The organism is Fodinibius salsisoli (assembly GCF_026229185.1).
GTDB lineage: Bacteria > Bacteroidota > Rhodothermia > Balneolales > Balneolaceae > Fodinibius > Fodinibius salsisoli.
In genome coordinates, this window is sequence record NZ_JAGGJA010000001.1 from 57,672 (window position 1) to 173,014 (window position 115,343).

Annotated in this window: 70 protein-coding genes (2 of these 70 cut by a window edge); 3 read left to right on the forward strand and 67 right to left on the reverse strand. The window is 46.6% G+C overall.

Annotated features, from left to right (window positions below; genetic code table 11):
- From J6I44_RS00225 to J6I44_RS00255, 7 genes are all read right to left on the reverse strand, one after another.
- Positions 1 to 203, reverse strand: partial view of a DUF4293 family protein gene (locus J6I44_RS00225; RefSeq protein ID WP_265763913.1) — the start only. 205 nt of this gene lie to the left of the window's left edge; only the first 203 of its 408 coding nucleotides appear in the window; the start codon lies at positions 201 to 203; its stop codon lies off the left edge, out of view.
- A gap of 101 nt (positions 204 to 304) precedes the next feature.
- Complete coding sequence (locus J6I44_RS00230; protein WP_265763914.1) at positions 305 to 1,756, reverse strand: FGGY-family carbohydrate kinase; 1,452 nt, start codon at positions 1,754 to 1,756, stop codon at positions 305 to 307.
- Positions 1,757 to 1,798: 42 nt separating this feature from the next.
- The gene (locus J6I44_RS00235) at positions 1,799 to 3,082 is read right to left on the reverse strand and encodes a sugar isomerase (protein ID WP_265763915.1); all 1,284 of its coding nucleotides are present in this window, start codon (positions 3,080 to 3,082) and stop codon (positions 1,799 to 1,801) included.
- Between the two features lie 57 nt (positions 3,083 to 3,139).
- The gene (locus tag J6I44_RS00240) at positions 3,140 to 3,313 is read right to left on the reverse strand and encodes a hypothetical protein (protein WP_265763916.1); all 174 of its coding nucleotides are present in this window, start codon (positions 3,311 to 3,313) and stop codon (positions 3,140 to 3,142) included.
- Positions 3,314 to 3,337: 24 nt separating this feature from the next.
- Positions 3,338 to 5,578 (reverse strand): bifunctional rhamnulose-1-phosphate aldolase/short-chain dehydrogenase, encoded by a 2,241-nt coding sequence (locus J6I44_RS00245; RefSeq protein ID WP_265763917.1) that lies wholly within the window; start codon positions 5,576 to 5,578, stop codon positions 3,338 to 3,340.
- 47 nt (positions 5,579 to 5,625) lie between these two features.
- Entirely contained in the window at positions 5,626 to 7,032 is a 1,407-nt protein-coding gene (locus J6I44_RS00250; protein ID WP_265763918.1) for a purine-cytosine permease family protein, read from the reverse strand.
- Positions 7,033 to 7,212: 180 nt separating this feature from the next.
- Entirely contained in the window at positions 7,213 to 8,373 is a 1,161-nt protein-coding gene (locus J6I44_RS00255) for an extracellular solute-binding protein (protein ID WP_265763919.1), read from the reverse strand.
- Positions 8,374 to 8,539: 166 nt separating this feature from the next.
- Here J6I44_RS00255 and J6I44_RS00260 point away from each other — a divergent pair, with 166 nt between their 5' ends.
- A complete protein-coding gene (locus tag J6I44_RS00260; RefSeq protein WP_265763920.1) occupies positions 8,540 to 9,319 on the forward strand; it encodes an IclR family transcriptional regulator in 780 nt (259 codons plus the stop codon).
- Positions 9,320 to 9,335: 16 nt separating this feature from the next.
- Here the strand turns inward: J6I44_RS00260 and J6I44_RS00265 are convergent, their stop codons facing one another.
- From J6I44_RS00265 to J6I44_RS00295, 7 genes are all read right to left on the reverse strand, one after another.
- On the reverse strand, positions 9,336 to 10,838 hold the full coding sequence (locus J6I44_RS00265; protein ID WP_265763921.1) for an alpha-L-fucosidase: 1,503 nt from the start codon (positions 10,836 to 10,838) through the stop codon (positions 9,336 to 9,338).
- A 107-nt stretch (positions 10,839 to 10,945) separates the two neighbouring features.
- Positions 10,946 to 12,490, reverse strand: a complete 1,545-nt coding sequence (locus tag J6I44_RS00270; protein ID WP_265763922.1) for a RagB/SusD family nutrient uptake outer membrane protein — start codon at positions 12,488 to 12,490, stop codon at positions 10,946 to 10,948.
- Positions 12,491 to 12,507: 17 nt separating this feature from the next.
- Positions 12,508 to 15,498: a SusC/RagA family TonB-linked outer membrane protein gene (locus tag J6I44_RS00275; RefSeq protein ID WP_265763923.1), complete on the reverse strand. Its 2,991-nt coding sequence runs from the start codon at positions 15,496 to 15,498 to the stop codon at positions 12,508 to 12,510.
- Positions 15,499 to 15,804: 306 nt separating this feature from the next.
- Positions 15,805 to 19,236 (reverse strand): glycosyl hydrolase, encoded by a 3,432-nt coding sequence (locus J6I44_RS00280; protein WP_265763924.1) that lies wholly within the window; start codon positions 19,234 to 19,236, stop codon positions 15,805 to 15,807.
- A gap of 115 nt (positions 19,237 to 19,351) precedes the next feature.
- Positions 19,352 to 21,868, reverse strand: coding sequence for an Ig-like domain-containing protein (locus J6I44_RS00285; protein ID WP_265763925.1), 2,517 nt, complete (start codon positions 21,866 to 21,868; stop codon positions 19,352 to 19,354).
- Between the two features lie 119 nt (positions 21,869 to 21,987).
- Positions 21,988 to 24,744, reverse strand: a complete 2,757-nt coding sequence (locus tag J6I44_RS00290; RefSeq protein ID WP_265763926.1) for a family 78 glycoside hydrolase catalytic domain — start codon at positions 24,742 to 24,744, stop codon at positions 21,988 to 21,990.
- A 113-nt stretch (positions 24,745 to 24,857) separates the two neighbouring features.
- Positions 24,858 to 26,198 carry a sialidase family protein gene (locus tag J6I44_RS00295; RefSeq protein ID WP_265763927.1) on the reverse strand — a complete coding sequence of 447 codons (1,341 nt, stop codon included), beginning with the start codon at positions 26,196 to 26,198 and terminating at the stop codon, positions 24,858 to 24,860.
- A gap of 236 nt (positions 26,199 to 26,434) precedes the next feature.
- Here J6I44_RS00295 and J6I44_RS00300 point away from each other — a divergent pair, with 236 nt between their 5' ends.
- On the forward strand, positions 26,435 to 29,323 hold the full coding sequence (locus J6I44_RS00300) for a glycoside hydrolase family 95 protein (RefSeq protein ID WP_265763928.1): 2,889 nt from the start codon (positions 26,435 to 26,437) through the stop codon (positions 29,321 to 29,323).
- A gap of 161 nt (positions 29,324 to 29,484) precedes the next feature.
- Here J6I44_RS00300 and J6I44_RS00305 read toward each other — a convergent pair whose 3' ends face one another.
- The 13 genes from J6I44_RS00305 to J6I44_RS00365 all read right to left on the reverse strand — a co-directional run bounded on the left by J6I44_RS00305 (position 29,485) and on the right by J6I44_RS00365 (position 49,864).
- On the reverse strand, positions 29,485 to 31,215 hold the full coding sequence (locus tag J6I44_RS00305) for a glycoside hydrolase family protein (protein ID WP_265763929.1): 1,731 nt from the start codon (positions 31,213 to 31,215) through the stop codon (positions 29,485 to 29,487).
- Between the two features lie 139 nt (positions 31,216 to 31,354).
- Positions 31,355 to 32,809 (reverse strand): DUF6298 domain-containing protein, encoded by a 1,455-nt coding sequence (locus tag J6I44_RS00310; protein WP_265763930.1) that lies wholly within the window; start codon positions 32,807 to 32,809, stop codon positions 31,355 to 31,357.
- A 45-nt stretch (positions 32,810 to 32,854) separates the two neighbouring features.
- Positions 32,855 to 34,180 (reverse strand): bile acid:sodium symporter family protein, encoded by a 1,326-nt coding sequence (locus J6I44_RS00315; RefSeq protein WP_350356657.1) that lies wholly within the window; start codon positions 34,178 to 34,180, stop codon positions 32,855 to 32,857.
- Between the two features lie 9 nt (positions 34,181 to 34,189).
- Positions 34,190 to 34,849: an aspartate/glutamate racemase family protein gene (locus tag J6I44_RS00320; protein WP_265763932.1), complete on the reverse strand. Its 660-nt coding sequence runs from the start codon at positions 34,847 to 34,849 to the stop codon at positions 34,190 to 34,192.
- Positions 34,850 to 34,868: 19 nt separating this feature from the next.
- Complete coding sequence (locus J6I44_RS00325; RefSeq protein WP_265763933.1) at positions 34,869 to 36,275, reverse strand: four-carbon acid sugar kinase family protein; 1,407 nt, start codon at positions 36,273 to 36,275, stop codon at positions 34,869 to 34,871.
- Positions 36,275 to 37,528, reverse strand: coding sequence for a ribulose-bisphosphate carboxylase large subunit family protein (locus tag J6I44_RS00330; protein WP_265763934.1), 1,254 nt, complete (start codon positions 37,526 to 37,528; stop codon positions 36,275 to 36,277). The genes J6I44_RS00325 and J6I44_RS00330 overlap by 1 nt, the downstream gene beginning before the upstream one ends.
- A 26-nt stretch (positions 37,529 to 37,554) precedes the next feature.
- Complete coding sequence (locus J6I44_RS00335; RefSeq protein ID WP_265763935.1) at positions 37,555 to 39,597, reverse strand: aceric acid hydrolase; 2,043 nt, start codon at positions 39,595 to 39,597, stop codon at positions 37,555 to 37,557.
- 36 nt (positions 39,598 to 39,633) lie between these two features.
- A complete protein-coding gene (locus J6I44_RS00340) occupies positions 39,634 to 41,031 on the reverse strand; it encodes an alpha/beta hydrolase family protein (protein WP_265763936.1) in 1,398 nt (465 codons plus the stop codon).
- A gap of 21 nt (positions 41,032 to 41,052) precedes the next feature.
- Positions 41,053 to 42,144 (reverse strand): sialidase family protein, encoded by a 1,092-nt coding sequence (locus tag J6I44_RS00345; protein ID WP_265763937.1) that lies wholly within the window; start codon positions 42,142 to 42,144, stop codon positions 41,053 to 41,055.
- 46 nt (positions 42,145 to 42,190) lie between these two features.
- Positions 42,191 to 44,041, reverse strand: coding sequence for a sialidase/neuraminidase family protein (locus J6I44_RS00350; RefSeq protein ID WP_265763938.1), 1,851 nt, complete (start codon positions 44,039 to 44,041; stop codon positions 42,191 to 42,193).
- Between the two features lie 17 nt (positions 44,042 to 44,058).
- Complete coding sequence (locus J6I44_RS00355) at positions 44,059 to 45,006, reverse strand: glycoside hydrolase family 43 protein (RefSeq protein WP_434084219.1); 948 nt, start codon at positions 45,004 to 45,006, stop codon at positions 44,059 to 44,061.
- A gap of 267 nt (positions 45,007 to 45,273) precedes the next feature.
- Entirely contained in the window at positions 45,274 to 46,671 is a 1,398-nt protein-coding gene (locus J6I44_RS00360; protein WP_265763940.1) for a glycoside hydrolase family 140 protein, read from the reverse strand.
- Positions 46,672 to 46,699: 28 nt separating this feature from the next.
- Positions 46,700 to 49,864 carry a DUF6298 domain-containing protein gene (locus tag J6I44_RS00365; RefSeq protein ID WP_265764419.1) on the reverse strand — a complete coding sequence of 1,055 codons (3,165 nt, stop codon included), beginning with the start codon at positions 49,862 to 49,864 and terminating at the stop codon, positions 46,700 to 46,702.
- Between the two features lie 48 nt (positions 49,865 to 49,912).
- Here J6I44_RS00365 and J6I44_RS00370 point away from each other — a divergent pair, with 48 nt between their 5' ends.
- Positions 49,913 to 50,068 carry a hypothetical protein gene (locus tag J6I44_RS00370; protein ID WP_265763941.1) on the forward strand — a complete coding sequence of 52 codons (156 nt, stop codon included), beginning with the start codon at positions 49,913 to 49,915 and terminating at the stop codon, positions 50,066 to 50,068.
- A 32-nt stretch (positions 50,069 to 50,100) separates the two neighbouring features.
- Here the strand turns inward: J6I44_RS00370 and J6I44_RS00375 are convergent, their stop codons facing one another.
- The 40 genes from J6I44_RS00375 to J6I44_RS00565 form a co-directional block, all read right to left on the reverse strand.
- On the reverse strand, positions 50,101 to 51,792 hold the full coding sequence (locus tag J6I44_RS00375) for a hypothetical protein (protein WP_265763942.1): 1,692 nt from the start codon (positions 51,790 to 51,792) through the stop codon (positions 50,101 to 50,103).
- A 48-nt stretch (positions 51,793 to 51,840) separates the two neighbouring features.
- Positions 51,841 to 52,782 (reverse strand): sugar phosphate isomerase/epimerase family protein, encoded by a 942-nt coding sequence (locus J6I44_RS00380; protein WP_265763943.1) that lies wholly within the window; start codon positions 52,780 to 52,782, stop codon positions 51,841 to 51,843.
- Between the two features lie 38 nt (positions 52,783 to 52,820).
- Positions 52,821 to 53,462 (reverse strand): DUF3826 domain-containing protein, encoded by a 642-nt coding sequence (locus tag J6I44_RS00385; RefSeq protein ID WP_265763944.1) that lies wholly within the window; start codon positions 53,460 to 53,462, stop codon positions 52,821 to 52,823.
- Positions 53,463 to 53,611: 149 nt separating this feature from the next.
- A complete protein-coding gene (locus J6I44_RS00390) occupies positions 53,612 to 55,303 on the reverse strand; it encodes a hypothetical protein (protein ID WP_265763945.1) in 1,692 nt (563 codons plus the stop codon).
- Positions 55,304 to 55,419: 116 nt separating this feature from the next.
- Entirely contained in the window at positions 55,420 to 55,788 is a 369-nt protein-coding gene (locus tag J6I44_RS00395) for a DUF4890 domain-containing protein (protein ID WP_265763946.1), read from the reverse strand.
- 238 nt (positions 55,789 to 56,026) lie between these two features.
- Complete coding sequence (locus J6I44_RS00400; protein ID WP_265763947.1) at positions 56,027 to 57,982, reverse strand: RagB/SusD family nutrient uptake outer membrane protein; 1,956 nt, start codon at positions 57,980 to 57,982, stop codon at positions 56,027 to 56,029.
- A 20-nt stretch (positions 57,983 to 58,002) separates the two neighbouring features.
- The gene (locus tag J6I44_RS00405) at positions 58,003 to 61,212 is read right to left on the reverse strand and encodes a SusC/RagA family TonB-linked outer membrane protein (protein WP_265763948.1); all 3,210 of its coding nucleotides are present in this window, start codon (positions 61,210 to 61,212) and stop codon (positions 58,003 to 58,005) included.
- 445 nt (positions 61,213 to 61,657) lie between these two features.
- Positions 61,658 to 62,560, reverse strand: coding sequence for a dihydrodipicolinate synthase family protein (locus J6I44_RS00410; protein ID WP_265763949.1), 903 nt, complete (start codon positions 62,558 to 62,560; stop codon positions 61,658 to 61,660).
- Positions 62,561 to 62,625: 65 nt separating this feature from the next.
- On the reverse strand, positions 62,626 to 64,101 hold the full coding sequence (locus J6I44_RS00415) for a sodium:solute symporter family protein (protein ID WP_265763950.1): 1,476 nt from the start codon (positions 64,099 to 64,101) through the stop codon (positions 62,626 to 62,628).
- A 73-nt stretch (positions 64,102 to 64,174) separates the two neighbouring features.
- The gene (locus tag J6I44_RS00420) at positions 64,175 to 65,779 is read right to left on the reverse strand and encodes an MGH1-like glycoside hydrolase domain-containing protein (protein ID WP_265763951.1); all 1,605 of its coding nucleotides are present in this window, start codon (positions 65,777 to 65,779) and stop codon (positions 64,175 to 64,177) included.
- Positions 65,780 to 65,879: 100 nt separating this feature from the next.
- Positions 65,880 to 66,329, reverse strand: coding sequence for a MaoC/PaaZ C-terminal domain-containing protein (locus tag J6I44_RS00425; RefSeq protein ID WP_265763952.1), 450 nt, complete (start codon positions 66,327 to 66,329; stop codon positions 65,880 to 65,882).
- A 35-nt stretch (positions 66,330 to 66,364) separates the two neighbouring features.
- A complete protein-coding gene (locus tag J6I44_RS00430; RefSeq protein WP_265763953.1) occupies positions 66,365 to 67,441 on the reverse strand; it encodes a Gfo/Idh/MocA family protein in 1,077 nt (358 codons plus the stop codon).
- Entirely contained in the window at positions 67,438 to 68,688 is a 1,251-nt protein-coding gene (locus tag J6I44_RS00435) for an extracellular solute-binding protein (RefSeq protein ID WP_265763954.1), read from the reverse strand. The genes J6I44_RS00430 and J6I44_RS00435 overlap by 4 nt, the downstream gene beginning before the upstream one ends.
- Before the next feature lie 19 nt (positions 68,689 to 68,707).
- Positions 68,708 to 69,865, reverse strand: coding sequence for a CaiB/BaiF CoA transferase family protein (locus J6I44_RS00440; protein WP_265763955.1), 1,158 nt, complete (start codon positions 69,863 to 69,865; stop codon positions 68,708 to 68,710).
- Positions 69,866 to 69,899: 34 nt separating this feature from the next.
- The gene (locus tag J6I44_RS00445) at positions 69,900 to 71,081 is read right to left on the reverse strand and encodes a CaiB/BaiF CoA transferase family protein (protein ID WP_265763956.1); all 1,182 of its coding nucleotides are present in this window, start codon (positions 71,079 to 71,081) and stop codon (positions 69,900 to 69,902) included.
- A 317-nt stretch (positions 71,082 to 71,398) separates the two neighbouring features.
- Positions 71,399 to 74,341, reverse strand: a complete 2,943-nt coding sequence (locus J6I44_RS00450) for a glycosyl hydrolase (RefSeq protein ID WP_265763957.1) — start codon at positions 74,339 to 74,341, stop codon at positions 71,399 to 71,401.
- 12 nt (positions 74,342 to 74,353) lie between these two features.
- On the reverse strand, positions 74,354 to 76,393 hold the full coding sequence (locus J6I44_RS00455; RefSeq protein WP_265763958.1) for a rhamnogalacturonan lyase: 2,040 nt from the start codon (positions 76,391 to 76,393) through the stop codon (positions 74,354 to 74,356).
- A gap of 13 nt (positions 76,394 to 76,406) precedes the next feature.
- Positions 76,407 to 76,715, reverse strand: coding sequence for an L-rhamnose mutarotase (gene rhaM / locus J6I44_RS00460; protein ID WP_265763959.1), 309 nt, complete (start codon positions 76,713 to 76,715; stop codon positions 76,407 to 76,409).
- Positions 76,716 to 76,727: 12 nt separating this feature from the next.
- Entirely contained in the window at positions 76,728 to 78,086 is a 1,359-nt protein-coding gene (locus J6I44_RS00465) for a sulfatase-like hydrolase/transferase (RefSeq protein ID WP_265763960.1), read from the reverse strand.
- 54 nt (positions 78,087 to 78,140) lie between these two features.
- Positions 78,141 to 80,669 (reverse strand): glycoside hydrolase family 31 protein, encoded by a 2,529-nt coding sequence (locus J6I44_RS00470; RefSeq protein ID WP_265764420.1) that lies wholly within the window; start codon positions 80,667 to 80,669, stop codon positions 78,141 to 78,143.
- A 42-nt stretch (positions 80,670 to 80,711) separates the two neighbouring features.
- Positions 80,712 to 82,811, reverse strand: coding sequence for a hypothetical protein (locus tag J6I44_RS00475; RefSeq protein WP_265763961.1), 2,100 nt, complete (start codon positions 82,809 to 82,811; stop codon positions 80,712 to 80,714).
- 319 nt (positions 82,812 to 83,130) lie between these two features.
- Positions 83,131 to 85,848 carry an exo-rhamnogalacturonan lyase family protein gene (locus J6I44_RS00480; protein WP_265763962.1) on the reverse strand — a complete coding sequence of 906 codons (2,718 nt, stop codon included), beginning with the start codon at positions 85,846 to 85,848 and terminating at the stop codon, positions 83,131 to 83,133.
- 250 nt (positions 85,849 to 86,098) lie between these two features.
- Positions 86,099 to 87,742 carry a DUF6250 domain-containing protein gene (locus J6I44_RS00485; RefSeq protein WP_265763963.1) on the reverse strand — a complete coding sequence of 548 codons (1,644 nt, stop codon included), beginning with the start codon at positions 87,740 to 87,742 and terminating at the stop codon, positions 86,099 to 86,101.
- A 117-nt stretch (positions 87,743 to 87,859) separates the two neighbouring features.
- Positions 87,860 to 89,431: a RagB/SusD family nutrient uptake outer membrane protein gene (locus J6I44_RS00490; protein WP_265763964.1), complete on the reverse strand. Its 1,572-nt coding sequence runs from the start codon at positions 89,429 to 89,431 to the stop codon at positions 87,860 to 87,862.
- A 44-nt stretch (positions 89,432 to 89,475) separates the two neighbouring features.
- On the reverse strand, positions 89,476 to 92,499 hold the full coding sequence (locus J6I44_RS00495; RefSeq protein ID WP_265763965.1) for a SusC/RagA family TonB-linked outer membrane protein: 3,024 nt from the start codon (positions 92,497 to 92,499) through the stop codon (positions 89,476 to 89,478).
- 143 nt (positions 92,500 to 92,642) lie between these two features.
- Positions 92,643 to 92,861: a hypothetical protein gene (locus J6I44_RS20720; RefSeq protein WP_350356662.1), complete on the reverse strand. Its 219-nt coding sequence runs from the start codon at positions 92,859 to 92,861 to the stop codon at positions 92,643 to 92,645.
- Positions 92,862 to 92,969: 108 nt separating this feature from the next.
- Entirely contained in the window at positions 92,970 to 93,965 is a 996-nt protein-coding gene (locus J6I44_RS00500; RefSeq protein WP_265763966.1) for a glycoside hydrolase family 43 protein, read from the reverse strand.
- A gap of 493 nt (positions 93,966 to 94,458) precedes the next feature.
- Positions 94,459 to 95,712 (reverse strand): pectate lyase family protein, encoded by a 1,254-nt coding sequence (locus J6I44_RS00505; RefSeq protein WP_265763967.1) that lies wholly within the window; start codon positions 95,710 to 95,712, stop codon positions 94,459 to 94,461.
- A gap of 39 nt (positions 95,713 to 95,751) precedes the next feature.
- Complete coding sequence (locus J6I44_RS00510; RefSeq protein WP_265763968.1) at positions 95,752 to 96,936, reverse strand: DUF4998 domain-containing protein; 1,185 nt, start codon at positions 96,934 to 96,936, stop codon at positions 95,752 to 95,754.
- Between the two features lie 62 nt (positions 96,937 to 96,998).
- Positions 96,999 to 98,216 carry a DUF5000 domain-containing lipoprotein gene (locus J6I44_RS00515; protein WP_265763969.1) on the reverse strand — a complete coding sequence of 406 codons (1,218 nt, stop codon included), beginning with the start codon at positions 98,214 to 98,216 and terminating at the stop codon, positions 96,999 to 97,001.
- Between the two features lie 33 nt (positions 98,217 to 98,249).
- Positions 98,250 to 100,148 (reverse strand): RagB/SusD family nutrient uptake outer membrane protein, encoded by a 1,899-nt coding sequence (locus J6I44_RS00520; RefSeq protein ID WP_265763970.1) that lies wholly within the window; start codon positions 100,146 to 100,148, stop codon positions 98,250 to 98,252.
- A 30-nt stretch (positions 100,149 to 100,178) separates the two neighbouring features.
- Positions 100,179 to 103,679, reverse strand: a complete 3,501-nt coding sequence (locus J6I44_RS00525; protein ID WP_265763971.1) for a SusC/RagA family TonB-linked outer membrane protein — start codon at positions 103,677 to 103,679, stop codon at positions 100,179 to 100,181.
- A gap of 18 nt (positions 103,680 to 103,697) precedes the next feature.
- On the reverse strand, positions 103,698 to 104,735 hold the full coding sequence (locus tag J6I44_RS00530) for a FecR family protein (protein WP_265763972.1): 1,038 nt from the start codon (positions 104,733 to 104,735) through the stop codon (positions 103,698 to 103,700).
- A gap of 796 nt (positions 104,736 to 105,531) precedes the next feature.
- Complete coding sequence (locus J6I44_RS00535) at positions 105,532 to 106,089, reverse strand: RNA polymerase sigma factor (RefSeq protein WP_265763973.1); 558 nt, start codon at positions 106,087 to 106,089, stop codon at positions 105,532 to 105,534.
- 258 nt (positions 106,090 to 106,347) lie between these two features.
- Positions 106,348 to 106,716 (reverse strand): Dabb family protein, encoded by a 369-nt coding sequence (locus tag J6I44_RS00540; protein ID WP_434084221.1) that lies wholly within the window; start codon positions 106,714 to 106,716, stop codon positions 106,348 to 106,350.
- A gap of 202 nt (positions 106,717 to 106,918) precedes the next feature.
- A complete protein-coding gene (locus tag J6I44_RS00545) occupies positions 106,919 to 107,770 on the reverse strand; it encodes a sugar phosphate isomerase/epimerase family protein (protein WP_265763975.1) in 852 nt (283 codons plus the stop codon).
- A 170-nt stretch (positions 107,771 to 107,940) separates the two neighbouring features.
- On the reverse strand, positions 107,941 to 108,969 hold the full coding sequence (locus tag J6I44_RS00550) for a ThuA domain-containing protein (protein WP_265763976.1): 1,029 nt from the start codon (positions 108,967 to 108,969) through the stop codon (positions 107,941 to 107,943).
- Positions 108,970 to 109,178: 209 nt separating this feature from the next.
- A complete protein-coding gene (locus tag J6I44_RS00555; RefSeq protein ID WP_265763977.1) occupies positions 109,179 to 112,358 on the reverse strand; it encodes a PVC-type heme-binding CxxCH protein in 3,180 nt (1,059 codons plus the stop codon).
- A gap of 30 nt (positions 112,359 to 112,388) precedes the next feature.
- Complete coding sequence (locus tag J6I44_RS00560; protein WP_265763978.1) at positions 112,389 to 113,894, reverse strand: RagB/SusD family nutrient uptake outer membrane protein; 1,506 nt, start codon at positions 113,892 to 113,894, stop codon at positions 112,389 to 112,391.
- A 46-nt stretch (positions 113,895 to 113,940) separates the two neighbouring features.
- Positions 113,941 to 115,343, reverse strand: the end of a protein-coding gene (locus J6I44_RS00565; protein ID WP_265763979.1) for a SusC/RagA family TonB-linked outer membrane protein. It continues 1,993 nt past the right edge of the window; 1,403 of the gene's 3,396 nt are visible here — the last part of the coding sequence; its start codon lies beyond the right edge, outside the window; it ends in the stop codon at positions 113,941 to 113,943.

Below are 115,343 nucleotides of genomic sequence, written 5' to 3' on the forward strand. Positions count from 1 at the left end.
CACCGAAGCTGATTCTGTCTATTGTTATACAAAAAAATGGATACCAGGGGAAGCAGTGCTGCCAGGGTCAATACAATAGCAAAGGAAATACCCATCCACTGCTGGGGATCGGTTACGGCATGATGATAAAGGGCGTTAAAAAAGATGCTTCCATTCAAGAGAAAGGCCAGAAAAAGTAAAACAGACTGAATCCGTTGAATCACAATACTTACGTTAGGTTGAGGATTTGATTAACAGGCCTAAAATAGCATTTTTTAGGGAACAGGTCATCCTTAAATAAATTCAGCCCCTGCCAATCACTCCATCAACCGGCAACGGATTGTGCCCAGGAGTAATTCAAGCCTTTCAGCTTGTCATGCGGTTCATGATGGGTTAATCCCAGCTTTTCCTGGAAAACATCGGCCCGCTTCTTATCGGTATCATTATTTACAACCATTGCAGCACCCAAGGCCGAAGCGTGAGGTAACGAAGAGGTGTATATTTTTTTCTCCGGCAAAAGGGAAGCCAATAGCGTTGTAAAAAAGTCACTCTGGCTAAAGCCACCGGTTACAATTACCTTCTCAATATCCGTTGATCCTTCAGCAAGTTTTAGTGAGGCCACCTGGATAGCTACTAAATCCAACAATAATTGGTGATACCCCTCTTTGTAGCTATCAAATTGATGAACTTCCCAGTCCCCTTGCTCCTCTTGTGGATATGGACCTGAATTATGACCTTTCTCCAGCTTGAGCTTCTTGGCGGGATCAGGATTGGCTGCAAGCTTTTGTATTAACTCCGGATCCAGCTCTACTGACCCTTCCACAAACTTCCGGTTAAAATGATCGCTCAACTTTTTCGTTTGATGCTGATATTCTTTGCCCAGGAAAAAACGTGCTGCTTTTACCTGGTTTCCAAATATATTCATGTAGCAGAGGCAATCCTTTTTGAGCTCTCCGAAAGTTAACGGCTCGTCATTAAATGGATTCAAGTTAATACTCCATGTCCCTGTTGAAGCCAGGATAAACGGTTCTTCAAAAGCGATAAGGTACGGAGCAAGGGCCGCTGAACTGTCATGAATGCCTATGCCCGTCTTGAATGATGATTGTTCGTAGTCTGTATCGTAGGTTTGAAAAACCGTTTGTATTTTGGGAAACAGCTCTGCAATATCTTCTTCCTGGGTCCACTGGTGGTAATCCTCCGTATCATAATTCCACAGTGCTGTATGACAGCCGATGCTGGTAAGTTCTGTGGAAAGCTTTCCACAGATCAAATGGCTTAAATACTGCGGGAAGTGCAGGGAATGCTGGATCTCCTTAAACTTTAAAGGTCGTTTGTGCTTCAGCCAGTATAGCTGCAGGCCGGAATTGAGCATCCCCATGGGAGGCGAAGAGGTCTCCAGTGAAAACTGCTCTTCCCCACCGTAATCCTGATACAGCTTCTCAAGCAGTTCTTCCGGATAATCTTTGAGGTAGTTATACAACGGAGTAACAGCCTGACCATTTCGGTCAAGATGAACAAAACTGGCACCATAGGCAGAAAAATTCAGCCTCTTTACGGTAAATCCATCATTTTGAAGTGCCTTTTTTAGTTTAGTACGGACCCACGAATCAAGAGCCTCCAGTTCTTCGCAGGGATAGCCGTCTTCGTCTTTTGTAGGCTCTAAGTTTGTTTGTTGCTTCTGTAAGATCTTGTAGTCTTTATCAAACAGGAAAAACTTCTTGTTAGTCCTGCCAATATCGAAGATGGCTGTTACCGGTATGGGCTTAGATTGCTTCAATGACTTCTTGCTTGGTTATTATCAATTATTGGATGCTGAATATTAAAGCCCCGTTGCGATGGTCTCTTCTCCCCGTTCTTCAACAAGCTGATTTCTCACTTGTAATTCCCGGAACAGTTTCACCGGATAAGCAGCGGCCTTATTTCTAATTCGTGATTCTCTCAGCAGGGGGCGGACATCCGTCTGGTAAGCTTCCTGGAGTAGCTGCTGAGCTGCAACGGGATCATTATCTGCCTGGGCTTGTTGCAGCCCCTGCCGGTCAATGAGCAACGCTTTTGCATAGGCTTGTTTGATAGCTTCTACCGACTGCATTAAGTCTTCCAGTGGATCTTTAACATTATGACTGGCATCGATCATCCACGAAATATTATGCTTTAAATCATCATAAGTGTCGGTGCCGCCCACCAATTCATTAAAAATTAAAAAGAGTTGGAACGGCTTGATGGATCCTGCCGTCAGGTCGTCATCCCCGTATTTGGAATCATTAAAATGGAATCCTCCCAGTTTATTCTCCATCAGCAAGGTGGCTACAATCTGCTCTATATTGGTATTGGGAAGATGGTGTCCTAAATCGACCAACGTCTGTGCCTTGTCGCCAAGCTTGTTAGCCAGTAAAAAGGAAGTTCCCCAATCCGGAATAACCGTAGAATAAAAATTGGGCTCATACGGCTTATACTCAATCAGGACCTCCCAGTCAGCAGGTAGAGCTGCATAGATCTGTTCAAGTGATTCATGGGTCTGCTTCAGTGCTTTGCTTAGATTCTGCTGTCCCGGAAAGTTAGAACCATCCGCCAGCCACACGGTCAACGCCTTGGAACCCAGCTGCTCACCATATTTAATGACCTCAATATTATGTTCAATGGCCTGGTTCCGAACGAAGTCATCGGTATGGCATAACGACCCAAATTTATAGGAATGCTCCTGATCTTCCTGATCCTGGAAGGTATTGGAGTTCACGGCATCGAAGCTAAGGTCAAACTTCTCAGCTAACTGCTTTATAGCAGCGGTATCTTCCGGAATATCCCAGGGTATGTGCAGCGAAATAGCCCCACTTGACCGGTTTAAGGTGTGTAGCAGTCCCACATCCTCAATTTTTTCTTTTAGGCTTCCTGGTTCTCCCCCGGTTGGGAACCGTCCAAATCGTGTACCACCGGCCCCGAGGGCCCAGCTTGGTATAGCAATCTGGAAAGATCCTATCTGCTCAATGAGGGCGTTAACTTCAATGCCTTGTTTATCAAGCTGATCTACTAAGGGTGCAAAAGAAGCGATATGTCCTTCTTCTACCTCTTTGTTATGCTTTTCTATTTGCTGATCATTTATTTCCATAGAACTGCTATTTCCTAATAACCGGGCACAACAGCCACGGCTTCATCTTAAATCGGTTTATAATTTCTGTTCTTTCATCCAAAATGGGGATGTCCCAAACCACAAGAGCATTCCAAACACCATAATATTTTGGTGGGTTTGAAGAGATATATCCTGAACAAAGACCAACACCGACGGAATAACCGTCAGCGCCAGCCCCAGAACAGAAAGTATGATGAGTATAATTTTCATATTACCTTTAATTTAGCCTGGCTTCTATCGTAAGAAGGCCTCTTTCAGGCCTCCGTCAACCGGAATTATATGGCCGGTCGTATTCTCAAACTCAGAGCTGAGAAGAGAATAGATCGCTTCGCACTGCTGTTCGAGTGTTATTGGCTCCTTAGTCAGGGTGCGGGTTGCATAAAAGTCAGCCAGCTTATCACGCAATTCTTCCGTGCTTTCGTCCTTGCTGAAATCAACGTCATATTTCGTCAGGGAAGCGATCACCCGATCACGGGGGAACATACTGCTTCCTTCTACTACCGTAGCCGGAGCTACGCCATTGACCCGCACTTTGGGCGAGCATGCAATAGCAAGCTCACGAATAAGGTGATTAGCAGCCGATTTGCTGGTATCATAAGCAAAGCTACCGGCTTTAGGGACGACGGCATTGGCACTGGTGGTAATGACCATGCTGCCTTTCAGATCCTGGGCTTCCCAGATATCCGAAACTTCGTCTGCCACAATATAGTTGCCTTTAACATTCACAGCGAAGCTGTTATCCCAAGCCTCGTCACCCAGGTTGCCATCTTGGTCCGGCGTGGGATAAAGACCAGCCGTAACCGCCACATTATCGATACCGCCATAGGCGATCACAATATCGTGCAGTGCCTTCTGTACGGAGGCGCGGTCTGTAATATCACATTCTACTCCAATAATATCTCCGGATCCACTGATATCTGAGCCAGCAACGCCGATACCCATCCCGATATCATCCAACATTTCTTTTGCGGTTGCTTCCGCAGCTTCGGCATTTAAATCAAGCGCTGCTACCGTTCCCCCTTCTGCTATCAATCGGGGAGCCAGTGCCTTACCGATACCACTTCCGGCACCGACAACGGCAATTACCTGCCGGGAAAGTTCAGCCTCCGGAGGCATACGCTGCAGCTTCGCTTCTTCGAGAGCCCAATATTCAATGTCATAGGCTTCCTGTTTGGGCAATGCGGTGTAGGTAGCCACCGATTCAGAGCCGCGCATTACACCAATAGCCGCCGTGTAAAACTCAGCCGTTACCCGCGATTCGCTTTTGTTTTTACCCCAGGCAATCATCCCTAATCCCGGGATCAAAATAACCGTGGGGTTGGGATCTCGCATATCCGGCGAATCCTCGTCGCGATGCGTATTGTAGTAGTCGGCATAATCTTCGCGGTACCCCTGCAAGCCCTCTTTAATGGTGGCTTTCAGATCCTCAACGGAACCTTCCTGGGGATTCCAATCCACATACAGCGGCTTAATTTTGGTGCGCAGAAAGTGATCCGGGCAGGAAGTTCCCAACTCCGCCAGCCGCGGCGCATCCTCAGAGTTAATGAACTGCAGAGTTACGTCATCATCCTGTATGGTTCCTATAAATTGATTTTCCTGGCTTACTTGTCCCCGCAAATAAGGAAGAACTTCGGTAAGCACTTCGCGCCGTTCTTTCTTATCCAGCGACTGAAATTTGGCTCCGCCGTAGGAATCTTCCCCCAGCTCATGATCTGAAAGATAATCGGCCGCTTTGTTGATTAGTTCAATACTCAGCTCATAGCACTCCTTGTCGTCATCCGCCCAATTAATTAGTCCATGGCCTCCAAGAATAATGCCTTTGATGCCGGGATTCTGCTCGATTGTCTCCTGGAGCTTGAGCCCCAGCTCAAAACCGGGACGCATCCAGTCGACCCATGCTACTTCGTCGCCGTAAATTTCCTTCATCAGTTCAGGACCGTTATCAGCGGTAGCGATGGCAATGACCGGCACCGGATGGGTGTGATCTACAAACTTAAAAGGGATAAAACTGTGCAACGGCGTGTCGATAGACGGAGCACGTGGATTCAAGTTAAAGGTGCAGTGCGCATACATCTCCGTCATGGAATCTTCGGCCGGCGTTTTTAGCCCGGTATTTTCCATATCGTGATAGATATCCTGCAGCTGTAGCAATTTCTGCTGGTACAGTGAGGCAAAGTTGGGTTTGGTTGCGGTGCGTAAATCACCACCGGACCCTTTAACCCAGAGCACCTCAGCCTCTTCCCCTGTAATTGGATCTTCTTCCATCACTTTACTGGAGGTATTTCCGCCCCCCGTATTATTGATATACGAATCGCTGCCCAACAAGTTTGACCGATAGACCAGTCTGCTTAACAGGTCTTCTCCTTCAACGTGCTGGTCATCCCATTTACTTTCCACTTGTCTGAAATAGGATTTCGTAGTACTTGTTTCTTTCTTTTTTGCAATATCCACTTCAATCTCGTTTTGATTCGTCATTTAGTTTAAAAACATATTTTGAAATTTCAGTTGTTACTCACCTTATATTATCCTGCAACACTCTGGACGGCAGCTTCTTGTCTGCGTTGATAAAAAATGCTTAAGCCTATGTACAGTAATACGGCTATAAACCATCCTGGTAATCCCAGGAAAAATATCTCAATTCCCATATAAAAGTTAATAAAAACGCAAAGGATTAGTGTAATAAACCATGTCAATCCTGCTGCCCAGTTAAAGTCCGATCCACTTGCCTCCGCAAAGTTGCTCTGGAGGTTCATTTTTTTAAACACCATTACATCTAAAAAGATCACTGCGCCCATTGGCATGAGCACCAAGCCATACAGAGCTACAAAATCCAACAGCTTCATCACCAGTGCCGGGAAGCAGGCTGCTATGGATGTTACCAATCCGGTAAAGAGGGTCACTTTCCAGCGCTTCCAGTCTGGGGTTACCGACTGGAAGGCCAAGCCCGCCCTGTAAATTGTAGGGTTGGCTGTTGTCCACCCTGCAATAACCACACAAATGGCGCCTGCAATACCTGCACTGTTATATGCAATGATTCCGGGAGCGATGGCCCCTGCAGCTGCGGCTGTTAGAATACCCGATGCCATCCAGGCGATAAAATGTCCAAAAAACATTCCTGTAGCCGATGAGAAGCCATGCTGCCATTTTTCGGCGAAGCGTAATATGGACATATCTGCCATCCCAATGTGCATTGCCATATTGGCGAACCATGCAAAAAACATAACGTGCCAAAAGGTAAATTTGCTTTGTCCTTCCGCCGGTATGCCCGTCCATATTTTCTCCTGTGCCACTGTCCAAAAATCTGAAATAGACGTAACGCCCAGCTGAGGTAAGACCGCCAGTGCTGCAGCTATGAATACTAAAATCATCCATGGGAAAGCAATATTGGCAAAGCGCGCCACATAATCGTATCCCAAAATAGCTACAACCGTGATGACCGCCCCCACAAGAAAGACGGTAAGAATCCACCCAAGACTGGTGGGGAGCCAATCCCCAAGCGATGGCATTGCTATACCAAAGGGTAATCCCACCGCTGTCGCTGACACGGCAATCATAGATCCCGCTAAGAAACAAAACATCAGGGCGTTGACGATGTTATAGATCAGGGCAAGCTTGTCACCGCATATTTTCTTCATCTGCCAGTACAGCGTAAGCTTGGTTTTTACGGCCACAGGTGCGCACAAAAAAGCCCAGCTTAATACCGCTAAAATATTACCGACAATGAGTCCCCAGATTAAGTCATAGGCAGCTACGCCATGAGCGACAAATAAGGGACCAATAACAAATTCGGTACCGGCGGTGTGCTCACCAGCGTACATTCCAAGAAAGCCCTTCCATCCTTTTCGTTTACTATCAGGAACGGGTTCGCGCTCATATTCATCAATAGCATCGAGCCGGGTGTCTAACCGCTCTAAAATACTTTTTTGCATTCTAATCGCTCTTTAAAAAATTCTGCTGTTTCTCCGTTTAGTACTTCTGAATACTTAGCGGTTTTTTACTAATTTCATCTTAAGAGAGACATCCATACTATATATCTACTCGAAGGTTTTTGAAATTAACAGCAATCTTGATGAATTCTTATTTTTTAAATAGATGCATCGTTCAACTTACTATTCAGCAATAGCATTTAGGCTATCTTTATATAATTGATTTACCTTATTCAACAAAGCTTCGGCCTCTCCCCCGTTTTTGAAATAATCCCACATAATGGGACCGGCCTGATCCTGGAAGGAAATATATCTGCTATACCGAGGCCGCAAAAAAGCTCTCTCAAGTGTTGGGAGTGTATTCTTTAAAAAGTCACCACATAAATTATTGGCATCTTGACCTTCCCATGCTTTTCTGTGTGCTGGCTGTCCACCACTTTCTGTGTAGATTGAAGCCTGGATGGAAGCAGAGGCAACATATTCAGTATAATCGCAGGCTGCCTCAACATGATTGCTTCGTGCCGAAACCGCCAATCCGGTTCCTCCCAGTGTAGTTACCAGCCGGTTATCTTTAAACTTGACTACATCGTGAAATTCTAATGCCTTTCGAGCGTAATTTTTTCGGGCATAATTAATATAGCCATAAGCAAAAGGGCAGTAGCCTACCTCATCGCTCTGGGTCATTATCTCATAAATTTTGATAGGATTCCTTTCAAAGCAGGCCGGATCAATTTTGCCAATCAGTTGTTTCAATAGCTGTAAGGCTCTTGCTCCAACAGCCTGACTAACGACTTGTTCCCGCCCGGAAAATGGAGGCTCTCCCAAAGCGGAACAAAACATATAAAAGTTCATCAAGGTGTCGATAGGAATAGCCGGAAAAGCGACAAGCCCAAGGTCAACCAGATTCAGCAGGTCCTCAAAGGTCTCCGGTCGCTCCACTTCTGCCTGTCTCAACAGATCGGGACGGCTGGAAGCCACTGGCGCTGCCGCATCAATAGGTAAGGCCCACTGGCGTGAGTCCCAGGAATAGCTTTCGTAGGATTTACCAACGCTGTTTGAGGCCTGATCTTCAAGAAATGAAGTTGACAAATACTCATCGAGAGGGACCAAAATTCCCGTTTCTGCAACGTATCCTACCCACGGATGATCAATTACCAGTAAATCATATTCCCCGATCAAATCATCCAACGGCTTATCTGCAAATTCCTGTAATGAACGTACCCTCCACTCAATATCGATCTGAGGGTGCAACTCGCTGTAACGCTGGGCCGTCGCAACCATGGGGATTAACCCTCTGCTATGATTCCATGTGATGCCCTTTAGTTGAATTTCTTTAATTGTCATACGATCTTTTTATTTAAAAATAAATTTAAATTTCATAAATAAAAAAATACTCTTTTATTCTATCTATAGACTGATTGGCCGGACTATCCTTTGGGATAGGATTTATGTATAATTAGCCTGCTATAAAGCCCAGTTAATTCGAACTGACAAGAGATACAACCAGAAAATGGCGAAGAAAAAGAAGAATAGCTACCAGGCTCCTGCTCTTGAAAAGGGATTGGATATACTTGAACATCTATCATTAGAAGGGGCTTCACTTTCACAAACTGAAATTGCCAATGGAATAGGCAGAAGCACGAATGAAATTTACCGGATGCTCGTAAGCCTGGAAGAACGGGGCTACCTGATTAGAGAGGAAGTTTCCGGGAAATACCGACTTTCGCTAAAACTATTCAACCTGTCACACCGACATTCACCGGTCGATGAAATTCGCAGGGTTTCTGAATATCCCATGCAGGAACTTTCGGAAATCACTAAACAATCGTGCCACCTTAGTATCATCTATCTCGATCAGTTAATGGTTATTTACCAATCAAAAAGTCCAGGACCAATTTCACTTTCTGTTGAGGAGGGAAGCCTTTTTCCACTCTTATTGACAGCTTCCGGACGAACACTTCTGGCTTTTATGGATGAAGAACGGCGACAAAATATACTCGATCGAAGTACAGAATTCCAAGAGTATTCTTCTAAAGAGCAAAAAGACTTTATCGATTCACTGACACAAATCCGTAAACAGGGATATTATGCCAAGCAGAGTGATGTATCACAGGGGGTAACGGATGTCGTTGTACCCATAGGTAACAGCGATACAAAGCTCTTTGCCTCACTTGCCGTATCGATTTTTACCACACAGCTTGATGACGTCATTTCTATGGATGAAATTATTTCCGCTTCTCAAAAAACCTCCTCCAAAATTTTACAGCGATTAGGCATGGAAACTGATTAGTTCCTCAGATACATTATTAAACCTGAATTTTTAGGACTGTTGCCATTGTTTCAGTTCTCTTTTCAGGAATCATAACAGATAATCCATTACTTTCTTGCTGCCAGGAAAGTTCTTGAGCAGATCCCAGCAAGGATACATTCGTTACCTTGGATTCTTGCACTGCATTTTTTTCAGCAAAAGCTTCCAGCAAGATCTCGTCATTTAATTTCGGCTGCCCCAGCAAGATGGCATAGACAGTATTTCCCTTGGTCGTATAACGGACGTCTTTTACCGAATATCTTCGTTCGTGATACTCTTCTTCAGAATCTTTGTCCTTATTTTGGTCTTGTCGATAACGAGGTCCCTCCCCATACCGGTACCATGGGCGCGTTCCGTAGATTGCTTCCCCATAGCTATTCAACCAGTCGCCCATTTTTAACAAGATCGACCGTTGATCCGCCGGAATCGTCCCATCCGCTTTCGGAGAAATGTTCAGAAGATACACCCCATTTTTACTGACGACATCAATCAAGCTATGCAGGATATCTTTGGCAGGGCGCAGCTCCATATCCCGGGTGTAGCTCCAGCTAAAGGTTGTAATGGGTTCCTCGGTCTGCCAGACCTTCTCTCCTATTTGATTTATACGTGACTTCTCATGATTTTGGACGCTCACTTCTGTCGGCAGATCGTTATCCTTATGAAGAATCACCCCCTTTTTCTCCATTCCTCTTGCTTCATTATTGCGGCGAAAATGCTCCACTATTTCTTTACGATATGACTCTTCAATATGTCCCAACCGAGTATCAAAATAGATCATATCCGGGTTATAACCATCGATTACTTCGTGTACTTTATCAGCCCAGAATCTGCAAAAAGCCTCGTTAGGTTTAGCGGCCGACTCTTTATGACGCCAGGCTTCCTCGGACACTTCCGGACCATAGAGTTCCGAATACGCCGGATTCCCTGCATCCACGACTGATGTATCCTTGAAAGTAGGATACCATCCCCAATGCCACTGGTGATGAAAGGTAGTGACAAACTTAAGGTCTTCTTTTCTTATGGCCTGCTCCATTGCCCCAACGACATCAACCTCGGGACCCCGGTCTTTGGCATTCCAGCTGTTAACCTTACTCTCCCACATCGAAAATCCATCAGCATGCTCAGCAACCGGACCTGCAAAACGAGCGCCGGCTTTGGCAAAAAGAGAGGCCCATGCGCCAGGATCAAACTTTGGGGCCTTAAACTTAGGCACAAAGTCTTTATAACCGAACTTGTCCAAGGGACCATAGTTCTTGAGATGATAATCATTGGCTTTACTGCCCGGGAAATACATATTCCTGGAATACCACTCGCTGTGATAGGCCGGCACATTATAAACTCCCCAGTGGAAGTAGATTCCAAATTTAGCATCCTTAAACCATTGGGGAGTACTATTCTCAAGTTCTGTCCAACTTTTTGTCTTCGTTTCTGAACTGCTATTGCACCCTAAAAGCAGGGTGACCAACAGCAGCGTCAGCAAATTAATCCTCTTAGGTCTCATTTTAATAATTTAGAGTTATAAGGCGTCGCAGTTGAAGCTCGCTGTAGTGATTTAATGGCCTAAGCATATAACAACTTCGCTTTTCATCCAAAAATAAAGCGGTATGACTAATAGCCGGGATTCTGCTCCAGGTTTGGATTTGAGTTTATCTGTTGCTGGGGAATTGGGAAGATGTTCCTGGTCTCATCGACCGGACTTTTAAACGTCCATGATCCTGAGGCGAATTCATCAAACCGCACCAAGTCGTTACGCCTCCAGGCCTCTCCGGCAAGTTCCCACCCACGTTCTGCAAGCAGTGTATCCATGGTCAGTGATCCTGTAGAGTACATATGCTCACCCGGGTTATCAAAGGCCCTGCTCCGAACTTCATTAACCAATGTGACCGCTTCACTCGTGGCATTACCCCCATTTTGTCTCATGAGGACCTCGGCCTTCATCAGTAAGATATCCGCATAACGATAAATGGCGTAGTCGTTATCCAGCGACCATTCCTGTGCTCCCGTGTAGTCATATTTCATCAGGCGAGCACCTTCATTCTTGTGGGCATTTTCCAGTGAACTGATACTTTCAGTATATACTAAAGCGGAATCTGAAGGAAGCTCCTGATTGTTATAGAGCGTATCCCCTGCGGGAGTGGTTTGCACGCCCGTCAGCCAAATATCCTTTCTTTCATCCGCATCATCGTATGACTGGACGAATTCAGGTCCGCCGGCAAAACCTCCCCAGGCCCCATACTGCATATTTACTGCCTGATTTCCTACAAAATGAAGGGTCCAGAAATGGGGCTGGTGCATCGATCCCCATTCGGTGGTGTAGGTATGGTCGTAGGGTATCACAAATATATTTTCGGACGAGCCCTGGTTTTCTACCGCAAAATTGGCAAAATAGTTGTCTTCCAGCGAGTAGTTACCTGAATCGATAATCGCATTCAGGGCTGATAACGCATCCCCATAGCGAGGAGAACCGGTATAGACTTCCGCATTCAGATACAACTTGGCCAACGTTGCATAGGCAGCCCAACGATGAAACCGACCGTAGGTATTACTATTTACCTCGGAACTGAGATTGGGAATGACCGACGTCAGCTCTTCTTCAACAAAATTAAACACTTCTTGCCGACTGTTGGTAGCCGGGGCGGCATCAGCCTCTTCATAACTTGTGACGAGAGGAACGTTACCGAACATATCCAACGCCAGGAAATACCAGAAAGCACGGAGCCCTCTTAATTCGTAAGTAATAAGCTCCAGGGCTTCACTCTTTTCTTCGATTTCTCCAAACTGATGCAACAGGCGATTGGTAGTATTAATACCGCTGAAAATATCATTCCATGCGATATTGGTATTACCTTCCTCGGCATGCCAGGTGTGGCGCTGATAGCGCTGATACATCCCGTCGTTATACCAATGCTGACCGCGAGTGGGCAACACTGTTTCGTCTGTGGTTAGCTCCTGTACCCCCCAAATTCCTGCAATCTGGGTATACGTACGCAGACCTGAATATGCCGGGCCTGCCGCCGCCAGAACCTGGCGTTCGGTTTCATAGAAATTTTGCTCGGCAATGTCACTGTGCACATTTTGAGAAAGGTCGTTACAAGAGCTGAATACAAGCAGAATACTTAAAAAGGTCGATATAGTGAGAAGTAATTTCTTCATGATATTCAAAATATGTTTTAGAATGACAAATTAACGCCCAGCGTAAAGGTGCGGGTGCTTGGATAATCCTGCCTGTCGTCAAGCCCCGGTGTCAATCCCCCGGTAGCCACTTCCGGATCAAGCCCCGAATAGCCTGTTATCAGCAACAGGTTTGTTCCGGTCAGGAAGACCCGGGCATCACGGAAACCGATCTGCTCGGCCGGTAGCGTATACCCCAGCGTCAGGTTATCAAGCTTTACAAAATCAGCATCTTCGACCTGGAGACTCGAAAACCGTGGATCATCCCTGATCTCGGAATCCATGGCCGACACCATGATATTATTGGGCAGGGTGGTCGGATTGTCGTACCAGATACGTTTGTGATTGATCACCTGGTGACCAAACATGCCCCTGAACATCACGGTCATATCCCAATTTTTGTAATTTAACCTGCTTGTCAGACCAGCAAAGAAATCGGGCACCCCGTTACCGATGTAGGTTCGATCTTCAGGCGTGTACTGGTCGTCATCATTCAAATCTGAAAATATCCATTCCCCGTCTTCGGTCAGTCCTTCGTATCGGTAGCCATGAATACTTCCGATCGACCGCCCGGGTTCGTACCGGTGGCTCCATGCCTCAATACCGGGCGAACCTATAGCTCCCTCATTGCGATACTCCAGCTGATATTGATCATTGGATAGCGTTAGCAATTCATTCTTGCGGTGCTCTATATTAAAATCGACCACCCAGTTTAATTCCCTCGTCTGAACCGGTACGGTATTCAGTGACACTTCAAAGCCGCTATTGCGCATGGATCCTACATTAGCCCAGGTCGTTTCATAAAGGTTCGGGGGTACTGGCACATCGTATTCATGTAACAGGTCTTTGGTATCGCGCCGGTAATACTCTATGGCCCCTCCCAGGCGTCCGCTGGCCAGGGTCCAGTCAATACCGACATTGAGCTCCTCCTTGGTTTCCCACTGCAGGTTAGGATTGGGATTGCTGACTGGTTCATATCCCGGAATAAACTCTCCCTGGTAATAGAAATATCCGCTGGCATTCAAACGCTGGAGCGGGATATACGGATCTATTCCCTGGTTCCCCGTGATACCGAAACCCACCCTGAGTTTAAACAGATCAAACTGTTCTGAAAGTCCGGTAAATTCTTCATTCGATAAGTCCCAGGCAGCTGAAACAGCCGGAAAGAAGCCCCATTTATTGTTCTCGCCAAATTTGGAAGACCCTTCGTAGCGACCACTGGCACTCAAGAAGTACCTCTGATCAAAATTATAGGTCAGACGAGAAAAGTAACCGACAAGCTTACTTTCCGTTTTATATGACCCCATTCCGGCCTGGCCTTCTTCCAGATAACTTCCGGATCCGAGATTATTATAGGAAAAGCCATCAGTAATGAATTCAGTATTTTCAGCATCGAAGCCTTCATCAGTAAACTTCTGATAAGAATATCCCCCAATCAGATCTACAGAGTGTGAGCTGATATCGCGGGACCATTCGATGGTTGATTCAAAGGTATTCGTCGTCGTACGCCCGGCTGCTCTTGAAGCCGTACCGTGGGTTCCGTTTACTTCCTGTGGATAGGAGTAACTGGGTTCATAATAGCCGTTGAGCCACTTATTAGACTGCATACCCGCCTGTGCCGTAACCTCCAGGTTGTTCAGAACTTTTAAGGAGGCCGCCAGGTCTCCATGAAATCGGGTCGTTCCATCATCGGTTGTCCGTTCCGTCAACACACCGACCGGATTTTGATACTGCCAGGCCCCAAGCTTCTCATTCAATTCCCCACTTTCATTATACACAGGTTCCGTCGGATTCCATTTTATAGATTGCCGTATTGCGTCATAGTCCACTGTATTCTCCTGCAGATCTGAAACACCGAGCCTCAGGTCAAGCTGCAGGCGGCCATCCAGGTTGGACTGCTGTAAATTTATGTTACCTCGGTACTCATTCTGACCAGAGCTCAGCATAACTCCCTGTTGATTCGCATAATAAAGGGAAGCTCGATAGGTAGTATTCTCCATCCCTCCGCTCAGGGCCAAGCTGTGTATATTGCTGACAGGATTACGGGTAACTTCATTGAACCAGTCTGTGGACGCCCCGTAGTCAGTCATGCTGGAAGCGATGTCGGGATCGGACTCGGATAGACGACTTTTGAGCGTTCGGTACTGCTCTGCACTCAGCACATCAATACTGCGCTGGATCTGCTGCGTCTGAACCTTCCCGGAATATTCCACTTGCACACTTCCAGCATTTCCCTTCTTGGTAGTCACCAAGATCACCCCGTTGGTCCCGCGCGTACCGTAGATTGCAGCAGCCGATCCATCCTTTAAGATATCAATAGATTCTATGTCATTGGGATTAAGCTGATTGAGATCACCGCCCGGTATACCATCAATAACTACCAACGGCTCAGAACTCGCATTCAAACTGGATGATCCACGTAACCTTACTTCAAAGTCAGATGTCGGATCGCCCCCATTTGTGTTCACCACCGATAATCCCGCCACTTTACCCTGAAGCAGCTGCATGGGATTACTAACCGCTCCTTCATTAAAATCTTCTGGAGTGACCGAACTCACCGATCCCGAAATTTCCCTCCGGGTTTGAGTACCATATCCTACTACAACTAATTCTTCGCCACTAATCGCTTGCGGTTGCAGGGTAATATCGATCGTTCTGCGTCCTGCGATAGTAACTTCCTGCGTTTGGAATCCCACAAATGAAACCACCAGCGTATCTTGCAGAGAGGGGACGGTAACTTCGTAACTCCCATCGGTATTCGAACTGGTGCCCACAGACGTACCTTTTACCAGAATATTCACCCCGGGAAGAGGCTCCCCGGTTGAAGCATCCGATACAATGCCTTCAATAGTCTCTTTACCCTGTCCCTGAGCAAAAACATGATCTACTGTCATGGATAACAGTAAAAATACAAGGCCACCCATAAAGAGGGCATTTACTAACTTACGGTTCCTGAACTGCCTGTAACCAACAATCTGTCTTTTCCCCATAATCTTTATATTTATATTTGAAATTATATTTTATATAGAAAATAATTTATTCCTTTGCAAGATTTTACGCAACTTATTTCCTCTTACTCCAAATATTTATTCATGCTTTGGTCAGTATATGGAGTCTAACACGAACTACTATCGTTAGTTAAGGTATTGGCCTGTAGTAATTACAGACCGACAGGTGGCCATATTCCGGAAATAATGTGCATGAGGCCTTATATAAAACTTGATGAGAAGATCTGGGGTATTAAGAATCCTCTTTTTGATGAATATTCCTCATCCAAACCAACAAAATACCAGTAACTATTCCATTTGCAGGGTTACCGGGCCTAGCAATCCGGATTGGACGAGCGGCTCTCCCTCCAACAAATAGGGAACGGGATCTGTTAAAAACGAAACCTGCTCATCCTCAGGCAGGTTGTGATCACGAATAATGCGATTTCTCCAGGTGTTGGTAACTGCAATCTTTATACTGTTCTTTCCTTTCCCGAGCGCCTTCGTAACATCCACCCGATATGGCGGTGTCCATGCCACGCCGCAGTCTTGCCCGTTGACCGTTACCCGAGCGATATTTGCCACTTTTCCCAGATCAAGCCAAACTCGTTTGTTTTTTGATTGAGCCTTATCCCACTCAAATGAATTGTGGTACTCAGCGGTACCAGAATAGTAACGGATGCTGGAATCCTGCCGGTTAACCCAATCGGTAAGGTTGCGAAATGATATGGTATCTGCCGGACCACCCTCCGCTGGATCAAATGTAACCTTCCATGTCCCTTCAATTTCTTTGACAGACCTAAGCGTCAACCAATTTTCACCCTTGCTATTATCCTGCTCTGCCTGTTTTCGCAAAATAATAAATATGGACCCGTTGGGAGGCAGTTTTAAAGGCAATTGGGTGCGTCCATTTTCAATCGACCACTTTTCCGCCGGACGTAACTCTCCCGTTACAGCGTTATAGATCTCGGGAACACGTCCACCTGCTCGAAGTGACAAGCGAAATTCTCGGGTTCTAGATCGCTGGTTGGAAATAAAATAGACATCCATATTCTTCGCCCTGTCCGCCCGGTGGGTCCAGGCAAAATCATCGAGATAGCGATTGGAGGAATCGGTGATTTCTACATCGCGACTTATGCCCAGGCGGTCAAATGTATCGGCCTTATAAGGTCCTTTTACTATTTTGCCTTTGCCAACTTTCCAGGTCGACATGGGCTGGAGGTCTTCCGGAGCCCCCTTCCATAATTCCCGCATTATATTCTGTACTTTTTTATCACTTGCTGGATAATCCTGCAGACCCGGAGCCTGAAGAGCCTGTTCACCGATCAGCAGGGTTGCCCCCTCTTTCACCAGCTCAAGAGTCCGCTGCGCAATCTCAGGGGTCATCAATTCCGCGTGGAGCGACATTCTCCTCGATCCGGGCAGCACCAGCAACTTATAACGGGCACCGCCGGGCAATACAATTTGCCCATTGCGGACGGTGGCCAAATTCAACAGAGCATCGCGATTAATGGAATCATAGGTGTATCCGCGCAGCGGATCGGTCCAATCGGGGGCCTCGGCTATATTGGCAGAGTTATCAACTCCTACCGGGATTTCCTGCTGTGGCTGTCCCTGGTTTGCCAGGCGCCCTTTCTGTTGCTGGACCACCTTTTTCCCAAAAATACCCGGCAGGGTTGGCACCAATCGGTTAGGTAATAATGATCGTCGAGGCACTTCCTCCCCGGTAAATACAGCCACATCCGCCACAGGCTTTCCCTGCTGTAATAAGGCCTGCGAACGGTGAGCATAGTCGACCCACGCCTGGCCCGGCTCCCACCAGGTTTGTCCGGGTTGGAAGAGAAGTCCCACTCCACTGAGCGTCATACCAGGCCCGCGTTCCGGCCAGGGGTTATGGGTAAATACGTGATATACAAACCGATTGATGCCAAGCGCGTAGTTCCGGTCACCAAGTGCTTTAAGCATGGCTGGATGTTCATCCCATTCCATCCTCACTTCCGTAAAGGCTTCCGCCTGGATGATAGGCTTTCCATACACATGTCCCGCAGAAATGGCATCCAGCATATCGTTTGGCTTGTCATGTGTGGGGCTGCGCAGCCAGAACTCTCCCATAGGGATGTCAACTGTCTTGAAATGGAGCATACCATCGCTGGTCATAGTAGGGGATACACTTTCAGCGCTGAACATCTTATTTTCATTGTGCACCTGTCTCGCCACCACCTCAAAAAATACATCGTTAACCAGTTCGGCGATAGTCTTTCGTATATCGTAGAGAAACCGTTCAGACACCTCTGCGCTTTCCACGGGTATCCCGGCCATAGCCGGAAGATACGTCAACGGGTCATACCCACGACGCTTCCTGAACTCTTCCCGAAATACGGGAGACCAATTTTGACTGCCGGCTTCCCAGCTGTCGATATGAAAAATTTTCAACACTTCGGAGGCAAGTTCAGGGCCTACCTGGCGGATGGCTTCCCCATACCATCGATCGAACTGTTTGCGGATGGGATCCGGGTTGAATTTATCAACCTCCAATCCTTCTCCGCCTCCTCCGGTAGAATTCGTATGACCGGTTGAGGTATGTCCCATCCGTAAGATCGTCCATGCGCCTTCAGGGACTTTCCAATCCAATGTGCCGTCTCTGTTTAAATATTCGGTGATGTTGATCATCTTGTCCAACGGAACAGATAGGGAATCAGGCACCTGGCCAGAAGTGGTTTGTTCACTCACGCGCCATACTGCCCCGGTCTTTCCCTCGAACTGGTGAATCCGGGGAGCTCCCGACAATTCTATGCCCAGTACTTCCAGATCCGGACTCCACTTGGCGTCGTCAAGGTCTTCGGCCCCGGGCTCCGATCCTTTGGGATCATACACAAACCGAAAATACCGGGCGGTCGTCGCCTCCAAGGCGTGGGCCACCGGGGCATCCCAATCCAGCCAGCCGTGCCGGGGTGGCTGTAATTGCCCGATTGACCGAAAATGCTGCCCGTCGTCACTAACCTGGATTCGCAAGCGATTGGGCTGATAGTTACTTCCCCCCGTATGAATCGTCAGAGAACGTGCCGTAAAGGGCTTTTCAAATTCATACTGGATCCAACACCGCTCCTCGCATTCAAACTCCTCTTCATTGCCTTTCGTAGTCAAGAGCTGGGGATCGGTTTCGGGCTTCTCCCGGCTGCTTGTAACCATTACCTGTCGGGCATAGCTATTTTGCCGAGCGCCCTCCGGTGTGGGGTATGCATACACCGCAATATCCTTATAATACCCTTCATTTGTTTCCGGCTGACTCAGCGTATCGGAAATAATCTTTCCTCCTTCCGGATACGTTTTACTCCAGACCACTTTCTGCATCGACTCTTCCGGCTTGATCCAGGGACCCCCGGCCGTGGCAAAGCCATCGCTGACATGCATGGCCAGCTCCAAATCCAATCGCTTGGCCTCTTTCATCGCGTAGGTTACCATCTCCCACCATTCGGGACTAAGCTGCTCAATGGCAGGCTTATAAAGCGGGGGATCCTGCGGACCTTCGATCGGCATCAGGTAGGCGCCCCCAATACCCGCCTCTTTCATGCCCTCTAAGTCAGCCGTGATGCCCTCTTTTGAATAACTTCCATACATCCAGTACCAAAAGACCCACGGCTTGGCCAAGTTTGATGGATTTTGAATCGCTTGGCTGATATCTGTTCTGAAGGAGATATCCTGTGCATTAACCCGATTAACTATCGCAAATAGGGTGATCACACAAAAAAGTAATATAGTTCTTATAAGTGTGGCCCAATACTTCCTCATGAGCATTTGCATAACAACTGATCTTTTATCCCTGGCTTCAATCCTTCTTTTCTAATTAAGGAACAGGCTAAAATTTGACATCGTATCCACTCACAATATTTACGGTCCGGGTCATTGAATCGCCGTGTTTGTCAGTGACGGTAAACTGGAATGATCCCAACCCTTTACCTTCAGGCTTAAACTCAGCTACTCCTTCTGTAACCGTCGCCGTTCCGTTAGCAGTCTTTGATATAGTGAAGGTAGGAGCATTCGTGTAGCCCCGAGCCAATTTTTCCAGGTTAATTTCAATCTTGGTCCCTGAAGGAGTACTGTAATGCGGCTCGGCCATCCACGCGAGGTAGTGATCCAAATTTGTGAAACCGTCCCGGTCATCGTCGGTATTGGCATCCGAAAACTCGCCTTTGTCTGAATGGGGGTCTAAGCCGTGGATCGTTTCCCACCAGTTTGGCAAGCCATCGTCATCGCTATCCCAATTCTGATCCCGATGGACTTCAGGATAAGTTTCGTATCCTCCTACATCTTTTTCATGATCGGGAAAGCCGGGCTCCCCGCTCACACTTCCCTCCACTGAATAGGTTCCCTTCAGCGTTTCTTTTATCATCCGCTGGTCATGCTGGTCCAGCATGGACTGGTTGCTTCCCACATCCGACAAGACGTTCTTGTAAGTAGCTTTTGCTGACTGTGTCGTGACATGGGGCGGGAAAAAGCGATGATCCACAAAAGTTTCGTACTCTACATCTTTCCCGGCTATCTTTTGCCCCTTTTCCTGATTATTCACCCCAAAGTGGCCTGGCATGACGTTCCCCTTCATATAATACTGCTGTTTGCCTCCGCCATAATTTTCATGATCAGCTTTGAGGGCATGAAATACCTTGGTGCCCGGACCGGGCTTGTAATAATTGCTCACAAAATTGACTTCATGGGCACCGCCATCGGTAGTCCTTGTCCCCCAGTTATACACCACGTTGTTGCGGATATCAAGCTTCCCAATATACCGGCCATTTCCATTAACCCCGCCAGCCATGCTCCAGTTGCGTCCATAGTTATGCGCTAACAGATTGTGATGAAAACTTCCGATGCTTCCCCCGATACTTGCCGCATAGCCATGCGCCGTTCCCGGTGGATATTTATCATGTCCGGCTATATTCAGTGCTTCGGATATTAAAGTACGCTGCAGGGTAATATTCTTGGCACCACGAGAACTGAATGCTTCGTCCATCGTCCAGCTAATAGAGCAGTGATCCATAATACTGTGATTATTCCCGGTTAGCCCCATACCGCCATAGGCCACATTATCCGCCCCCAGGCGAACCCGCAAGAATCGTATGATGACGTCGTTCCCGGTGACCCCGAAGGTCGCATGTTTCATGGCGATGCCTTTTCCAGGAGCCGTCTGACCCGCAACGGTGATATAAGGTTTGTCAACATTCAGTGTAGAATCCAGATGAATCATTCCGGACACTTCAAAGATGATGGTCCGCGGACCAATATCTTTGTTTACGGCCTCTCTCAGACTTCCCGGACCGCTGTCGTTCAAATTTGTCACCTTTACTACTTTTCCGCCGCGACCACCTCGGGCAAACCGACCGTAGCCTTCCGCTCCGGGGAATGCAAGCTGAGCGGTACGAAAACTCCATACATCGCCCTGTGTTCTGCTGCCATCCGAGACTTCATCCACCCGCCAGTAATAGGTGTCCATGCTGTATAAGCTATCCACCTGGAAGGTCGTATCCTGATAATTTCCTTTGAACTGTGAGGAAGCATGACTGGCCGATGCCACGGCACTGGAGTCTGTTCCAAAATACAGATCGTGCGAATCGGCATTGTCAGCGCCCGACCACTGCAAGGTAAATTCGTCACTATCTGCCTCTACATGTTCATTCCCGTTTACAGGAACCGGTAATCGCGCCTGATTTTTAATATTAGGAGTATTCAGCTCAAAGCCGTTGATCATAACATTCTTCACTGCGGCTGTAGCTCCTTCATCTGCGCCAAAAATAATGGTATTCGTCTGGTTCTCTTTGGCTGTGATCTGCAGGTAGGCCGTTTCTCCATTGATGTCGTTCAGCTCGCGATTACTGGGCCTCATCCCCTTGACCTGTAATTCCCCATCTACCGTAATGTTGATGGGGCTGAATGTGTTATTTTCGGGATTCTGCACTGTATTATGATACGTTAGCAACGTATGCCTCCCGGGAGGGAGACCCGTAATTTCCATTTTTATCTTCCCTCCCTGATCACCCTCCTGAACAGTCAGCCCGTCATTTATCAACTGGGCGTAATTGGGAGCCTGGATACCTACCTTGTACCAATGGGAGCCAAGCACCGTCCCAGCATTCCCTGCACGACTGAAGGTGATCGCAACGTCGCCAAAAGTTCTGCTGTGCTCTTCTGCTTCATTAATAGCCCAGCTTTGGTATCCCAATTTATTCACCTCTTTAGCCGGACGACCGAACTGATCTAAATCCACCTTAAAAGAGGGTTCTTGTGCAAAGAGAATACACGGCATAATGGATAGCAAGCCAACAAGGGAAAACAGTCTTGCAGTGCAGCTGTATAAATTTCTATCTAATGTAGATAACATGGTATCGAGTTTAATTTCCGGTAAAATTTAGTTTCTGTACATCCTGCTAAATAGATCAGCGCCAAAGCTATGATAGCCATTCAGAAGTGCCGACCTATAAGTTTTATATATTATAACACCTAACGGTCTTGCAGTCTTTTAAATTGAAAATTATAGGTCCCTGAACCCAGCCGGATACGAGTTGTAGAATTTGCCTCGCTCACCTTCTGTACTTCTATATCGTCATGATTTTCCACTGGTATTCCCGATTCTGTGGTCTGTCCAACATCAGCAGAAGGTATAACCACTGTGGCCGTAGCATTGACAGGAATAGTCACATTAATTTCACCATGATCTTCTGACTGTTCCCATGCTGATTTTATCCGCCCATTGGGAGAATCGTACCAGGCTTTGGTCCATTCTATTTTGCCCACCATATCCGGTTCAATAAGAATATGCTCATATGCCTTTGAATCCTCTGTCTGCTGGATCCCTCCCAGGCCACTATAGAACCACTCCATAATATGGCCCAGCATCAGGTGATTATTGGAGACCCGCTTCAGGGCCGCCCACGACTCGGTAAGAGCCGTAGCTCCTTTTTTAAGCTGAAATCCGTACCCCGGCACATCATCCCGCGCATTCATCTCATACAAAAGCTGAGAAGCTCCTCCCTGTTCCAGTGCTTTAACCAGATAATTGAATCCTACATCGCCGGCGGTAAGTGCCTTATCATTTGCCCGGATGGAATCGGTGAGGTTCTTAAAGACCTGCTTTTGATCCAGGCTATCAGCCAATCCAACAACCAGCGGCATGGCCATGGACGTCTGGCTGCCGGTTGCATAGACGCCACTTTCTCCATTATAGAATCTTTTGTTGAAGGCTTGTTTTATATCTTCAGCTCGGGCACTGTAACTTTCAGCCTGGTCAGCCTTTCTCAGCGTTTCAGCCATTTCACCCAGCAATTTCACATCATAATAGTAGATAGCGGTGGCCGTGAGAGCTTTGGGCGTGAGTTGTGCCAAGCCCGGTGGCTCGGGACCATGATCATACCAGTCACCCAGCCCGTGTGACACGATGTGATTATCCACCTTGCTCTGCAGGTAGTCGACATATTTGGTCATCATCGGCCAGGCTTCTTCCATGATCTGTGTGTCGCCGTACCACTTGTAGATCATCCACGGAAGAATAACGGAAGCACTGCCCCATTCCGGGGAATCACGAAAGCCAATGCCCCAGTTGAATTCAACGTATTCCGGGGCAATATTGGGAACCAACCCCTCCTCTGTTTGAGCGTCCATCATATCAAACACCAGTTTTTTATACAGGTGATAGAGGTGATAGTTGTAGTGGATAGATCCGCCCATCAGATGAGTTTGCTCCATCCATCCCAACTTTTCGCGATGGGGACAATCGGTAACCACACTCTGGATGTTGCTCTTTATAGCCCAGTTGATCAACGAGTAAATGTTATTGAACAATTCGTAAGAGGTTTCAAAATGTCCGGTTCGGGGAGCGGAGCTGCGCGTATGCAGAAATTTAAGGTCTGACACTTTGGGTTTAATCTCTTGCTCTACGGAATCGGGAGCAGCGCCTTCTACCTGTATATAACGGAAGCCGTAATAAGTAAACTTGGGCTGCCAGGTTTCCGTACCCTCGCCCTTCAACGTATATTTGTAATAATGGGGACTGCCAGTGGCATCCTGGTTGGCCAAACCCTCATCAGACAGGAGTTCAGCAGGTCGTAAAATCACCTCCTCTCCTTTCTTCCCTTTAACTTCCAACTGCATAATACCGGACGCATTCTGTCCAAAATCATAAATATATTTTCCCGGTTCCGGCTCCAGGATACGCTTTACCTCCAGGGTATCCATGATTTTCACAGGATAATTAATTTGTGCTTCAAGCTGACCGCCCGGCGCATCTAAAGCCAAGGCCGATTTCCAGTCTTCATCAGTATTGAAATCCGGGCTATCCCACCCCGGCTGTTCCAAACGGGCGTCATAGTTCTCCCCCCCGTATATGCTGGAATAAGTAATGGGCGAGGGCGACGTTTTCCAGCCGGAGTCTGTAACAATATTCCGAACCGAGCCATCTTCAAATACGATCTTCAGCCGGCTGATCATCCTGGGCATGCCGTAGTTAATCACGAGCTTCCGGTACCGCTCCCGATTTACATTGTGGAAACCGTTGCCGACAGTAGCGCCCAACACATTTTCGCCCTGACTTAATTGGTCAGTCAAATCATACGTATTGTAAAAAACAGTTTCTTGGTAGTCGGTCCACCCCGGAGCCAGGAAACGATCGCCTATTTTTTGTCCATTGAGACGAGCCTCATAATGCCCAAGCCCGGAAATAAAAAGCAGGGCCTCTTTGACCGGCTTGTCAATAGAAAAAAACTTTCGAAATTGAGGAATAACCGGACGTTTTTGCCCTTTTTCTCCAAGATCATCACCCGAACCGTGAACCCCGGGAACAACCTGCATTGAGTCTGGCAATCTTTCGTAGCCGATCCATTCAGCACCCTTCCAACCACCGGAATCAGGCAGTGCGGTATAAAAGGTACCGGGACTACTCCAGTCAGAAACTGCCCCATTTTCATCCCAGACTCTTACTTTCCATACATTTTTTTGGGCGGGCTGAAGTGAAGTTCCACCATAAGGGATCCTCGTGTTGTTCGTATCTTCCTGTTTAGCAGAATCCCAAACGTAATCTCCACTTTCCAGCTCTTCCACTGAAGCAGCGACTATGATCTGCCGGGCGGTTTGATACTGGTTTCGTTTGGCCGAACTCATCTCCCAGCTAAAAGAAAGGGTTTCCGATAATACTCCCCGGGAAACCGTCTTGCCGTTACTTTGGACCGAGACGACCTGTATGGAAGCTTCCTGACTGCAACCCATACTGGAAAAAGCAACCAGTAAGCAGAATGTCACAAGAAAATATGAATCAGAAGGTAGCCTTAGCCGCATATCGCTTTTATGGAAATACTTAATATTCGTCTCATATCTGGCCGCTATTCACTTTTAATCCATGCCTCATTAAACGTAGCATACTTTATCGTTTTCTTTGCATCGGACTTTGACTTAGGACGACGAAAACTGTAGGTAGCATGGAGCGTTCCGTCCTCTCCCTGAATGATGGCCGGATAGGCAGCATACACAGAGGTTGTATCACTGGGATTATATTCTATTTTCTTTTTCCAGGGCCAGGTTTTGCCTCCATCTTCCGATAGCGCCACGGCCAGGCTATGGCGCTCTTCAATCGTGTCATTATAGAGCATCACCCAGTGACCATTATCCAAAGTAACGATATCGGCCGCGGAACTGGGATTTGGAAAGTCAGTATCCTTCACGGTACTCCAGCTTTGCCCGTCATCCGTTGATCGGCTAACCATCAGTTGCTTCGGTTCCGGACCACTGTCGCGCATGTAGGCGACAAGTTCCCCAGAAGCGGTCTCAGCAATGGTAGGCTGTAAATTTCCAAAACCCACAAGCGGATCGCTAAAATTCCAGCTCTCTCCCTGGTTATCCGTATAGGCCATCATCGAAAAACTGAATCCATCCGAATAAAGCGGAAGAATGATTCTCCCGGAGGAAGTAACCACCGGCTTGCTGCGGGTCTGCCACCCCATTCGGCGAAAGTATGGATAACCCAGTTGGGCCGGCTTGTACTCCTTATCAACCAACAAACCATCCTTGACCATATCTTTTCCGGCTGATTTTGAAATCAGCTCTTCCGATTCTTCTTCCCAGTTGGTGACAGTTTGCTGGTTGGCGTGCTGCTTAACATACGTCTTATATTCCGCAACCTGCTCCTCAACCGAAGCTACAAAAGCATCGTTGGGCTGGATGCCCCACTCCGCCTTGTCTCCCGGCTTAACGTGCAGGTCCGCCTGCCATTTCCATTCGGGAGCCCCATCTGTGTTCGTATAGTCTTCGCTGATGCGGTATTTTAGCAGAGAGGTCTTCCATTGGTTGGCAATCACCGTATACCAGAATAACCAAAGCCGGTCCTTTTTATCCACAAATAACACCGGGTTGATATCCGGGAACCCTTCTACGTCAGCCATCAAGAATGGCTGACTCCAGCTTGTACTTCCGGCCTTCTTGCGGGCCCCCATGATTCGCACATCATCAGCCCATCGCTCACCACTACCGTGAAACCAGCTCGCCAGTAAGTCTCCATTGGAAAGCTCAACGATGGTCGATCCGTGCAAATGCTGCTCCTGAAATGGGACGATCAACTCAGCATTAAATTCCGGATTTTGCCCGTAAGCATACGGTCCGAAAAGACCGATTATAAAAACTGTAACGACACTAAATTTTATTGCAGCTAATCCCTTATTAATTTTCATGGCACTACCTGTATTGATACAAAATTTGCATTTAACAACCTTTTCCCCTCATCATTTACTCAGACTATCTCAACCAAAGATTCAAAAACCTCCGTGCCCCTCGGGATCGGGAACCATGAATCTAATAATTTAAATCTTTTTTTACTAATGAAAATAGATTTTGTTTATAAAAAAATATATTTTGTCTGAGCGTCATCTTTGTTAAAAAATAATTTCAGCGAGCAAATTATTTACCTATGATTGGGGACAACCAGGGATTCACCAACATTTTTTGCTATGCATCGACTTGGATCGGGATATGCATCTTATTTCAATTCCTCATCGGCTGCAATAATAATAGTCAGACAGAAGAGAAATTAATCCTGTGGTATGAGCAACCTGCTACTACATGGACCGAAGCGCTTCCTATCGGGAATGGCCGGCTTGGCGCCATGATCTACGGCGATCCATCTGAAGAACATATTCAGTTTAATGAAGAAACGTTATGGACCGGGGAACCACGGGCCTACCATCGCGAGGGCGCCTCTAAATACCTTTCCGAAATACGCGCCTTGCTTTTCCAGGACAACCAAGATGAGGCTGAGGCTCTTGCCCAAGAAGAATTCATGGGACGCAAATACCATGAAGAAACCTATGGCCAATTGAAAGAGGAGTGGCTGCAAAAAGTTCGAGAACGTGTAGTAGCCCCCGAAAACCCATCCAATAAGAACTATGATGACAGCAACTGGGACACGATGACGGTGCCCATGGAAGACGGCTGGAGAAACGCCGGACTTGAAGGACGGGATGGGGCCGTTTGGTTTCGAACCCATTTTGAGCTTCCACAAGATTGGAACGGACAAGATCTCACCCTAAAGCTGGGACACATTCGGGACCAGGATTTCACCTACGTGAATGGACAACAAATTGGATCCACCCAGGGAAAAGACCAACACCGAAGTTACACTATTCCCGCTTCTCATTTGACACCGGGTACAAACACTATTGCGGTCCAGATTATCAATTACTTTGATAAAGGAGGCTTTACCGGCTTCGGGGACAGTGATCAATCACTGATGGTGTATCCCAAAGAAGCCGACCCAAAAGAAGGGATATCGCTCAATAAAAAATGGAGCTACAAACCTCAGGATCTCCAGCCCCCGGGCTATCCCGACTACATGGCCAAATACCAGCCCTTCGGAGATCTCCACATCGAGTTTGATGGGCACGATCAGGTTACAGACTACCGACGGGAACTTGATCTTGCCAATGCCACGGCTAAAACTGCCTACACTGTTGATGGCACCCGGTACACCCGCGAATACTTTGCCAGTGCCCCGGACCAGACGATCGCGATTCATTTGTCCGCTGACCAGGCCGGCAAGATTAGTTTCCAGGCTGACATGACAAGCCCACACTTTGGCTTCACCACCCAAAAAATTAATGAGAATACGCTTGGACTGTCAGTAGAAGTCCGCAACAGCGTGGTCAAAGGACGAAGCTATCTGAATATCCAGTCTGATGGGGGCAGCATAAAAGTATCTGACAATGAGATTACCGTTGAAGGAGCAGATGAGGCGACTCTTTATCTCTCAGCGGGAACTAATTTCAAAAACTATAAAGACGTATCCGGTGACCCCGAAGTAATCTCTGCTCGTGTCATGCAGGGAATCACCGACAACAGTTATGATGAAATAAAATCCAGGCATATCGACGACTATCAACAGTATTTTAATACTTTGAGTATTGACTTGGGCAATTCTCCCAATGCCAGCCTGCCTACCGACGAGCGCATCCAACAATTTGCCCAATCCAAAGATCCCAGCCTGGTGGCCCTGCATATGCAATACGGTCGGTACCTGTTGATCTCCAGTTCTCGTCCCGGTACTCAGCCGGCGAACCTGCAGGGCATCTGGAATGATAAGTTATCTCCGCCCTGGGAAAGCAAGTACACAACGAATATAAATGTAGAGATGAATTACTGGCCGGCTGAGCTGCTAAACCTGCCGGACCTCCACAAGCCTTTGATTAAGATGACCGAAGAGTTGGCACAGGCCGGCAAGCAAACAGCCCGAGAACACTATGATGCCCGAGGATGGGTGCTGCATCACAATACGGATATTTGGCGCGGCACGGCCCCGGTCAATGCCTCCAATCATGGCATTTGGGTCACCGGAGGTGCCTGGCTTAGTCACCAGCTCTGGAACCGGTTTCAGTTTAACCAGGATACCCTGTACCTGGAAAAAATCTCCTACCCGATCATGAAAGAAGCAGCTAAATTTTTTGTGGACTTCCTGGTTGAAGACCCTGATACAGGCTGGTTGATCAGTACGCCTTCAAACTCTCCTGAAATCGGGGGACTGGTAGCGGGGCCAACTATGGATCATCAGCTTATCCGGGATCTTTTTCAAAATTCTATAGCAGCCAGTAAAATACTTGATGTCGATCCGGCCTTCAGAGACACTTTACAGCGAAAGTATGAACGTATTGCGCCGAACCAAATCGGTAAACACGGGCAGTTGCAAGAGTGGCTTGAAGATAAAGACGATCCCGAAGAAACACATCGCCACGTCTCTCACCTGTGGGGACTGCATCCTGGGAATGAAATTAACTGGAAAGAAACCCCAGAACTTTACGACGCTGCCCGCCAGTCGCTTCTTTTCAGGGGCGATGGCGGAACCGGATGGAGTCTTGCATGGAAAATTAATTTCTGGGCTCGTTTCCGGGATGGTGACCATGCATACAAACTGGTCAAAAAGATGTTAAGCCCGGTCGATAATCCCAACAGTGATATCGAAGGAGCATCCTATCCCAATATGTTTGATGCCCATCCTCCTTTCCAAATCGACGGCAACTTTGGAGGAGCGGCTGGTGTCGCTGAAATGCTTGTCCAAAGTCATATCGATCATACCATTGACATCCTGCCGGCCCTGCCCTCTGCTCTTTCTCAGGGGAGCATCAAAGGTATTCGGGCCCGGGGTAGTTTTGAGCTGGAGATGAGCTGGTCAGAAGGTGACCTCCAATCCCTGACCGTAATCTCAAAGGCCGGCAAAAAATGTACTCTCAGATATGATGGAAAAATAACAAGCTTCAAAACGGAGAAAGGGGAACAGTATCAATTAGGTGGGGATCTGAATCTTCTTTAATAAAGAATTAGAGGTACTAAGATTAGCTGTCAGTTTATAATACTGAAAGTTCCATTGGGGTTTATTCATCTGCTTACGCGATAGAAGACCGATGACACCGTTGGACAGATCAGCACGAATAACAATATTGTATCCCGGGCCCATCTGTTGAATCCGCAAAATCAGTGTTCCAAGTTCCCTGATTCCAAATTCTGTCTCATCTGCTCTGTGCGGTGCCGGAGAACCTCTCGGTTCAGCTGGAACTTCACCATCCCCAGCGGGTGGAAACGCTTGTCGTTGTCGATGGCCGCGTAGACCACCGTATATATGCCATGGCCCTCCGGGATCAGCCCCATGGGCGTACGCATGATGTCCCACCATTGGTCCACCTTGGTTCGGATGGGAAAGTAGTGGCTTTCGGTCCAGTGGAGCCCATCCAGCGACAGGGAGTAGCCGAACATATTCGGCAGGTGCAGCCCCCAGCCGTCCGGCCCACCGTCATAAATGGCAATATAGACGCCATTGGGAAGCTGGCTCACGATCGGATTCTCAATAAACCACGGGTGCATGCTGGTAATCGGGTTCACCGTCGTATCCATGCGGGCCCACGGTCCCTCCAGCGAGTCGGCTTTGGCTAAGCCTACGTACCACCCTTGCTGCGTGCTGTCGGGATAGTTACTCCACTGTCCCCAGGGAAAACCGCCTCCGTAAAAGGCGTGCCAGCCGCCCTCCACTTTGAAGGGAAAAAAAGACTGTACGGCCTGGCGGCCTTCCCAGAGTTGTGAATTGAGGCCGGGTTCCATGATAATTCCCCGGTCCTCATAAGGACCTCCAATGCCTTCCTTTCCCTTTTGGACAGACTGCGCCTGCCAGATGCGGCCAAACGAGTGGTTGGGTTCAATCGTCCGGTGGGTGGTATACCCCACATAGGTAGCGAGCCACCGGTTTTCTTTTTCGCTAAAGGTTGGCATAAACGACCACAGGGCGCTGCGCCGGTCATTAGCCGGATTATCGGTATCCGTCACCGCATAGTCGCCACTGGATTCGTATAAGGTGGACTGCCGGGTCCAGTGGACCGCATCTTTGCTGGTCCAGTGGGCAATACGGGTTTTGACGCGGTCCTGGTAGGAGCCGATCCCCTCTTCTCCAATGCGTTCGGTCGGGAACATGTGATAGGTATCATCAATCTTCACCAGGCGACCGCCTTCGAACCCGCCGCGGTTGCCCTCGGTGCCGGGCATGCCTTTGTCAACTACCGGCTGGTCTTTACCACCCACAATATCAAAGAGGGCCGCCTTTTCCGAAAAGCCTTCCACAATGAACGTATCCCACTCGCAGCCATCCATCCGCCCGGCGTTGCGGGGCGTGATGGGCTGTTCTGCCTCAATAACCCCTACGACAGAGAAGAGACCATTGCGTTGTGGCTGGATGGTGTGCTTCCCCGCTTCCAGCGGCAGGGCATAGATATCCACCGGCGGAAGCCCGGTAAAGGTCAGCCCGTTCTCCAGGATTGGTTGTGCAGAGAGCGGCCCGTCAAAATCTGATGGCTCCAGATATTTCCCCTCATCCTCCGCCTGAAACAGGGCTAACAGCACTTTGGCCGGTTGGTCAAACTCGATAGTGATGGCAACAGGCTGCTGCCCTTCTATGCTTTGGGCTGGTATCCTGATGCCTTTTAATCCCTTAATCTCCGGAGCCACCCGCACCACGCAGTGCTCTCGTCCGGCATAAGGATGCCCCAGATCATCCACTTGGAATGGGGGATATCCAGCAGATAATATCTCAAACGGCGCCTCCCGCCAAGCGGAACTATCTGTTTGCATAACCGATGGATTGGCGATAACGGTATTGAAGCTCAAAAAAACGAGCGAAGAACTGAGAAATAAGTATTGAAAATTTTGAAAGCTATTCATCGCTGACTTGGTTAAAATTGTAAATCGTATTATCCTTTTAAACTTTAGCTTATTCACCTCTTACGGTTTGCTATTCGGAAATCAACTACAATCCAATGATTATCAGATAGAGGTAACATATTTGAACGACTCTATCTTACTAAGGTTCTACCACTTCTAAGAAAGCCACATACGATTCATTACCGGGCGTCGTGAGCCGTACACTTCCCCGGTGTCCCCATTCCTGAATACCTCCTTCCCACTCCATCGAAACCGTTTCTGGCTCCGACCAGGTACCCTCATCAATATTCAGCCATTTAATCTGCAATTCCCTTGCAAATATCCAGGGATCCAGATCAACCGTATAGCGGCCTTCTGGAAAATAGACGGCATACTGTTCACCAATATTCGCCAGGCAATATGCTTCCATAGCGGAAGGAACAGAAGTTACATAAGATGATAATAGATCGTTATGGGGAACGGATTCGAAAATATTGAACTCCTCCAGCAGCATCGACATGGCTTTGATGTTGGTTTGAGCATGCTCCTCTAAGCCAATACCCCAGCCTCCTTCCGGGCGGTGAAATCGACTTGATGCGCTCCCCGCAAAGATATTTTTCCAGAATCGGGCTACTGCTTCTTTCCGGGATCCGGCAGAATAATTATCCCCTATACCCGAACCGTAAACCTTAACATTATTCATGGGCATCGGATCCGACTGAAGTTTATCTCTCCAGTTAGTAATATTGGCATAATGTGCCGGTCCCCGGGCACCGCGGGAGTCCTGATTATTTTGTGCGATTTCCGCATAAGAGTATAAATCGCGATAGGTCATCACATGCCTGACCGAGCTGGAAGGATCAAATATCATACTCGTCACATAAATCTCTTTGTCTTGCTTTTTTGCTTCCTCACTGATGTACGATGCCCAGTAATTGTCCCATACTTTACGCTGACTACCTTCATTATTGATATTGTATAAGACATTTCCATATTGAAGTGTAATGGAAAGCAATTTGTCGATATACTTTTGCTGATAGGCTATAATTTCTTTGTTGTCATCATAGACGGATCCCCCGTAAAAATCTTCCTCTCCTTCGAGAACCCCTGCTTCAAAAGTTATATTATTCGCTGGATTCCAGGGATGCTTTTCCCAATTTCCGCCGCTCATATCGAAATGGTCCCACAGGGTAAGCTGAACGATTATTTCCCTCCTGCTGGTTTCCTGCAGAAAGAATTCCAACCTATCCCAGTACTCTTCATTCCATTGATCGAGATCATACTTCCCACTTTCAAGCTTTTTGAAAGCGTAGGCATCTCCATCATCACGGTCAGACATCGTATTTCGCACATAGTTGCCTCCCAGCGAGACAAGAAGATCCAGATGATCGGTCAGTTTGCTGCCTGTCCATTGAAACAAATTATCATTATTAGATCCACCAATCAGTACTAACGGCTTTCCCTCATATTGCCAATACCAAGGGTTCTCACTATACGGTTGGATAACAGCCTCACCAGCATCATCTTGAGCATGAACTTTTTCGACTGATTGTACTAATCCAACGCATGCAACCAATAGCAGTACAAATAAGCGGATGGTTATTTTTGAAGACATAGTGATACTTTTATTAATTATAAATGGTTATATATTCTGATCCTGTTACACTTTTGAAGCATAGGCTTCTTGCTTCTGTTCGACCGTCAGATCTGATTCTTCGTCAGCCAGTTGCTGTTTTCTCCAGTAGTTGGCCAAAATAGAGCCGGTAATATTCATCCAGGGGCTGAATACCGCGGAAGCCAAGCCAACCGTCCCCAGCTTGCCCATACTGCCTGCCAAACCGGAGGCCATGCCGCCGTTCTGCATCCCCACTTCAAAAGCGATCGCCCGCGCCGAATTTTTATCCAATCCCGATAAGCGGGCCAATCCGTAACCAAATACATAGCCGGCCGTGTTGTGGATAATCGCTGCCGCAAACAGTAAAAGACCTATCGTGAGCAGATGCTCACGACCGGCAGCAGTCGTCACGGTGGTAAAATAGACGATACCAAACATCGATATATAGGGCATAATCTCATCTGTCTTTGGGAATCGAACTGTGAGCCAATAATAGCCCACACCGGCCAGAATAGCGCTTCCTACAAAGCCCACCATCCCGGCTGATTGAAGCAATGCAGGCGGTAGAATACCTGATAACACATTCCATAAACCCAACGGCAGTGCGCTCAACCAAACGGCACTAATCCAAGACAATATCTTCACTATTCGCCAACCTTTACCAGAAGCTTTTTTCAGGTAATCATACAGCAGGGCCGCTCCGATGGGAATGATCACAATCTTGATGATCTGCATCATCATGTCGACGAATAAAACCTCGATCAACGTACCGGAAAGAAGTTTCATCAACAAAGGGGTCATGAAAGGAGCCACGAGGGTGGACATAGCTGTCATGGTCACCGATAGCACCAGGTTGGATCGGGCCAGGTAGACCATCACGTTGGAGGCCAGTCCGCCTGAGCAGGAACCAATTAATATGACGCCGGCTGCAATTTCTGGGTCGAAGCCAAATAATTGCGTTAACCCAAATCCCACCAGCGGCATAACCGAGAAATGTGCCAGTAATCCAATCAGTACGCCCCGACCCGATGTTGCCAGGCCCGAAAAATCATCCACGCTCATTTGGGTGCCCATCCCAAACATCACCAGCTGTACGACAATCAATATGACCCAAGGGTGTCGCAAGTCAAAGCTGCCCCATTCCAGAAATGCCGAGGGATAAATCATTCCGCATACCACTGCGGTGACGATCCAGCCGGTGTATTGATAGTTTTGCAGCGCCGGGATGGCCCCCATCCCAACTGAAAAACTAACCGCCAATCCCACCGCCGCTGCCTGCCACAGTCCTGCAGTACTGCCTAATAGTCCAACTATCAGCAGCAAAAGGCTACCACCGGTTACCCCCAGGCAAAGTTTGCGAAATAATTGCATAATGGTTTATTAAAGTACGGAAGCCAGGTATTCTACAGCAGTTGGGGGACTGGCAAGGATCGGAACGGTCTTTTCGGATTCATCCAGCTGGTCAACGACCCGTGCCATCGATGCCTGGGCCAGCAAAATTACTTCGACCTGGTCCGAAAGCTCTTTCAGCGCTTCTGCCACCATAGCATCGTGTTTCTCAGGATTACCGCCCATCAGGGCATCAAAGGCGCCCTCGCATAGTCTGGATGTCAGTTCGATCTCTTTTCCTGCTTTGGCAGCTCTTCGCTCAACGAGATCACTCGTCGGATTAAGAGTAGTGGGCAAAGTGGCAATGACGCCAATCTCCTGACCCGTTTTTACCGCTTTATCGGCCATCGGCTGATCGACACGAAGCACCGGCACATTACTCAGGGTATCGGCGGTTTCCACAGCCGAACCGATGGATGAACAGGTCACCAGGATATAATCGGCTCCGGCATCTTCCGCGGATCCTACATACTCTACGACTCTCCGGGCCGTTGACGGGGTCAGCTCACCTTCTTCAATACAGATACTGATCAGGCTGTCATCAACGATGTTAAATCGATCGATACCATCCAGATGCTCATTACAAAGTTCTTCAAAAATCGGTACAAGCGTTGCCGAAGTATGGATGAGTCCTAAGGTTTTGTTGCTCATAATGCTATATCATTTGTTATTAAAAATTGTGATGACTCTTTCCTTCCAATACCATTCCAAAATACTCTTTGGGTCCCACCTGCCCCCCTTTGATATTCACTTCGAGCCCATCCAGTGATTCTTTTGAGGCCGAGATTTTACACAGCGGTGCCCCTGGGACAATGGGGGCTATCATTTTCAATGCTTCGATATCCAACGCATGGGCGGCAAAGCTGGAGGTATCCCCACCGGCAAAGACCACACGCTGTAGATCGAATTGCTCCGATGCCTCTCCCACGATTTTGCCCAGCGCGGTGCCAAACAATTGAGCTGTGCGGGTACGGATCTCGTAATTGCTCAGTCCCTGCTGATCAAACACCGCTTTTGTAGCATTGATCCGTGAATCATCAGCCCCGAAACTGGTATGCACGATGACATTTTCTCCTTTTCTCAGTAGTTCTACTACCTCTGCAACATGCTGGTGATGGATTGAAGGTATATTCCCTTTCTTCGCAAGAGCTTCCGTATCCAGGGACACTTCTTCAAAACCATTCACAAGCGCCCATTCGATCTGTTTTGACGTTACCGGCGACCGACTTCCGGAAACCACCAGCATGGGCGCTGCTTTTCCCGGGCTATCCCAGGTTTCTCGGGGCCGCAACCTTTCTTCTTTTATCCAGTGATTGCCCAGTACCATTTCGATGCCGGACGACCCTACCGAAAAAAGGGGATCGTTGGGTGACCCATATTCGTCAATCAGGCTTCCAATCCGAGTCATATGTTTCTCTTCCAGCGCATCAAAAAGGACTACGTCCGCACCTTCCCGGACAGTTTCTTCAAGGATTCGACGGGTTTCCTCCCCTTCTTTGGCAACCTCAAGCAGGTTAAGCAAGCCAACCTCCTTTGCCGTCTGTCGGCCGAGATGTAACCGAAGATCACTTTCATCGGCCGGTGTAATCGGATGATCTTTCATGGAGGGATGGCGGTCCAGCCGAAAAATATCGCCGTCACTTCCGATGCCCATCCGGGCAAACAGGTTGCCGAAGGTACAATATCTTCCTAAGGCAGGAGCCGCCACCAGCAAAGGAATGAAGCTGGAATCAAAAATATCTGCGGCGATATCAATCACTTTGCCGATACTTCCAATAGTCGGAGACGAATCGAAGGTCGAACAGACCTTATAATGGATGTGCCTGGCCTTTAACTCTTTCATCGCTTTTAAAGCACGGGGAAGCTCCTGCTCCATTTCTTCCGGCGTCATCGCCCGACTTCTGCCGGCTACCCCGATCGCATCCAACTGCTCATACTCGGCAAGCTGATCGGGTGTGGGCGGCTCCATGAAGAGTATGGATTGGGCTCCAACCCGGCTCATAAATTCAAGAGCATCGGTCGAGCCGGTAAAATCATCACCATAAAAAGCCAATAAAGGGTCAGAGTTGCCGGCCATTACTGATTTCCTCCAAATTTTTGAACAGACTTTGCAAATTCCGGGTACTTATCGGCCGTCTCTTCCACCGACTTGCCTTCAACAGTCCCTTCCCAGGCTTGCTTCAGCGCCTTTACGCCCTCAGCCGGTCCCCCGGGATGCCCGAGGATACCTCCACCGGCCATATAGAGCAGGTCCGTTGTGCCCGTACGGCGATAAGTCTCGGGAGCTTGCCCTCCCCACTGTCCCGATGAAACCACCGGCAGTATTGAATAACCGCCAAGCAGGGGTTTCAGACAGGATTTAATGGATTTGACTACGGAATCATCCGACTCCCAGAATTTATTCTGAATGCCATTCACATGAATTTGGTCAACTCCTGCCAGCCGCCACAATTTTTGATAAGCAGGAAACTCAATGCCCAACAGAGGATGCCTGTTCAGCATGCCCCAGCCGTTGCGATGGCCATGGATCACCAATTCGCCCTGGTCACAAATTTTCTTAGCGGCGGAAAGTCCTATGCTGTTAAGACTGAGCATGGCACAGGTGCCTCCCGATTTCACAATTTGTTCATATCGACGCAGCATATCATCCATCTCGCCGCTGATATTGAAGGCATACATCACTTTTTTACCGGTCCTGTCCGCATGCCTGTTGATCACCTTCATCACGGCCTCCAGTCGCTTCTCAAATGGAGAATTAGCCGTCGATCCCATCAATTCATCATCTTTTATAAAATCGATGCCGGTGTCCACCAATGTATCCACAAGTTCGGCGGTCTGCCCGGGCGACATGCCAACACTGGGCTTGATGATCGTTCCTATCAGGGGCCGGTCCTGTACTTGGGCCGCCTGCCGACTCCCTTCAATACCAAAATTCGGTCCATTGAAATAATCGCTAAACGAAGGGGGCACTTCCAGATTCATGAGTTTAAGTCCCGTAAACTGACGAAGCTCGTACAGATTTCCCTGCAGGGTGGAGATCATTACCGGCAGATTATATCCAAAATTTTCTATCGACCAGGATACTTCTACATTCGCTCGCTGATATGAATGCCCCTTCGAATCCACACTCACACCGGGCAAGCTGGGGTTTTGCACGGTATCCAGCGGCTCTATGGATTCCACACGGGCTGCAAAACGTTCTTTAAGCTCCTCGGTCTCCCCCGGCACATCGGTAAAAGTCCCTGAAGACTGTTCCCCAGCCAATACTTCGGCGGCCTGTTCAATTGCCAGCGGGGTCTCAATGTAGTACTGTGCGGTAATACGTTCCATAAACTGAGAAAGAATAGAATTTCAATTCACCTGATAACCGGCATCCAAACGGTCATATTGGTCTCACTTCCGCGGTTGCCCCAGGCGTAGTAGGGCATCAGTTGGATGCCAACCGGAGTAGGTTCTTTTGCAGATACCTCCCGGTAAAGTTGTCCTTCCCATTCCGGATCCTGTACCAGCTTGGCCTGCCCTTTCAGGGCCACCACTTCACTTGATCCAATCTGCTTGCGCACTTTTTCAAATTTGATGTCCGATGGAATGGCAATATCAAAGATTGACTCGCTTTTGGGTACATCCACCGATTCCATGCTGTACACGATGGGGCCGCGCTTCACGGCCACTTGATTACGGTTGGCCTCTACCAACGGGTTGGCTTCCAGCAGCTTCACTTCCATCGGCAGGTCCAGCGTTACCTGATCTCCGGCCGACCAGCTTCGGTTAATCTCAGCATACGTACCGGGTTCAGCCTCAGTATCAATGACCTTGCCATTAACCTTGATATTCGCATTATCCGCCCAGCCCGGGATGCGAAAAAAGACTGAAAACTTATCGCTCGGCACTTTCTCCATAGTCAGATTGATCGTCCCTTCCCACGGATAATCGGTTTTCTGGATTATGCTAAGGTCACCGCCCTCGCTGCCCAGAGAGGTTGACAGTGTATTGCTGCCATAAATATTGACATACAAGCCTTCCTCCGATAAGCTATAGGCAAAATTTTGAACCTCCGCTACGGTCCGTATTAAATTAGGCGGACAACAGTTTGAAAGACTGATGTATTCCTCTCGCTCTTTGGACCATCGCAGATTATAGGGAAGGTCCTGATCGACCCGTAATGGATTGGTGTAGCAATAACGGCGGCCATCCAGGCTTACTCCCGAGAGCACACTGTTATGGAGGGCCAGCTCCACGATATCGGCATACTTGGCTTTTCCCGTAGCCAACAGCATCCGCCAGTTCCAGAGCATATGACCAATGTTAGCACAGGTTTCGTTATGCGCTGTCATATTGGGTAACTCATAGGCATTTCCATAGGCCTGGTGCACCTGCTGGATTTCCGATGGATTGTAGCTTATGCCATCCGGCGAGACCCCGTCATAGAGGGCACCGGTAGCTCCCGTCACATACATCTTTGTCTGTATCACATCTTTCCAAATCTCCTGCAGCGGTTCCAGCAAGGTTTCATCGCCTGTTTCCATATACAAATCTGTCACTCCCGCATATAGGTAATTTGCGCGGACCGCATGTCCCACCGCCTTGGTTTGTTTTCGAAATGGCTTGTGGTCCTGGTTGTGAAAGGTGCCCTTTTCAACTTTATCCCGTAGTGTGATCAACCCTTTGGCCAGCTCAAGATATTTGGGACCTCCGGTAGTCCGGTACATTTCTACCACGCCCATATAGTGCGAAGGACAGATGGCATTACTCACCAGTTTAGACGGCTCATTTTTATAGACCTCATATAGAAAATCAGTGGCACGTATCGCTATATCCAGTAACGACCGCTTACCGGTAGCACGGTAATGGACTGCCGCAGCGGTCTGCAAATGACCAATATTGTACGTTTCAAAATCGCGGTCCAGCGGCTGGGCCTCTTCATCACCATTCTGGCGGGCAATGGTCAGAGCCGTAAAAATATAACCATCCGGTCGCTGCGCCTTGCCAATCACATCTACAATGCGATCCATCGCCTGCGCCAGGGTGTCCTCTTTAGTGACGGCATAAACGGCGGCCAGCCCTTCAAACCATTTGTAGAAGTCGCCATCATGAAAGGTGGGTCCTTCGTGGGTTCCCTCTTTCAAACCTGCTGCAATTTCAAAATTTCGATAAGCATGACTAATTTCCGGATCCTGGTACATGTCTCCCATGTGCGGCACCATCGACTCCCGCGCTACCCGGAAACGCTCGCCCCAGAAGCCCTCGGTCCATTTTACCGCATCCATATCAACGCTGTGCATGGCAGCATGTCGACTTTCAGCCGTATTGACCAACCCCCGCTGCTGGGCTGTCGCAGTAACGGTTGAAATCAGAAACCCCAGCATTACACCAGTAAAAAGACCTGTCCGTGTTTTCATAATGTTGTATCAAATGTTAAAGGCAATCGTCGTTTATTAATTGCTGAAATATTTTGCGGCTATTTTCTGCAGGGCCTCGAAACTGCAAATTGCCTGCTCGGGAAGCCGACTACCATCTTCTCCAAAGACATACAGCTCAGATTCGTCCTCCACTCTGACAGCCGATTCGTCAATATTCCCTTTTTCATTGGTAACAGCCTCCAAATTCAATCCCAGGTACCGAGCCAGAAAGGGGTACATAGCTACTCGTTTGGATGGTCCGTAATCATGGCCTTCAGTAGGGAAGTGTTTATTCTCAACCCGCGACTCTTTACCATAAAACCTATATATCTTCTGCACATACGGAAAAGCGATTTCCGGCACATCCGCCGTCCAGTCATTGCCATCCGAAATGATGAGCTGCGGACGCGGAGCAGCCATGGCTGCTATTTCAACATTGTTGGTCCCGCCGCCACACAGGTGTACCGGCCGACCGCTTTCGCAGAGGCATCCCCCGTTGAAGTAAGAAGAAAGCATCACTACCGGTACGCTTACATCGATGCGATTATCCAGTGCTGTCAGCAGCATAGTCTGGCTGCCTCCGCCTGAACCGCCGGTAATGCCAATCCGGGTGGAATCAGCATGTTGCAAGCCGGTTAAAAAATCTACAATTCGCATGCCGTTGAGAATCTGTATCGTCATGGCCAGGGGCGTTCGGTGGGCCTTTGAATCAACCTGAAGCTGAGATTCGCCCCACCCAAACAAATCATAACTAAATACCATCGCTCCCATCCGCGCAAGGGTCGCCATCCGTAGCTGCTGATCTTCCCGGTATCGCCCCCCGTTAAAATGTCCATTGGGACTGAGAATCACCGGCACTTTCCCCTGCATCTTGGAAGGCCGATAGAGGGAGCCCGCCACATAAAGACCGGGTACAGTTTCGATGGCTACATTTTCTACCGTATAGCCATCGTATGTGCGCTTGTTAGTAATAATGGGATCAGAATTGGGATTTGGTGGAAGCGGCGAGAGTTTCAATGATTGTAACATACACTGGCGCAGCAACTCACTTCTTTGCTCCCAGCTTTGGCGATCATCATATCGATGAGACAAGTATTCAAGCTGTGCTTTGCCTTCTTCCGGCGACCTGCGGTCCACCTCAAACTTTTTGATCACATACTGCTTTTCCCCCGCTTTGCTAAACATCAGATAATGAGGAGACAACAAGCTGATCAGGCTTTCTTGCAACTCTTCTCCCTGCCAATCTTTATCAGAGACCCAAAGGTCTTTTACCAACCCCCCTTCATATCGTAGATCGACGTTATACTCAGCCTCGATCTGTTCAAACGCTGCCGGTAACCGATCGCCGGTTTCCTGGGCCCATAGTTTCCCTTCCACTCCTGTTGCAAGCAGAAGTATAGCTAAGAGGCTATATTTTGTTAGAATCTCTTTCATTTTTATCCTGATTCACTGCACCTAATCGGGCCAGTGCCCTTGTTCCATAGCGTGAAGATCAAGCTTTGACGGATCCACTTTGACATACTTAATGCGCTCGCGCCGCCAGGTATAGACGATATGTACCATCCCATCTTTCGATTGAATAACCGAAGGATAGGAATACTGGCTGATTTTTGAGTCTTCCAATACTAATGCTGCACTCCATGCTTCGCCATCCTCAGAAACAGCCACATTCAAGGGCGTTCGTTCCGCTTTCCCCCGCTCGGCTCCTTCGGGCGGCCGCACGTGATTATAGACGAGCAAATGCCGTCCATCATCCAGAGTTACCGCATCGAGTCCGGAGTTGTTATTGGGAAGAGTACTCTTTTTCATAGGCGACCAGCTTTGGCCATAATCTTGTGACCATGATTCTACGATGGCCCGGCTCTGGCTGCGGGCAAGGATCTGCAGGGTACCGTCCCCGTGGCTCAATATCGTTGGTTGTATAATCTGAAATTCATCCCCTTCGTTTAAGGGACCAACCTTGGTCCATGTCTCCCCGAAATCGGGACTTAGTTCCATATGCACCTTCCAGCCATTGTCTTCGGTACTGGAACCGGCAAGCAAGTCTCCGTTTTCCAATAGAACCGGCTTATTCTTTATTGGTCCTAAGATACTCTCCGACAATTTTTCAGGCTTCGACCAGGTTTCTCCGCCGTCATCTGAAGTTATCACCATGCCCCACCACGTAGAAGGGCTGGGGCCCACTTTATAAAAAAGCTTGGTCTGTCCGTTGGGCGTGTGATAGAGGACCGGATTCCAGCTGGGATACTGCTTTCCTTCATCCTCCACGCTGGTAACCACTTCCTCAGGGGCCGTCCATGCGCCATCTTGAAGCCGGCTTATCCAAATGCCTACATCGTCATCGCCTTCATCGGTCCCCCCAAACCAGGCCGCAATCAATCCCTGCTCCGTTTCTTCTATCGTAGCTGCATGAGCCGAGGGGAAGGGAGCCTCTTTATAAATAAATTCTTCTTCAACGATACCTTCCTTCCATTGGTCCGATTGGGCCCAAAGCTCACCTATCCCAATCAAAGACAGCATCAATACTGTTATTGCTAACTTTTTCATTTGTCTATCTTTTCTTTTAGTAGTTAGTTTCTTGTTAATCCCTTCCTCAAAATCCTTCGAATTGTTCTGTTTTCAGGGAATGAAGATAGTATACAGCTTCTTCAACCGGTTTCCCGGCCTTTTCCAGGTCAGCCCCCTTCTTTTCCATCGTATCAATAGTCGGGAAATAGCGACGATCACCCGTGCGAAATACTACGCGACTTAAATCATCAACGGCCACATAGAACCGGCGGAAGGTTACTCGCTCTCCGTTCAGGTAGAGGGCATATTCCCAATTTTCAGCATCATATTCGATGCAAAACTGATACTCTTCACCGGCTTCATATTCCAGCAAGTCATTATTTTTGGGCCCCACCTTTAGCTTTAGTATCCCATCTTCATCAAAGATGATTCGAACAGCCCCCGTCCCCTTGGCATCCTGCATTTCAATCTCAAGAGTCCCATAGTCGGACTGCCCTGGAGTTACGGTGAATTCGGTCGCCAATCGTTTAGATTCAGGAAAAAGACGATCCACCCGCGCGTAATCGTAACGGTCACGGTCTGTCAATGTCAATGCTTTAGTCCCACTGTCATTTTCAGAAATGTTAACAGCCGCCCACAGCGGACTATATATGTTCCATTTTTGAAGATCCTTGATAGAAGTGATGCCTTCAAAATCCTGGTCCACCTGCTTTTCGGCCCCGCCCTTTATAGGTATCGGGACAGAAGCGACCCAAATATCTTCTTTATTCATGCTGTAGGTCAACCACATATTGTCATCCGGCGGACTCCCATTCCCCTCCAGTATACCCCGAACATATTGTGGTCCAAACGATTTGTACGCGCCGATATATCTCCGGGGAGGTATTTCTCCGGTAATGAGCCATAAATTATGGTAATCCAACCCATTTTCGCTGGTGGAAACAGCCAATGGCCAGCGGTATTCCTCAGCCGGATTGTACACCATCGCATATCGACCATCCGAGGTTCGCTGTGCCCACTGTTTGGCATTGGCCGTTACAAAGCCGGGGGAACGAACAGGATGGTATTCCCAGCTTTCTCCATCATCTTGGCTAATAGACGTCAACGCATGTTTCCAAAATCCGATTACTCGACCATTGGGAAGATGATAGTAACTCAAAGCCTTAAATTGATCTTGCAGGGGAATAATCGGGTCATCCCGATCCGCCTCTTCCACCCACTGTTGTACCATCAGTGGCGTATCTCTCAGTTCGTTGCAGGCTTCAACAAAAGCTTCATTGTCACTTGAGGTATAATAGGGATAGGAAGTGTTATCCTCATCCCATCCGTCATTATAATTAATGAAATGGATAGGACCGTAGCTGCCGTCTTTTTTTACCTCCCGTACGACCCGGCCGATGCCCTCTCCATCATTGGGATCCCCCTCCTCGGATATTGCTATTCCGTGGTAAGCAAGGGTAAGCATCGTACCATTTTCGGCCACATAGAACCCCATGCGTTGGTGCATAAGGGAGCTGTCATTGTGAGCGACCGCTCCATTTTTTTCTGTCCCGTCAGGTATAGGATAAGGTGCGAATACCACTTCCGGCGTAGACCAGTTGTATCCGTCGTTGGAGGTCGCAATCAGTGTTTGTCCGGGAGGCTCGTGTTCTCCCACGGGGTTGCTTAAATACTGAACATAATAAGTCCCATTCCAGTAGGCCATATTGGGCGCATGATTATAGGTCCAGCCCGTTCCTTCAGCGCGATCCGGGAATTCCCGATTTGCACGTAGTATCTGGATATTATGAACCCCCATGACCGGCGGCAACTGCCCGTGATGATAATCCATGTTAGGCAGGATCTTTCCATGAAATCGAGCAGTATCCGGTGCCTGTGCGCCTGCGGAAACATACCACAGGAAGCAACAAATAACTGTTATACTTTTCTTCAACATTACGTTAAACCTGATTTTTAATTTTCCTGAGATCGAATTTCTTGTGCCTTATTCTTCAAATGCTCCAACACTGTTTCACTGGCTTTGACAATCGTACCGTGCTTGTGTCCTTCCGGTATCTGCACCTCACCAGAAACATCTTCGAATGACTTAAACTCTTTAGTTTCGACCGCCAGGTATTCCTTATCTTCATAGGCATCATAATAAATGATCCAAGAATTTTGCTTCTCGATGACGGTCGGCCCTTCGGTAAACTTTTTCGTGAAAGGCTCAGAATAATTTTCGTATGGCCCTAATGGATCATCACTGAATGCCACGCTTAGATTTCGCTCGGGACGCGTATTGTCTTTGAGCACGAGCACATAATCATCTTTGGCTCGTTTTACGATCGTGGCATCGATCACACTGAATCCCGGGTCAAGAAATAACTTGGTCTCTGAAAACACCTCAAAATCTTTCGTCGTGGTGTAATACATGCGGTGGTTATTGTCTTCAGCCTCTTGTCCTTTTGGAAAACGATGGGGAATGGTCGAGGCCCATAGGATTATATATCGGTCCTTTTCATCATCATAAAATAACTCCGGGGCCCAGACATTTACCGTTGTAGGCTCATGTTCCATGGCAGGGATAAATTGCTGTTTGGACCAATTCACAAGGTCTTCAGATGAAGCATATCCAAACCCCCGATCTCCTTTCCAACCGGTCGTCCACACCATATGGAAGGTACCATCAGGTCCACGTTCAATAGAGGGATCACGCATAAGATGGCTGTCTCCAACTTTGGGTTCCAAATAGGGGCCGCCCAGGTTCTTCCAATGGTAGCCATCATAGCTGTACAGCAAATATAACCCCTCCGTGCCGGGTTCACGGAAGGAGCTGAAGATATACACCTCATCCGATTTGGAGCTGCACGACGCCAAGAATGCTGAACATAAAATGAGTACTATGTATTTTTTGAAACCGATTGTATTGTCTTCTTTTTCAATTCATATTTTAACTAACTCCAAAGAGCCTTGATTTATAGTCCACCGATTCAGTATAGAAGCAAAAATTTCATTCAAATGAACATAACCGATTTTTGTCGTCCTCCCAGAGGATTCGGAGATCCAGGATTCTGAAAAGTTGAAAGCCGTTAATTTTGGCTGAGATTTGTTTCAATGCTCATTGCCTCAAGAGATCCTGAAACCAGTTCAGGATGACAAGGTTCATTTTCTTAATCGGTATACGGGTTTTCATACACTGTCTAAAATTAACACCCAGTCGTTGCCATTCTTTTTCTCGCCCGGCGGATCAAATTCACGGGTCCCTTCATTGGCATACGTTCCAATCTCTTTTTCACTCCCGTCCCGGGGACTGTACCACGTGGCTTTGACCTCCTTTCCATCGATCTTCCCCATGGCGATATTCATCTCTCGGCCGTTATAGGTGTAGATAAAGGCATAATCGCTACCCCGTGTGGCCGCCAAATAGTCGTTCCGCTCCCCTTGCTCAACTACCAATGAAGCGTCCGGCATCCGTTCCAGGAACGGACGGGAAAGCATCAATTCTTTCAAGTGAATCATTTGTTCCGCTCCCGGATCATCAATTGCATTATACCAAGCTTTCCTGACTCCAAAAGCGCCTTCAACGCCCGGCTCATGCATCTGCATAACTGCATTATGACCATAGGTGTATCCAAAGGCACCGGCAAAAACGGACCAGTAACCATACCGGCGCACATGCCGGGCCTTCCAGCGGGGCTCTTCGGGATTATGCAAACCCTGCGGAATCTCTTCATAGGAGGGCTCGGCATCAATCGTGGGTTTTACCGGCTTTTTCTCGTAATCCATCTTCACATACCGCCAGTTATCTTCCCCAAAATTAAGCTCCGTGTCATCCTGGTCATACCGACGATGCCCCGACTGTATCATGTTGAAGTCCAGCCACGGCTCCGTATGAAACCACATGGATGACATTTTTCTTCCACGCGGATGAAAAGTGATCAGGTGATTGGGATCTTTTTCATTCAACGTATTCCCGATGATCTTCCACGTAGCTGTGGAATCGCTGCCAAAGGTATCTCCGCCGTTGAGCCAGACAATGTTGGGTTTGTCTTTATACCGGTTGGCCATGAATGCTGCATACTTCCCGGCCTCTTCCCGGCTCACATTACCCGACTTCACATTGTTGCCCCAAACGGGGACCAACGCCATATATAAATCCCGCTCGGCAGCTTCTTCTACCAGGTAATCCACATGATCCCAGTAGTCGTAGGCAGTGGAATCATCGAACTCAGTTCCCTCGGTTATTCGGGGTTGACCGACACTCTTTGAGGTAAAGGCACTGTCTCCGTACACATTCGCGGATTCCACGGACGGTATGGCCATCACCTGAATGACATTAAACCCTTTATCTTTTCGATTGTCCAGGTATTTTAGTGCATCCTCTCTGTTCAGCTTGGTAAAGAGTAGCCAAGCCGTATCGCCCAGCCAGAAAAAAGGTTCTCCCTGTCCGTCGACCAGGTACCGATTATTTTCCGAGACTTTCAACTCGCTCATCTTCTCATCCTTCTTATTCTTTTCCGGCGTATCTGTTGAACAGGCTGCCAGAGACATCCCAATGAGAAAACAGAGACTATAATATCGTAGCATAAATAATTTAGTTGATTTTAGGTCATTCTTAATTTATATCGCTATCTATCCATATTATGGAGGGTGATGACGGGGCCTTGTCCAATTTCAGCGTTCCATCTTTCACCAAAGTTTCTTGCTCTTTCAGTATCTCTCCATTCTCAGGATCGATCCAGCTAATCGTGACTGACTCCACACTTGGATCTACCTCCAGCTGCCGGATACCCCGCGTTCGACTGTAAATAATGTATTCCTGTTTATCCCGGCTTAAAGCCCACTGCTGGTTTCCAAACTGCTGAACCGGCTGCATCGTAGCGGTATCGGTTAAAAATTCCTTGTTCTCCACTTCCGGGATAGAGGCCAGCGATCCGCCTGCCATAAACACCGCCCAGCCGAGATCAGGGTCTTTCCTCGCTGAATAGGTGACCGGTTTCTGTGGAAATTGTTGTCGGTATTCGGAAACCGCCCGGTAGACCTGTTCAAACGAAGTTGATCCGTATTCCACCAGCCGGGCATGCTGCCGGGGTGCCAAAAACTGTCCGCCTTTCGGAGCATATAAGCTGCCATCCTTGCGGTAGTGCCAGCGCCGAATATCAATCAGGTCAACGGTTTTGGCACGTTCCTTGTCGGCTAAAATGGCATCCTGAACGTCTTTGGTGACGCTTAACCCGATAAAGGCATCGTTCCCGGTCGCTTCTTCCCATTCCTGAATCGTATCAATCCAGAACTGAACAAAATGGAGCGGACCGGTGTATTCAGCACCAATAAACTGGATCACGTTGCTGTTTCCGGTAAAATTGGAAAGAGATTTTTTTATGTACGACTGGTGAAGGCTTCGCCGCTTGGGATGGGTAACATCATAAAACTGTTTGGACATAAAAATACGCTTATCGCCCGCGTAGTTCGGAGGCTCAGGGAAACCGGTATCGTTAATATTGTTGGCCGTTCGCCACGGGAAATCGGCCCAGTGGGCTCCGGCCTCCAGAATATTATGCTGAAAATAGTTCTGGTGGATCAGCATAATCCCTTCCCGCTCTGCCATATCTGCAAACTGATCGAGGCGATCCCAATACCAAGGATTGTATTTCGTTAGGTCGTACTTGCTGAGTCCATCCCAGGCTGTACCCTTTCCGCTGCGGGCAAAAGGCTGTTCATAAAAAGGAGCCCAGACATCCCCATCCATGCGCCGTACCCGCTGGTGATCGTCGCGGCGGCGCTCGTACCAAAGTCCATAATTATGATCCAGGGCCGCAACATTTTGCCGGTCAAATGTTTCTACAACCTGTTGCAGGCTGTCGGTAAGTCCGTACCCATAGTGACCCGGCACATAACGGGTTACATGAGGCGTCGCTTCCTTGGTCGCAAATGGACGCATTCCGCCCCGCCACCAGCGCACACCTTCCCTTCTCCCCATTAACACCTGTCCGTTCTGAACTAACCAGCCGTTTTTGACGGTAACTTTGGGAGCAGGAGGGTTCTTATCAGGGGCAGCCACATCCGATGGTTCTAATCTTTTCACTCCTGTGGCAGTTGTCGGAATAGGATTGCGTTCCGAAGCGTTGTCAATCCAGTCCTCCAACTGTGGAGCCGTCTCCATGGCAGCTGCAATTTGTTCAGCTGCCTGCTTTTTTGTGGGGCTTGTGTAAGATTTTGTGGTAATCGGCAGTAAATCCGCTCGACTCATGACCTGTTCTCCCAGCCGCTCCGAAAGCTGGGCATAATACAAACTGCGAGGATCCACATGATCATTGACATTTCCCCAGTAGCCGGAACCAGAATACTGTGACCACACTCCTATGGCCCAATTTTCAGCCGTGGGAGGCTTGGCGCAAGCAATCATTGCGGCGCTGCATTGCCAAACCATGCTGTTGGCGGCCGTCCAACCTGCTCCCCGGGCACCCTGACCGCGATTAGCCAGCCGCAGAGCATTACCTTTCACATTCACAATATCAAAAAGAGCTCCTGAAGCCCAGCTGTTGATCGTACCGCTAAAACTGTGGGGATGCATGGATGTTGCCTGAACAAAAGCGTTGAGTGTCGAAAGGTAACCGACTGCAAAATCATGGTAGCCATTTTCAGCATACAGGCGCTGAAAAAGCGTCTGCTGTCCCTTGGTCCAAAAGGTGTATCGTCGCTGACCACCTATCTCGGAGACAGGGTTCAGTGACTTGCTGTCTTCCACCGTGATACTTCGTCCGCTGCGGCGGACCAGCACCGCCGAACCCGCGAAGTGCTCAAATACGACCTGTCGCACCCAGGCATCCGCTACATTCTCCATCGTGATAGCCATCCAGCGGTGCGATTCATCTTTGGGATTATCCTTATCATAAGAAGAAACCAGTCGTATATTTTCAATGCCGACCTGGCGAATCCGTCCGGGCCAGAAATATTGGGCAATTGTTCCACCTCCGTAGGTGGAATCCAAGGCCGTGGTAATGGGGGCATCGATGAAAACGGTATCATCGTTAATCTTCGTAACTTTTCGATCCCAGACGATATCCCGTTCTCCGGGTTTCCAGCCAATCCAGTCTATATTACCGCCGAACTCCGCCATTCCCAGCTCCTCGATCCACTTTGCTGTGCTCGGGCGCCGAATTACAACCTGATCTCCTTCCTGGAACAGCTCCGGCTTTTCTACCGCAAATTGCATGGCATTGACCGGCACATACGGCTGAGAAACATCTACTTCCGTTCCTAATTTCCGATCTCCTTTTCCAACAATCCGAATCAATTCTTTTCGATCCTGACCGGCAGCCTCTATCACCGTCCCTTCCTTACTCATTCCGCTCCCTCTCAGTATTACACCAGAAGTTCTCAGAACAAGTTGTCCGGAAACCGAATAGGTGCCCTTTTCAAGCAAAACTGCTCCTCTCAGCCCCCTGTCATCAGCCGGGAGTGAGGCTACATAATCCAGGGCCGATTGGATACGCCGGGTATCATCTCCTTTCTTAAGCGGAACCACTATTTTGACAGGGGCATCGGGTATCGGCTCATTTCCTGCCATATATCCGGCATAGGAAAAGTCGGGCACCCGGTTGCCCTGGTCATCACGAGCGTACCCCAGTTCTCCATTCTCTTTGGAGAATACGGGGCTTTCTTGCTCCTGTGCTGATACCAACACGACATTTCCGAATACGAGTAGCCCGACCGCCAATGCAACAGGAAGCCATCCCGCAAAATATGATTTAATGGCTAATTTATATCTGACATTCATCAAAATTTAATCTCTTTGTAAACTGCTAATCCTGTAATTAAACGGACTTTGCAAAACCTAACTGTCATCCTGTCCGCCGGAGAAGGATCTCCCCTAAGAAGCTTTAGCCGTTATTTGGCCCCGAAAAATCGGGATCGGCAAGTGACAGCCTACGTAGCCACAGCTACTTCGGCGCAGTGGGCCTCAGAGCGACAAATTCGGTAGTTTGGCAAAGCCTTCATTAAGCGAGCGGCGTTTTAATTTCCCATGAGCTTGCCCTTCTCGGCCAGGGTATCATAATTATTATCCGGGTCCGTCCAGTCCACTTTTTTAGTGGGATCAATACCATTGATGTATTTCTCAATATTAGTATAGCCGTCGCCATTTATGTCACTGGTTGCATCGGACGGGTCATTGGGATCCAGACCGTACTTCTCTTCCCAATCGTCCGGCATCCCGTCGCTGTCTGAATCTGTATATGGCTCTCCGGTGTATTCCGGATATCCACCGACCTGGCTGATGTCCATGATGATCCCTTTCTTATAGGAGTCAGCCGGCAGGCGACGGTCAACAAACTCGCTTCCGGTATCCACGACCTTTCCTTCGGTATTGTTGATTTCTCCTGTTCGCACTTGCCTGACTATACGCTGGTCCACTTCATCTCTGCGGGGCAGGGTCGCTCCAGCATTTTCTAACACAAACTGATAGGCTTTCTCAGCCGGCATGACGGTCATATTCTCTGGCATCGGGAACGGCTTTTCCCGTTTCAAATAGGGAAAATACTTTTGGGCTTCTTCATACGACATATCATCCAACTGAACACCGCCTGCCCAGTTATTCTGGCTGACCTTCTCGTTACCGACAACGCGATTTCCATGCACATAGGCCCGTCCCCATACCAGGGAGTCGATATTTCCTCGTTCCGGTTCAATAATCCGATGCCGTACCGGATCATCTTCAGGCGTAATGGGACCGGGTTTATAATAATTGTTGACGATGTTGAACATCGAACGGTAATCTCCGCCATCAACAGAACGGTTCCACCAGTTAAAGAGCACATTATTCACAAAATTAAAATCGCCATGCATGCCTACCGAAGGGTTACGGCCTACGTTGTTGGCCCAGAGATTCCGCATGAACGTACTGTTATGTCCGCCAATCGTGCTTCCAAAAGCATGATTATAGGTATCAAGCCCCTCGGCTGAAATGGTATTTTGAATGGTAATATTGACGGTAGGCAGCTTTTTCCGTTCATGGCCAGTGTGAAAAATATTCCGATAAATAGAGAGGTTTTCGTCAAGTCCCCAGCTGGCCGACACATGATCAATCATAATATTGCCCACCGCGGGTCCTCCCAGTGCATCATCCCGACGGGTGACTTCGGTTTTACCTCTCCTGAATCGCATATGGCGGACGATCACATCGTGGGTATTAATTTTAACTGATTCCCCTGCAATACAAACACCATCACCCGGCGCTGACTGACCCGCAATAGTAAGATAAGGAGCTCGAATGTAGATCGGGCTTTTGAGCTTAATAATGCCGGAAACATTAAACACCACGATACGAGCTCCACCTGCTTCCACTGCTTCTCGGAAAGTCCCCGGACCACTATCCTTTAAACTTGTGACTACATAAACCTTTCCGCCTCGACCTCCCAGCGTGTACGCTCCCCCGCCTTCAGCACCGGGAAAAGCAGGTATTTCGGCCTGGGGAAGATGACTGGGCATCGAAGCATAAGGAAGGTAGGGCCTTCCATTCAACGCTTGGTCCATAACGGTGGGAAGCACTTCCTGCCAAATGCTATCCGAACGGCTTTCGACCTTCTCCATTTTGGCACCGGCCCGGGCTTCATGATCTTCAGGAATGGATGGATATTGCGCCTTAGCGGGTGGTCCTAAACTCACTATTCCAAAGAATAAGAGAACAGAAATAAAAAAGTATTTCATTGTGATCCGGTACGATTTCACTTTTAATTTTATCATTAACATTTCTGTTTAAATATCCGACTGAAATACAGATTTCATGTAAGCTGCATTTGCTCCATAATTCCCTTGTATATCATGAGGGTCATCTGCATTCCTGGAACGCTCCAACACCAGCCAACCGCTCCATCCCATATCATCAAGCGTCTTTTTAACTTTTTGCATGTTCAAACGCTGATTGTTCTCTAACAACACACCATCCTTATCGGTACAATGGATTTGACAAATACGGTCTTTGCCCAAAGTTCTAAGCTCCTTATGCAGATCTCTGCCCGCCTGTAGGGCATTGGCAAAATTGAAGTAGCTTTGGATAGCTGAAGACCCGATATCTTCCAACAATTCCACTTCCCTCTGCGCATCATAAGCGGTCTCAATACCAATGATTACCCCCGCTTTTTCTGCCTTTTCGGCTACTTTCTTTAACCTGTCAACAACCTTGGGTCGCAACTCCGGGTTCTTCACTAAATTACTTTGTACGCCCAGCGGTAAAAAAGCGACTTTGACTCCCATGGCCGTCATCGTATCAATGCAGTCCTGCACCATGCGCATGACGGTAGGTCGCTCTGCAAATGACTGTGCATAAAATCCGGACATGGCAATGGAGGAGATTTCCAAATCCAGGCTGGCAGCGGTATCTAAAAATTCCTTTCGCTTGGAAGCTTTGTCCAATTCGCTGTCAAATGTTTTGCGATCTCCCAGTCCACCCATATCCACTTCAACACCATTTACTCCAATCTTGTCGGCTATCGGGAAGGCATCTAAATCCTGTCGCTGGAGAATCATCCAGTCGCACACACCAATTTTATAGCGATAATCGGTACCAGACTGGTAAGGTCGGATCCCGGCCTGTGACCAACCGGGTATGGCTACCATTGATCCGGCTACTGAAAATGCAGCTGTTTTCAAAAAATCACTGCGGCTGATATTCCTTGCTTGCTTATCGTCTGTTCCCATGTTGCAAAATCTTAAAATTCAGGAGTAAAAGTGTATGGTTAGTCAAGGGTGTAGCCCTCGGCAGATAAATAATTGTTGATTTTCCCCTTATAGTCGTTAAAAATGTGGTGCTTCTGGTCAGATGAACCGGCATCCATGGCATATTCGCGCGCTTCAATGAGCCAGGCTTTTATTTTTGCCTCTTGTTTTGCCTCCAGATCCGGCAACTGCTCTAAATAGGCGTTGTAGGTTCTTTCAACCACATTGTAGGTCATACCATCCTTTACTTCATTGACCTGTTCAGCTGAAATTTCAGCGGTCAACTTTGCAAAAAACTGATTGTGTAGTGCATTTGTCTGCCGCTCCGCCTTAAGCCTGATTTCCCTACTCAACTGCTCGATCGTAGCTTGGTTTGCAAATTTATCTTCAATCATTTTGATTTGTGCATCCCGTGTATCCTGGATGGCACTTAAATCACGGTATTGCTGCGCTACGATTTGTATAACTTGTTGCTTCTTGTCTTTGGTCAAATCCATTTCTTTTACAATTCCGGCTGCTCGCTCTTCCGTAACTTTCACATATTCTTTGGGAAAGGTCTTTTCAGGAACGATCGTCTCTAATTCTTGAGCCATTACAGGGTAGGCCATAAGAACCAACAGTACTATAAGCAAAGAGTAAAATTTATGTTCGTGCTTCATCATCAGTGACTATTCTTTAGTTTCTCAGTTAAAAAATGTTTTAAAAATGGGGCAACCGGAAGCCCAGGATCAAAGCACCAGTTGCCCCTTGAAAAAGTCATGAAGCTAAACCATTTATTGGCTTGTCATGACTGTGATCGTAAGGCTCAATATCAATCCATATGGCCTAAAAGCCCTCCATTTTCTTCCTTATCAGCCAGCGTGTCAAAGTTGTTGGAAGGCTTGGTCCAGTCTTTTTTTGTTTCCGGGTTAATTCCGTTGATATACATTTCGATATTTGTATATCCGTCTCCATTTATATCCCCGTTGGCATCTGATGGATCATTGGGATCAAGTCCATATTTCTCTTCCCAGGCATCAGGCATGCCATCGCTGTCAGAGTCGGTGTAAGACTCTCCCTCATATTCAGAATATCCGCCCACCTGCCGGATGTCTGTGATAATTCCTTTTTTGTAAGATTCGGGGCCTAACCGACGATGTTCAAACTGGTAAAACTCGTCGGGATTGAGCCCTTCCTGGTATTCTATTTCACCGGTTCTGACCTGCCGGATAATACGCTGATCCACTTCATCCCTGCGGGGCAGGGTTGCTCCAGCATTATCGAGCACATACTTGTAGGCTTTTCGGGCCGGCAGTACGTTGACAGGAGCCATCGGGAACGGGCTTTTAGCCCGGATATTGGGGAAATAGGCCGTGGATTCCCAGTAGGTCATCAGCTCGCCGTCTTTACCTTCAATCTGAACACCTCCATCCCAATTATTTTCTGTAACGCCTTCATATCCTTCCATAACATTCCCGGAAACGTATGCACGTCCAAAGGTCATGTAATCAAGATCACTGCGTCCCGCTTCGGGCTTAAGAATACGATGGCCGACTGGCTCATCCGACGGAGTAACAGGACCCGGTTTATAATAATTATTTATAATGTTGAAGGTGGCCTTATAGTCTCCGCCGTCCGTCGTTCGGTGCCTCCAGTTGAAAACGACATTATTGACGAAGTTAAATAGTCCATTCCAGCCAATCGATGGATTACGTCCCGCATTGGAGGCCCATAAATTGCGTACAAAAGTACAATTTTCGCCCCCCAGGGTACTACCCAAAGAATGGTTGTAGGTATCAAGGGCTTCGGCAAAAATACTGTTCTGGATGGTTATATTTACGGTGGGCAACTTTTCTTCATCATAACCAGCCCCAGGCAAATAATTATGTCTATACATCGACATATTTTCATCCAGTCCCCAGCTAGCAGATACATGATCAATCATAATGTTCCCAATAGGATTTCCTCCAATAGAATCATCGCGCCGGCCTACGTCGGTTTCTCCCCGACGAAAACGCATGTGACGGATGACCACATCGTGGGTATTGACCCAAACCGTTTCTCCAGCGACGACAACGCCATCTCCGGGAGCCGTTTGACCGGCGATGGTTACATAAGGGGCTTTAACGATTAAGGGTTTCTCCAGGCGAATGATACCCGAAACATTAAAGACCACAATGCGGGGCCCCACGGCTTCAAGCGCCTCCCGTAAGGTACCCGGACCGCTATCTTTGAGGCTAGTTACCGTATACACCTCTCCGCCGCGACCGCCAAAAGAATAGGCGCCCCCACCTTCTGCTCCCGGAAATGCAGGAATTTCAGCTTGGGATAAATCATTGGGATCGGACGCCCAAGGAATAAAAGGCTTTCCATTAGCCTCCAGACTATCTCTGAGTTCTTTTGCCGCTTCCCATTTGGCATTCACGCTGGCCCATGCTTCCTGCTTGGCCCGCTCTGCCCTTTCCCGCGCTTCACTCGGCACATCAGGATATTGGCCATAAGCAGGTTCCGTAAAACTGACCATACTTAAGGCTAAAAAAAATAATATGAACCCACACTTACTTCGGATATCTGCTAAAAACATGAATAAATCTATCCTTAAACCGGTTTATTTTTGGATGTAACTTCTTCGCTCTTCTATCAGTTATTGCCTGTATTTCTTATACGATTATTAAGAGCATTAAACTTTTGAAACTGCTGCTCATTCAAAATTCCTTCCAGTTTTTGGGCCCTTGCCCTGGTGAGCTCCTTCATTTTTTCGACCCTGTCGAAAAAGCCCAGATCCTCATTTTCCAGCAGCTCTTTTTCTTTCTTGGCCAATCGTACATTTAAGTCTAATACCTTTTGCTTCTGTTCCTCAGATAAATCAAGCCGTTCTGCCATAACATTACTCATACGTTGAGCCTGCCGCTCCGGGGTAGGTACATCTGCTAACTGCCCAAAAGCAACGCCGACATTCAAAGCCAGCATTATTAAGAGGAAAGACAGTGTTCTTTTAATCTTTTTCATTTTACTATAAACTGTGATCATTTTTCTACTTAGAACCAGCAACGCTTCGCAGTTCTGCCTCAATTAATGTGGATTTATCCCATTATGAAACTTTCATCTGATACTGATGATGTTTATCTGATCAGCAAAGAGTTCGGCAAGCAGTAATGTAGGCTTGCCGAACCTTAATTTGCTGTATTGTCTCTTTAACATCAGGATTAAATTATTCTCTACCTTCAATGGCAGCTGAGCCTTTTCCCTATTGTTCAGCGAGGGGGTCAAAGGTTCCACCCCAGCCTTCAGTCTGTTCTAAATACGGGTTAGTATCCATCAATTCCTGATAAATGCCCAGGAAATAAAACTCATTATACCATTGGAAAGTCCAGTTGTTGTCCGTAGGATCCAGATCGTCACGAACGGCAACACGGAAATAATTATCCCGTAACCATTCCGAATATTCATCCTGATTGTTAATCCCTTCAGGGTATTCATCGGGCTCACGGCTTACTACCGGCGCATTTTCGCCCTCAAACGGATCATCAGAACCCACATAATCATTACCTTCGCCATCTTGGGCAATAAAGTAGAAACCGGTTCTTCGAGTACCTTGGATAGGTTCGATTCCCAGACGACTGCAGGTTCCAAAGTCATCATTGAACAGCATCCACCGTTTTAGTGTGTAATACCGCTTATTCCTTTCATAGGCAAACTCTACTTGTCGTTCTTTTACAACGGCACCTAACAAACCATCCCGAGAATTTACATTGGCCAGCCCGTAGCTACCGTCCATATTCTCTATACCGGCACGTTCACGGATGTCCATAATCCCCTGCTTTCCCTCTTGCAGTTTTCCTGCACCAATGGCGGATTCTGCGAGATTCAGTACCACTTCGGCGAAGCGTAACTCGATATAGTCATTACCAGAGGCTGTGAAAAAGTCGTCATTAGAAGAGTTTGCTGTGGTCATCTTTTTGACATAGAAACCACTATTATTTGCAGCATCACCCGTATTTTCATTCGGTGCTTCTAAGCCTTCTTCACCAAACCAGGTATAATTCCAGGAGCGGTACTCTGGATCTTGCTCGTACGCAAATTCATCTCCGGTAAAAACAAAAGTAGCATAAAAGCGTGGATCCCGGTCCTTATAAAAGGTTTGCAAATCGTATTCATAATTTGGAGACTCGCCCGGCTGCCTCCCGTCTTTCATCGGGAATGCATCTACCGTTTGCTTTGTAGGTTTTAACTGGTTAAAAGAATTTTGATCACTGGGTCGTGTAACCGTCTCCCAACCGCTGTTCATCTGTATCTGGTCCTGGGTATTATTATTAAAACCCCATACCCAAACAGCTTCCGGATTATTTACTTCTTCGCTCCAGATATCTCCCCAGTCGCCCTGATATAACCCAAATCCATTAGCCTCCAAAATTTCTTTCGCTTCTTTATTAGCCTCGTAGGCCGCTTCCCACCTTGCCCGATCGTCGTTTCGGTTAAATTGCGGACTTGCCCACAACAAGGCAGCGCGTCCTTTTAAAGCCGCTGCCGTTCCGCTGGTTACGCGGCCCCAGTCCGATGCATCTTCCCATCTTCCCGGAAGCAGCTCCTTGGCTTTATCCAAATCCGACATTGCCTGCTCTAAGGTTTCTTTTGCAGAGCTTCTGGGCGTTTCTCCCGCGGGATCTACAATCGGATTTTTGGGTTCCAACTCAATGGGCACCCCACCATACCAGCTTGCCAAATCGAAATACTGAAATCCTCTCCAAAAATACATCTGTCCCTTCAGGCGATTTTTTGTTTCCTCATCCATCGTATCGTATTTGTCGACATTGGTGAGGAACAGGTTAATTTGACGTATCCGGGTGTACGTAGTATTTCGAACCCTGTTTTCCATCTTGCGACCAATATAATCCCAGGCATGGTACTCACTCGGTGAGATCTCTGCCCACTCTTGATTCCACCGGCTTTCTCCATAGGCTTCATCACTGGTTTGCATTAAATCATCATTATGTGAATGAATATAAAACCATTGCGGCGCATTCCCATCCGAAGGAAGGAACTGACCATATATATAATCCACATAGGCTGTGGCCCGTAAAGGATCTTTAAAGACTTCTTCGTTTGAGCCCGTATAGTCTTCTTTTGCTGACAGAAAGCTGTCATCACAAGACATCACTGCTACTAATGAGACCAATAAAAGTACTATATTAAATTTTTTCATTGTTCTGATATTTGTATGTATTAAGGTCGAAGAGTTATGCCAAGAGAAAAGGTTCTCAAAGTAGGATAGTTTTCCCATGATCCACTTGCACCTTTATAAGAATACGGATTTACAAAGTTGATTGGGTTTAGCCCTGTTAAATTCACTTTAAGGCTTGACAGGTTCAGCTTTTCTGCGGTTTCCGTTGGCATTGAATAGCTCAAGTTGAAGTTTCGCACTCCAAATCGGAAACTACTCACTCGCCAAAAATCTGATGGTCTATTATAGATATTGTCATAATATGGATTGGGCATAGTACCATCCGGGTTCAGTTCCGGGTCATAGACATCGTTCCATATTTTAGGTACACTTTGAAAGTTTTGACGGATATCTGATTCTAAACGGGCGTCTCTGGCATCGATATCATCAAAGCCACCCCATGAAATCCCCATATTCGCATTAAAGCTCAGGTTCTTGTAAGCAAATTTTACGGTTGTCCCAATACCAACACTACTGTTGGGACTTTCTAACTGAACCTGGTCATTTCGATCAATAATGCCATCGGGACCGGCGAATTCACCGTCACCCAAATGTTCTCCCCGCACATCCCGGTAATAGAGCATGCCCGGCTTTAAGTTATCTGCTGTTACACCAAATACTTGCTCAATATTATATTTGCTAACATACTCATCAATATCACTTTGGTTTTTAAACATACCCAGGTAATCATAGCCCCAGGTACCAACATCACTGGACTGACCGGGACCTGCTCTCCAGGGAAGGACAGAATTTTCATCAAAGTCGCCAACAAGTACTTTGTTGGTACTCCATCCTGTCTGTAAATCAATGCCATAAGAGATATCATTTCCTACGGCTCCTTCCCAGCCTACAGAAATGTCACCGCCCCAGAAGTTTGCTTCTCCATAATTTTCAGCCGCTACCGAGCCTCCAATCGAAAATGGGACAGCTCCTGTTCGCTCAAGAAGCATATTTCTTCCTTTATTGTAGAAGGCATTGATGCTTACAGATAATCGGTCATCTAAAAAGCGCGCATCGATCCCGAGGTTGTTTTTATAATCATCGCTCCAGGTAGCATCACGATTGGGTGATACTTCCATCTTCATACCGTCAGAGGTACGGTTATTGCCTCCAAATACAGCTCCTTGTCCTTTTTGGAAGGTAAATCGTTGCCGCCATTGCCAGGGACGGGTATCATCCTTCCCTAATTTACCGTGCGAGTAGCGAATCTTTAAAAAGTCAATCACATCAGAGTTGAAAAAGGATTCGTTGGATATAATCCAACCACCCGAAATGGAGTAGAAATGTCCCCAGTAGTTTTCCGGTGCAAACTTTGTAGAGGCGTCGGTTCGATATAAAAATTCGGCTAAATATCGCTCATTATATTGATAATTCACTCGTCCTACATAAGAAAGCGATCCTGACTCATAACCAAAGGTATAACCATCGATGTTTCCAAAAGCTGTATTGAAGTGACCATTAGAACCCGGAGCCACTTCTTCTTTTCTAACTCGTTCTCTTGAGCTTTCAGACTCCGCTCTTTCTATAGTTGCTAATGCACTAAAATTATGTCTTCCCAATGTTTTCTCATAAGTCCCAGTGAAGTTATACTGTTCAGATAAATTGTTTGAATTCGAATAAAAAATTCGATTGCCATTGCTCACTTCTTCACTCCCGATCATCTCGGCATTCTCATCATATATGTGCCCGTTTTCTCCAGATTGAGCAAAGTCGTACACGGAATACACTTGACCTAACTGACTTCCTCTTCCACTGCCCATACTTCGTCCATATGAACCTTTAAGCCGTAATCCATCAATAAAAGGAACTTCATATTCGGCACTTACATTAACAGCTATATTTTGGCCTTTATCTTTTGCATAGTTATTCATATTCCGGATTGCAAAATAATGATAGCCTGCCAGGCGATCGTTTCCAGGCAACTGTACCGGTAACCCTTGGATATGTGTAGGTATGTATCGTGGGGCTCTCAGCAGATTATTATAATCATCCTCCTGATCTTCACCGGCTACCTTGTTGAAAGTGGTTGACTGGTTTGAATAGTTACCAGAAACTTGCAGATTTGCCCTTAATCCACTGGCTACTGTTATGTTGCTTCCAGCCCGAAACGTCCACTTATCGTAATTGACCTCGCTTAAGTTTCCTGTCTGCTTGTAATAAGAGACTCCACCGAAATAGGTTGCTCTCTGTGATCCACCACTTACATTTAATGAGTGTCGTTGCGTAGTAGACGCGGACCAAGCCTTATCAAGCCAGTCATAATCAATGGTTCCAAAGTGAGAAATCTCATCATCTGAGAAGAAATAATTGTCACTGCCTGAGACGCCCCGCTCCTGATTTGCTCCATTAGGACCGTTCATGATATTAATATATCGGGCAAATTCAGCAGCATTCAGCATTTTTGTTCGCTCCTGTTCATCGCTTATCCCATAGGAACCACTATAGGTAAACCGTGGCGCTCCTTCATGGCCTTGCTTTGTTTCAATCACGACTACTCCATTAGCAGCCCGCGAACCATAGACAGCAGCAGCTGCATCTTTTAAGATACTCACGCTTTCGACCTCAGAGGGATCTAATGAATTAAACAAACTATTGTCATTTCTTCCCTGCGAATCAATTTGCAGAATTCCATCAATCACATATAACGGCTGGTTATTCCCCCCATCCTTTGACATGGACATGGGGTTCCTAATTGTCATGATTGGTTTTGAACCCGGCCTTGCTGAACCTCCGGAAAAGTTTACTCCCGGCAACCTTCCCTGTATGGCAGTCGCCAAGTCACCTACCGGCAGCTCATTGACCTCATTCATGTCTATTGTTTCGACTGCACCGGTCAAATGTTCTTGTTTTTGCTCGGCATAACCAACAACAACCATCTCGTCTTCGGAAAGTACCTGAGGTTGCAGTCCCACACTGATCTCTGTTCGGCCATTAAGAGGTACCTCCCTTGTTTCATAACCGATATACGAAAAGATAAGAGTATCGCTAGAAGAGGGAACATTCTCTATAAAATTACCAGAGGCATCGCTGCTGGTTCCTATATTTGTACCCTTCACTAATATATTAACTCCTGCTAACACATCATTGGTTTCAGAATCGTATACGTTTCCGGAAACCGTCACATCCTGAGCACTTAGCTTTGGGGTCAGTACCATAAAACCCAAAAACAAAACCAAGCATCCCTTTATTACTATTTGGCTTAATCTATCCATATTTAAACTCCCATTATTTACAACTAACAGATTTAATTTTAATGTGCAATCGTTTGCACTACTGCTTAAAAAAAATCCCTTTCTTTAATAAAAAGAAGAAAATTATTTCATCTGTTTTCAATAAAATGGAAATCATTTTAAATATCAAATTTTTATTTATATATAAATTTATGCGCATAATCCTTTCCTAATACCAGTAATCTGGGAAATAAAATATCTGAAAGGAGCAGTAGAACGATGTATTGGCCCCATTAAAGCCAATACTTTGCTACGAATTGTTCCGACACGGGTTTTCCCACCGCCTATACTAAAATCGATCGATGGAAAAAATTTACTTAATATTGGATGACCTTTACCCTTTTCATAAAAGTCACCCAAAAGTCTATTATGCTAAAATTTACGTTGGGCTTCAAAGTTTACGCTGCATAAGCTCTCCCTATTCTTTCTATGCATATTCTGACAAAAACTGCTTAATTTTTCCGGCCTTTTCATCAGAAACCTTCATCAATGGTTTTTCAACATATTCTTCACAAACATTTAGACAAGACAATGCTTTTTTGATTCCACTAATTACGTTACCCGAGCTATTATCACTTCCACTATAAACCACACTACTCAATTTCATTATCCTTTCGTGTAATTTTGATGCTTCGTCCAAATTTCCTTCTTGGATGTTCTTGTAAAGGCCCACGTAAAGCTCTGGAAAAATATTGGCTCCACCAGAGACGCCCCCTTGTCCTCCCATCACCAGTGATTTCATTAGAAGCTCCTCGGGCCCAATCAATAAAGGCAAACCCTTGTTATTTACCAGCTGTCTGACCCTGTTAAAATAGTCCATATCCCCAGAACTGTCTTTAACGCCTATCACTCCGGGCAACTCCAGCAATTTAGCTAACGTATCCAGCCCAAAATGGGTCTTGGTCAAGCCTGGATAATTATATAAAAATACCGGAAGAGAAACTTCATTGACCAGCTGCTGCATATGACGATAAAGCTCTTCCTGGGTTATTTGGAGGTAAAAAGGAGGAGCCGCCACAACCGCCTCAGCTCCATATTCCCGGGACTTTTCCGCTATGTAAACGGATTGATCGTAAGAAGAATCCGAAATACCGACTAATACAGGAACTCTTCCATCCACCTGCCTGCAAACGCGCTTAATGAGTTCCTCTCGCAGATGGTAAGACAGGCTTGGACCTTCGCCTGTGGTTCCCAATATAAACAAACCGTTTACTCCTCCTTCAATAAGGTGATTCAGGAGCTTTTCCAGTCCCCGCACATCCAGTTTGCCATTTTTTTGCAATGGGGTAACCATCGGCGGAATTATGCCTTCAAACTTATTTACTTTCATCGATTGTTGACTTCTTCAGTTGTGTTACGATTCCTTCTTATGCTAACTTAATAAATGGGATAACCTCACTTTTTGCTAAAAGACCTTCTCATTCGGCTGACAAATATCCCAACCAATAAAATGACCAACGTTCCGATCACAATAACCAGAAAGGTATGGAAAGGACTGCTAAACGCAGCGAGGTTGCCAGTCCAGCTTTTCGAGACCGACATCCAGAGAATAACCAGCATGCCGCAGCAGACCCCGGTTATGGCTGCCGGGTTCCGGGCACGAGATATCAGACCAAGCAAGAACAGTCCCAACATGCCCCCGCTGAAAATACTGGCGTACTCCCACCAGATATCAAGAGCACTCTGCGCCCCTATCATCAGAAGAGCCATCCCTGTTCCAATGATTCCCCAAACAAGAGTAGCTGTATATAGAACCCTCATGGCTTCTTTATCGCTGGCATTGGGACGCACATAGCGTTTATAGATATCCTCCAAAATCAGGGTAGCAGAACTATTGAGGCTGGAGTCCACCGTACTCATTGCCGCCGCAAAAATAGCAGCAATAATAATCCCGGTTATACCGACCGGTAATTCAGAAACTATAAAGTAGGGAAAAACCGAATCGCCCTCAATCCCGGCAGGAAGCAATTCAGGCTGCGCCGAATAAAAAACAAAAAGAGCCGTACCGATAAAAAAGAAGGTTGCGGATATCGGAATATAAGACAGAGCGCCTATCCAGACACTCATTTGGGCATCCTTATCAGAACGGGCGGTGATATATCGCTGAATATATCCTTGATCAATTCCAAAATTCTGCAAGTTTATCGCCATACCATAAACCAATACCACCCAAAAGGTTGGTTCGGATAAACTGCTTCCAAAACTTCCAAGACTAAATTTGTTGCTTTCCATAGCTACAGTAAAGAGCTGAGATATCCCTCCGGGCATATTAACCAAAAGGACTACAATGGTAATAATGGCTCCAAAAACCAGTACAACGGTCTGTACGGCATCTGTCCAAATAACGGCTTCAATCCCTCCCAATAGCGTATAGATAATTACAAGCACCCCTGTAATAATGATGATGGTCTGAATGCTAACGCCCAAAAACGTGGTCATGGTCAACGCAACCAGGTATAGAATGGTGCCAACCCGGGCCATTTGCGTTAATAAATACATAACTACGGCATAGGTTCTGGCCCAGGGCCCAAACCGATTTTCCAAATGATGGTAGGCCGATACTTCTCCAACCTTCCGGTAGAAAGGCACAAAATATCGGATGGCTATCCAACCGGCAATGGGTAAGGCAAAACTGAATACCAAAGGATTCCAGTTTGCCATATAGGATTTACCGGGATTGGCCAAAAAACTGATGCTACTGATATAGGTACCCACAATCGATAATCCAACGACCCAGCCCGACAACGAACGATTAGCGGCCATAAAAGCATCTGGCGTACGATTTTTACGGACAAACCACGACCCGAGAATAACAATTCCGAGCAAGTACACAATCAAAATTACGTAATCTACAACAGGTAGCTCTAACATCCCTTATTTTTTAATAAAAATTTCTTCCAATCCCCTTTATTGATCTGAAAGCGAGTAATTTCTTATTGCACCATTATTTCATCCCAACTTGCTGAACCGGATGGGCATCGGATGCTCCGGGTAGCTCACAAGTAGCTGGTTTTAACGTATCCGATTGATAGATCTGCTCTCCATCTGCAAAAATTCTCAATCCTTGTCCATTACCATACTTTTCTCCGGTCTTATCCCATTGAATAATCAGGATTCGGTCGTGGTATTTCACATTGTCCAACAAGAACCAGTCCCATTTTCCTTCAGGTATCAATGGCTTGACCACAACCGAATCTCCGGGCTGTGGTTTCAGTCCTATCAAATCATTGATAATCAAATCCGCAAAACCCGAATGGTTGTAATATCGACTCCGCGGGTTATCTCCTTTCAACCATTCACCGGTTTTCCCATCGAGATACTCGCCGATATAGGGCTTACCATTCTTTTCATGCGAGTTCGCATAGGTTTTCAGAACTTCAAAATAGTCTTCTTTTTGGACCGAATGATTGGAATAGCCAGTCAACAGCTTGGCCATTCCTTTCAGCGTTTGCGTCGTGGCAAAAGGCCATACGGCTCCATCCCACTCACATTCACCGGTACCATGCGTCCTGAATTCGGGATGTCTTCTTTCCGCTGTAGTCAATCCACAGGGTGCTAAAAATCCCTGGGGATCTTCTAACTGATCCCATGCCCGGGCAAAATTCTCTTTGTCGGCGGGCAAATCAAAATACCAGGGAATGAAACCTATTGCTTCGCGGGCGTCTGAGAGGGTACCATCCTCGAGCTGTGCCTTGAAGAACTGAGCATCCGAATCCCAAAGCTCTTCCCGGACCAATTGTTTCAGCCTGGATGCCTTATTTTGATAGGCCTCTTGGAGACTGTCACGGCCAATAAGGTCGGACAAATTCGCTAATGCCACCGCATTGCCGTACATATAGCTGTTAATAGTGGGGCGTGCATTCTTATCGGTTCGAGATCCACTGATCGATTCCTCCATGCCATCCCTGACATCGTACTGCCAGTACAACCCATTCGACAATCCTTTTTCCCGGTGCCATTGCCTATAATCCTGGTTCAGCTCATCGACCAGCGAAGACACAAACACTTCATCTTTATTGACCAGGTATCGATGGTATACTGCATCAGCCAGCCAACTGCTATATTTGTGAGCCTGCGGATTTTCTGCATACTGATCCCGAATAAGCCAGAATAGGATATATTCATCGATAAATTTATCATCGTGGAGCCATCGCCCCTCGTAAACATGATGCCCCAGGGCACAGCTAACGGTATTATACTTGCCGGCATGACTGACCGGCCTGATGAATTCAGTAAATACAAATCCTTCCGGGGTTTTCTTCAGATGCTTCCGGAAGGTCCACCAACGATAATAGTAGGTCTGCTCCAGGGTAGAGTCCGGGGCTTCAAAAAGCGGGATATTTTTTTCCAGCCAGCTATAGGATTCTTCATTTGATATATGATTGACTACGCCCTCCTCTTCCATTTGGTTAAAGTAAGACACGTACTCCTTTAGAGTACCCGTGGCGTCGTAAGACTCTTCCTTCGGAGCGTTACAACCCAAAAAAAGTACCAACATCCCAAATAAAAGAACATTTGAAAATAGATTCTGAGTTTTTTGATTTGTCATAGCAAATAGATTATCAATCACTTTTTATAAGTTATAATTGCGGCTTATAGTGAAACTGCCGCATAAACATTTAAAACGGTACCAGCACGGTGGGCAAACATCAGTTGGTATTCTTTCGGTTGACCAGTAACAGGTGATCGCAGGCCAGCACTATATCATCTTTTTGATTATAGACTTCGACATGCTCGGTTACCTGCCCCAATTCTGGTCGCTTGTAGTCCGATTTATCGGCAATCGTAATGACCGATCGGATTGTATCTCCGATATAAACCGGTTTTATAAACCGAAGCTGATCATATCCCTTCGAGAACGCTTCGGGATTTATCTCGTTAGCCGTCAGGCCAATGCCAATACTAAAGATTAGGGTGCCATGTGCAATTCGTTTCTTGAAAGGCTGGTCTTTACACCACTCTTTGTCCATGTGGTGAGGGAAAAAATCACCGGTTTGGCCCGCATGCATGACAATATCTGATTCTGTAATGGTACGTCCGAATGTTTCCCGGCTGTCATCCAACTGGTAATCCTCAAAAAAAATCGCTTTTTCACTCATCGCTTCCGTAATTATATTCTGGGTTCTCTTTTAGGTCATATTTTACTTCGATCCTCAATCCATGCTCCGCCGCGGTTATTGGAAATATATGCGCTCTCAGCTGCGGCCATGGTTTCCAGGGCATCATCTACACAGGTTGGAAGTGTGGGTGAGGAACCTTCCACAAATCTCATCAGGCTTGCCATCGTGCCAATAAACGCATCGGGAAACCAGCTTGTATCCAGCTTCTGAGTTTGCCACCGGGGTTCTTTGTCCTCTTCCAGTAAGCAGTATTCAAATTTGTCTGGCTTTCCCTTGGGATAGTCCAGCAGCAGTCCCATCTTTGCCTTAATTGCACCTTTGGTTCCTTCCCATTTGATAAAACTTTCCTGATTCTCAGGACCAAACTCATGGTCATGATTCGTATTGATAACCGCGTGGAGAGTATCTCCATAGTCAAATAAAAGGGTGGTTCTTGTGGAAGAAATTTCTTTAGCCGGATGCCTGAGCGTTTTAGCCATCACGCCCTTTGGTGTCCCCAGGAAAGAGCGAATCAAATCGATATAATGAATGCTGTGATACATAATTTCCAGGCGCGGATGGTCCATCAGGCTGGGAAATATTTCCCACGGAGTATGAGTTGTCAGTCGTACTTCCATGTCATAAATCTCACCAATCAACCCCTGATCGATAACCTGGCGGGCTGCACTTACAAAAGGAGCATACCGAAGCTGAAAATTAACGGCTGCGGTTAAGTTCTTGCTTTTACAAATCTGGTGTATCTCTTTCGCTTCATTATAAGAGTCGCCCATCGGCTTTTGAATCAAAACCGGAGCCCCATCCGGCAACTGTTTCAAGACCTTTCTTGATTGATCGGCCACCAGCGCAAGATCATAGACTGCATTTGACGGGGCCGCTGCTACGGCTTCGGCAGCGGAACTAAACACATGAGGAATATCATATTTCTCCGCAAGTTTTTGCGCTTTATCGACGGCAATATCAGCCAATCCATATACTTCAAAACCCGCTTTGCTGTAGGCCGGCAGGTGAGCATCTTTTACAATACCTCCAGCCCCGATAATAACTATTGGGGGCGGACCATCAGGCAACGGGGGCTTATAGTTTAGTTTCATGATCTCTGAGTAGCTGATATTTTCGAAATTGATTCTTGTGCCTCTTCCAGGATCCCCCTGACCGGGCGACTTGTATTCATCGTCTGCAAGACGGCCTCGTCGATCACTCCGGCCATTGCTGACCAATTGGTTTTACGGGGCAGCGTTTTTGCATTTTGATGCAAGGCTTCCAGCCGGTGGTAATAAGGTACTTCTTGATTCACTTCCGGATCATGCCAGGTTGAAAGGCGACAGCCGATGCCTCCCTTCATCGTAAGCAATTTGTCATTTCCCCTGGTTACTGCATATCGCAAGAACTCATATCCAATTTTTTTGTGTTGACTCCCCTTCCCCAACACATACAGCCAATACACATTCAGGGATACTTTTGTGCCGCCAGAACTACGGGGGATGGATGTTATGTTTACATTACCTTTCGTTTTTGATTCTTCGTGGAATTCACAAAGCGAGGCAAAACCAAACCAGTTCACCATCATCGCCACTTCTCCCCGGGCAAAAGCCATACCCGCTTTCACGGAATCGAAATCAGCACATTGCGGATGCACCGCCTGTCGATCCTGTAACAGTTTGCGGTAAAATTCCATACCCTCTACTGCTGCTGAAGTGTTAAGAACAACTTCGCCATTCGCGTTTGTAAGCTCCCCACCTCTTGTCCATACCTGCAAGGCAAAATCAAAAACGGTATTATGTCCATCCGGATAAGCCGCCCAGACTGATCCGTACAAATTGTCTTCGGGGCGGTGAAAGAAATGGGCGATATCTACGAAATCTTCCCATGTCTCCGGCGGTTTAAGTTCTTTTCTATACTCTTCTTTAAACTTTTGCTGTTCGTCAGGATCCTCAAAAAGATCAGTACGATAAATTAGGCACTCCGGTCCGTCATGAAATGGCAAGCCAATAATGTCATCCCCGAACTGCTGCATCTTCAATAGTGATTCGGACCATCCGTCCGGAAATTCTATCGGAGGATTGCGGTCGATGTAAGGCTTCAGATTTTTGGCAGCCTCCTTAGCATAAAGCTCTGCAATCCAATCGGTATTGATAAGAGCTAAATCCCAAGACCCGTTCTTTAGGCCCTCCTGCGCTACAGCTTCCCGATGCAGATCTTCCAGTTCCAGGGGTACGATATCTAACTCAAAGTCTGTGCCTCTATGGTGACAAAATTGCTCCCACATTTCCGCAATGGCCACTTCAAACGGCTCAAAGATCCGTACAGCCATTTTGAGAGATGTTGTTTGCTTTGACATAAATTCAATTCATCAATTCTCAATTCCTGCTAATGAGTTCTTTTCGGATACTCTTCGTGTGCTCCCCCAATTTTGGAGCTCCTACAGAAGATAAAAGAGGTTCACCATTAATTCTCAAGGGAGAACGAGTCGTCTGGGAAGTAAAACCATCCCCCATCTGCACCTTCTGGATCATATCCAACGCCTTAAATCCCTCGCTTTCTATAAGCTCATCCCAGGATAATACATCAGCACACCATATATCGGCCGGCTCCAATATTCTCAGCCATTCTTCGGTTGTTCGATCCCGGAGACGGTCAGCTAAAATTCTCTTTATTTCATCTCGTTGCTCATACCATTTCCTGGGATTGGTAAAAGCAAGCAGCTCCTCACATCCCAATAAATCACCCAACTCAGGAATTGATGCCATAGCCAGGGCCAGATAACCATCTTCCGTTTGATAAATGCCATAAGGCGCTCCCAAATAAGCATGAGCGTTATTTTTTTGCGATCGGCTGATCTTTTCTCCGCCATCCTCGTAAAAGGTAGTAATCGTTTCAAACTGGAAGTCCACAGCCGATTCAAGCATACTTACCCGGACAAGTCCTCCTTTTTGCTCCTGGTTGATGCCGCGCCGTACCAGGCAGGCCAGAAGCCCCTGGGCCAGGTGCACGCCTGTCAAAATATCCACAATCGACAATCCCATGGGAACCGGGCCATCACCGGCATTTCCGCTTAATCCTGTCATTCCCGACAGTGCCTGCACTAATAAATCCTGCCCGGGTTTATCCTTCCAGGGGCCTTCATTACCATATCCGGATATTTCTCCATAGATAATATCCGGGTTTACTTTTTGAACGGATGGATAGTCAAATCCCAGGCGCTGCATGACGCCAGGACGAAAATTATGAATAACGATATCAGCCTTTTTGATCAACGCCCATACTTCTTGCTTTTCCTTTTCATTTTTAAGGTTAGCGGTAAAGCTTTCCTTATTTCTGTTGATAGCATGAAATACGGATGAATCCCCATTCATCTTTACATTAGAAATATACAATTCGCGACATATATCTCCTGTTTTGGGACGTTCTATCTTAATGACTTTGGCTCCAAAATCTGCCAGTTTTAAACTCGCCGAGGGCCCCGACAAAAACTGACTGAAATCAACCACCAAAATATCTTCTAAAGGTTTCTGCATCAATTTAGAAATAATAACTTATAATTAATCAAATCTAATTCTCTTTCACTTCATGTATATTTTCTTCATACGTCATATCCAAAGCAAATTCTTTATCAATACCTTTGGTATGTTCGCCAAGCTGAGGCGCTGCAATTGAGCTGAAGAATCTCTTTTCATCAATACGGATGGGACAGCGAGTTGTAGTCAGTTCTTTGCCGTTTGTAAGTTCCAAGGTTTGATCCATATCTAATATTTGATAAGCCTTGTGATTGAGAAACTCCTTATATCCCTTTACATCGGCACACCATATATCAGCCGGCTCTAACTGGGCTAACCATTCGTCGGTTGATTTGGTTTTAAAAACTGCACGAAGTTTATCCATAATCTCATCCCGCCGATCAAAGTAATCCTTGTCAGAATAATCCCCCAGACTCTCTAACCCAACAATCTTTCCCAACTTATCGAGACCTGTCATTGCCAAGGCCAAATATCCGTTTACTGTTTTATAAATACCATACGGAGCTCCCAGGTAAGCATGGGCATTTCCTTGTTTAGCCCTGTTTGGCAATTTACCTCCATCATTCAAAAAGGTTGTAATGACTTCAAACTGTAAATCCAGTGCCGTTTCCAGAAGGCTGATCTCAACATGCGCTCCTTCGTTTGTTTTACCTCTTTGAACAAGCGAAGCCAAAATTCCCTGTACCAAATAATTTCCACATAAGATATCGATAACAGACAACCCAAAGGGCGTAGGTAAATCTCCCCGATCTCCAGACAAATAGGTTAAACCGGACATGGCCTGTATCAACAAGTCCTGGCCCGGCTTGCCCGACCACGGACCGTCAGTTCCGTAGCCCGATATTTCAGCATAAACAATCTGTGGATTAATTTTATTAACTCTTTTGTAGTCCAACCCTAAGCTTTCCATGACACCAGGCCGGAAATTATGCGTCATAACATCGGCCCGGGCAATAAGATTTTCTACTTTCTGAAAATCTTCTTCCACTTTTAAGTTGGCAACATACGATTCTTTATTTCTATTTATGGTATGAAATAAAAGACTGTTATCATCAACATACATACCTTTGATATCTATATTCCGACCCCCTTCGCCGGTTACCGGTGGCTCAACTTTTATAATACGTGCCCCCAGGTCGGCTAATTTTAAACCAGCCAAAGGGCCAGACATATATTGGCTAAATTCAAGGACAAGTAAATCTTCTAATGGCTTCACTTTAGGCGTACTTACATAATATTTTCTTTATTTAAATATAAAATCATTTTTCAATAATAAAAATATGTTGCTAAATTTTTATTTTAGGTATTTCAATTTCATTAAAATATCTGCGCTAAAGAGTGTTTATAAACTGAGAAGCTATTAAATTAAGACTGCAATTTGCTTAGCTCTCCGTTTTTAAAAAAACAGCAATGTAGGTCGAAATGAATATAGATTTTCCAAGACTGATGTCCCGTTGTAAGTGGATTATTCAGAAATCACTATATCAGCGGAAACCAATCAACAAATACCCTTAAAAATTTGAGACAGGAAACTTATTCAACAGATTTAACTGGAGTTAATTGTACAGGTCCCAGCAGGCCAGACTCTTGCGGCTTCCATTCGGAAGCATCAAACAACCCACTCTCATTTCTATTTTCTCCCAGTCGAGCGGGGAAATTTACGTTGTAAAACTTCTTCCAAAAGATATTCTCTCGCTCCATATATGCAATACGATTTTCCATTGAACTGGCAACTTCAACCGTAAGCGTACTAGATCCAGAATCATCAATTAACGTTGCAGGAATGAAAAGTTGATAAGGAGCTCCAATAACGGTTCCGACCTCCTCCCCATTGACAGTAACGCTTGCGCTCTCAGAAACTTTTCCAAGATCCAGTTGCCAACCCGCTCCCTCATGGCTGGGAACCTCGAACTCAATAGTATACTGAGCCGTGCCTGAAAAATTATGGTATTCGCTCCCCTCAAATTTCGTCCACGACTGAAGATTATCCGTTGTTATTTCATCCGGGATCACGGGACCGCCTTCTAAAAATTCAATGGTCCAATCACCCTCTATAGCTTTAGGCTCGCCTGTTACAGCAAGATAGTTATAGGTAGTTGAATGTGTCTCCCCACTAAATGTTTTAACAATGCGTGATTCTCCCGGCTCCAGTTGCAGATATATTCGTGTACTTCCCTCAGATCCTTTTTTCATTTTGGCATATCCTTTACCATTCTGCATTGGATCAAAAATTGCTGCCGAAGAAGCTTCCACGGAGAGCGGAACCCAACCGTCCACTTGTTTTTCGCTCCAATTAGTCACGAAATAATGATGCCCATCTTTGGAGGCCCGGCGGACGAACTCAAGCCCCTGGTCTGTCATCTGCTCGCGGTGAATCTTCCCTTCGCTTAACAACAAACTCAGGTCATCTGACAGCAGAACCTTTCCTTTTCCAAGCGAAGCGGATTGTAGTTGACCACTGTCTGTAAACTCCAGCTGGCCCAGCTGCTCCTTGAATGCTTTCTTATTCTTTTCAAGGTTGGATAATCCTGTTACCTTTTTTGGCAGCCCTTTGTACATCAGAATCGTGCTGCCACCCTGTGCAAGCCGGAGTATATTTTCCAGCGTCCCCAGCGGCATATACTCAACGGCCGGGACCAGAATCGTTTTATAGGTCCCGCCTTCAGTATTAATGGCTTCTCCTGAAGATTCTGATGCTGTAATCTGACGGTCGGATACAAAATCAAAAGTATAGCCTTCTTCCTGCATCAGGTCGGCCGCTTCTTTAAAGGCTGTACCTTCAAACTGCTCATCAATACCCCCGTCGAAATGCTGAAGCATGGCCCGGCCCGGTTCTGCCCATCGGTCGTGAATTGGATAATAAAGCAATACATCGTTGTCGGCGTTGCCGGATTGCAGGAACGACTGTACCCGCCCCACATAACTGTTGAAAGCTTCAAAATGGTCCCAAAAAGGATTCGCAGGCTGGTAGTGAACCGCCGCATAAAACAGCCAGCCCGGCCAGCGGGCTTCATCAGGCGAATAGGCGGTTCCATGATACACGATATGATTCACACCACTGATGAAGTACCGATCAACTGCTGTCTTCGTCTCGGCCAGTGTAGCTTGGAAATGTTCATCCAGCCAGGTCGCCGCCTCTGCTGCAATTAGCGGCTTACCGGTTACATTGGCTGCCGACGAAGCCATCTTGGCTCGCATAATATCGGTCCCCTCGGTCTCCGGGATATCACTGGATGCATACAGATCTAAGATGTTAGCGGGAGACCCATGTGCCTGGTTACGTATGACAGCTTGGTTATCTTTTGCCCAAGATTGCCACGGCCGCGTAAACCTATCCAACAGTAAATCAGAAATTGTTTCCCTGAAATCAGTACGCACCCTCTCGGATTCTGCTCCATCACGCTCTTCATCCAGCAGGGCCGGCAGGTGGTTGCGAAGATCGTATCCCCTCCGCTGCTTAAACTCTTCAAAGAGTTTCGGGGTCCAGGCCGCTTCCCCGGACGCATCATCCACTTCATACGAATCGTTAAAGAAGGCGCGTAAGGACGATATATCTTGCCCCTCAAAGGCTTGGTCAAATTTACTTAAATAGTCATCAAGGGCTTCTTGAGAAAAATGGTCGATCACCAGTCCTTCTCCGCCGGGGGCTGCCCGTTCCACCATCTTGCCATGCCAGCCCTGGTACAGAGCGTAAAGGATCCAGTTGCCCTGCGGCGCCTGCCAGCTCAGCTTGCTATCGCCATCAACATTTTCAGTCAAGTCTACTATTTTTCCGTCACCAGAATAAGCCATCACGGTTTGCAGCTCCAGCGGTTTTTCATAGCGGAGCTGACTAATAGCCAGAGACTGTAGATTTTCATTAGCTGAAACGGGTTCTTTGATATCTTTAATAGTGAGGTCCCGCTCCTCCGCTTGTTTTTGATCCGGATCGTTGAACCTTTTACCAATCATGCCGAGCATGGGCTCTTGCATGTACGTAAGGTCACGCTGAATATTTTGACCACCTTCGACATCCAAAATCTTGTACCGAAGATTTTTGCTGGCGTGCTCTTGCTCAGTCCACGGACCTCCAAAAGGCCAGCCAGTGCCGGTTGCCATATCGATTCCCAATCCCAAACGGTCCCCTTCCCGGAGCGTATGTTCCAGCATATCCATCCAATCTGAGGAAAGATAATTGATAAACTGGTCCTCGTAACCGGCGACTCCGTAGATGGGAGTAATCTCCACTCCCCCTATGTTCACGTTTTTCAGCTGCTCCAAATCGCTGGACAAATTTGCTTTATCCACGGCATTTCCTTGCCACCACCAGCGGGTCCAGGGTTTATTTTCTTCGGTAATTTCCGGCCAGGTGGGCTCTGTTTGAGCATATCCATCCAGCCCAAAAGAGAAAAGCAGAAAAGCAGTTAATAATCCTTTAAAGAAAAATTTTTCTATTTTTTTTGTAGCAAGCATATGATCAAAATTTTGGTTAGCCATATTTACAGTGGCCTATTGAACGATAGAAATATTCGGTTGTTTAGGGGTGGACATCTCCTCTCCGATATAGAAACCGGGATGTGGCGGCTGGTTATAAGCTACATTCTGCCAGGCAATACTCATCCGGTAGATGGGATCTTGCATGAGCGTTGTAAACCGATGCTGAGTGGGATTTGTAGTAGTATATATCCGAAGTTCTTCCCCATCCTCAGATCGCCAAATCACTTCTTCCCGCCAGTCGCCCAGCAAATCGGCACTCAAAGCAGGCGTAGCTTTTGTCCAGTTATTGGAAGTTGCCCCTTCTGCCTCAAGCAGCAAGTCCGTCGTTTCCTCTTCCCAATTCCATTTGGTAATACGATTTTCGGTTAACAGTTCCCGCTGCAGATCGCCATCCCACCAAAGCGCAAAATTACACGACGCTGGCTTCTGTTGGGATATCTGTTCTCCCTTCACATTAAAAAGACCTTCAATACCTCCACCCCGTACCCAAACTTCGGTTCCCGGATACCGCGGGTCAATATTGGCAGCCAGTCCGCGGCCAGGCCCTTCGCCTTCGTCGCTGGCTGTAACCGAAGGCTTTTTCCAGAGTATTTCGCCCGAATCGGCATCGCGCAGATTGGCCCCGGCATCATCAAAGCGCTCCTGAATATGAAACACTTCCTTTCCCGGATAGTTGGGATCCAGATTTCCAAAGTGCAAGGCATCTCCATGACCGATGCCCGTAGCATACAAACCGGTTCCATCGTCGTCAATAGCGGCTGCCCCAAAAATTATTTCATCTTTATTATCGCGATCTACATCGCCAATACTCAGCTGATGATTCCCTTCTCCGCTATAGGCTTTATGTCCGGGCATGCCATCTTCACTGTCAAAGGTCCACTGGTGGGTTAATTTGCCGTCTCGCCAGTTCCAGGCTGCCAGTACAGAGCGCGTGTAGTAGCCCCGGGTCATGATAAGGCTTGGACGCTCACCATCCAGGTAGGCTACACCCGCCAGGAAACGGTCCATGCGGTTGCCATATCCATCACCCCATATTTTGTCAAGCTGATCTCTTGTCGGGGTAAGCGTTTCCGGATGGCGCGGCGGAATGTAGTCGGTTGTAGCCAATGCTGCTCCCGTTTGACCATCAAACACCGTTAAATATTCCGGCCCCTCAAGGATATATCCCTCATCATTGCGGTAGTCCGCCTCTTTATCACCAATCACTTTACCCGTGCCATCCACTGTTCCATCGCCGGTTTTACAAGCAATTTCAGCTTGGCCATCGCTATCCAGGTCATACACGATAAACTGGGTATAATGAGCGCCTTCCCGAATATTCTTGCCCAAATTGATGCGCCACAGCTGTGTGCCGTCCAGTTCATAGGCATCCAGGATGGGCTCGTCGGTAAAGCCGGAGTGCGAATTATCATGCGAACGCCCGGTCATATGGACGACCAGCTCGTACTCCCCGTCGCCATCCAGATCACCTACAGAGGCATCGTTGGCTGTATATCCTTCGGGCGTATCTACCGGCACCGAAAGGTAGGGATGGGATTGATCAAACTGATACCTTTGGCTTGCCTCTCCTTCCTCGCCGTCAACAATAGGGCGGACGAAATAAGAAATTTTGCTTATATTCGCGGGGACTTTTTTATCCACAAAATTGGTGCCTTTTGAAAGCAGTGTTTTATTCAGCTTTTGAGGTGAGCCCCCGCCTGAAACACGATACAAATTAAAGGCCACATCAGGCGCATCTGATGCCAGCAGCCGCCAACTGATAAAGGCGCTGCCCTCTCCCTGGGGAATCGCTACAACACCCCGATCGAGCTGCTCCATATGCCGCTGTGCCTTCGATGACTGTACGAAAAAAACAATTAATATCAATGCTAACAGCCCCTTCATCATCCCCCTGATTACGGATAAAAACGCCGTAACCTTCCCCCTTCGAAGGGGGACAGAGACCGTGGAATGCCACAATGTGGCCCCGGCTTGCCGGGATTCCACAAGGGCAGGGGGATGACTGCCTTTTAATTTATCTTGGAGCCTTGATCTTTGAGATATCGTAATCATATGTTCAATAATATCATTTTAACTGAAAGACTTTTTTAAGCGGTTTTTCCACCGGGGAATTATCCGGATTAGTATCCATAATATCTTTCATGTATTTCCACCATTTTTGGACTACGGGATTGCTTGAAACATCCTGATGCTCATCCTCGAGCTCCTGGTAGGCAAATAATGTACCCGTCTCTTCATCCAGGTATATGAGGTATTTACGAATTCCGGACTCCGCAAGCAGCTGTTCCAGCTCCGGCCATATTTCATCATGTCGCCGCTTATACTCTTCTTCATAGCCCGGCTTCAGCTTCATCGTAAAGGCGTGTTGTTTCATAATCTTATCCTGTCATTCAATCGTATAATTTACGCTATCGGCATCCGCTGAAAACTCCTGTTCCAGCCTTTTCTTCATCCCAGCGACTTTCTTAGGATATTTATCCATAACATTGTTTATCTCTTGCGGATCTTCAGCAAGCTGGTAGAGTTCATAGTCCGGCTCTTCATCCGGATGTCGGGTTCGAATGATTTTCCAACCCTGCGTAATGAAACTTTCCTGCAGATGACCCCGAATATAAACCTCGCGTTCTTTCTCATAATCCTGATCCTGACCGGATACCTGAGGCCAAATATTTCGACCTTCAATACTACAAGGCTGGGTATCTACGCCCGCAAGCGCTAAAAATGTCGGCATCAAATCTGTTACATTTACTAACTTATTGAAAGCACCTTGGTTGAGTTGCCCATCCCAGTAAAGTACAGCCGGCACCCTTATGCCGCCTTCATAATTTGAGGTTTTCCATCCACGATAGGGCTGATTACTGCCCAGCGTCCGATTGGGACCAAACTTGCCGTCGTACTGCCAGTCGGGCACCCATTCCTCCTGGGCACCGTTATCACTCATAAAAAGCACCAGCGTGTTTTCTTCGAGGCCCTCTTTCTTCAGGGTTGCTATAAGCTGCCCTATGCCGTGATCCATATGCGTCATCGCCGCAGCATAATCCAGGCGCGAGGTGTCGCTAATAACCCCTTGATATCTTTCTTTCCACTTTTCTTCTTCCTGCAAAGGCGTATGCGGAGCACTGTAGGCAACCTGTAAAAAGAAAGGGCTATTCTGATCTCTTTTTTGGCTCAGCCAGTCAATTGCTTCCTGAGTAATCAGGTCGGTAGCATGCCCTTCTTCGTCGATCAGCTTGCCATTCTTGTACCAGCTGGCGTCGCCGTTTTTATAGTTGTGGGTATACTGATCAATCTGGCCGTGCAGGAAACCATAAGAATAATCAAATCCATAGGCGCCCGGACCACTTTCCGTGGTCAATCCCAGATGCCATTTGCCCATCAAGGCCGTTTGGTAGCCGGCTTGCTGTAATGCTTGAGGAAGAGTGGTGATAGAGTCGGGCAACGCCTTTTTGCTTCTGCCGCTTATGGGAACGACGATGCCCATTCTGCTGGCGGGCATCCCGGTCAGGAAAGCTGCACGGGTGGGCGAGCAGGTTGGAGCCACATAGAATCGAGAGAGAGCGACCCCACTTGATGCCATTGAATCGATATTGGGCGTCTCAATTTCGGATCCGTGATAGCCGACATCATTCCAGCCCGCATCATCGGCCATAATAACCAGAATATTGGGCCGCTGGGTCTGCTGCGAATCGTCTGATCCTGAACAAGATACGGTCAGCAAAGAAACCAGCAGAGCAATAACTGCCATAAAAAAACTACATTTATTGCTGTCATTATCTTGCACCATAGTACTGATAGATAATCATTTTTCGATTGTAGCCGTAATGTCATCGCTACTACTGCCCGAAAGACGAATGTGCAGCTGACCGGACTCCTCATCAAAATACCAAGCGGCACTATGTATGTCATCCCTAAACGCAGCCAAACTTGACGCAGAAGAAATTTGCGTGCCATCTTCTTCAACGGCATCGGGTTTGTCGTCAAGATGGACAAGCAGCTTATAGCCTCGCTCCGGCACCTCGTAATCTCCTTCGGGAGCTTCGACTCCAACCTCAATTTGATCATCAGAGTCCTCGGAGCTTATGGATGTTATAGCATATTCCCCGTTTTCGTAATCCTTGCTGCTTCCGTCATCATCATAGATCTCAAAAGAAGACGTTCCGTGGGGAAAGATCTCCAGCGTCAGCGTATCCGCGGGCTGCTCGCCCAGCGATTCAATATTATTTCGTTGTGGAAGGATCCCCCCAGCCTTGACAAAGAGCGGCAACTTTTCCAGTGGAGTCACAATATTATGATACTCTTTGCCTTTGTACTCTTTGCCGGTCCAGTAATCGTACCAGGTTCCCTCTGGCAGATATACAATGCGAGTCTTTGCCCCTTTGGTCGTCACCGGCGCCACCAGCAGGTTATCTCCTAACAGGTATTCATCATCAATGCCGTATACATTTTCATCATCCTGATATTCAAGCACCAGCGCGCGCATCAGCGGCATGCCGGTATTGTGCATCTCCCAGGCTTCGCTGTAGATATAGGGAATAAACCGATACCGCATGCGATCATACTTTTTGAAGATACGCTGAGCTTCCTCCCCGTAGTTCCAAGGTTCTTTGTAGCCGGGGTGATCCATCCCAAAAACATGCGCTATGGGACTAAACATGCCAAATTGCGACCATCGGATATATAGCTCAGGATCAGCTTTGTGCTCAAACCCACCCATATTGTGCGACCAGTAGCCCACACCAGAAAGGCCCATATTCAGTCCTGCCCGGATGACCGGCTCAAAATATTGCCACTCACTAGGCCAGTCACCCGCCCAGATGTATGGATACCGCTGGATACCGGCATAGCCTTCGCGCGTGAGATTAAATCCCCGCATGTTATTTTCTTTGCTAAATCGTTCAAACGGCACCTTGGCATAGGCCACCGGAAAGACATTGTGTAGTCGCTCGGCATCTTTGCCTTGTGGACCGACTTTATTGCTTTCATTCGCTTTACGTCCAAAGGCACTTCCCTCATCCGTTTTAAAGAACATCGCGCCCTGTTCCACCACCATGCTGACGCCATTCTCCCACCACCAATCTATGGCGGTAGAATCAAAGAAATTCACAAACTCACCGGAATTATCCGGCTCTGGGTAGACCATATTCGCCTCCCGGGCGCGATCCAGCAAGTTATACTTTTTTCCATTATCGTAACGGGGACGCACATGCAGGCCTACCATATCGTAGCCCATGGCATACAGACTGTCGAACATGGCCGTGGGATTATCGAAAGTTTCGCGCCACTCGAAAGTAGTAGAACCGTGGCCATTCTTTCCGAAGATGCGCCAGGTTGAATCCAGATGCAGGATATCGGCCGGGATGCCAAGCTCTTTAAACTTGCGGCCCAGATTGACCACATAATCGGTGGAGGTATGTTCCTCATGTCCCCAAGTGCCCCCGCTGTACGTTCCCACATTGAGTCCGTGGGTAGCTTTAGGCGTCAACGGAGACTTGCCGGTCACTTCAGTATAACTATCCAGGATGGAAGGGAATTCGGGTCCGTGAATAAAATAGTAATCCAATTCGCCAGCTGCTTTGAAGGAGTAACTATCTGGATTGGAATGCCCCATATCCCAGGTAGATCTATAGGGCGTATGGAAAAAGATACCGTACCCGCGCGTACTCATAAAGAAGGGTACCGGGCTGTAATTGGCCTCGAGAATGTTATAGGCACCAACAATATGCGGACGTCCCAGTCCCCGCCCTACATTCAGCTTAATCTTTTTACCCCGCTGATTGACGAAGTCCATACGTTCGCCGAACCCAAAAAACTGTTCTTCCGGGAAGAGCTTCTTCTTAACAGATACCGTATCTTGGTTCTTTACCATACCGCCTCCAGAACTGGCCAGCTTCTCTGTGGATAGTAACTCCCCACCTGACGAGTAAAAAGCGATTCGCAACGGAGCAGTTGAAACACGCAAGCGCAGATCGGTTGTCTCAAAATCATAAAAACCATCGCCCTCCGAAGACTCAACCTGCACCGGTCCCCAGTCATATTGGGTGACCATCCAGGGTTCCGGTTCCGCGAACTCTCCATCCCAACTGGCCCGCACCCGCACCATAGATGGAGTACAGAACTCCAGTTTAATATCGGCATTCGAAGTTGGAATCGTAATGATGTTACCTTCTTTTTCCCATTGCCCCACTGCATCTCCCGGTGTTACCTGGGCATTCACCGGGTTGGCTATCAAGAAACAAAAAACGATACTCATGACAACTGACCAAGAGGTCTGCAAATTCCAATTGACAGCTGATGCTTCTGTTTGACTATACTTCACCCAATAATTCATCTTCACAATTTTGATCCTGTTAGTTCTAATTACGTAGTGCTTTTACTGCATTTTCTCAATGTTTTCCCACCTGATGTTCCACTTTCCGTTATCCGGGAAGCCCGGGGTCTCCGTGTCAGGTCCGTTTTCCCATCCAGCGACCATCATGGCTACAGCGGTTAGTAAACCACCGTTGCCCGGCAGATACAACCGCAGCCGTTTATCCTGATAGTTATGTCCATTCTTCAGGTAGGTATTTTTGTTCATATCCATAAACAGGGCATCCACGGCCTTCTCGGGCATATCCAGTTTAGCAGCCGCCATGGCTATCATCGGATAATCCCAGCCCCAGGTACTCTCCCATATCCAGTGATCCTCAATTTCATGATAGGTATTGGTCATAATCGACTCATCAACCAGCTCTGCCGAGGGGAGCATTCCATAGGCCCCGAGCACCACCGGGTGGTCATGCCGATATTTGTCGTTGGTATAAGCATTGGGTGTGAGTGCATTCGGAAGGTATAGGTTATCCTTCCGGGGTAGTGGCGCAAGATTATCCGCTATCTTCTGCCACCCTTTGTTGACAGGTAAATCCAACCGTTCCCTCCATTTCTGAGCAACCGACAAACCATAATGCCAGTAGGCCATCTCAAAGGGTGGATCTTTGGTGTTCATGGTTTCAAACAACTCCTGGGCAGGCTTTACGGGTCGGGTCAAATGGTACTTTCCGTCGGTAGAATCATAGGTTGCAAAGGAAGCCATAAACTCAGCCGTAGCAAACACACGGTCCTTATACTTTTCAAGCACTTCTTGACTTGGATTTTGCCGATAAAGCTCTTCTGCAAAATAGATGGGATGCGGTTGCTGCCAAACCAATACTTCACCCACGCTTGAAGGACTTTTACGTCCACCGGGACCCGTCATTTTTTGCCAGCGCACGCCATCATACCCCTGCCACTCTGCCGTTCCCCGGGCTTCATCCATCACTTTAGTGTACCAATCAAGGCTATTTTCTAAATATTCAATGCGATTCCAGAGCGCATAGTGCACTCCGTGCCACCAGTGCATTTCCAGGTGAAATTTGCCGTACCAGCTGTTCATCGTCAGACCTGTCTCCTGGGGTGGCAGCGAGCCACTGGTCTGGATCTTGGTTAAATATTGCGATAAAACAACTCGTCGCTCGAGTTCTTCCGCCCGCGGATCGGTGGAGCCGGAAAAATCAATCGCGCCGCCACTCTCCCAAAAGGCTTCCCATTGCTGCCGACTGTTTTCTGCCGTCGCTTCAAATTCATCGGGTCCCTCTTCCTCTTCACTGAAGAGTACATTAAAGGCAAAGGTATCTTCAACGGTTTGAGGGGAAAGCTGAAAATGATGGGTTCCGACTTCCGTCAATTTTCCAGCAGACTCCCACTGCAGATCAAGCCGGTAGTTTGTTTCATCCAGCGTTCTCTGAAGCCGGGCTTCATAATCAGACCCAGTGATCAACTCTGTTTCATGTCGGTCGGGTTTAGTCCAGTCATAGCCCGGACAAACATGACAATCACTTCCATAAGGAAACTGGAATTTCACCTTAAGACGATTCTTGGCCACAAGCGGTGATTCGATGCGTACCGATATTTGATCCTGTTCCTGGTGGGCAAACAGCTCTACCCGTACGGGCTCACCATCTACCGTGTATTGGCTTTCAATTTTGCCGGTCCATAGATTCAGCGTTTGATCGATATTCTGTATATCCTGGATATCGGCCTCTTCTCCGTTTTCTTTCAGCAATGTTAGTCCCACTAATCCCAAATGTAGACGATGCGGATTGGTTCGCAGCCAGTGGGCCGCCTCAGCGCCTCGTCCTTCATCCGGTTGTACAGCATAGGGCACTTCCCGACCGTCATCCGTGGTATAATATTTTGCTACGTCTTCCATGATATAGTTGCCGGTATTCGGGAAACTGTGCCATCCCCACTGCGACTGCGTGCCCAGCGGAATGCCCCGCTCGTAAAATTCCGGAAAGGTTTGAAGTCCTGTAGCCCCAACAGTAAAAGCAAATTCACCATTGCCTACGGACAAAGAATTCAATGAGTCAAACTCCATTATCTCCACATTATGGCGAGTGACCAAGGCATGGCGATCAATAAAATTTTGGGCTTGCAACCCGTTGTTAATCCCCATCAATAAAACTATGAGCAGTGTATTAAAAACAAATAGAAACGGCCGTTTTTTAAACATGCTCACAATTAGCAAGGAGATATATTTTAAGTCCCTTGTTTTTTTACAATATCTATCAATCATCACAATGTTTATGGTTATGTTCTTGCGCTCTCAGGTCTGTAAAAGTTCTTATTCTTGGCACCATTTCAATTAAACAAAGAGTACAATCGATTGCACAGATTGATCCAAGTTATTCCAAATTCGGTGCTCCAACTTCTAAGAGGGAACCAAACTCTTTTTCTACTGTGTTTTCTTTTTTCAGGTATTGAAAGATGACTTTTTAATTCCACGCGGGATGCTTTTCCGGCATCTGGTTTTCTATAAGTTCCAGGATCTGGATGGCATTCAGGCACCATTGTGCCGTTTCATTCGTTGAGGTCCAGGGACTCACTTCCATCGGGTGGAGGACCTCCGGACCAGAAATATTTATTGTTTCAAAACGCTGTTCGGGTTTTGGCCAGCCAGAGTTACCCAGGAAATCTTTCCAAGCGCGCTCTGCCAGTTTGGGATCATCCAGCTGAACAGCAGCATAAGCCGTCAATCGTGCATGCCACGACTTAAAATTGCCATCGCCAACTGTTCCATCCGAAGAACTGCGGTCAGGTGAATCTTGTGGTATTGAATAGAGTCGGCTATAATTCAGAAATGTTTCTTCAAACCCTTCATGATCGATTAGATCCGTCAGCTCAAATAAAACTTCAGCTCCGCCCATAATCATGAGCAGGTGCGAGGTGTGATGGTCATACGGTTGTGCTGTATCATTCAGCAAACGACCGGTTTCCGGATAAAAGCCCAGTACGCCCGGACCTGAAAACAGCCCGTACCTCATCGACGCAATGCTGTCGAAGCCGTTCTTAATTTTCTCCAGATACTTTTCATCCCCGGTACGTTCCCAGGCCGTCATCCAGTTACCTGCCAGGGCAAGCCAGTCGGGTCCTACCCGCAATCGTGTTGGGGCTTCGGTTGGATATTCGTCTGCAGGCATAGCCTTTCTCATAGGATCAAGTTTTGTATAAGACTCTTCGGTATCACTCACATTATGCATCAGGTCACCCGTGCGTTCGTCAGTGGTCAGGTAGTAGTAAAAACGTCGCAGGGCAGCCTGGCTGATCCGTGCTTCCTTGGCTCCATCGCCCCAATGAATTACATTGTGGCGAGTACCCAAATCTTCAAACCGTCCGGAATGGTACACATCCACTTCTCCAGTGTGGCGCGTCATGGCTTCGGCCATCCGGAAGATATCCTCGCGACCGGTGCGCAGATAGCTGTACCATAGCCACATATCTGGAACCAATTCTGAATTAGCCCAGGCAAATCCCCCGACGTCGTATCGCCATTTATGGCGCACCCCGTCATAGCTGTGCATTACATCCCCATAGTCCCAGAAACCGTACCAACGACGCTGTTCAATCTCTTTCTGATATACCTCAATGGCCGCATCAAGTTTATCTTCTATCCATCGCTTGCCCGGAGATGAGCGATCGGGCAGACTCCAGACTCCAAATACATTGGCAGAGTGCAGATACTCCGGTGAGGCTGTAAGCAGGGGCGGATTTTGGCTGACATTAGACTTTGTAGCATATTTTTTGTGTGAAGCAACCGATCCTTCTGGAAAAAGTGTTAATACATGTGTCCGTGCCACCCCATTAGCAATGCTAAACCCTTCCTGCACATCTTCGTAGCTGGCCTGTAAGCCATGGGCTTCAGTATCATAGTGGCGCATATCCATGGCCGGGGCTTCCGGCGACCACATCCAGACGTTGAGTGTTGCGACATCCTTAGTGGCGTCATTAATCTCGAGGTGAGACGGATACGTCTGCCAAAAATTTTGAAGTCCAACGCCCAGACCACCACTGACATCTCCCACAAAAGCAAAGCCGCTAGCGCGTGTGCCGGCGCCTGCTGCAATCCATTGCCCCTTGGGGCTCGTCCGTTTTTGAATGGTAAAGCCATCCGGACTCTCCTGCACTAATTTGAAATCATTCCAGTCAGCTAAATCATTAATCAAACCTTGAACCGGTGGTTCAAATTCTTCTACGTTGGGCACGCGATTCCCCTTCTCCTGGGCGGGATAGACCGACTCATCTTGGTAGCTGATGCGACGGCGGCTGGCCAACGGCTTTACCGGCTCGGCCCAAAGTCCCTGATCTTTCCCAGAGAAGCGAATGTGCCGGTTATGTACCTGCTCCCGCATAGGAACATCAAACTGGAGACCAAGTCCCTTAATGAAATCCTGTTGTTGGTTACCATCGTAGGTAAACGAGTGGACCATTTTTACTGGATTACTATCCGCATAAAAATAAAGTCGCACTGTAAAAGGCAGCCATTCGAGGGTTCCCTGGACTGCCTGATGCCTACCATCGAAACGGATTACCGCTCGAACCGGGCCATCCTGCTCAATACGTACCGAGTCAATACGGCTCACTGTTTTTTCCCGATTTGGTGGATTCAAAACATCCTCTCCGGGACCTTCCTGGTGTATCGCCACCAGTCGTGCAGAACCTGCTACTTTACGACCGTCAACCACGATAGAGTCGATAAGTGAACGCCCTCTCTCAGCCAAATGAGTTGCCATAGTCCCATTTTTTATCTTAATCTGTCCATCCTCTCGTTCGACTGAAAGTGGCGAGTCCAGCTGATTAGCTTCTTCTTTTTTCTCCACAACGGATAGCGTCAAAGGACCTTCATTTGTGGTATCAACCGTCGTAGCTAACCCGACCCATTTTAAGGATCCATCTGGCCAGTAAGCCGTAGGCCAGCTCTGTACAGGCAATCTACTTCCATTAGCCGTGGCAAGTGTAAACTGGATTCCTTTTTTTACTTCACCTTGTGGAAATGGCACTCCCCAACTCACGCCTGCAGGCACGTCGGGCGCTTGGTCTTTAAGCCAGTGTAATTTCACTCCGGAATCCTGACCTTGAGCAACTAACTCAAAGTTCATTCCAACACAGACAAAGACAAAACCAAGTACAACTAAACTCTGTAAAACCTTTTTCATTCTTTAATTTTTTGATAGTTAACATCAGTTCGATGTAAGAAATAAGCTATAAAAATCTCCCCTCGAGGGGAGAGCCGTCCCGATTTTTCGGGAGGAGGGGTGTTTGGCCATCCTAAATAACACCTCCCGACCCAATTCGGCTTAAAAAAGCCAAATTGGGCCACCCTCCTGAAGGAGGGATTTTCTGGGAACCCTTGGTTAAAACATCCTTTATCTCAGACTCAAAGTAGTTATATAAATTACAGCCTCCTTATTCTACAGGCCTCAACCGGTAAACCCGAAAATCTGAATAGATGTGATGGGTATTCACCAGCCGAAAGCCAAACCATCCTTCCTCATATGCGAGGAACCGCTCGTTAGTATATCTCACTTCTTTAATACTTCCATCAGTATTCGTGATCTTTACCATATCTCCGTTACGTATTTCATAAAAAACCTTACCATCCACGATGTATTGAATAACATCGTCAAAGACAACCAGCTGTATTGTATACGTCCTGTTCGGTTTAATAAGATACTCTTCCTGTCCATCTCTGCTTGTGAGAGCGAGGTGATTAGCAGGCTCGCCGTCTTGGGTGCGTGGGTATCGCCTGAATCGTGTCGTGGTATTGTCCCGTCCCCCCATACTTGCATAATAACCCTGCTGTTTGTGATAGGAGGTAAATGCCCCGGTATATTTGTCCTGATCAAACAGGGCGTCAGGAATCTTTGGATCCGAGGCATGCCAAAAAACATTGATGTCACGAACGACGATCCCCAGCTCATCTACGTAGGTTGAAGGAGCTTTGACCTTGTACGTAATTGCAACATTACCGCTAAACTTCTTTTTATTCCAGATGGTCGCTCCTCGTCCCGGCACTAATACTTCCAAAAAGCCATTCCAAAAGTCTACGCGTGGCTGGATGGGAGAATTCGCCTCTTCTATTTGAACCCCCCACACATCCGGATCGTCAAAATCACTTTGATACATAAGCTCACCAACCTCAAAAAGCCCCTCTCCATAACCGGTTACAACGGGACGCGAAGCCTCTTCTGCCTTATTCCGGCGGGACGTCACTTTATCAGCTTTATCAGAAAACCAATCACTCACCGGATTTTCTTGCAACCCTTTCAAAGCCGCTACGACCATCTTCGCACTAAATTGGGCTCCGGTACGCGTTGTATGCACCCGATCGTCCGAGAAGAACTTCTGCTTTTTTGCTTCACCCACTTCCTGGTATCCCTGAGTAATGATGTCGTTTAAATCCAGGAAAGGGACTCCTTCGGTCGTAGCTACTTGCTCGGCCCATGTTGCAAATTGCTCCTCATCATCAATTACATCTCCGTTCGTCGGTACCAGCGAACAGATGACTGGAATTGCTCCCCGGCTTCGAATATCCGAAATATAGGTTCGTAGATAGGAGCCATAGGTACGGACTGTTTCATCTTGGCGCGTCAGTTTATTGAAAATGTCTCTTTTTTCACTACCAATGCCATCCAAAACGCCCCGGGCGCGACTGGTGTCGTTCACCGGACTGGCATCGTTATGTCCAAATTGGATGATGACTGCATCCCCGGCATCCAATAACTCGAGTTGCTGATCCCAATAGCCCTGTGTGATATAGGTCCTGCTGCTACGTCCCCCCAGCGCCCGATTCACCACATTCACTTTGGTTGAGTCAAAATAAGCTCCCAGAAAACTTCCCCATCCCCATTTGCCGTTTGATCCGTCCCCGCTTCCATTCCTTACGGTGGAATCTCCCACCAGGTAAATAGAGGGTACGTTAGCATTAGCAGCTTTGGGCAGCAGGATGTCACGTTCATTGGCGTTCTGGGAATGAGCCGAGCCGACAAACAGGATTCCAATAATAAGTAACGAGCAACTGCATACCCCGAACTTCTTTAAATAAGACATGCTAATATTATAGAATATGTTAACAACAAACATTGTGTAGCTTAAAAAAGCCACGCCAGAATTATAGGCAGCTACCTATAACTCTGGCGGAGCAGTATAAATGTAGTTTCTACCTAATTAGTATCCAGGGTTTTGATCTAAATTTGAATTTGCATCCAAAGCCTCCGTGGGGATAGGGAATAACCTGCGGTACTCTTCGGATGGCTCCTTAAACTCCCACGAGCTATTGGTAAACTGACCGAAGCGGATTAGGTCTCGTCTTCGCGACATCTCAAAAGCAAGCTCTCGTCCACGCTCATCCAGGATGTCCTGCAGGGTCAGAGAAGTTAGAGGTGAAGCATTACTTCGCTCTCTTACCCTGTTTACCAGCGCTAACGGATTACCAGTGCCTGACCGCAACTGGGCTTCAGCCTTGACAAGCAGGATATCCGCATATCGAATCCATGCGATATCGTTACTGGCATCACCGCCATCGGTATTGGGATCAAGCCCCCATTTTATCCATTTAACACCTGCATTCATCGGCTGATTTCGAAGGCCGTCAGCTTTGATAATTTCATAGGGTACAGGTCCTTGGTCCGACTCTCCTTCAACATATAACTCTGAGTTTCCATCCGGCACAATGCGTTCTACCATAACGGTATCGCCGGTACGGGGATCAGTCAGTGGTCCCGGGGTAAGGAACATCTCTTTCCTAACATCTTGGTCTTCATATAACTCCACTACAGAAGGACGAGTCCCAAAACCATTTTGCGGAGTAAAGGGCAGGTCAAACAAGCCACCGGTAATACCGGGAAGCACTTTCAGCACAAAAGGATGCCCGATCCCACCCGTTTCGTTGGGCGTATAGACACTGCCGAAAATCATTTCTTCGTTATTACTATTATCCGCTGCAAAATTGGCGTGATAATCATCGAGCAAACGATAGGCACCAGAATTTATCACCTGGTCGGCATACTCTATAGCCATATCGTATTGAGCATCGCCGGTATAAACCTCAGCATTAAGATAGGTCGTTGCTATAAGGGCATAGACGGCTTCCTTGGTGAGACGGCCGTAATATTCTGCCCCGACATCATTAGCAGAGGGTAATACTTCTGCTGCAGCAGACAGTTCTTCGATGACAAAATCAAAAACTTCTGTCCGTGTGTTCTGCGTAGGCAGATTATTGGGATCCACTTTGGGCTCTGTAAAGATGGGTACATTTCCATAGAGATCCATTAGGTAAAAATAGGCATAAGCACGTAGTGCTCGTAACTCAGCAATGGGACCTTCCAGCCCATCCAGATCGGAGCTGCGTAATGAACTGATCAAGGCATTTGCCTGACCGACGGTACCAAAAAGTTGATTCCAGAAATCGCCAATCCAAGCATGCGAGGGCGTCCACTCATGGCGGGCCAGATTATGGAAATCAGGTCCATCCCACCACCCCTGAATTTTGGCATGAACCACCACCTGGTCGGTAGTAAGCTCTAAAACACGGTAAGGAGGACCCATACTCGAGATAGTAGCAAAATCTCTATAGACTCCAGACAGCGAGGTTAGGATTGATGACTCATTATCGTAATAATTATCCGGGGTAAACACAGAATGCGGTTGTTCCTGTAACTCACAAGCCGGGAATATAACTAATAGCGCTACAGCTAACATAAGCAGCTGCTTATTTATTCTTTTCATTGATTCTTTCATAATACTATAAGCTTTTGACATTCATTTTGTATCGTATATCGGTTCTAAAACGATAAATTTACTCCCAACTGAAAGACGCGCGGTCGAGGGTAGGCTAAGTAATCAATACCTACGGGAGCAGATCCCCCGGTGTTGGTATTGGTTTGTACTTCGGGATCAAATCCTGAGTATCCGGTGATTACAAATAAGTTTTGACCGGTAGCATATAATCGAGCTTTGGAGACCAACGGCAATGAGGAAGTATCAAAGTTATAACCAAGCGTCAGGTTAGCCAGCCTTAAATAGCTTCCATCTTCTAACCATTGAGAAGAAAACTGGGCAGTTTGCTCCGGACTTAATCCGTTCTGCTGTCTTTCCAAAGCTGTTTCCAGCACATTGCTACCCGGCAAAAGGTTGGTATATGAAAATTCAGCAGCCGTATTGTTAAACACATCGTTGCCTATGGTCCCTCTCATGGTCACCGAGGCATCGAACCGTCTCCATCGAACGGAGTTCGTCCAGCCGTAGGTGAAATCCGGATTAGGATCGCCGATTTTTACAAGGTCAGCGCTACCGTCTCCGTCTTCATCCAGATATGTTTCCTGTCCGTTTTCATCGAGGCCGGTATACTTACGCCCCCAGAAAGTATTTAAGGGCAAGCCCGGCTTAATAATTTGGGTATAACCGTTTGAGGAACTGACGACTCCTGAAAGCGGACCGGTTCGAAAATAGTCGCGCTCGTACTGCTCATTTGAAAGCGAGATGACCTCATTTTCGTTGGTAGACCAGTTAACACTACTGTTCCAAATCAGGTCACCACTTTGTATAATATCTGCATTCAGCGAAACTTCCAGGCCTTTATTTTCAACTTCGCCGACATTCGCCCACTGCGTATTCACTACCGAAGGGGCAGCCGTTGAGAAACTGAGCAAAAGATCGGTGGTCTTTTTCATATAATAATCGACTGATCCGGAGAGACGTCCCTGCCACAAACCGAAATCGAGACCAACATTTGTTTGCGTTGTTCGCTCCCATTTGAGATCGGGGTTGGCATAATTGCTGGGAAGCACGCTTGGAACGGCCTGCCCACCCAGTGAATATGTAGAAGAACCCGCAATGGAAAGCTGTTCCATAAAAAGGTTGTTGGGAATCTCCTGATTTCCGGTAACGCCATACCCCAGTCGAAACTTCAGGTTGTTAATAGCATCAACATTAAAGAAATCTTCCTCCGTAATATTCCATGCAACAGCACTGGATGGGAAAAGTCCCCAGCGGTTATTAGGACCAAACCGACTTGACCCATCACGCCGCAGTGTAAAAGTAAAGTTATAGCGATCCATCAGACGGTAGTTTAACCGACCATACACCGAGGCCAGCCTGTTAGCCGACTTACCGGATGTATTAACCAGTGTACTTCCTGATTGAATAAGATTCCATTTTACAGCATCCGAAGAAAAGTCATTGGCCTGCGTAAAAGTACTATTAACGACAAAGCGCTGAAATGAATAGCCTGCCAAGAAATTGATATAACTATTCTCCGATATATCATTCACATAATTGACCGTGGTCTCTATGAGGTTGCTCTCATTTTGTACTTTGTTGATCGAAGCGCGTCCATTTTCACTTGCCCCCACCGGATGCGAGGCCGGCACAAAACTATACCGGTTAAGGTCTTCCCTGTTATGACCCAGATTTACTGATACACTCAGTGTTTCCATCAGATCGTAGGTTAACTTCACATCACCCAGCAGCGTATTTCGTTCAGTAACATCTTCCAGCTGTTGCCATGAAACCGGATTAACGCGCAACTCTCCAATCTGGTAGTAACTGCCATCATTGTTATAAACTGGCAGTGTTGGAGACCAACGCAGGGCATCTTTTAACAGGTTACCTCCTTCATTTCCTATATTTGAAGAAATAGCCGCATTATTTTGGTCTACTCTTGCTGCCATCAAATTTAAGTTGATCTGCAGCTTATCATCCATCGCTCGCTGTGTTAAGTTGATGCGGCCGGTGTATTTCTCCAAATTGGAAGCCAGCGCAATACCCTCCTGATTATTATATCCGACAGAAGCCCGGTAATTGGTATTATCGGAGGTTCCACCAAATGAAATATTGTGGTTCTGCGATACTGAATTTCGGAACACCTGATCCTGCCATCTGGTTTCGGCTCCTTCATCCGGATATTCAAGTCCATTGTTTTCAGCATAACCCACATACTGATCATGCGAAAGAAATGGCAATTGGCTCGGTAATGTTGAAACATTGACATAGCCATTGTAACTCACGGTTGTCTCAGAATAATTTTTTGTCGTAATCATAATGACGCCATTCGCTCCCCGTGACCCATAAATTGCTGTAGCAGAAGCGTCCTTCAGGATGTCGATGGACTCAATATCTGATGGGTTCAGTGTGTTGAGGGGATTTGAAGGCATAGAATTAAAAGGAGAGGTCGATGAAGCCCCCGCGATGTTAATATAATTATCTGTAGAAGCCGTCTGCACCGGTACCCCATCAATTACATATAGCGGATCATTGCCGGCAGAAATAGAACTTGATCCCCGGATACGAACTTCCGAAGCAGCACCCGGTGCTCCACTGCTCTCTACAATATTTACCCCGGCGACCTTGCCCTGCATGAGCTGTTCTGGTGCAAGAGATACACCGGCATTAAAGTCATCTGAGTTCACCGACGATATCGATCCTGTCACATCCTGGCGTCGTTGCGTGCCGTACCCAACGACGACCATCTCTTCACCCGTGATAGCCTGGGGCTGCAAGCTCACTTCAATTTGCTCTCTGCCGTTAATGGGCACCTCTGTTGTTTGATACCCTACGAATGAAAATATCAGTGTATCTTGTAGCGAAGGCACATTAAGCTCATACCTCCCTTCCCCATCGGTAGAAATACCGGTGGTTGTACCTTTTACTACTACATTAACACCTGGCAAGCTTTCTCCTGTCTGTTGATCAATAACCTGGCCTTCTACCGTAGTTTCCTGACCAAAAGCAGGAGTGGTCCACACTAACACTCCCAATAACATTAAAATCCATTGGGATAAAACGTTAAAACTAACTTTCTCTTTCATGACCCTATATTTTTGGTGAATATTGCTGATCCTTTTGTACAATCGATTGCACAATCTTATTACACTTCTTCGTTTATGAAGAGAGGGCGAAACCTATTATCTACTGTCTTTTTATTGGGCCCACTCTCTCCACTTATAAGTAGTTACGATCTCTTGATGGTGGGGCGTCCTTCCATATCATTTTCAATCCGATCGAGAATTAAAGCCGGATCAATGGTATACAGCTTGATAGTATGTATTGCAGGCTCCAATCCAGTGAAGATACTTGATTCTGTTGCTGTATTGGACAACACGTTCTGCTTCCATTCTTTACTTCGGCCATGTGTTATATCAATAAGCCTACCATCAACCTGTACGCCCAGCTATATCTCAAACTGATCATCAATTGGATGTACCGGAAGAGCAAAAATTCAGGTCTCCCAAGTCAACGTCCAGCCGCCTGGTGGTACCTGGCTTATGAATAAAATTTTCTATGGTTGATACGGGCCCGTTACGACTATTTTGTCCCCGGAATCATCCACTTCAAAAAGATGAGGTATGCGGATGTAGCGCCCGTCTACACTTTTGTGGCTGTGAACCGACATAAGCAACTTTCCTTCAAATGTGCGAAAAAGCATGCCATGCCCGAAATTTGGCGGAGTGATTAGCTCCTCTTGGTGTACCCATGGTCCATCCAGTGTACCACTCTCGGAGTATGCCACCCCCTGTACATAATCATCAAAAGCCCAGCTTGTCCACAACATCCCCAACTTTCCGGTTTGCGTTTCGAATAACCAAGGGCCATCGGTAACCTTGTTGGGGGTTATATTTCCATCTTCATCCCGCTCCTTGCTCCAGGGAGAATCAGATGCCCGAAACAACACTTCTCCCTCCCCTACAGTACCTGACAAATCAGGTTTCAATTCAATTTTTTCCATGGTCCCGTTCCAGTTAATCAACCATTCCTCGCAGTAAATCATATACGGTTTGCCATCCTCACCGACCAAAAACGTGCCGTCCAACGTGGGGATATCCGGCGGCAAATACGTATCGTCTTCCATGGGGACGTACGGGCCATCAGGTTGGTCACTAACCAATACATGACTGGCACGACGGTTAATGGCATTGCCCTTTACCGTATCGATAACCACATCCCTGTTGGTGAATGTGGCAAAGTAATAATACTTGCCCTGGTATTGATGCAGTTCAGCGGCCCAAATCATTGGACGTGGGCCCATCCATGAGTCAGGATCGGTCTCTACAACCTGGTAAGGACCCGTCCAGGTACGCAGGTCCTTGCTTTCCCAAAGCAAGCCCCCCGTTCCGGTCATGTAGTAGGTTTGCGTTTTTTTATCAGCAAGGATGGCGGGATCGCTGAGCCTGATAGAGTCTAAGGGTACGTCTTCTCGTACTTTGGGTGCCCAATCTTGCGCAAAGAGTGGGGAAAAATTCAGGAGTAATATAAGTGCGGATAAAATAATTCTCATCGTTTAAAAATGGTATGTTCGGATTCCAATGTTCAGTGTTTGCCTCCCACCAATATGATTCATCGGTATAAACTAAATAATTTGCATCTTATGAAGTATAGTATAAAACCTTGAAACACATTGCTGTACTTCATTTAACCTTGTTTTCATCGCTATCTGCGGTATATTCTGCAGGAGCTTACAGAAAATCAGCAATAAGTTTATAAACGACTTATCAAACAATGTAAACATCACAAGACGAATAGTTACCCTATCTTTCAGCCGTGCTTTGAATCGGAGCAGACTTGTAAAACTCTGCTTCTGTCAAAAGTAAATCACACACTGTAGTGTAAGCTTCCCTTTTTCCCGAAGACTTATACCAAGTTCTATACTATCCTTCATCTTATTAGAGGCGGCGAAGGGAACAATCTACTTTTATTTAAATGATTTTCATCCACATAGGTAGAATAAAAAAATTAGATAGGCAGATTCCTTCTCTTATTTATGCCTTTTGCTACTTTATAAGAGCATTAAGATACCGTTCGAGATTAGTATAGCCCTCTTTATTCACTTCATTATAATCCATCTTGTTATTTGGATCCAGCCCTTTCGCCAATTCCCACTTGTCGGACATGCCATCACGGTCAGCATCTTTGGGAGGGGTTCCCCCGCTTATATCACCCGGTCCTGCTGTCGGTAAACCTGCTTCGTTACTAATCGTTTTACCTTTTTCACCCAAAGAAGTGAGTTCATTGATCAAAAATTGATCAACTTCATCGCGATGTAGAGACGAACCTACATGCTCAACAACCCAATTATAGGCTTCTTGAGTTGATCGCACAGTGACTGTGGGAAAATTGAACGGCTTCCTCATCCAGCTTACAGGTCCATAGACAGTCTGATCTATAATAGCTCCATCCAGGCGGCCATTCCTGTTATCATCATACCAATTTTTAGAAGCGTAAAGATGAAAGTTTTTATTCGCTCGATTAAATGGGGCACTCTTTGTTTCTGGACCTGCAATGAAATAATTATTGCGTACATTTGCTTCAGAATGGCGTCCTGAATCCCCCAGTATATACCCCGCTACAACCCAATTATAAATCACATTATTCACATACTGATTAATTCCCTTCACCTTAGGATTTCGGGTATGATTGTCGATATACAGACAACGCAGTATTGAAATTCCGCCCTCAGACTGTATGAGCCCCCCGGTTGAATGATTTTGCAGTCCCTGGCTAATAATAGAATTCTGAATGGTCACATTGCGTACTTCTCCATTGATATCGAAGGTGCCATCACGTCCCCAGCTAACCGATATATGATCAAAAATCATGTCATGACCGGAAGCAATGGCCATAGCATCCTTTCCTTTATCGCCCACCTTCCCCATCCGGATTCGGATATATCGCGTTATGGTGTTATTGGCTTTTGAATACGAGAGTCCATTCCCATAAATAGTAATGCCCTCTCCCGGTGCTGTTTGACCTGCGATGGTAATGTTTGGAGCCACCACAATGCGAGATTTGATCTTAATAACTCCACCCACTCTAAAGATCACCGTTCGATGGGATTGGCTTACCGCATCACGGAATGACCCTGGCCCCGAATCCTTCAGATTTGTCACAAAATATACTTCTCCACCTCTGCCACCCGAAGCATGGCGGCCAAAGCCTTCAGCCCCGGGAAAAGCAAGGGGCTGAGCGAGTACAGACAAATCTAAAAAAGTTAACAGTATGCCTGCAATAAGTACTCTAACGTTCATACCTATCAATTAACCCAACATTCAAGGTTATTATTTTGGTTACCCACCATTTATCTCTGCAAAAAACCAGAATAAAAGGCCCGTCCCCCCCGTTCCTCCGAGCAGTACTTCGTCACCTGCTTCAAATTGTTTTTCCCAGACACTAAAGGTGCGGTCAGTACCATTTTCATCCAGTACGACCTGGGTGTCATTCATACTCCAACCCCGCTCCTGCAACCATCTGTAATTACTTTCATCCAAACGATCATCATGCGCTGCATAAAAAGTTACCGTACCCTGCAGGTCTTCTCGTATCGTTACTGTTGCGAGGGGATCACCTTCAATGCCTTCGGCTGACCAGGCTTTGGAATCATTGGCAGACCGGATAAATTCCAAGCCCTGGTAAGGCCCTACATCTCCGAATACGTAATCCCGATCAACATAAGATTTAACACCTGATTGCAAACCCGTTTCTGGCACCTCCCACGATGACGCACCATCATTCTGGGCTATGTCTGCAATGATATCGCCAATTCCAAAGCTAATCTCAGCTGGCGTTACCTCGGTCTTAAATGTATCAATAGCCATAGGACTGGGATGAAAGTAGGTGGTATATTCAATAATATCGTTACTCACCTCGTAGTCGTAATCTTCAAGAACACTACTTGTCTCTCCCTGTTCTATAACTGCCGTTTTTCTATCGCCTGATGCCGTCTGATAGTGAACCTCGGTATATACCTCTGTGTCTTCAGCATCCCCCCATTCAATTTCTAACTGGTCATTAATAAAAAGCGTCTGTTCAAGGGCCCGGGAGAGTAACGAGTTAATATAACTCTCACCATACACCTCACCAATGGTTGTTACATTGATTGACCGGTTTCTCTCCTCATCAAAGGTATAGATATCAAAAGTGTAGGATCCCCCTGCCATATCCGAAAGCATGATATTGACCATCCCGTCCTCTGCTTCTCGATCTATTGGTACTTCAAGAGAGTCGCTGCCATTGCGCCAATAGACCCTGGCCTTACTAACCGACGGGTCTGAGGGCAATGGAAATGATATTTGCACCCGATTCTTTCCGGGATAAACTTTAATAGAATCAGCGTTGGGAATGGCCGGATAGTCTATCGGCCCTCCCTCTGTAAATCCCTCATAAGAACTATGCATTGAATCACTACATGAGACAGAACTGATAGCTACCGCAATGATTGCCAATAAGAAATACTTAACGTGAATAGATTTCATAACGAATCAATTTAATAAAGTTCATTTTGTAGGCTTTACAATTTAAATAGCCTCATCTTCCTTTAGTTATATACTTCTTGTATGCTCCCCCAAAACCTAAGCTCTGCTATATACAACCAGCCGGTCACGCCTCCCCAATTCTCATTGACCTTAAATCTCAAATAGCGTACAGCAGGAGCATTTTCAGCATCGGGAATTTCAAAGTCTTCTCCATTGACACAACAATACTCGATGTCTTCATTTGTAGGAGGTTCCTGTCCGGAGGGCTTAATGGATTCAAAATCTCCCAATTTGGTCCAGCTCCCCCAGCTTCCATCGGAATTAGGATCGTTACTGCCCCATACCTCAAATTGTTTTACATCCCCCGAGTAATAGGCTCCGTCATTCGGAGAATCATTATTTCGATGATAAAACTTAAACCGACTTAACCTGACTTTAACTCCCAAATCAATAGTAAACCATTGGGGCAAGCCCGTTGCCTTAGTATGGAAGACATTAGAACTTTCATTCCACACGCCATCCCACATCGAATGTATGCCATCACCACAACAGTGAGGTTCATGCGAGTCGGTTGGCAAAGCTACTTCTGCAAAATTTTCCGGGGCTAGTTCCTCTTCAAACAAAGGAGTTAATTCAGTGAAAATGGTGTCAGACCGATTATTCCAACGATCACGGATATATAGACCAAAGCGGCGTTGCTCAGCCGGAAAACCACGTGCAGCAAAGGTTCCATGCTGACTCTGGGTATAATGCTTATATGCTGAAACCACTTCTCCCGTGGAGTCTTCCATGAGTACATTCAGCATGAGATCTGCTTCAAAATCATTCTCAAAATTTACTTTAACCCCGCCAAAAGTCTCATTCATCGTCACTGTTTCAAACACATTGACTACCGGCGGTGTTTGAGGCTCAATGGAAACGGTTACGGGTTCAGAGCGTTGCTCATCCTGTCCAACTGCATATATCTTTCCTTCATACTTACTAGCATCCGGAAAGCCTTCTACGGTGAGTACGTTTTTATAGTGAGAAACTTTCACCTCGCGGACATCATCATCTCCAATGGGAAATTCAGCTTCTACATAACGCAGGTTTTCACTCTGAGGCAAATCATAAGTGATTTTTGCTCCTCCGGGGATATTTTCCACTGCAATATTACTCACAGGGTCTGGGGCACTTGCATTGGTATCCGTTGGGAAGACACTATCCTTGCTCTTGCTACAGCTTAGCAGGGATGCGACCAACAACATTAAGGTCAGACAACAAAGTCTATCATTCTTCATAACAAAATAAATTTTGAGTGTTGTATTAATTAACTACCAACCTGGATTTTGAACCGTTTGTGTATTTGATAAGAGTATATCTTCATCCAATGGCCACAAATAATCGCGGGCAGTAAAACGCTGATCATATATCAGCCGCTCCCGATAATAGCCTTCCGGTGTTTCCTGGCTCAAGTCCCATCCAGTTATTGGTTCGTTCATCTCTTCATCAGCTTTCTTCCATCGGCGCAGATCCCAGAAACGTTTTCCTTCAAAGGCCAGCTCTATTAACCGTTCACGATGGATTATTTCTCTCATCCCCTCTTTTGTTGTGTACTTATTCGGGTTCTCAGAGTAGTTCGACCATGCTTCCTCAACGGGCGGAATTCCTGCTCTTTCGCGTATCAGGTTAATATAGGCGTGGACCTCAGCAGTAGGACCCTGCACTTCATTTAATGCTTCTGCATAGAGTAAATAGAGATCCGCAAGGCGCATGACGGGCCAGGGGTAACTTTCAACGGTATAGGTATCACCCGACCCTATTACGTTATTATAATTGACTAACTTCTTGGTCCAATAACCCGTTGCTGAATAAAACTTTGGGTTATACTGTGTCGCCGGATCCCCTTTCTTGTTGGATACATAAAATAGGTTCCCATCGTCGTCTAAACGGCCCTGTCCATACCAGATTCCTCCATCAAAGCCCATGCTTGCGTAAAAGCGAGGCTCTCGGTCAAAATGCAGCAAGGCGGTGGCATAGCCTTCCTCCAAGTTATATTTTTCGGATTCAGTAGCGACTTTAAGTTCGAACCGCCTTGAATAATCCCACGTCTTATCTTCGGTAAGAGGCACTCCGTGATCACTATAGAACATCTCCGCAATCTTTATGGGTGGCGCAAGACTTCCCCGTAATGAACCGTTATCTATATAATCCGGATCGAGTCCCCGGGGCGTAGCAAGATTTTGTATCCCGTCGGCCATACTATTGGTATTTCCCCAGATAATCTCCGAGTTCCATTTTTCAGCTACACTGTTGCGAATACTCATCTTTGTTTTAGTCGTATCCGACAGTTCATATTGCGAAAACTGGGGCTGAAACTGGTACAATTCATAGCCCAACGACTCCGCTAAATCAATGGCTTCTTTGGCAGCATCAGCTGCTTTCTGCCATTTTTCCATCTCAAAAGTGGTATTAAATAACTCTTGTCCATCAGGGCCTTCAAAGCCTGCATACCCTTCATTGCCATTAAACAAGGGACTGGCAGCCGTAACCAACACCTTGGCTTTTACGCCTAATGCAATAGCTTTTGTGACCCTTCCCAGCTCAGAAATTTCACTATTCACTCGGTCAGGCAAATCAGGGATAGCCTCATTCAGTAGCTGTTCGACATAGGCAAAACTTGAATCTACCGAAGCCCGTGATTGATCTACCTGTTCCCGGTCTGCAGATATCGGCACGTTATCTTTCACCACAATGATAGGTCCATACATTCGTATCAGCCAAAAGTGATAATAAGCCTTTAAAAATTTGGCTTCTGCTATCCAGCGATCTTTTTCTGATTGATTCATATTGGGTACCGAACCAATGTTATCCAGGAAAATATTGGTCTGCCGAATGCCTTCATATAAATCTTTTCCGCCATTCTCTCCCTCCCAATAATTTGAGTATGGATCCACTAATCGTTGGTTTCCCCGTGCGATCTGTACAGGCGCACTTGAAAAGCTTGGAGAAACCCACACTTCATCACCTGCTAAAAAAGCAGGATTTTCGGTTTCACTTACATGCGATGGCATATAAGAATAGCACGTAAACAAAAAACGTTCGGCTGTACTGCGCATCTCAAACGCCTGATCTATTTCAGCAACATTATCCGGAACAATATCCATGAAGTCGGAACAGCCTGATAATGCGAACAGTAACGCAACTAATAATATTTGTTTGGTTCTCTTCATAACCTTTAATCTGTTTGTTAAACCTTTCGATTAAAATGATACATGGATGCCCAGATTAAATACCTTCTGTATGGGATATCCCAGTCCCTCGCCCGCCATTTCTACATCCCAAAGGTCAAACTTACTCCAGGTGAGCAGATTGGAACCATTGGCATATATCCGTAAATCATCTACATAAAACTGCTGAAGAAACTTCTGAGGCAGAGTATATCCTACCTCTAATTGCTTTAGGCGTACAAAGGAACCATCTCTCATAAACCAGGTACTGGTCTGCGAGTTATTATCCGTTCCTATAGAGCTTGAACTTAGTCGCGGCCACAAGGCGTAGATATCGCGATCATCTTCAGACCAATGGTCTTCTGCATAAGCTTGCAAAAGCTGTTGATCTCCGATAAATGGGGTAGTTTGGCCAACATTAATCCAAAATGATGAGCGGGCCGATCCCTGGAAAAAGGCGGAAATATCCAGATTTTTATACCCTGCTGAGAAACCAAACCCATAGACAATTTCAGGAGTTGTAGGATAACCGATAGGGACCTGGTCTAATTCGGTAATTTCCCCATCACCATTCACATCACGATATTTTATATCTCCGCCCCCGTACTCACCAAAGTTTTGACGGGGCGCGTTATCCGCTTCTTCATCATCCACAAATAAACTCTCGGCAATATAGCCCCACCGTTGCTCGATCGGATAGCCTTCGCGAGACTTCCACCACTCCTGATCATATTCATATTCTTCATACGTCAAGTATTCACTGGTAGCATAGGTAAAATTAGCCCGTCCCTGGAGCCACCAGGTGTTCCCAAAAAACTGACTGTAATCCATTGATAAATCAAAGCCCCGACTAACAGCCTCACCAACATTGGCTTGTGGCGTATCCGAAAGGCCCATTGATGCCGGGATAGCAACCCGGTCCATTAAAATATTATTGCGTTGCTCCCGAAAAATATCCGCCTGGATATTCAGCCTCTCAAATAAACTAATCTCCAAGCCCAGGTTTAACTTTTTAGCTCTTTCCCAGGTAATAGCCGGATTCGAATAACGGGACAGCGACATCCCCTCTCGGTAATAACCATTATCGCGGCCAAAAACGGCGCCTCTCGAAGCGTCATTCATATTCACATTCGACAGATATAGAAAGCGATCTGACAGGCTTCCAATGGCATCGTTTCCGCTTAAACCATAGGTAGCTCGAAATTTCAGTTTATCAACCTTATCGGCTATCGGCTCCCAAAAAGGCTCGTTGGACACATTCCATGCCACCCCTACCGAAGGGAAAAAGCCGAACCGGAAATCTTTATGAAACCGTTCCGAGCCATTGTACCCAAAATTAAACTCGGCATAATAACGACTGTCATACGTATAAGTGGCTCGACCCGCCAAGTTAACATTACGTCGGGGTAATGAAGACTGCAGGTCGCTGGCATTACTTGCCACCTCATTGCGCGTCGTAAAGACTAACAGGCCGCTTATATCATGCTTATTTAAAAATGAATTTTGGTAATTCAACTCCGACTGCATGTAAAAGGAGGAAACGACGGTCTCAGAGCCCGGATTATAACTTAAATATTCTGTTCCTTCTCCCTCGTTAAGCAGGTTTATTTGATAGTTTCCTGAGGCCTGATCGAAGGAAGAAGTGGAATACCAAAATGGATCATAAGATCTGCTCACCTCGGAGAATGCCTCCCGCCGTGTATTCAACAGTCCACTCAATTTAAGGCCTTCCGTCAGAAAGGAAAGATCCTGCTCGGCCTCAAACTGGGCAGACATAACAGACCGGTTATAGTGTCGGTAGCCCCGAACCATTTCGGCATAGGGATTTAGCATATAACTCCCGCCTTCTTCATAATTCCCAAACATCGGATGATCGACATATTGATGTTCATCATCGCGCTGATAAACGGGAGGAAAACGGACAGGGTCGGTGCGCATGACCATCTCGTATATTTCTGCTCCACCTTCGAGCGGACCTTCATAATCATCAAAATCGCCACTTAGCTTAACAGCTATATCCGTGGTATTGGTTAAACTAATATCAACATTTGAGCGCAGATTATAGTTTTTCAGGTTAATATTGTTATTGAAGTTATTCCGATTGTCCACCTTCAGCACCCCATTATCCTGGTCCACAGAGCCTGCTACATAATAACGAGCTACATTCCCACCTCCGCGCACATTCAGGTTGATCCGTTGATTCATGGCGTAATCTTTAAACAGGGCTTCTCTCCAATCCGTAGAGGGATACATATAAGGATCAACGCCTAACTTTGTGTTATCAATTTTTCTATCGGAGTAGGGCAAAACAGCAAGAGGATCGCGCGTGAGGGCTGCTTCATTATGTAACTCCATGTAGGTGATGGGATCGGCCAACTTAATTTCCTGTGTGGGCATGGAAATAGAATTTTCCATTCGTACAGAGATAGTAGGCTTACCCTGATACCCTTGTTTGGTTTTGATGAGTATCACCCCATTTGCAGCCCTGCTGCCGTACAATGATGTTGCGGTAGCATCTTTCAGAATAGAGAAACTGGCAATATCATCTGGTTCTAAGCGAGCTAACTCTGTTGATGACACTTCAATATCGTCAATCAATATCAACGGGTCTTGTTTATAGCCAAAGGTCGTTACCCCTCTGATAAAAAAGTCAGCATTATCCTGGCCCGGTTCGCCACTCCGCTGGTAAGATATAACTCCGGCCATTTGTCCGGCTAACGAGGTTGTCAGGTTTCCACCTGAACTTGCTTTTTGCAGATCATCGGAACTGACAGAGGTAACGGCTCCAATTACATCTTCCTTTTCTTGTTCACCAAATGCCACAACCACCATCTCTTCTCCCTCAACAGTCTTGGGGGCTAACTCGATATTTATTTCGGTCCTGCCGGCTATGGGAACTTCCTGTCGTTCATAACCAACGAAAGTAAATATCAGAGTGTCTTGCAGCGAAGGTGCATTAAGTTCAAAGTATCCTTCCCCTTCCGTAGAAGTACCTGTATTGGTACCTTTTATCATCACGTTCACACCCGGAAGCGTCTCTCCTGACTGCGCATCCGTAACGGTTCCCGTGACTGTTTCTAATTTTGTTTTTAGCACAGGACTTAGTTTCTGCCTGATAATCAGTATATCCCGGTCAGGGGCTAAGGTTGCCTCCAGGTTGGTATCTTTAAGCAACACATTCAGGGCCTCATATATGGATACCCCATTTAAGTTAACGGTTACTTTTTTATTGGGAATAGCATATTCCTGATAAGAAAAGCCCACACCAACCTTTTCTGCCAGTTGGCTTAGTGCTGAAACCAGCTTTACATTGTCCAATGCAAGGGAAAGTTGCTGATAATCTGCCTCCTTTTTCTGATTTAGTGCAAACTGTCCCTCCAATTGACTCTGTTGTTTTTCTTGTTTTAATTGGATTGAACCCGCAGACGCTAAGCCAGCTGAGGAAAAAGCCAGTAGCATAATCCCAATTAAGGCAACCGTTATGCTCTTCATCTGGGACTTATCCGGATGTTCTTTAGCAACTTTATTAAGCATTTTCATAAGATTTGATTCCTACCTTTGATATTCATTGTTATCTGCGTTCTGATTCTGCTGTAGCCAGACTACCTCTTCTCCTTTTAGCTGATAATTGATCCGCAGGGTCATAGAAATGACCTCCAGAACCTTTTTAAGTGATTTACGTTCAAAATTGGTAGATACCGTTAATTTCTTGAGCCTATCATCAGAAAAGGAAAAAGATACATTATAAATGCGGCTGAGCTGCCGGCTTACCTGGTCCAGGCGTGCCTGATCATAGGCTAACCGACCATTCATCCAGCTCAAGTAATTATTTACTCCGAACCGCTCAATCTGGAGCGTTTCTTTCTGCAGATCCAAATGACCAAATTGTCCCTCCGTTAACTGAGTAGCTGTTTCTTCGGCCTGTTGATCTGACCATATTGATACCTTTCCATCCGTGACTGCTACCTGAACATTCTGCTTTCCCGGTATAGCCCGAACATTAAAAGCCGTACCTAAATCTTTGACTGTGGCCCGATCGGTATGCACCACAAAAGGCTTTTCGTCATCTTCTCCTACTTTAAAAAAAGCTTCACCCTCCAGCATAACCTCCCGGGTGGACTGGTTAAAATCTGCCGGTATTTCGACTTTAGCATTGCTGTTCAACCTGATTTTAGTACCATCACTCAAGGTTAATGCCTTTTGTTGGTCACTTCCGGTCACATAAGTAATGGGCTGGGATACATTCTTCTCCGGCTCAGGATTTTGAATCCATGCATAGTACGTCACCGAAACCAACAACAGGATGACTGCAGCCGCCACTTGCCCATAAGAAGAGAACGTACGCTTCGAGTCATGACTATATTTATCCTCCGGCTGGGTCTCACCTTCAATGACATCCCACATTGTTTCTGACCGTATTTCAGACGTCATAGGCTTAATGTCCCCATCTTTTAGATGCCCAATATCTTGGTCCAACCTCTCCTCGAGGAAGGCTTGGCCTTCCGGCGTTTTCAGCCATTCCTTTACCTCTTCAACTTCCTCAGGCGTACATTGATCTTTAAAAAAATTTTCTACCTTCCTTCGATCCATAGTTTACTTCTTTAGCAATTATCTGAGGGTATTTTACTAACCCTTCATTATGAATACGTTTGCACAGACCGAAAGTATTAGAAGTTTTTTTAAAAATTTGCGGGATTTCCTTCTCTTTTTTTTGAAAATCCTTAATTAACAGGGAGGGTATAAGAACATAAGTATGCGGAAAATGGCTGCATATTCATCTGCCGTACATTGATAAGGAGGCCAAATATAAATCAATGTTAACGTCTTAAATATATAGAAGGGACGTGATTGATCAGGACTTTCGATATTTAAAGGTTGGTATTTTAATCCCGGACTTTACTGTGTTAAGGTGAGTTATAACCTCGGAAACCAACATGCCATGGTGGTGTTCCTGTTTTTGAACGATCAAAAAAGGAACCCAAAAATCACCGTCTGAGAATCCTGAACCCAGCTCCGTCCTACAGGTGGGAGCATTTCAATGGTCCTTCCCGTTGGGTGCTCGCTTTTTGACATCCACCGGTATGAAATACTCCTGACCACCTTCCGGTCTCCGCTCAGGATTCATAGGCCGGAAAATTAGTTCCCGGTTTAAAATAGAACAAAAATTCATAGCTACTTATGCCTCATTTGGACTTCTGACCACGTGATTATCCAGCCGAGAGCAAATAACTTCTGAATTTGGCTCCTATTTTAGAATTCTTTTGGTAAGTCCGTAGCAAGGCATAAAGAATATTAATTGGACCATACCCTATACCTTTATATCCATAACCTCTCAGTTATATTTAATTTAGGAGAGAAAGCTAAAACTGATAGCTGACGGCTGGAGCTACTGTATATCAGCATGTTTCTTTAAGTAGTTACGGACATACTTCGATCCTAAATAAAATTGTGTCTTTACGGTATTTACAGATACGTCTTTCTTGTCTGCTACCTCAGCATTGGAAAGGCCCTCAAAGTTTTTCATTTCAAAAACTTTACGTTCCTCCGGAGATAGGTTGTCTAACGCTTTATGGACCATCTCTCTATATTCATCGTAGATGATCTTTTCAGCAGTTTTCTCCCTGCGCGGTTTTTGCTGCGATACCTTTTTAAACTCTTCTTTAACTTTTGTACTACTTTTTTGCTTACGAATGGTATCTATTAAATGGTTCTTCATCATTGCGAACAGATATCCTTTGAGAGAAGATTCCCTTAGCTTCGCTCTTTTATTCCAAATCTTGATAAAGATATCCTGAACGGCATCTTCAGCAAGATACTGATCTTTCAGGTAGCGCTTTGCAAGGAAATAGAGCTGCTTATGATATCGATCATATAACTTTTTGAATGCCTCCCGATCCCCATCCCGGATCTTCTGCACCAATTGCTGGTCACTTATTCTTCCCATAGAATTCCCTTATCATTCTTTGGTCTTCTTTAGATAAGAGACTCTCAAAAGAAAATTCTACTCGTAATGATTTTGAAGAATTGGGAAAATTGAACTAAGAAAAGATATAAATGGTTGAGTTGCTTCTCTAAAAAGAGAAGCTAACTCAATCTTAAATAAGGTTACAATTCTTGTGTAACCAAAAAACTGTTTAAGCAAATACAGGAGCCAGAAACTAATTCTGACTAAAGCTAAACTACTTATTCCAATAAATGCCCATCACTCCTCGCTCGCCCAGTAATCGATGACCAGCACATCTTCCATATGAGGTTCCAACACTTTTACAAAGGCTTTATGATCGGGATGAGGCAAATAGGTTTCACGATCTTCTTCGGTCTCAAAAGTAACGAAGAAGCAGTGCGTAAACCCTTTACTTAACCCTTCAGGACTATTATTGGTTCCCCACTCATAATCATCGATAACTGGTATTTTATCCTGAAGTGCTGAAAAAGCTTCCTCTACTTTAGTAATTTCCTGCTCTGTGGCATCTTCCTTAAACTTTATTAAAACGACATGACGCAATTCTTTATCATCCATAGATGTTTGATCCGATACTTCTTGTGCTTTTAACATGCTGGCCTGTCCCATTACGGGTATAGGCTGAATACAAGTAACAGATACTAAGACGACTAAAAAAAGTAAAGAGTATTTCATACCATCCTGGATTTATATTGCTAAATATATTTTAAACTATTACAAATTTTCGCCTTTAGACTAAGGCCTTAACTAACCCATATAATTACCGGAATGCTGAGAGTATTTTCAAATAAAACCTCTGCATGGGAATATTTTAAAGGCCGTGTTTTTCACTCATCTGTTTAATAAAGGCATAACCCTGCTCAGCCACGTCCCAGGGCTTATTGTATTCGCGCCAAACATTGATAGAATTGGCAAAATCCGGATCATCCCGGGTAAACGATTCAATGGTCAGCCACCCATCATAATCAATCTCCGAGAGTGTGGCAAAGGTCTCATCCCACGGCACATGTCCTGATCCCGGGGTGCCGCGATCGTTTTCGCTGATATGCACATGGCCCAACACGGGTTCGATAGTACGGATGGCTTCTCCAAGGTTCTTCTCCTCGATATTGGCATGATGGGTATCAAAGAGCGATTTTACATTGGGATGGTCTACCTGCTCGACGAGATGCAACAACTGACTCATCGTATTACAAAGGTAACATTCAAACCGGTTGATAGCCTCCGGAGCCAGCATAATATCCGCCTGTGCGGCATACTCTCCCGCCTTGGCTAACACTTCCGCGCTGCGCTTATACTCGTCTTCATCCGGAGCTTTGTCGGCGAAGGTTGCAAAAGCCGAATGCATGGGCCCACAAATGAGCTCCGCATTCAAATCATTTGCCCGGTCGATGGCCCATTTAATACGATCCAGTCCTTTTTGACGTACTTCTGCAGAAGGGCTAATGGGATTTTCCTCTGGATTCATGACCATTACACAGGTCATATCTAGCCCCAAATTACTGATCTCTTCTCCAAATTTTCGATAGGCATCTTTATCCTCAACTCCCAGGAAACATTCAATACCATCGTAGCCAATTTCTTTAAGGCGTTCTGCAACTGGTAACATTTCTTCTGAAATAGCCGCCGACCAGGCCAACAGGTTAAATCCAACTTTCGTCATTGTAGTTTTGTTATTTGATATTTTAATTACCGGTTAGTGGGCCAACCACCCCTGACCCCTCCTTCATAAGGAGGGGAATATTTGTATCCTATTTTTTCTCCCCTTATGAAGGGGAGATCAAGAGGGGTTGTTAATATCATTATACCCAAACAAACACTTTAATTATGGTTTTACTTAAAATCAGAGGGTTTCATGCCTTTTTGATGATCCCCAAAGCCAAACATCGTGGGGTTGTAGGCTCCATCAATCGAAACGTCACTTTCTTCCGGAATATCTTCTTCCATCTGTAATCCCCAGTAACTGGCATTGACCAACAGGCGGCGCAGGTCTTCGCTTTTTAAATCGACCGATGCGCCCATCGTGGTTGTAAAAATCCGGCTGGTATTTCCGGCTTCACTAGTATACTCTTTCGTCCAGGCCACCGGCATTACCGACTTTTGCCAATTCAAGGAGGCTTCCGGAGTCATTCCCTCAGTCGGTTGTCCCCAGACCAACACATTAGGGTTGCCTTCCAGCTCCCGAACGCCATACACATCCGTCGGGCCCCAAATATCATCGACACCTCTAAGAATGGGGTGTCCCTTTCGTTGTTCAATGCCATCTACCAGTCCTCGTGTGCCTTCCTCTCCGTGCACTCCGTGATGGTCGATCCATGTTTCTCCCAAAATTTGTCGGCCGAAACCACCTTCCCAGCCTTCCTGCTCACTGGCATAATCATATTTTGCATAGGGACTGTCGGTGTTTCGCTTATAATTAAATGCATGCGTAGCGGTCCGCATCCCCAAGATAGGTTTGCCAGAATGGATGTACTCATCAATATATTTCATCTGCTCATCCGGCAGCTCCCGAAAGCGAGTAAATAACACCATCAGGTCAGCTTCCTGTAATTGTTCCAGGCCGGGAATATTAGTTTGATGTTCAGGATCCACATTGCCTGTCTCCGGATCGATCGCAAACAGCACCGTAGTCTCAAATCCATGGTGCTTCGCCAGAATCTCTCCCAACAGAGGCAACGCTTCTTCTGAGCGATATTCCTCATCTCCACTCACTAAGACAATATGTTTTCCATTTCCGGCCCCTTCCCCGGCCTCATACGAAATCCATTGCTCCCCTTGTTGAGCATCTACGCATTGGATATTTAATGAAGTCAGGAGAAGAAATAGTCCGATACATATCGCTAACCTTTTTTCTATTGCCATAGCTCTTACACTTTATCCGGTGTTTATAAATTCTGTTTAAACCTTGATAATGAATATTAAATAATGCCTTAGTTGTAACGTAACCCACCCTATCCCCTCCCGTGGAGGAGATTAAAAGGTGGGTCAAAAAAATAATAGGAGAAAATAAAATCCTTATACATAATAGCTATTAATTTCTGATATACACTGTATAAGTTAAATCTTTATGCTTAATCAGGATGTTCTTCCAGCAGCTCCGCCGGTGTATAAAGTCCTTCTTTATCCTTAACGGCGTTACGTACTTCTTTTACCTTATCGGCTGTAACAGGAGCTGCTTCATTACCAAATGCATTGCGAACATAGGTTGAGACTGCAGCCACTTCTTCGTCACTCAACATACCTCCAAAAGCGGTCATTGGTACCTGACCCGGATATTTTTCGCCAGCCACCTCAATGGGGCCCTGCAATCCTTTAAGTACAATTTTAATGAGCCGTTCTTCCTGGCCTGTCACCCATTTGGATTCCGCAAGAGGTGGAAATCCCGAAGCCCCTTGCCCGTCCGGTTGATGGCAGGTTCCGCAAAACCCATCCTGCTCATAAATGTCTTTCCCCTTAATAAAAAGCTTCCTTGCTTCCCCTTCAAGATCAGTTTCAATCTTTTCCTGCTCTTTTTCTTCTTCATCATGATAGGGTTTATCCTGCACATGGGCTACCGCTGCCTTCAATGGTTCTTCCATCCATTTATCCAGCGGATGGTTTTCGGCTTCATTTAGTATAGCCATGCCTTCCTCTTCGCTTAACCAGGATGCGGCCGTAATGGCTTCCAGGCGGACCCTGCCATGCTCATCACCGGCCGCTTCTATCAATAGCTCTTGCCGATCGGCAAGCTGGTGGCCCATATAGCGGAGTACCCGAACTGCGGCTGCCCGCACCCGATGGTCTTCAGCTTTTAACAACTGGCGAAGCAGTGATTTATCCACCTTGTTAAGTCCCCAGGAAACCCATAGCGCTTCCAAGAGATGATGCTCATAGTCAGGACCATTCTCATCCAAATTCTGTGTCCATGTTTCGATATGGCTGAGCACCTCATCGGCATCACGGCTTCTGAGCTCGCGCCGGGTACGATAACGTGATCGATACTCAGGTAGCTTCAGGTTATCCAGCAATTGATCGATGCTGGCCCCGACAATTTCAGCAGGCTCTACGAGTGGACGCTCAGGGTACGTAATGCGATAAATACGTCCGTGCGAATGATCACGAAGCGGGTCGCGGGCGTTATGCTGCATATGGCCAATCAGTTTATTGTGCCAGTCAACGATATAGAGCGATCCATCGGGAGCAAATTCAGAATCAACGGGACGAAAATTCGGATCGGACGACTGCACCAAATCCAGACGGTGTTCGGTAGTGTAGCCGGTGCCCGCCTCCTGGACGTTGTGCATCTTCGTGCCTAAAAAGCCGATAGTATTATTGATCAACATATCGCCCTGAACCTCATCCGGGAAATGCCGGCTCGACACAAACTCAAGTCCCGATGTTGGGCGTACCATATGATCTTCCTCAATTAGATTTTCCGTCATTGGCGAGGCTTCTCCATATCTTGATTTAATAGTCGAAGGCATCATCCAGCGGACGTTCGGGCCGGATGTTTCTGCAAAAAAGTTTTGTCCCCACCGATCAAAGGCGATACCCCAGGGATTGGGAATGGAAATCTGAGCCGTGCGCTCCAGTCGTTTACGTGCGGGATTATAGCGGTAAAATCCACCATCTGTTGCGCGAACCGGGCCATAGGATGTTTCTACATTTGTGTGCAAAAAGACGCCTTCGCCCATGTAGATCGCGCCCGACGGGTCGGCCGTGTAAGCGCTGTGGGCATGGTGCGTATCGTGGTCATCAAAACCACTGAGCACCACCTTTCTTTGGTCAGCTTTATCATCTCCATTGTTATCTTTGAGCAACACCATATCAGAGCCCTGGGAAAGGTATACCCCCTCCGGGGCAAGCTCAAATCCAACCGGCAGGTGTAGACTATCCGCAAAGACGGTCTGCTTATCTGCCTGGCCGTCGCTGTCGGTATCCTCAAAAATAAGAAGCTTGTCGTTGGGCTTATCGCTCCCGGGTTTGTAATGGGGATAACTGGGCATCACGGCTACCCATGCACGTCCTTTGTTATCAAAAGATATCTGAACCGGATTGGCGAGATCATTAAACTGCTTTTCTGAAGCAAACAGTTCTATTTCATAACCCGGTGCTGTTTCAAATTTGTCGAGGGCCTCTTGTCCATATAAATATTCCGGATCTCCGTGCCCGTAAGCATCGGACCTGTAATTTGTTTTAACTTCGGGCAGCTTTTTCGTCTTGGCATCCGCCTCCTCCATATCCATCACCTCGCCGTTGAGAGCCTTCCAGATGGCCGTATCCCTGATGGCAGTCATTTGTCGAATCTTGTCAATCTCATAAGGATAGTTATCCGGACCATATGGTTTATACCTTCGGCCATAGACATGTACACCATTGGGAATTTTATAGTCGTTTTCCCACATCCAGTTCTTTTCCATCACCATATTATGGACCTGCGATCGGCGTTCTGCTACTTCTGGTTCCTTGTCTCCAAAAATCTTATCGGCCAGTAGATTGGCAAACTTTTTATAGCCCTTTTCGTTGAGCTGTGATCCATCGATGGTCAGCGCTTGCCTACTATTCCCAAACCATTCTTTAGTCGGTGCATAGACATCTACAAAAGATACCTTCTTCTTTTGAGCCACTTCCTGCATCCCATCCGTGTAGAGTGAAAGTCTTTCGTTTATTCGTTGACCATCGGGCACATCAAGGCTGTCAGATAAATTTTCGAACGCTATGGGAGAAATAATCGCAAGCTTCGGCGGATGCTCTCCATTATAATCTTGCTTGAGGGTATGATCTATAAAAGCTTCCAACTCGGCTTTATAGGCATCAAGACCTTCTTTGCCTTCAAAGGATTCGTTATAGCCAAAAAAAGCAATAATGATATCGGCTTCGAGCTGGGTTAGCCAGGTATCCGGTGTTGGATAATGACCCACGCTGGATGGTTCGGCCGCCAGCTCATCCTGAAATTGCGCCGCTCCCGGAAAGGCCCAGGGCGAATTACGAGCTGCATGGGGCCGAAAGCCGGGCGTATTTCCGGGATCTGATATATTCCGGATATAAAGCGAACTATCCGGATAGCGAAGCTGCATTTCGGTCTCAAAGTGACCGAAGTCCATCATTCTCGACCCCAGGTTATTCCCCATCAAAACGATATGAGAGCCTTTCTCAAAAGTTAACTTTGGCTCTTCTGTAGCCGAGCAGCCAGATAGTATGAGTAGCAAGGCAAGAATTTTTGCCCATTGCGCATAATAATTGTTAAACGACTGTTTGAATTTTGTGTCCACTATTGGTTTTAATGTTGGATAAGACAAAAGTTAGTATCCTGGGTTTTGAATAAGGTTTTGGTTATTTCGCAGCTCGTCTGCCGGAATTGGATAAAGCAATTCGCGCTCTGTTAATGTTGGACCATACACAAAGCTATGACCAACATAATCATCAAATTCTTCTGTTTCCAGATTATATGCCTTTCGAATACGAACCATATCGAACCATAATTTATTTTCATAACTGAGTTCATGCCATTTTTCTTCCCACACGGCTTCTCTGAATTCAGCTTGTGAAAGCCCGGATAGGTCAGGTATCTCGGCCCGGCGACGAATACTATTTACAGCCTCGTATGCAGAAGGAGTCGGGCCATTATTTACCTCATTCTCGGCTTCGGCATAAATTAACAAAACTTCTGCATAACGAAACAGTGGCCAGTTTCTACCTGACTGTGCTGACGAAAGATGTGTTTCGGTGTCAAAGAATTTATAAATATACCAGTTGCCCACATCAATTGTATCTGTACGGTCGGTTGCTCGGGTAAACTCTCTAAAATAAAACTGCTTTTCCTCCGCTCGTTTATCTCCAGACTCATACGTATCATAGAATTCTTGCTGAACGTAAATCCCACCGGTTTCGGCTGAAAGTACGGAAATATCCTGATTATAGGGAAGTGTTACACTTTGCAAACCTGTGTGCCCAGCTATGCTTTCCTCAAATTGGACCATAAAAATATGTTCGCCCGTATTTTCGGTAGCATCGCTATGTAAATCATCATAGGAATCGAATAAGGTATACTCTTCAGAATTAATGACCTCTGCGGCCTTATCCCTGGCAAGTTGATAATATTCTGCTCCAGCATCCAAGGGTTGCCCCGCCATCGTTAAGTAGACACTTGAAAGCAAGGTCTTAACGGCTCCCATTGTCACACGACCACTTTGGTTATTAAAAGGTAAGCCAGAATTCTGCTCTACCCAGGTTAAGTCTTCGATAATGGCATTATAGACATCCCCCACAGGTGACCTTTCAGGGGCCAGTTGCTCTGAATTTAATCCAACAGGTTCTAATATTAAGGGTATTTCTCCAAAAAGCCGGACCAAGGTAAAGTAATAGTAGGCTCGTAAAAACCGAGCTTCGCCCAGGAATTGATTCTTCTCCGATTCATCCATCTGGATATCTGGAATATTGGCAATAGCCTCATTGGCATTGGCAATACCCCGATAATAGCTTTCCCAATAGGTCTCACCGTAATCGTTGGCTGCACTATTGTCAAGCTGCCGGATATCCAAACTATTGGTAGCCTGCCCCAATTCAGTATTAGCAATCCCCGTTTGGAATTCGGTCATCAGCCATGTGGCCCCGCCAAAGCCCCCGCCTCGTACCGACCGAAGATCTTGATAAATTGAACTCACAGCAGCCTCCGCGTGTGAAGGTTGTGTATAATAATTATCCTTAGTAAAACTTGAAGGATCGGACTGTGACAAAAAGCTATCACAAGCTGACATCCCAATTACAATCATCCCAGCAATCAAAGAGTAATAAATTGTATTTTTCATAATGGTAGAAATAAAAAGGTTATGATTAGCCACAGTGTAACTTTAGTTACAAGCTGATATTCAGCCCAAGGAGAAAAGTTTTGGCTTTAGGATATTCAAAGTACTGTGCCCGCCCCCTTGAGAATGGCGACCCGGAGGTTGATACTTCCGGATCATAACCTCTGAATTCTGTGATAGTAAATAAATTTTGTGCACTTGCATATACCCTTAAGTTGCGAATACTCCAAGGGGCCAGTGCATCGGGTGAAAAGGTATAAGACAAGGTGAAGTTTCGTCCCCGAATAAACGATCCGTCCTGTATTCTATGGGTATCATTATCCGTATCGTAACCGGCTTGTGTTGGCCGTAACTGGGCAACAGGGGTATCCTGGTTCTCTGGTGTCCAAGCATTAAGAACGGATCCTAAACTATTAGCAATCCCTACCCTATCTTCGGTAGAATGAACCGCCTCCCACATCACATCATTACCGTACACAAACTGTATATCAGCCGAGAATTCAAAGTTTTGGTAAGAAACGGTATTAATAAAACTACCATAGCCATCCGGAATACCATTACCTATTGGAACCCGATCATCCTGATTTATGGCTCCATCATTGTTAACATCTTTATACTTGATATCCCCAGGCAGTCGATTGTACTGAGCGGCCTCTTCTGCTTCATCGGTATTCCAGGTTCCCTGCGCAACATATCCCATAAAGGTGTTGACGGGTAATCCTTCACGGATAATACTACCGGCACCGCCACCGTGCACACCGCCGCCAGTTTCAATATCAGACCCTCCGCTTAGCTTTAGAACCTCATTCTGGTTAATAGACAGATTAAAGTCAGTACTCCATGTAAAGTCAGACTGCTGAATATTATACGTGCTCAGCGTTAACTCGATACCCCGGTTTTCCATACTGCCAATATTTTCAAAAACAGAGGAATACCCACTGGTCGTTGGAAGTGGTCGGTTCAACAGCATATCTTCTGATTTGCGGCGATATACATCGGCTTCAATAGATACCCGGTCATTAAATAACCCCAACTCAAGCCCAATATCGAACTGCTTGTTGATTTCCCACTTTAAATCAGGATTTGCAAGTCTATTTACCCCTACACCTGTATATCTGGTATTATTAAAGATAGCTGTGTAGGTTCCTAAACCGGCTTGGTATTGGTAGTTAGCAATTTCGGAGTTTCCGGTATGTCCGTAGCTGGCACGAACTTTGAGGTCGGATATGAAAGAAATATCCTGCATAAAATCTTCCTCCGAAACCCTCCACCCTATAGCTCCGGAAGGAAAGAAGGCATACCTGTTGTTTTTACCGAATCGAGAAGAACCGTCGACACGACCCGTTGCCGTGAACAGATACTTATCATTATAAGTATAGTTTAATCGTCCGAAATATGAGGCTAACGTATATTTGTTCTTGCTCGAGCTCGGAGGCTGTGGATTATTGGCAA

What these genes read in the sequence shown, in the direction of transcription:
- J6I44_RS00375 (WP_265763942.1), bottom strand. Translation starts at nt 51,792, where the DNA reads ATGAAATACTTTTTTATTTCTGTTCTCTTATTCTTTGGAATAGTGAGT.
- J6I44_RS00430 (WP_265763953.1), bottom strand. Translation starts at nt 67,441, where the DNA reads ATGAAACTAAACTATAAGCCCCCGTTGCCTGATGGTCCGCCCCCAATA.
- J6I44_RS00530 (WP_265763972.1), bottom strand. Translation starts at nt 104,735, where the DNA reads ATGGATCGAAGGAAGGTAGAAAATTTTTTTAAAGATCAATGTACGCCT.
- J6I44_RS00540 (WP_434084221.1), bottom strand. Translation starts at nt 106,716, where the DNA reads ATGGGACAGGCCAGCATGTTAAAAGCACAAGAAGTATCGGATCAAACA.
- J6I44_RS00235 (WP_265763915.1), bottom strand. Translation starts at nt 3,082, where the DNA reads ATGGAAATAAATGATCAGCAAATAGAAAAGCATAACAAAGAGGTAGAA.
- J6I44_RS00395 (WP_265763946.1), bottom strand. Translation starts at nt 55,788, where the DNA reads ATGAAAAAGATTAAAAGAACACTGTCTTTCCTCTTAATAATGCTGGCT.
- J6I44_RS00255 (WP_265763919.1), bottom strand. Translation starts at nt 8,373, where the DNA reads ATGACAATTAAAGAAATTCAACTAAAGGGCATCACATGGAATCATAGC.
- J6I44_RS00505 (WP_265763967.1), bottom strand. Translation starts at nt 95,712, where the DNA reads ATGAACGTTAGAGTACTTATTGCAGGCATACTGTTAACTTTTTTAGAT.
- J6I44_RS00305 (WP_265763929.1), bottom strand. Translation starts at nt 31,215, where the DNA reads ATGAATAGCTTTCAAAATTTTCAATACTTATTTCTCAGTTCTTCGCTC.
- J6I44_RS00405 (WP_265763948.1), bottom strand. Translation starts at nt 61,212, where the DNA reads ATGGATAGATTAAGCCAAATAGTAATAAAGGGATGCTTGGTTTTGTTT.
- J6I44_RS00345 (WP_265763937.1), bottom strand. Translation starts at nt 42,144, where the DNA reads ATGAAAAAGTTAGCAATAACAGTATTGATGCTGTCTTTGATTGGGATA.
- J6I44_RS00350 (WP_265763938.1), bottom strand. Translation starts at nt 44,041, where the DNA reads ATGTTGAAGAAAAGTATAACAGTTATTTGTTGCTTCCTGTGGTATGTT.
- J6I44_RS00315 (WP_350356657.1), bottom strand. Translation starts at nt 34,180, where the DNA reads ATGCAATTATTTCGCAAACTTTGCCTGGGGGTAACCGGTGGTAGCCTT.
- J6I44_RS00245 (WP_265763917.1), bottom strand. Translation starts at nt 5,578, where the DNA reads ATGACGAATCAAAACGAGATTGAAGTGGATATTGCAAAAAAGAAAGAA.
- J6I44_RS00250 (WP_265763918.1), bottom strand. Translation starts at nt 7,032, where the DNA reads ATGCAAAAAAGTATTTTAGAGCGGTTAGACACCCGGCTCGATGCTATT.
- J6I44_RS00560 (WP_265763978.1), bottom strand. Translation starts at nt 113,894, where the DNA reads ATGAAAAATACAATTTATTACTCTTTGATTGCTGGGATGATTGTAATT.
- J6I44_RS00495 (WP_265763965.1), bottom strand. Translation starts at nt 92,499, where the DNA reads ATGAAAGAGAAAGTTAGTTTTAACGTTTTATCCCAATGGATTTTAATG.
- J6I44_RS00285 (WP_265763925.1), bottom strand. Translation starts at nt 21,868, where the DNA reads ATGTTATCTACATTAGATAGAAATTTATACAGCTGCACTGCAAGACTG.
- J6I44_RS00510 (WP_265763968.1), bottom strand. Translation starts at nt 96,936, where the DNA reads ATGAAATCTATTCACGTTAAGTATTTCTTATTGGCAATCATTGCGGTA.
- rhaM (WP_265763959.1), bottom strand. Translation starts at nt 76,715, where the DNA reads ATGAAACAACACGCCTTTACGATGAAGCTGAAGCCGGGCTATGAAGAA.
- J6I44_RS00380 (WP_265763943.1), bottom strand. Translation starts at nt 52,782, where the DNA reads ATGGGAACAGACGATAAGCAAGCAAGGAATATCAGCCGCAGTGATTTT.
- J6I44_RS00360 (WP_265763940.1), bottom strand. Translation starts at nt 46,671, where the DNA reads ATGCTACGATATTATAGTCTCTGTTTTCTCATTGGGATGTCTCTGGCA.
- J6I44_RS00420 (WP_265763951.1), bottom strand. Translation starts at nt 65,779, where the DNA reads ATGACAAATCAAAAAACTCAGAATCTATTTTCAAATGTTCTTTTATTT.
- J6I44_RS00520 (WP_265763970.1), bottom strand. Translation starts at nt 100,148, where the DNA reads ATGAAGAGAACCAAACAAATATTATTAGTTGCGTTACTGTTCGCATTA.
- J6I44_RS00450 (WP_265763957.1), bottom strand. Translation starts at nt 74,341, where the DNA reads ATGGCTAACCAAAATTTTGATCATATGCTTGCTACAAAAAAAATAGAA.
- J6I44_RS00390 (WP_265763945.1), bottom strand. Translation starts at nt 55,303, where the DNA reads ATGGTCAGTTTTACGGAACCTGCTTATGGCCAATATCCTGATGTGCCG.
- J6I44_RS00330 (WP_265763934.1), bottom strand. Translation starts at nt 37,528, where the DNA reads ATGGAACGTATTACCGCACAGTACTACATTGAGACCCCGCTGGCAATT.
- J6I44_RS00525 (WP_265763971.1), bottom strand. Translation starts at nt 103,679, where the DNA reads ATGCTTAATAAAGTTGCTAAAGAACATCCGGATAAGTCCCAGATGAAG.
- J6I44_RS00485 (WP_265763963.1), bottom strand. Translation starts at nt 87,742, where the DNA reads ATGTCTTATTTAAAGAAGTTCGGGGTATGCAGTTGCTCGTTACTTATT.
- J6I44_RS00260 (WP_265763920.1), top strand. Translation starts at nt 8,540, where the DNA reads ATGGCGAAGAAAAAGAAGAATAGCTACCAGGCTCCTGCTCTTGAAAAG.
- J6I44_RS00470 (WP_265764420.1), bottom strand. Translation starts at nt 80,669, where the DNA reads ATGAATTATTGGGTGAAGTATAGTCAAACAGAAGCATCAGCTGTCAAT.
- J6I44_RS00465 (WP_265763960.1), bottom strand. Translation starts at nt 78,086, where the DNA reads ATGGCAGTTATTGCTCTGCTGGTTTCTTTGCTGACCGTATCTTGTTCA.
- J6I44_RS00435 (WP_265763954.1), bottom strand. Translation starts at nt 68,688, where the DNA reads ATGTCAAAGCAAACAACATCTCTCAAAATGGCTGTACGGATCTTTGAG.
- J6I44_RS00365 (WP_265764419.1), bottom strand. Translation starts at nt 49,864, where the DNA reads ATGAATGTCAGATATAAATTAGCCATTAAATCATATTTTGCGGGATGG.
- J6I44_RS00535 (WP_265763973.1), bottom strand. Translation starts at nt 106,089, where the DNA reads ATGGGAAGAATAAGTGACCAGCAATTGGTGCAGAAGATCCGGGATGGG.
- J6I44_RS00240 (WP_265763916.1), bottom strand. Translation starts at nt 3,313, where the DNA reads ATGAAAATTATACTCATCATACTTTCTGTTCTGGGGCTGGCGCTGACG.
- J6I44_RS00325 (WP_265763933.1), bottom strand. Translation starts at nt 36,275, where the DNA reads ATGGCCGGCAACTCTGACCCTTTATTGGCTTTTTATGGTGATGATTTT.
- J6I44_RS00400 (WP_265763947.1), bottom strand. Translation starts at nt 57,982, where the DNA reads ATGAAAAAATTTAATATAGTACTTTTATTGGTCTCATTAGTAGCAGTG.
- J6I44_RS00270 (WP_265763922.1), bottom strand. Translation starts at nt 12,490, where the DNA reads ATGAAGAAATTACTTCTCACTATATCGACCTTTTTAAGTATTCTGCTT.
- J6I44_RS00425 (WP_265763952.1), bottom strand. Translation starts at nt 66,329, where the DNA reads ATGAGTGAAAAAGCGATTTTTTTTGAGGATTACCAGTTGGATGACAGC.
- J6I44_RS00515 (WP_265763969.1), bottom strand. Translation starts at nt 98,216, where the DNA reads ATGAAGAATGATAGACTTTGTTGTCTGACCTTAATGTTGTTGGTCGCA.
- J6I44_RS00475 (WP_265763961.1), bottom strand. Translation starts at nt 82,811, where the DNA reads ATGGGGATTAACAACGGGTTGCAAGCCCAAAATTTTATTGATCGCCAT.
- J6I44_RS00500 (WP_265763966.1), bottom strand. Translation starts at nt 93,965, where the DNA reads ATGAGAATTATTTTATCCGCACTTATATTACTCCTGAATTTTTCCCCA.
- J6I44_RS00490 (WP_265763964.1), bottom strand. Translation starts at nt 89,431, where the DNA reads ATGAAAGAATCAATGAAAAGAATAAATAAGCAGCTGCTTATGTTAGCT.
- J6I44_RS00310 (WP_265763930.1), bottom strand. Translation starts at nt 32,809, where the DNA reads ATGTCTTCAAAAATAACCATCCGCTTATTTGTACTGCTATTGGTTGCA.
- J6I44_RS00275 (WP_265763923.1), bottom strand. Translation starts at nt 15,498, where the DNA reads ATGGGGAAAAGACAGATTGTTGGTTACAGGCAGTTCAGGAACCGTAAG.
- J6I44_RS00335 (WP_265763935.1), bottom strand. Translation starts at nt 39,597, where the DNA reads ATGAAAACACGGACAGGTCTTTTTACTGGTGTAATGCTGGGGTTTCTG.
- J6I44_RS00300 (WP_265763928.1), top strand. Translation starts at nt 26,435, where the DNA reads ATGATTGGGGACAACCAGGGATTCACCAACATTTTTTGCTATGCATCG.
- J6I44_RS00320 (WP_265763932.1), bottom strand. Translation starts at nt 34,849, where the DNA reads ATGAGCAACAAAACCTTAGGACTCATCCATACTTCGGCAACGCTTGTA.
- J6I44_RS00410 (WP_265763949.1), bottom strand. Translation starts at nt 62,560, where the DNA reads ATGAAAGTAAATAAGTTTGAAGGCATAATTCCGCCGATGGTTACCCCA.
- J6I44_RS00455 (WP_265763958.1), bottom strand. Translation starts at nt 76,393, where the DNA reads ATGATTACGATATCTCAAAGATCAAGGCTCCAAGATAAATTAAAAGGC.
- J6I44_RS00265 (WP_265763921.1), bottom strand. Translation starts at nt 10,838, where the DNA reads ATGAGACCTAAGAGGATTAATTTGCTGACGCTGCTGTTGGTCACCCTG.
- J6I44_RS00550 (WP_265763976.1), bottom strand. Translation starts at nt 108,969, where the DNA reads ATGGCAATAGAAAAAAGGTTAGCGATATGTATCGGACTATTTCTTCTC.
- J6I44_RS00290 (WP_265763926.1), bottom strand. Translation starts at nt 24,744, where the DNA reads ATGGGTTGCAGTCAGGAAGCTTCCATACAGGTCGTCTCGGTCCAAAGT.
- J6I44_RS00385 (WP_265763944.1), bottom strand. Translation starts at nt 53,462, where the DNA reads ATGATGAAGCACGAACATAAATTTTACTCTTTGCTTATAGTACTGTTG.
- J6I44_RS00440 (WP_265763955.1), bottom strand. Translation starts at nt 69,865, where the DNA reads ATGCAGAAACCTTTAGAAGATATTTTGGTGGTTGATTTCAGTCAGTTT.
- J6I44_RS00295 (WP_265763927.1), bottom strand. Translation starts at nt 26,198, where the DNA reads ATGAAAATTAATAAGGGATTAGCTGCAATAAAATTTAGTGTCGTTACA.
- J6I44_RS00545 (WP_265763975.1), bottom strand. Translation starts at nt 107,770, where the DNA reads ATGACGAAAGTTGGATTTAACCTGTTGGCCTGGTCGGCGGCTATTTCA.
- J6I44_RS00340 (WP_265763936.1), bottom strand. Translation starts at nt 41,031, where the DNA reads ATGAAAGAGATTCTAACAAAATATAGCCTCTTAGCTATACTTCTGCTT.
- J6I44_RS00480 (WP_265763962.1), bottom strand. Translation starts at nt 85,848, where the DNA reads ATGAAAAAGGTTTTACAGAGTTTAGTTGTACTTGGTTTTGTCTTTGTC.
- J6I44_RS00415 (WP_265763950.1), bottom strand. Translation starts at nt 64,101, where the DNA reads ATGTTAGAGCTACCTGTTGTAGATTACGTAATTTTGATTGTGTACTTG.